Here is a 114435-nt window from a genome sequence, read left to right as displayed (position 1 = left end):
GCAGGCCCTGGTTCATCCGGCGCAGGCTGTGCCGCACCGCTTCCCGGCCCAGCCAGTACCCGCTGCCTTCGTCCCCGAGCAGGTACCCCCACCCTCCGGCCCTTGCTTCGGCACCGCCGGCATTCCGGCCCCAGGCCGCCGAGCCCGTTCCGGCGATCACCGCGACTCCCGTGTCGGCACGGCCGGCGGCCAGCAGCAGGCGCGAATCGTGGACAACGGTGACCCTGGCGCCCGGGACGAGGGGCTGGATCAGTGCGGCCAGGGCTGCGGCGTCCTCGTCCGTGTCGATTCCTCCGGACCCGGCGTACACGCGTGCCACGGGGCCGGCGCCGATCCGGGCGAAGAGGTCCGCCAGGTTTCGGGCCGCCTCCTCCCGGGTGACGTTCTGCACATTGGAGCTGCCGGCGGATTCATCGGCTACCGGGAGTCCGTCCTCGAAGCGGACCCCGTGCGTCTTGGTGCCGCCGATGTCCAGTCCGATGGTGATGCCCTGCAGCGGGCTCGAGCCGGGTGCGCTTTTGGTTCCGCCGGAGGCTGCGGAGGGGTCCTGGGTGTTTGTCACGTCACTGTTTGCCACGTCACAAGGGTACTTGGCCCGCGCGCTCCGGCGGCCGCGCACCCGCGGCAGGTCCCGCCGTCGAACCTTCACTGCGGCACGCGGTTTCCCTGCCTGACCAGGCCGGCCAGCAGGCCCGGCCCCTCGTTGGCCACCAGCTCACGGAAGAGCCGTACGGCCACCGGTTCGTTTTCCGGCTTCCGTCGCCGCCAGCTGACGCCAACCACCCGGAAGGCCAGCGCCGAGTCCAGCGGAACTTCCACCCACCCCAGGTTCCCCGTTTCCGGCCGCACCAGGCGCCCGGGAGCGTCGCCGCCCGGCGGAAGAATGCTGACGCCCAGGCCGGCGGAGACCAGGCCGCGGACCGTGTGTGAGTCCTGGCTTTCGAAGGCGATCCGGGGGCGGTACCCCGCCTCCCGGAAGAGCGCATCGGTGAGCGAGCGCAGCCCATAGCCAGGCTCGAGCGCGACGAAGGGCTCGCCGCGAAGGTCAGCCACCCGTGCCGCCCGCTGCCGCGCCAATGGATGTCCGTGATGCACCACCAGACGGAGCGGTTCTCGGTACAGCGGGGCAGTCCGAAGATTCTTCCCGGGTTCCGCCACGGGCGCCGTCAGGGCCAGGTCCGCCTCCCCCGACGCAAGCTCCGCGAGGCATGTGCTGCGCGCACCCTGGCTGAGCCGGAACTCGGCTCCGGCGTGCCGTGCCCGGAAGGCACTGATCAGCAGGGGCAGGGTGGCCTCGCCGAACGTGTGCTGGAAGGACACGGAAATCCTGCCCCGAACCACCTCTGACTCGTTGCGCACCAGGTCCAGGCCGGCCTGGAATTCCGCGAGCGCCTGGCCGATGTAGGGCAGCAAGGTGCGGGCGGCAGGGGTGAGTCGGACGCCGCGGCCGTCCCGCACCACGAGTTCGGTCCCGACGGCGGCGCTCGCCCGGGCTACCGCCCTGCTCACCGTCGACTGGGGTACTCCCAGGAGTTCCGCGGTCTCGGTGACGTGTTCGGTGCGGCCAAGCTCGGCCAGTACCGGCAGGAGCGGAAGGAGCTGGGCCAACTGTTTCCTGTCCGGCTCCATGACCGCGTCCACCCCTCCGCCATTCATCCTCTGTCGCTATCAGTTTTGCATGAATTATGCATTGGAAGCATCCATGGCCGCGGGTCTACGCTGGCGGGATGCCGCAGAACGCAATCCCCGCCGCCAGTGGCGCCCTGCCCCGCTGGGACGGGCACGCCAAAGGATCCCGGGCCTACGGGCGGGTCCTTGCCGGCTTGTCATGTGCAGGCGTAGCCACCTTCGCCCAGCTCTACTCCACCCAGGCCGTCCTTCCGCTGCTGGCCACCGACCTGGACATCACGGCCGCGGAGGCCGCTTTGACCATCTCCCTGGCCACTGTCGGGCTGGCCGCAACCGTCATTCCCTGGTCGTTCCTGGCTGACAGGATCGGACGGGTCCGGGCCATGATGTGGGGCATCTGCGCGGCCACGGTCCTGGGGCTGATGGTCCCCCTGGCCCAGAATTTCGGCATGCTCCTCACGCTGCGGCTGCTCGAGGGGATGGCACTGGGCGGCATCCCCGCGATTGCCATCGCCTACCTCAACGAGGAGGTGACCAAGGCGCATGCCGCGCTGGCAGCGGGAAGCTACGTTGCCGGAACCACCCTCGGCGGGCTGGCCGGACGGCTGGTGGCCGGCCCGATGGGCGAGCTTTGGGGATGGCGGGCAGCCGCGCTGGCCGTGTCCGTCCTCGCCACCCTTGCGGCCGCGGCGTTCCTTGTCCTGGTGCCCAAGGCCCGCGGCTTCACACCTGCCCGCGCCGCCGGCCTGCGCGCCGCGCTCGGAACCCTCGCAGGGCATGTGCGCAGCATCCGACTGCTGGCGCTCTACGTCCAGGCCTTCCTGATGATGGGTGGCTTCGTCGCCATCTACAACTACCTGGGCTTCCGGCTCTCCGGGGCACCGTTCGGCCTCCCGGCAACACTGATTAGCCTGATCTTCCTGGCCTACCTCTCCGGCACATTCTCCTCCCGCTGGGCTGCCGGGCTGACGGTGCGGTTCGGGCGGCGGAACGTGCTGCTGGCGGGGCTGGCCCTTGCCGTGGCCGGCCTCGCGCTTACCCTGACCCCGTTCCTGGTCCTGATCCTGTCAGGACTGGTGGTCTTCACCGGCGGCTTCTTCGCCGCGCACAGCATCGGATCCGGATGGACCGGCGCCATTGCCCGCACCGGCCGCGCCCAGGCTGCGTCCCTCTACAACCTTGCCTACTACCTTGGCTCCAGCCTCCTCGGCTGGGCGGGCGGCCTGCTCTTCCAGGCCTGGGGCTGGAACGCCCTGGCGGGGGCCGTCATGGTCCTGGCCTGCCTCACTGCGGCGACGGTCGCCGTCGTCCATCCAGCGACGGAACCGGCGACGCTCTGACACCTCTCACACCCGTGAACTATTCCTTGTCCGTGACCAGCGGGAAGGGGCGGAAATTCGGCGGGACGGGCCCTTGGACACCGGTTGAAACCGATTCTGCGGTCTAGGATGAACAGAGGACCGTTGGAAGGAACCGCAGTGAGCACGAACGCCAGGAACGGCAGGCCAGGGCAGCACCTGGAACCGCTGGACGCTATCGATGAACGGCTCCTGGCGGCCCTGGTGGCGGACGCGAGGATTTCCAACAAGCAGCTCGCTGAACTGGTGGGCATCGCGCCCTCCACGGCCCTGATGCGCACCCGGGCACTGTCGGAGCGCGGCATCGTCCAGGGCTACGAGGCGAAACTCAGCCTGTCCGCGATCGGCAGGTCTGTCCAGGCGCTGGTGGCGGTGCGCCTTCGGGCCCACGACAGGGACCAGATCGACCGCTTCACCGCCCGCGTGCCGCACCTGCCCGCGGTGCTGTCGACGTTCCACACCTCCGGCTCCGTGGATTACCTGCTGCACATCGCGGTCGGAAGCACGGAGGACCTGCGGGACTGGGTGCTGGACAACCTGGCCACGGACCCCGTGGTCGGCCACACCGAAACCACGCTGGTCTTCGAACACATCCAGGGCAACCACGGGCCGCTGCCGGACTAAGCCGTCCGAAGCGCCTGCGTGCCTAGGCCGGCCGCCGCCTGGCTGCCCCGGCCATGGTCACGGCGGAGAGCGCCAGCGCCGCCGAGCCGCAGACCAGCACAAAGCCCTGCACTGCGGCCGGTACCCCGAACATCCCGCCCGCCCAGCCGAGGCCCAGCACCGGGACGGCGCTGCCAAGGTACGTGATGACGTAGACGGTGCTGATGATCTGCGCGTGCCGTGCGGGCTCCACCTTCGCGGCCACGTCGTTGAAGACCGTGCGGAAGGCCACTCCCTGTCCCAGCCCCGCCGCCGCAGCGGCCGCAATGAGCAGCAACGGGCTGTGCCAGGTGCCGGCTGCACCGAGCAACATCACGGACACCCCCAGGACGGCCAGCCCGGCAGGCACGGCATGCCGTCCACGCACGCTCACCAGCTGGCTCAGCGCCGAGGCCCCCAGCGGCAGCCCCGCGAGCATGCCCACCAGCGGCCGGGACTGCGTGTCCAGGACCTGCGCGAAATAGCCGGGCGCCAGCGAGAGGCAGAAACCAAACACGGCGAAGCTGAGGAAGCCGACGCCGGACGCCAGCCAGAATGCGCCCCTCGCCTGGCGCGAGACGGACGGGCGGCGCGGAGCAAGCGCGTACAGGGGCCGTGACGGCGCCGGCAGCATGATCGCCGGACGGGCACGGATCAGGTACAGCGGAACCAGCAGCGCTGCCAGGAGGACCGAGTGGACGTAATAGGGTGCTGTGGTGGCGCCCGGAAGCAGCGACAGCAGTCCCCCAATGACAGGTCCCGCCGCCACTCCCCCGGAGGATGCCAGCAGCGTGAAGCGGGAAGCCCACTCAGGGCGGGAAGGCAGCAGTTCGCGCAGCGCCGCGGCGCTGGCGCCGGTTGCGAGGGCCACGGCGGTTCCCTGGAGCGCCCGGCCCGCGCACAACGCGGCCAGGGTCTGCGCTTCGGAGAAGATCCATCCCCCCGCCAGGCCGGTGAGCACTGCAACCAGGAGAGCGGCGCGCCGCCCGATGTGGTCAGACCAGTGGCCGGCCAGCAGCAGCGTGGCCACCAGCGCCAGCACGTAGCTCGCAAAAGCGCCGGTGACTTCGAGGCTGGACAGTCCCAGGCTGGCCTGCAGCAGCGGGTACAGCGGCGTGGCCAGGTTGGCGCCCACCAGGAGCATGAAGATGCCCGCGCCGGCCATGACCAGCCGTGCCGTAGTGGAAGCATCCCAGCCTGTGGCCGCGGCCGTTGCCGGACGCATTCGCAGTTCGCTGAAGACCGTCATGGTGCCGCCTTAGGGGTGGCCGCGGCGGGTTGTCCTTGTGGGAGCCCTTCGCGGATGGATCTATGATGATTCAAGAGTGCGGGAGGGCTGCCTGATCCGTCTGTTCTTGGGTTCGTAATTGCGCAGAATCATCAATTCTTGGCTGCACATATGATGGAGAGTGACGATTTTGAACAAACTTGACCCCACCGACCTGAAGATCCTCCTGGCCCTGATCAGGGACCCGCGCATCCAGATCGGCGAGCTCAGCGAGGCGCTGGGCATCGCACGCAACACCGCCCAGTCCCGCGTGCGCCGCCTGCTGCGGGCCGGGGTGCTGCGCCCGGGTGGCCGCGAAGTGGACCTTGAGGCCGTGGGGTATGACGTGGTGGCGTTCGTGACCATCGAGGTTTCGCACCGCGAACTGGACGGCGTGGTGGCGGCTCTGCGGCTGATCCCGCAAGTCCTGGAAGTCCATGAGATTTCGGGGCGCGGCGATGTCTGGTGCCGGGTGGTGGCCACGGACACCCACAACCTGCAGTCGTCGCTGCGCCAGGTCCTGAGGATCAAGGGCGTCATCCGCACCGAGACGGTCCTGGCACTGCACACCCACATCCCGTACCGGACCGAGCCCCTGATCAGCGGCCTGAGCAGCGCCGGCCAGTAGGATTTCCTGAATGACCATCATCGACAACGCCGTGTACGTCAACGGTACGCGCCACGCAGAACCTGAAAGCCTGGAGCAAACCTTTGAGACTTTGGCCCAGCACGGCGGCATGGCGTGGATCGGGCTTTACCGGCCCACGGCGGACGAGATGGCGGCCGTGGCAGCGGAGTTCGGCCTGCACGGCCTCGCGGTGGAGGACGCAGTTTCCGCCCACCAGCGGCCCAAGCTGGAGCGCTACGACGACAATCTGTTCACTGTGCTGCGTCCTGCCCGCTACCTTGACGCGAGCGAAACGGTGGAATTCGGTGAACTCCACGTCTTCACCGGCAAGAACTTTGTGGTGACCGTACGCCATGCCGAAACGGCCGGGGTGGCCCGGGTACGGCAGCGGCTCGAAGCACGGCCGGACCTGCTCCGCCACGGACCCGAAGCCGTGCTGTACGCGCTGCTGGACCGGGTGGTCGATGACTATGCGCCGGTGGTGGCCGGGCTGGAGAACGACATCGACGAAATCGAGGACCAGCTTTTCAGCGGCGATTCGGCCGTGTCCCGCCGCATCTATGAACTGGCCCGCGAAGTGATCCAGTTCCAGCGGGCCATCCACCCCCTGCCGGAGATGCTGGACCAGCTGAAGCGGGGATTTGAGAAGTACGGCGTGGAAACCGAGCTGCGGCACAACCTGCGGGACGTGGAAGACCACGTTGAACGGGTGATTTCCCGGGCGGATTCCTTCCGTGACCTCCTGCAGAACGCACTCACCCTGGACGGGACACTGACTGCCAACAGGCAAAACGAGGCCAGCGCCGAACAGAACGAACAGGTCAAGAAGATTTCATCCTGGGCGGCGATCCTCTTCGCGCCTTCGTTCGTGGCCGGTATCTACGGCATGAACTTTGACCATATGCCGGAGCTGCACTGGGCTTTCGGCTATCCGATGGCGCTTGGCCTGATGGTGGCAACGGGTGCACTCATGTACGCGATCTTCAAGAAGAAGGGCTGGATTTAGGCGGCCGGCCCACGGCAAGCCCCACCCGGACGTTGCCTGCCGCATGCACGAGCAGCGAGACCGCCAGGAAGGCGGCGAGGACTTCGGCCGTGACGCCAAACACCCTCGCCCAGCCGCCCTCGAGCGTAGGGTCAAGGAAGTCGTAGACGTACCATCCGTCGAGGCCGCCACGGACCCACGAGAACACCAGGAATGCCACGGGGTAGCCCAGCCAGGCCAACGGCCGCCACCATGGACCACGGATGGTGCGGGTAACGAGGAGCCAGTCCAATGCCACCATCAACGGCGCCAGGCGGTGATGCGCCATTTGCGGCCAGTAAAGGTCCCAGCTCCACCACGGCTCACCAGGCGGCGCCACCAGCACGATGTAGATGATGCCCGTCATCACCAGGTACAGGACCAAAGCACCGAACACATGGTCCCACCAGCGCGGCAGCCTGCTCCGCGGCCGGATCCCCGAGGCAAGCAGGACAAGCCCCAGGACAAGGTTCCCCTGGACAGTGAACTCCGAATACAACTGGGGAATGTCCACGTCGTTCCCGGGCAGGGTCGCATCAAAAGTCTTCTGGATGAGCGCGGCGAGCGCAAAGAGCCCGACCAGGATCCGGATGGCACGAACCCAGGGGCGGTCGGGGTGCAGGGCGCTGTTCGCGGCGAAGTTGCGACGGACCGGCGGTACCGACGGGGTGTGGCCCCCCGTCCGTTCTGTGAGGCTCATGGAGCAAGCGTGACGGGGTTTGCCGGGCGCGGACAGAGTCCTTTGGCAGTCGCTATGCCGGCCGGTGCTCCGTGTTCAGGGTCAGACGCTGGCCCTTCGCTTGAGCCAGCCCCAGACGCCAGTGGCGACGAAGAGGACAAGGCCGATGATCGCGAGCCAGAACAGGCCCTTCACGACAAAGCCCACAATGGACAGGATGAGCCAGATGACAAGAAGTCCAATGATGATTCCCATGGGCCCACTCTAGGCCGGTGGGGAGGGGTTGGCCCGCTCATCAGGCTGCGTTTCGCCTGGGCGGAGGAACTGGATGGCTGGTGGAGCTAAGGAGATTCGAACTCCTGACCTCTTCGATGCGAACGAAGCGCTCTACCAACTGAGCTATAGCCCCGGAACTGGCCGCAGTCCGGGAGGTTTCCTGGCGGCTGCGGAGCCGGTGTCCCTAGGCTACAAATTTTCCCGGCGCAACGCCAATCGGCGCGCTCATCGAGGGCCGGCTCCCCTCCGGGAGCCTACGCCCGGCGGCGCTGCAGGACGTCGTCGAGGTTGCTCAGGGCCCGCTGCGCCTTGGTGAGTTGCTGGACTTCCGCGGACGCCACGGCATCGGCCGGCGGGGCTCCCGCTGCGCCCTGCTTCAGGGACGGCTTGCCTACAGCCTTGGGAGCCTCCGGAAGCTCCAGCGGTTCGGGGGCGGGGCGCTCAGCCTTTGCGGCCTCCACGTAGACGGGCTTCGGTACTTCCACCGGCTCCCAGGGAGTGCCGGCAACAGCACTGGGGGCGGCGGCAGTGCCCGGGGTAACCGCGGCGGCGCTGGGATCGCCGGCAGCGACGGCGACGGCGAGGGCTGCTTCCCGCAGCTCGATGGCCGTCAGCGGCTTGACTTTGGGCTCGCCCGCCTCGGCGTCGAAGAGCGGGGATTCCGGGCGGGCAGGGGCCTGACCGGGCTTCGGCGGGACAGCCGGGGCTGCATCCGGACGGCGGGCGGGGGCCGCACTCATGGCGGAGCAGAACGCGGCGTTCACCTTCGCCTTGCGGTCCCGGACGGCGAGCCAGCGCAGCACCGCTACCGACGCCGGAGTCACCACGGCACACGCCAGCGGCAGGGCGGGTGATCCCAGCCCGAAGGCGAGCAGCACGCCGGAGATGAACAGCGTCACCAGGGACAACAGCCCAACGAGGGCCAGGGCAGTGCGGCCGTAGCGGATACGGAACCGGGCCGGAGGTGCAGTGCTGGCAGCACCGGCAGCGGGTGCGGCACTCTTCCTGGGTTCCATGGCTTTCTCCTGCTGGGCGGCGACGTTCATTACCAGGCCGGCTGGCTGGTCCGGCCGTTCCTCGGCCTGCGTGTCCGCCAGATACTCACCGGCGGGCTGGAACTGGTGCCGGCGGTTCCGGAGGACGTAAGGGGCAACCCAAACAATCCAGAGCACGACGGCAACCACGAGGATCACTGAGCTGCTAAGGGGGAAGTCCACACTCAAAACCGTATGAGCATCGTGACTGCTCCTGCCGCATTAGCTGCGGTGTGTCGTGCCGCTGCTGGCAAATCATTGGATTTATGAAGGACGCGAGGCAAGCCAAGGCGCCAGGAGGCCCTCCGGGACTTCTTCCGACGTGAGGGCGAACGAGCGGTGGTCCGCCCATTCACCGTTGATGTGCAGGAAACGGGGACGGTACCCCTCGTCCCGGAACCCCAGTTTCTCCACCACCCGGAGGCTGGGTCCGTTCTCGGGGCGGATATTGATCTCCATCCGGTGCAGGCCAAGGGTGCGGAAGCAGTGGTCGGTGACCAGTGCAACGGAGGTGGGGGCTATGCCCCGGCCCGCCCTTGCCTTGTCCACCCAGTAGCCCAGGGTGGCCATCATCGCCGAGCCCCAGACAATCGACGACACGGTCAACTGGCCGACGATGACCGGCTTCCTGTGGCCTGGCGTCCACTCCGTGATCAGGAACGGCAGCGCTGTACCCTGGGCAGCCTGCGCATTGAGCGAGCGGACCATGTGCCGGTAGTCCGGCAGCCCGCCGCCCGGCTCGGGATTGGAGGCCTCCCAGGGCGCGAGCCACTCGCTGTTGCGGGACCGCACCTCGGTCCACTCCTTCTTGTCCCGGTACCTGATGGGCCGCAGCACGAGGTCGCCGCATTCCAGCGTAACGGGCCAGATGGGGCCAGCGCGCACGGCGTTATCCGGACAGGCCGGCAGCGAAGCCGGGCAGCCATTCACGAAGGCCCGGGCCCAGGTCATCGCTGTCGACGGCAAGCTGGATGCAGGCCTGGAGGTAGCTAAGCTTGTCGCCGGTGTCGTAGCGGCGGCCGCGGAACACCACGCCGTAGACCCCGTAGCCCTCCCCCTCGCCGGACGCCAGTTCCTGCAAGGCATCAGTGAGCTGGATTTCGCCGCCGCGTCCCGGTTCCGTTTTTTCGAGGACATTGAAGACAGCGGGGTGCAGCACATAACGTCCGATCAGGGCCAGGTTGGACGGCGCTTCCTCCGGGGAGGGCTTCTCCACCAGCCGGTTCACGCGGACGTAGCCTTCGCCGTCGAACTCCTCAATGTCCGCGCAGCCGTAGGCGCTGATCTGCGAAGGTTCCACTTCGATCAGTGCGACGACGGAACCTCCGGTCCTGGCCTGGACATCGATCATCGTGCTGAGGAGTTCGTCCCGGGGGTCGATGAGGTCGTCACCGAGCAGGACGGCGAAGGCCTCCTCCCCCACGTGCTGCTTGGCCCTGAGGACGGCGTGGCCCAGGCCCAGGGGGTCACCCTGCCGGACATAGTGGATATCGCCCAGCTTGCTGGCGGCCTGGATGGCTTCCAGCTTCGCGGTGTCACCCTTCTCCGCCAGCATCGATTCAAGCGACGGCACACGGTCAAAATGGTCTTCGAGCGCGCGTTTGTTGCGGCCTGTAATCATCAGGACGTCGTTGAGGCCAACGTTGACGGCTTCCTCCACCACATACTGGATGGCAGGCTTGTCAACGACAGGAAGCATTTCCTTCGGCATGGCCTTGGTGGCGGGCAGGAACCGGGTACCCAGGCCGGCTGCAGGGATGACGGCTTTGCGGACCCTCGGGTTACTGGTAGTCACCGGACTAATCTAACGTCAGCGTCAAGTATTTCCGTAACCATCAAAAGCCCTGGCAGGCCCGCGGCAGCGCGCCGGAAGCCGTAAGAGCGGCGGGCACAGCAGGAAGGACACCATGCTTCAGGAGTCGAACACCATCAAGGACGGCATCCGTGCCGCACACAGGCGGCGCCGGGCCACCTTAACCCCGGGGCAACTCGAGTCCGCGGGCGCGGGGCTGGCACTGCACGGCGAAGCATGGGCAGGGTCTGTGACCGGCGGGCGTCCCGCAACCGTGTGCGTCTACCTCGGCGTGGGCAAGGAGCCTCCCACCCTGCCGTTGATCGCCGCCCTGCACCGCAGCGGCCACAAGGTCCTCCTTCCGGTGTGCGAACCGGGCCGGGAACTGAGCTGGGTGTTCTGGACGCCGGAAGTGGGCTACTCACGCAGCAAGTACGCGCCCATCCTGGAACCGGACGGCCCCCGGTATGGGCCTGACGTGGCCGGCGAGGCCAAGGCGCTCTTCATTCCGGCGACGGCAGTGGACCTCGCAGGCAACAGGATCGGCCAGGGCGGCGGCTACTACGACAAATTCCTGGGGCACCTCGCCACGGCAGGGAAGGACATTCCGCTGACCGCCGTGATCTACGACGAGGAACTGCTGCCTGCGGGCAGGATTCCCGCGGAAGAATTTGACCGGCCGGTCCCGGCAGTCCTCCTCCCGTCCGGGCTCCGCCGCTTGAACGAGAGCTCCTGAGCCGCGTCCGGCCCAGGACCCTCCCGGACACGGAGGATGCTAGAATTGGCACTCAGGCCCTGCGACTGCTAATGGTTCACCAAGAGGCAGCACGGGACCTCTCGTTTGCCCAAGAGGAGGAGCACCAGTGCCAACATATGCTTACGCCTGCAAGGATTGCGGCCACGCCTTCGACATCGTCCAGTCGTTCTCGGACAGCAGCCTGACTTCATGCCCTGAATGCAGCGGGACACTGCGCAAGAAGTTCAACAGCGTTGGCGTCGTCTTCAAGGGCTCGGGCTTCTACCGCACCGACTCCCGCGACTCGAAGGGGAGTTCCGTCTCCCCCGCCCCTGCGGCGGCCCCGGCGGCTCCGGCTGCAACCCCCGCCCCTGCCCCGGCGGCTGCAGCAAGCTAGCCCACTCCGCCATACCGACGGCGGCCAGGCGCGGTCGAGCGCCGGGCCGCCCTCGTTTCGTGAGCAGTTCTTTTCGGCACCGTTTATTTCCCCACCGGTTGCTTGCCCGGCCCACTTGCCTCGCCCCCAGTTGCCTCGCGGACCAATGGCAGCCCCCACTCCTGGCTGGCCGCCCGCGCCATTGCGCGGGCGACGTTTTGCATGGCGGCGTTTTGCATTGGCGGCATCGTGCTGTGAGCCGTGCCCGGCCCTGACACGGAGTATTGTCCACATAGCCGGTGTTCGACCTGTCGCGCCTATTTCGCCCGGCGCTAGCGTGGGCGCATGCCTGCTCATCCGTTCCGCGCCCGTCGCGTCAATTCCCGCCTTACGGGCAACCCGCGTCCTTCCGGCCGCTCGCGCCCCCGGAACGGGCGCCTGCCAGTCCGCTTCGCCGCGTGGCTGAACCGGAACAGGCGCCTCGCCGCGGCGTTGCTCCTCTGCGCCGCAGCAGCCTTGGCTGTCCAACAGCTGACCCCGGCCCCTCTGACCACCGTTGCGGCACTCGCCGCTGCCCGTGACCTGCCGGCCGGAACCGCCCTCGCCGCGTCGGACCTGGCGCCCGTGCGGGTGCCGCCAGGGGTGGTTGCCGAAGGCTTTCTCCAGGACACGGCCACCGTGGCCGGCAAACAGTTGGCGGCGCCGCTGCGCAAGGGTCAGCTCCTCACCGACGCGCAATTGCTTGGTCCCGGGCTCCTGACCGGGACCCCGCCGGGTTCGGCGGCTGTCCCCTTAAGGATGGCCGACGCCTCGTCCATCCAGCTGGTCGCGCCGGGCCAGTTGGTGAATGTGGTCCTCACCTCGGCCAATGGATTCGACCAGCAGGGCCCGTCAGAAGTGCTGGCCTCAGCCGTCCCCGTGCTGTGGACCTCGAACAAGGGCGGGCAAAGCGGACAGTGGCTGGGCACCACCGAGACGGATGGCCTGATTGTTGTGGCAGCAAACCCTGAGCAGGCAGCCCGTCTTGCGGGAGCGTCAACCCGGGGCAGGTTGTTCTTTGTCCTGGTCGGACCAGCGTGAGCTGCCGCCGCGGCCGCCGGCCGCACCGGCCAGGCACCCCGCTGAAGCGTCCACCCAGCCCAGGTTGTTCTTTGTCCCGGCCGGACCACCGTAAGCTGCCGGCGCCGCCGCCGGAGGTGCCGGCCAGCCGGTCAGCCCCAGTGCGGCGGCTTCTGCTCCTTCAGCCAGGCATCGTGGTCATCGTCCCGGTCACCCCAGCTGCGGGCGTCGTCTTCTGCGGCCTTGGTGGGCAGGATTCCGCCAGGCACCCGGACAGGGCCTTGGGCCGCGGCGCCGGCCGCGTCGGCAGCCTCCGCGGCTGCGCCGTCCTGGGACTTATCTTCCTGCTTCATGTCTTCCTGCGACGTCTCTTCCTCTGCCATGGCACCAGCCTCCCTGTTGTCCGGTCGGGTCCGGACGTGGTCTCCCGCGCCTCCCGAGTCAGTGCCACGGTCTTCGCGGGACAGGCCCCGGTCCGCGCCCTCTCGGCCTGCATTGTCCCGGGCCGCACTGTCGTGGGCTGGCTTGCCGCGACTTGCACCGTCCTGGCCGGCACCATGCCTGGGCAGGTACACGGAACCCGCGGAGGGCGTATCGATACCATTGAGCGCCTGGTCGACGTCGTCGTCAAGGAAGCCACCCGATGTCGTTGTCCGGCCCGGGAGCACCACTTTCTCCAGGCCGAGGTACCCGGCGATCCGGTCGGCGCAGGCCGATGGATCGGTGAACACCTCGATGGTCCACAGCGGCATGTACCGCCAGCCAAGCCGTTCCAGCAACTGGGGGCGGAGCCTGCTCCGTTCCCGCACGCTCATGGTGCGGTACTGCTCGGTGCCGTCAGACTCGATCGCAACCGGCCAGGGAAGGTCGGCGTCGTCCTGGCCCATGGTGCTCAGGGGGTCTGCCGCGGCAACAACGTCAATGGCGCCGTCGTACTGGTGCCACACCCTGGCGCCGCGGGCCCGCAGCCGGTCCCCCAGGTCTGCCACCAGCGGATCGGCCCCAAGCGCCTGCTCACTCGCAGCCGCACGGGAGGCCGGCGTGCCGAGGTCCGTGTTGCCGGAGATTTCCCGGTTCAGCAGCGCATAGAGGTCCACGGCCCCATGTGCCAGGCGGGTGTGGTCCAGGTCCTCCGGCCGGAAGCACGTCAGCACATGCATGGACCGCCTGGCCCGCGTCATGGCCAGTGCAAACTTCTCCCTGCCACCTTCCGCGGAAAGCGGTCCGAAGCTGTGCAACGCCCGGCCGTGGGGAGTCCGGCCGAAGCCGGGCGAGAAGATCACGTGGTCGCGGACCAGGCCCTGCGCCCGCTCCAGGTCCACCACACGGAAGGATTCCGGGCCTGCTCCGAAGAAGCCTGCCAAGCCGGGATGGTTGGAGAGCTGGAGCCGGATGGATTCACCAATCCTGGCAGCGTGCCGGAGGCTGGCGGTGACGACGGCCAAGGAGGTCCGGGGGCGCATGCGGGCGTGTTCGAAGACCAGCTCCACCACCCGGTTCACTTCGGCGACCACCGATTCCACACCCTCATGGTCTGCACTGGGAAGTCCGGTGCCGTCGGGGAGGTATTCCACCAGGAGGGACCGGTCCAGCCCCGTGGCGGACTGGCCTTCGGGCAGCCGGCGGAGGCCGCCGTCGTAGAAGTCCCTGCTCAGTTGCAGGACCAGGTCCTCGTCAACAGCGCGGTACACCACGTTCAGCCGCCATACGGGCAGGACTGCCGAGAGCGCGTTGAAGGCGCTCTCCACCCGCTGGTGGGCAGACTCGCCCGGCGCCAGGCGTTCGACGCCGACGGTGAAGGTCCGGGGACTGGCGATCCGGGCGTCCCCGAACGCGATGACCTGCCGTCCACGGGCAATGGACGGCAGGACCGCCTGCAGCGATGTGGCCTCGGCATCGAGGATCACGACGGCGTCGAAGTGCTGTTCGGCCGGGAGCAGCCCCGTCATGAGGTAGGGGCTGACAGACCAGACCGGGACCAGGGTACCGATGAGGTCCGGCGCCTGGGCGGTCAATGCGGGCAGCGATACCCGGCCGTCCTTCAGCAGGCTGCGCAGGAGGTCGGCCTGGCGGGGCTGCGCCGCGATCGCGGTCCGCCACCGCTCGGCCAGGTCCCAGCGCAGGCGCGCCGCTCCGCTGGCAATGTGGGCGTTGTCCGCGAGCCGGTACTCAGCCTCAAGCTGGCGGAGGGCGTCGCCGTCGGACATGGCCAGGTAGTCGTCGCCACTGATCATGGCCTCAAGCGCGGACTGCCACCAGGCCAGCTCGAGTTCGGCGGCCACCGATCCTTCCGGCACTTCCCGCTCGGCGAGGTCGGCCAGGAGCTCGCCCAGGCCGTGCTCGCGCATGTTCTCCACCAGGAGGGTGCGTTCGGGCAGTGTCTTGAGCGTGTCGGTATCGGCCACCAGGCGTTCCAGGCGTTCCATCAACTGCCCGTACGGGGCAGTGGCCAGGGAGCCGCCGGCTTCCGTGTGCCGCAGGGCCTCCCCCAGCTGGCTGAGCTCGCGGTCCAGGCCGCGGTACATCGCGTTCATCTCGGCAAGGCCGGACGGAACGGCGGGGTGCCGCTGCGTGGTGGCGTAGCCGGCCCAAAGCGCCCGCTGCTCCTGGACCAGGAGCAACGAGGTGTGCAGGTCTGCGATGTGGACGCCGGGGCGGACGTATTCCTTGGCTACCCGGCGCAGCCGCGAGCGTTGCATGGAGGTCATCTCGATGCCCCGTTCGCGCCGCCAGGCAGAGGACGCAGTGGCGGAGATCAGATCCGTCACCGGCCGGTCGAAGATGTCCGGTGTGAATTTGTCCAGGCTGCCGCGCACGGCGACGAGCAGTTCCAACTGCTCGCCCCACTCGGCAAACGATTCGCCGAGCCGGATTTCCGCATGCTCGGCCACCGCATTCATGCGCTCACGCAGGATCGGAAGGCTCTTGGCAACGGAACGGACGAGGTCCTGGGCTTCCTCGGTTTCCTTGCGGGTCAGCAGCCTGGCCCCGTGCCACGGGCTGGTGGTGGCAGCCTTGCTGAAGCTGCCCAGTTCCGCGGCCCGCCGCAGCCTGGCCGCCAGTTCCTCGCGGTCCCGGATACTGTCCAGGACGCTCCGCTTGAGCCTGACCGTGGTGGCCGGGGCAGGGTGGATGGACGTGAGCTCCGCCAGCGACTGCATGGCCTGGTACGGTGAGCAGCCCCACCGCTCCCTGACGTTGTGCAGCGACGCCACGTGGTCCATGAGCGCGTGCCGGTGCTCCGTCAGTGTGCTGTGCAGGTTCCCCAGCTGCGGTTCCAGGGACTTTTCGTTGCGGACAATGGCCCGGACCAGCTGGCCCTTCAGCTGCTGCGCGGTGACGTTCCCGGACAACTGGAACAGGATGGACTCGAGCCCCAATGACTCAAGCTGGCCGGAGACCTCGTTCAGGCTGGCCCGGCGGTCGCCCACCACCAGAACGGTCTTGCCGGCATCCACCAGGGCGCCGATCGTGTTGATGGCGGTCTGGGTCTGTCCGGTGCCGGGCGGCGTGCTGACCACGAGTGAGTCACCTGCGCGGGCGGCGTCGATGACGTACTGCTGGTCCCTGTCCGCGTCCAGCAGCAGCAGTTCGTCCTTGGGGTGCCGGCTGTCCAGCGGAGGAAAGCGGGAGGGGTCGGGTTCCTCGACATCCACCACCTCGCCTCCGGCGGCGGTTGCCAGCGCGGAGATCAGGGGGTTGGAATCGTTGATCCAGGGGTCGTCGAGGTTTCCGGAGAGGTCCGCGAAAGTGGACACCAGCAGGTTGTGCTGGGTCTCGGCGCCGTGGATGGGCCGGATCAGTGTTGCCAGCCGGTCCAGGACAGGCTGGGGGTCGAAGCGGGCGGTGCTGTAGGCCAGCCGGGTGACCGCGTTGACGTCGAAGACGATCCCGTGGACGTTCTTCAGATGCCGCACCAGCGCAGGGTTGATGTGCGCCTGCTCGGTCAGCTGGAGTTCGAAGTCGTCCTCCCCGGGGCGGACAGTCAGGGAGATGGCGGTGAGCATGACCGGCGCGGACACCCGCTGCGGTTTCCCCCCGACGGCGGAGGTCCACACCACGGTGCCGGCCGAAAGGTACCCTGCGTCGATTCCGCGGTCGTTGGCGAGTTCGAAGATCTTGGACCGGATGTTCCGCGAAGCACGCGCGGCCACCACGTACTGCTGGCGGTCCCTGATCAGCGTGGACAAGCGGGTGCGGCGCCCGGCCATGAGCTGGGCCAGGCCTGACGGATGCGCCGACGTGAGGTCGATCGAACCTTCCGGCGTCTTGGTGAAGCGCAGCATCGTGTCCGCGCCGGTGACGGGTTTGAGTCCCGACAGCCATTTGCGAAGCTCTTCCGAGCCTTCCGGGTGGCCTTGACCAACTGACACTTCTGCCTTCTTTTCTGCGCTTGCACGTGACGCCCTGGACCATACCGGCATAGTTTCGAGAGTAGCCGCTTCGGTGCCGGTCTTGAGAGACCGCAACACTGGGGCAAGGGAAATTGGTGAGGATTTCACGGGGGAAAAGCAGTGGCCGGCCCCCGCTGGCGGAGGCCGGCCACTCAGAATGCTATTCCCACTCGATGGTTCCCGGCGGCTTGCTGGTCACGTCCAGCACCACCCGGTTAACGCCGTCCACCTCGTTCGTGATCCGGTTGGAGATCCGGGCCAGGAGGTCATACGGCAGGCGCGACCAGTCCGCGGTCATGGCGTCTTCGGAGGAGACGGGGCGGAGGACGATGGGGTGGCCGTAGGTGCGCCCGTCGCCCATGACACCCACGCTGCGGACATCGGCCAGCAGCACGACTGGCATCTGCCAGACCTCGTTGTCCAGGCCCGCGGCAGTGAGCTCGGCGCGCGCGATGGCGTCTGCCTTGCGCAGCAGGTCCAGCCGCTCCTTGGTGACCTCACCGACGATCCGGATGCCCAGGCCCGGACCCGGGAACGGCTGGCGGCCGACGATTTCCTGCGGCAGGCCCAGCTGGGCGCCCACCGCGCGGACTTCGTCCTTGAACAGGGCACGCAGGGGTTCCACAAGCTCGAACTGGAGGTCTTCGGGGAGTCCGCCCACGTTGTGGTGGCTCTTGATGTTCGCCGCGCCCTCGCCGCCGCCGGATTCGACGACGTCGGGGTACAGCGTGCCCTGGACCAGGAACTTGATCTTCTCACCGTGGGCAGCGGCCTCGGCGATGATGGCCAACTCGGCTTCCTCGAAGGCACGGATGAACTCACGGCCAATGATCTTGCGCTTGGTCTCGGGGTCGCTGACTCCGGCCAGGGCCGAGAGGAAGCGTTCCTGCTCGTTGGCGACGTACAGCTTGACGCCGGTGGCGGCCACGAAGTCGCGCTCCACCTGCTCGGCCTCGCCTTCGCGCAGCAGGCCATGGTCAACGAACACACAGGTGAGCTGGTCGCCGACCGCGCGCTGGACAAGGGCGGCGGCGACGGCGGAATCCACGCCGCCGGAGAGGCCGCAGATCACCCGGGCATCCCCAATCTGCTGGCGGATGCGCTCCACCTGCTCTTCGAGGATGTTGCCAGTGGTCCAGTTGGGCTCGATCTTGGCGCAGTTGAACAGGAAGTTCTCCAGCACCTGCTGGCCGTAGGCCGAGTGCTTGACCTCCGGGTGCCACTGCACGCCGAAGAGGCCCTTTTCCTCGTTGGCGAAGGCGGCCACTTCCGCGCCCGCGGTCGTTGCCAGGACTTCGAAGCCTTCCGGCGCGCGGTGGACGGAGTCGCCGTGGCTCATCCAGGTCTTCTGGTGCTGGGGCATGCCCTCAAGTACGGAGCGGCCCTCGCCCAGGATGGTGGTTTCGGTGGATCCGTACTCCCGCAGCCCGGTCTTGTCCACCTTGCCGCCCAGGGCGTTGGCCATGGCCTGGAAGCCGTAGCAGATACCAAAGACGGGGACGCCTGCTTCGAAAAGGTCGGCACCTACGCTTGGGGCGCCGTCGGCATAGACGCTGGAAGGTCCGCCGGACAGGATGATGGCGGCGGGATTCTTGGCCAGGAGTTGCTCGGTGCTGTAGGTATGCGGAACCACTTCCGAATACACATTCGCTTCCCTGACGCGGCGGGCAATCAGCTGCGCGTACTGGGCACCGTAGTCAACTACCAGCACCGGCTTCTGGGAAGTCTGGGATGCAGTGGGAGTAGTCACCGTAATAGCCTACTTGGCGCCATTGCACCGGCGCACCTTGGGAGGCCGGGCTGTGACGGAGCAGACGTCCGGGAGAACCGGCGCAGCTGGGCGTCAGTACCGCTGCGGTGCCTGCGGATGGGCGGCCAGTTCCGCTTCGACCTCGGCGTGGAACTTCTTCTCCACGATGAAGGACAGGAACGGCACCACGCCGCCCAGGGCCAGCAGGACCAGCTTCAGGAACGGCCAGCGCATCAGCGACCAGAGCCGGAAGTTGGAGATCAGGTACACCACGTACATCCACCCGTGGACGATCAGGACCGTGACGGAAACGTTGACGCCGTTGATTACCCCCGGAGGTTCGGCGTCCGCGAAGCCGAAACCGAACGGCTGCCCGGTGATGGCATTGGTGCCGCCGGCGAACAGGTACTGCCCAAAGCCGTAGCGGGCAATGAGTTCGGCGCACAGCAAAAGCAGCATGGTGCCGGTGAGGTAGGCCATGACCTTGTAGAACTTCAGGGCCGAGCGGATCTGGGCCTCCGTGCCGCCGAAACGGCGCTTCTTGCCGGCGGTCTTGCCAGCGGTGGCCTGCGTGGACGGGTTGGCCGGTTTCGGATCAATCATGGCTGTACCTTCTGCTGGGGCGTTTCATGCTGTTCGGGTGTGGCGGAAGCTTCGGCTTCATCGAGGGCTTCTTCGAGGTCCCGGTGGTAGTCGTCCTTGACCAGCCGCCACCAGATGAAGAGGGCGAATCCGGCGAAAACCACCCATTCGATGGAGTAGAAGAGGTTCAGCCAGTTGACGTGCTGTGCCGGCGGCTGTGGGCCGATGTCCAGCGGAAGCAGCTTTCCGGTCACGGCTGATGCACTGACGTCGGCGCCGTCCACTACTTCGGCTGTGGCTGAGACAAAGCCGGGGAAGCTGCTGACCTCCCAGTAGTTGATCAGTTCAGCGACGGATACCGCGGAAGCCTCGCCCGGCTGTGGCGCCTTGCCTGCCACGGGCGCTTCGGACGGCAGCAGCCGGCCCGTCAGTTCCACGGTGCCCGACGGCGGGGCTGCCGCGTCACCGGGTGCGGCTACCCACCCGCGTGCCACCGGTATCCAGGTCTGGGGTGACGCTGCGGCTCCGGTCAGGGCGGGTGCACCATTGACAGCAAAGGCGGAGACCACCCAGTAGCCGCTCTTACCATCGTGGAGGCGGCCCGGGACAAGGACCTGCTTGTCGGGGCTGTAGGTTCCCTGGGCCGTAACCATCTGGTCGGCGACGCTGCCGTGGAAGAACTCCCCCGGCTGCAAGGTGGCGGTGAGCGGCTGGACCTGCTCCGTGGTCGGATTCACCGGCACCTCGGGCCGCGTGGAGCGCCCAAACTGCCACTGGCTCAGCAGCACAAAGACCCCGGAGAGGGCGATCGCAAAGATGAAGCCTGCGATCCATCGGGGCTTAAGGGCTGTTTTCCACACGTCTTAACCGTACTTCGTACTTCTGTAGAACAACTAAACGCTGGGAGGTCCTGCCCGGCAGGCGGAACCTTGGGGAAGCGTGCCTAGTGGTCGAAGAAAACCAGGCTTGAGTTGATGAGCTCGGCAATCACTTCGGCATCGTAGGCGCGGCGCAGCGACTCGCGGAAGGATTCCTTGGACAGTGACCGTGCCAGGGTGGCCAGCACCTCGAGGTGGTCCGAGAACGAGCTCGCGGGGGTGGCGATCAGCAGGATCACCGTGGCGGGGCCATCGGCCGCTCCGAAGTCCAGGGCGTGGCCGTACTTGGCGATTCCAACAGCGATTGAGGTTTGGGAGACGAACTCGCTGCGCGCATGCGGCAGTCCGATCCCACCCGGGAGCCCCGTGGCCAGCTGGTGCTCCCGGGCATTGACGTTCTTCAGGAACCCCTCAAGGTCCGATATGCGCCCCGCCGCGTACAGCCGCTCCGCCAATTGGTTGGTGGCGTCGGTCTTGTCCTTCGCCTCCATTTCGAGGATCACCATCTCGGCGGTGGTCAGGTGGGCGTCATACGGGTCCAGTGGTTCCACCAAGGCGTATCCCTTCAGTCGGCAGTGGGGCGGGCGCCCCTCAGCGCAAGGGCACGATGTCTTCCGCGCCCAGGCGGGCGGCGTCTGCGGATTCGTCGTCCGGCTGTTGCTGGCTGAGGCGTTCAGCCTCCACGCGGGCAAGGTAGTGCCGGACTTCGTTTTCGCGCTGCGCGTCACTCCAGCCAAGGACGTCACCCATCAGTTTAGCGACTACGGGAGCAGCAGACACGCCACGGTCCCAAGCCTCAATGGAGATCCGGGTCCGGCGGGTCAGGACGTCCTGTACGTGGCGGGCACCTTCGTGCGTGGCGGCGTACACGGCCTCCGCCTGGAGGTAATCGTCCGCTCCCGGGATCGGCTCGGCCAGCTCCGGGTTCTCCTCGATGATGGCGAGGACCTCAGGAGTCATGGAGCCGTACCGGTTGAGCAGGTGCTCGATCCGCGCCACATGGACCCCGGATTCCTCCGCTGTGCGGTTCCGGCGGTTCCAGGCTGCCCGGAAACCGCTGGCCCCAAGCAGCGGGATGGTTTCGGTGCAGCTCGGCGGGACACGCTCATCCATGGTGCGGGTGGCCTCGTCAACGGCGTCCTTGGCCATCACGCGGTACGTGGTCCACTTCCCGCCGGCAACTACCACCAGGCCGGGCACGGGGTGCGCCACCACGTGTTCGCGGGACAGTTTGGCGGTGGAGTCGTTTTCACCGGCGAGCAGGGGCCGCAGCCCGGCATAGACCCCTTCCACGTCCTCCCTGGTGAGCGGACGCTTCAGGACGCGGTTGACATGTTCGAGGATGTAGTCGATGTCCTTGCTGGACGCAGCCGGATGCGCCTTGTCCAGGTGCCAGTCCGTGTCCGTGGTGCCGATGATCCAGTGCCTGCCCCACGGGATGACGAACAGGACCGACTTTTCGGTGCGCAGGATCAGCCCCACCGTGGACTGGAAACGGTCCCGCGGCACCACCAAGTGGATGCCTTTGGACGCCCGGACCTTCAACTGGCCGCGGTCCGTCACCATGGCCTGCGTTTCGTCGGTCCACACGCCGGTGGCGTTGATGACCTGCTTGGCACGGATCCTGAACTCCGTCCCGTCCTCGCGGTTGACCACCTTGGCGCCCACCACGCGCTCCCCCTCGCGAAGGAAATCCACCACGGCCATCTGGTTCACGGCATGGGCCCCGTAGTAGGCCGCGGTTCGGACCAGGTTGGCCACGTACTTGGCGTCGTCCACCTGCCCGTCGTAGTACCGGATGGATCCTACGAAGGCGTCATTCTTCAGGCTGGGAGCGGCCCGGAGGGTCCCCCGTTTGCTGAGGTGCTTGTGGAACGGCACGCCGCGGCTGTGGCCGCTGGAGACGGACATCGCGTCGTAAAGCGCGATGCCGGCACCCACGTAGGGACGCTCGATGAAGGGCTTGGTCAGGGGGTAGAGGAAGGGCACGGGACGGGCCAGGTGCGGGGCGATCTCGGAGAGCAGCAGACCGCGTTCCTGCAGGGCCTCCTTGACCAGGGCGAAGTCCAGCATTTCCAGGTAGCGCAGGCCGCCGTGGATGAGTTTGGAGGACCGGGAGGATGTACCGGCGGCCCAGTCGCTGGCTTCGACGATGCCAACGCTGAGCCCGCGGGTCACGGCGTCGAGTGCTGCCCCGGCGCCAACGATGCCGCCGCCCACAATCAGGATGTCCAGCTCCTGGCCGGGTTCGGTGGTTGCGCGCAGCCGCTCAATGGCTGCTTCCCTGGCTTCAGGGCCCAGGACCCCGCCGTTTGCAGGAACACTCTTCATTGAACGCCTCCAGTGCCTCTAGTGCCGGTCGTAAACACACACTACTTGCTTGGGGCGCGCTTTGGGCAGGCCGGGAGGTCCGCCTCCCGGCCTGCCCGCGTCAGTTGCCTTCGTACGGGGATACGACGACGTCGACCCGCTGGAATTCCTTCAGGTCCGAATAGCCGGTGGTTGCCATGGAGCGGCGCAGCGCGCCAATGAGGTTGGACGTGCCGTTGGTGTGGTGGCCGGGTCCGAAGAGGACCTCCTCCAGCGGGCCCACGGTGCCGACGTTGGCCCGGTCCCCGCGCGGCAGCTCCAGGTGGTGCGCCTCCTGGCCCCAGTGCCAGCCCTTGCCCGGCGCTTCCTCTGCCCGGGCCAGGGCACTGCCCAGCATGACGGCGTCGGCGCCCATCGCAATCGCCTTGACGATGTCACCCGAGGTGCCCATGCCGCCGTCGGCAATGACGTGGACGTAGCGGCCACCGGATTCGTCCATGTAGTCCCGGCGGGCGGCTGCGACGTCGGAAATCGCTGACGCCATGGGCGAGTGGATGCCCAGGGCGCGGCGCGTGGTGGTGGTGGCACCGCCGCCGAAGCCCACCAGGACGCCGGCCGCGCCGGTGCGCATCAGGTGTAGCGCGGGGGTGTAGCCCGCCGCTCCGCCCACGATGACGGGGACGTCGAGTTCGTAGATGAACTGCTTGAGGTTCAGCGGTTCATGGTTCTTGGACACATGCTCGGCGGATACGGTGGTCCCCCGGATGACGAAGATGTCGACGCCGGCGGCCAGGACGGTCTTGTAGTGCTCCTGGGTGCGCTGCGGGGTGAGGGATCCGGCCACGGTGACGCCGGCCTCGCGGATTTCTGCCAGGCGGGAGGTAATGAGGTCGGGCTGGATGGGCGCCTGGTACAGCTCCTGCATCCGGCCGGTGACTGCGGGGCTGTTGATTTCGTCCTGCAGGGCGGCGATTTCGTCCAGGACGGACTGCGGGTCCTCGTACCGGGTCCACAGGCCTTCCAGGTCCAGCACCCCCAGGCCGCCCAGGCGGCCGAGCGCGATGGCGGTCTGCGGGGACATGGCCGAATCCATCGGGGCGGCAATGACAGGCATGCTGAACTGGTAGGCGTCGATCTGCCAGGAGACGGAGACGTCCTTGGGGTCGCGGGTGCGACGGTTGGGGACGATTGCTATGTCATCCAGGGAGTAGGCACGACGCCCACGCTTGCCACGGCCGATCTCGATCTCGTAAGTCACTGCTCTAGGTTATCCCAGCGGCTGCAGTGCCTTTCGCTACAGTGGCTTGATGGGCAAACGCTGGATCTTCGATGGCCACATCGCAGGCATCGGCACGTCGTCGGGCCTGCGGGCGGTGGTGGGGATATGGCGGAACTCCGCCTTTGGGCCCTTCGCCGACGTCATGGTGCAGCAGCCCTCGGGACACCGGCAACTGCTGGCACCCACGGAAGAAGTGGCCGCCTTTATCTCCGGCACCTACAGCTTTGACGAGGTGACGGTGGTTGAGCTTTCCGCCGCGCTTGCGGACCACGCGCTGGTGGTCGACGCCGGCCCACTGGTGATCCGGGCCGTGACCGGAGCCAGGACCTTGCTTGGGTCCGCACTGCGGGTCGTGCCGCGCGGGCTCGCAGTCCATCCGCGCTGGCTTTCCGCCGTCAGTCCGCTGGCTGCGGTGGCCGCCCCGGGGGCCCGCACCCACGGAACGGCCGGAAGCGGCAGGGTGGAGTACTACGGGGTGAGCGACCTGCACCGCGTCACCTCCGCCGTCGTCACCTGGGAAGGTGAGGACGCGGGAACGCTGGCGCCCATCCGGCCGGCCGTGACATTCGGCTTCAGCAGCGTGCCGCCGCGGCCCAGCGTGGCGCGGGTGCGCACGACGGTGGTGGAAGCCTAGGTTCCTGACGGTTCCTCGACCGTCAGCTGTGACTCGAACATCCGGAAGTATCTGCCGCGCAGGGCCACCAGTTCCTTGTGCGTGCCCTGCTCGACAATCCTGCCGTCCTCCAGCATGTAGACGATGTCCGCTTTTTCGATCGTCGCGAGCCGGTGGCTGATGGCGATGATGGTGCTGTTGCGGTCGGCGAAGAGCCTGGTGAAGATCCGGTGTTCGGCCAGGGCGTCGATGGCGGACGTGGGCTCGTCCATCACCATGAACGAGGCATCGCGGTAGAAGTTCCTGGCCATGGCGAGCCGCTGCCATTGTCCGCCGGACAGGCCGCTCCCCTTCCGCCCGCGCGGATCCTCCATCCAGTTGCTGACGTGGTTGTCCAGGCCGTTGGGGAGCTTGTTGATGAAGTCCAGCGCCTCCGCGTCGGCGGCTGCCCGCCGGATCCGCGCGTCGTCCCGGGGAGCCTCCACATCACCGAAGTAGATGTTTTCCGCCGCCGTGGCGAACTCGTACTTGAGGAACTCCTGGCTGAGGACCGCCAGGTGCCGGTGCCAGGAGGTGACGTCGACGGCGGCGAGGTCCACGCCGTCGAGCAGCACCTGCCCGGAGTCGGGACGGTAGAGTCCGGCAAGGATACGGATGAGGGTGGATTTTCCTGCGCCGTTCTCGCCCACGATGGCGATGTGCTGGCCCTTCCGGATGGTCATGCTGATGCCCCGGATCACTTCGATGTCACTGCCGGTGTAAGTGAACCGGATGTCCTTCAGCTCAATTTCCCGGGGCGCTTCCAGCAGCGGCGGGGCATGTTCCGAGTGCACGGGCATGGCCATGAACAGCTCATAGTCCTTCAGGTTCGCCAGGTCCTCGTCGATCGAACTGAGGGATGACACCAGATTATTGGCGGTGGACAGGGCGCGGCTGACAATCTGCTGGACATAGAGGAACTGTCCCACGGGCTGGGCACGGGCGATGATTTGCCCCACCACCCAGATCAGCGAGACCACCTCGGCACCGTACTGGAGCGCGTCTGCGGCCAGCTGCTTGGGAATGTACCGCCGCTGGTAGTCGAGGCGGCGCCGCTCGTCGGCGTCCCGCAGGCGAGCCCTCAGGTCCATGAGGAAGCTGACGATGCCGTACAGCCTCATCTCGGCAATGTGCTGCGGCCGGAGCAGGTTGGTTTCGATCATCCGGCGCTGCCGGCGGGAATCCACCTGGGTGTTCCAGTGCGCGATCTGCTCCCGGGACAGCTTGAACTGCAGGTACACACTGGGCACGATGGCAACCAGGACGATCACGGCGATCCACCAGCTCACCAGCAGCAGGGCGCCAATGGCCAGGATGACCGACACAAGCTGGGTAAAGATGGCAGCGATCCGGTCCAGGACGCGGGCATAGGAGTCCGAGAACCTCTTGGCGCGGTCGTAGAGGTCCACGGTCTCTTTGTCGTCGTAGCGCCAGAATTCAAGGGCGAGGAAGCGTTCGTACATCTGGTCACCCACGATGGCCCCCACCTTGAAGCTCATTAGCTGCTGGATGTAGCGGTCCACGCTGTTGAAGGCGCCCCAGAACAGGCCGAGCGCGGCGGTGACGATGACGTACACGATGGCCAGGCGCCCCGCACCGGTGTCGCCGGAATAGGCCGCAGCCAATGCCGTTGTGGTGAGGGACGCGAAAAACGTGGTGACCAACGGCAGAACGGCCGATATCAACGAGCCGAGCACCTTCATCACCACGGCGCCCGGAGATGCGCGGAAACTGACACGGAGGACCTGCGCCACGGCCCGGGCGTAGGGCTTCAGGGCCAGCCGCCGCTGCGGATCGCGCTTGGGGGTCATTTCCGCCGGATGGCGTGCTGGGGGCATGGAATCAGCCTAGCGCCGTCAGCACACGGCGAGGTGCTGGAGGAGTGCTTCTTCCAGGAGGCTTCGTTTCCCTGGGAGTATCCCCGGGGGCCAGTGGGTTGGTTTGGGGTCGTGTTGTTCGGGGTTGTAGTGGCGGCCGGTGGGTGAGGTCCAGCCGGGTGGTTCGTTGGTGGTGGCGGGGGTGGGGGTGGGGGTCCAGCCGCTGTGGTGTTTGAGCCGGTGGTGCTTGGGGCAGAGTTGTCCCAGGTTGGAAGCGCCGGTTTCTCCGCCGTTGTGCCAGGCTTGGAGGTGGTCTGTGTCGTTGTCCAGTGATCGGTTGGTGCAGCCGGGGAAGGTGCACTTGCCATCCCGCATCCTGATCCAGCGCTTGATCGTCTCCGGAAGCCGGTAGCTTCTGCGGCCGATTTCCAGTGGCGCCCCGTCGCGGGGGTCGACGAGGACGCGGTAGAAGGAGTCGGCGCCGTCTGCGACCAGCCGCCGTGCCATGGAGGCGGGGATCGGCCCGTGGCCGTCGAGTTCGGCGGGTTCCTCGGTGAGGCCGAGGAGGGATAGCACCGGAACCATCACCAGGACGTCGGCCCTCGGTGTGGGGACCTTGCCGGGGTCTGTGTTGCCCGAGTGGGGAGAGCTTCCGGCGCCGAGGAGCAGGCTGGCGGCGATGTCGGGGCGGAGTTGGGTGAGGGTGCGTGGTTCGTCGGGTCCCTGCAGGCCGCGGGCGGTGGCGGTGGTGCGGTTCCAGATCGCGGAGGCGGTGTCGCCGGGGAGGTAGAGCGTCACCCGGGCCATGCCGTCCCGGTCGGGGCGGTATTCCATCCGCCGGTCGGCGGCTCCTTTGGTGTGGCGGGTCTCGATCGATTCGGGGTGGTGGCGTTCCCGCCAGGCGCGGGCCTTGGCCCGGAACCGTGCCGGGACGAGTTTCCCGGGTGCGGCGCCGCGGGCAGGGTTCGGGGCGTGGGGGTCGAAAAAGTGCGCCACCAACGAGGCCGCCCCGGCAGGGCTCAGGCCCTCGGTTTCATCCACGACGACGCGCGCGTGCTGCCACGAGATGGCCCCGGCGGCCAGTGCGTCCATGACCGGCGGCAGCGAACAGACCTGCTGCGACTCGCGGACGAACGCCCCGGCCGAGGCGGAACTCATGGCCAGGACCCCGGCAATCTCCTCCACCACCGACATCTCCGCGTAGGTGCGCTCCGGCACGGACGCCTCCGGCGGCGTCATGGCCTGCTGGATCCGGATGCAGTCGGCCGCGTCCTGCGCTTTAGCGGCGGCAATCATTGACTCCAGCTTCGAATACCCGGCCAGCCGCTCCAGCCGGATCTCGTACTGCCGCTGCAACACATCCACCCCAGCGCCGGCACCGTCGGCGCCAGCGGAAGCAAGCGCAGCCTCCTCCAGGAACAGCGCGTCAAGGGCGGCAACAGAGGCATGAACACCCGCCATCCCCGCCCCTGAGCCGCTCACTGCGCCGCTGCTGATTCCCATACGAACATCATCCAACGAGGCACCGACATTCAAAGCTGCAGCCCGTCTGCGGAGCCAGGGTGCCCCGCGGCGGGACGCCCTGGCCGGCCGCACGCCGCCGTCATATGTCCCTGCCGTCCCCCGGATGGACAGTTACCCGATGTGCATGACCGCTCAAGAGTGAACGCTATATTGACGATCTTGACAACGGTGTCGAATTTGCAAACAAGAAACTTGTGTCGCTCAGCAGGCTGCTGGAGCGGCGGCCTTCATTGACTTGTCTTCCGGACTTAACCTACGCTCGGCGACGTATGACATCGTTGTCAATTTCGAAACGCGCAACGAAGGGCGGTTTCAGCAATATGCACAGGAAAGAAAGTAGAAGCATCCGGGTCTTTTCGGCGCTCACCCTGGCAGGGTCGATGCTGGCGGGAACATTGGCCGGCGGCGGGCCGGCGATAGCAGATAAGTCCGACGGGAATCCTCCTACCGTCACCACCACAGGAAGCGCCCTGGGCCAGGAGCCCTACCGGCCCGCGTACCATTTTTCGCCGGCAAAGAACTGGATGAACGATCCCAACGGGATGGTCTACTACAAGGGGGTCTACCATCTCTTCTTCCAGCACAACCCCTCAGGGAATACCTGGGGCAACATGTCCTGGGGACATGCCACCTCCACTGACCTGGTGCATTGGCAGGAGCAGCCCCTGGCCATCCCCACGGATGACCAGGAAGACGTTTTCTCGGGCAGCGTCGTGGTGGACACGAACAATTCATCCGGTTTCGGGACTGCGGGGAAACCACCGCTGGTAGCCATCTACACCAGCGCGTACAAGGACGCTTCGCCGCACCGGGGGCGGCAGGCCCAGTCGCTGGCCTACAGCCTGGATGACGGGCAAACATGGACCAAGTACGGTGCCAATCCTGTCCTCAACAGGAACTCAGCCAACTTCCGCGATCCAAAGGTATTTTGGTACAGCACGTCCGACGGCGGCGGTTATTGGGTGATGACGGCCGTGGAGGCTCTGGACCACAAGGTACTGCTCTACAAGTCCACCAACCTCAAAGACTGGACGGCACTGAGCGAATTCGGGCCGGCCAACGCCACGGGCGGACTCTGGGAATGCCCCGACCTCTTCCCGCTGGCCGTTGACGGTGACCCGAGCAATGTCAAATGGGTCATGGTGGTCAACATCAACCCCGGCGGCGTCGCGGGCGGCTCCGCAGGCCAGTACTTCGTGGGCGACTTCGACGGCACCACCTTCACCTCGGACACCACGAAACCCAGCGATGCCCTGCCCGCCGGCACACCCATCGCGGACTTCAACGACGGCACGTACAACGGCTGGACCGTGAGCAATGAACCCGGCAACTGGAAGAACGGGCCCTTCGGGGATGCTCCGGCCTCGGGAACCCTGCCAGGCCAGAACATCGTGGGCGGATTCGTCGGCACCGGCCTGGTCAACTCTTTCAACGACGGCGACTGGCCTCTGGGGTCCATGTCCTCGCCCGATTTCACCGTGGACAGCGACTACATCAACTTCCTGGTCGGCGGAGGCCAGCATCCGCGGGTCTCCAACAAGCTCGACAACTCGCCGCCGCCAGGAGACCTGTTGTTCAACGGCTTCGAGGTCCCGGACGGCAATAGCCTGGCAGAGGCCGGCTGGACCGGGACAGGCGACCTCGCGCCGTCATATCAGCCCGCCACGGCCGGAGGCGACTACTTCATCGGCGCCAAACGAATCAACACCTTTGAAACCGGCGCCGCTCCGGGAGATGACCGGCAAGGTACGCTGACCTCGCCCGAATTCACACTGACGAGGAACTTCATCAACCTGCTGGTGGGCGGCGGACACCGCAGTCCGGAGACAGGGCAGGTACTGGAGGCCCAACTGCTGGTGGACGGGAACGTCGTGCGCACCCTCTCAGGAGACGACGCCGGACAGCTCAACTGGAAAGGTTGGGACGTATCTGAGTTCACGGGCAGGCAGGCCCAGCTCCGAATAGTAGATCAGGCGACGGGTGGCTGGGGGCACCTCACGCTCGACCACGTCATGCTGACTGACCAGGCCGCCGTGCCCCGCTCCGACGAAACTACGGTGAACCTCGTGGTGGACGGCCAAGTGGTGCGGACCGCTACTGGCGCTAACAGCGAGGTTCTGGACTGGGCATCGTGGAACGTGGCTGAGTTCAGGGGCCGCTCCGCGCACATCAATGTTGTTGACAACAACCGCTTCGGCTGGGGGCATATCCTCGCCGACGAATTCATGGCTTCCGCACAGCCTGCCTCGCCTCGCATAAATTCCTATGACTGGCTGGATTATGGCCGTGACTACTACGCCTCCGTTTCATTCGGCAATATGCCGGACGACAAGCGTGTAATGCTCGGCTGGATGAACAACTGGGACTACGCCAACAGCATCCCCACTTCCCCGTGGCGCAGCGCCATGTCTTTGCCCCGCGAGGTTGGCCTGACGCAGACGCCGGCCGGTCCGCGGCTCACGCAGCAGGCTGTGAAGCAGGTGGACGGACTTGCCCTCGCACCCAGCTACCAGAGCAGCAAAGACGAGGCCATCGCGCCGGGCACGCACATCCTGCCGTCCTCCGCGTCAGGAGATGTGCAGCGGATCGATGTCACCTTCGCTCCAGGGACAGCAGCCAAGTCCGGGATCACAGTGCTCGGGAACAGTTCATCGTCTACTGCCATCGGCTATGACGCCGCCACGAAAGAGCTCTACATCGACCGCGGAAACTCAGGCAATGTGGGCTTCCACCCGTTGTTCACGTCCCTCGATTCGGCACCGGCCAGTGTTGACGCCCAGGGAAACGTGACCCTCCGTGTCTATGTGGACAGGTCCTCCGTGGAAGTCTTCGCCCAGGGCGGATTGAGGACAATCACCGATCAGGTCTTCCCGGCAGAGGGAGCCAACCAGGTGGCCCTGTTCGCCGACGGCGGGACGGCGTACCTGAAATCGATCACCGTCACGCCGCTGAGGCAAGCCATGTTCCTCGACTCCCTGCACGCACTGAAGGCTGGAGGGAAGGCCCGGGGCTAAGCGCTGAGGTTTCGACAGGCTCAGCCACAGGTGTTCTGTGGCTGAGCCTGTCGAACAAGGCTCGGGTGAAACTACTTCACCGGCTGCAACCAGGTCAGGACCGAGCCGTCCTCTTCGATGTGCCCAGCCAGTTCGGCGTTGAATGTGGCACCGTATTCTGCGGTGATGTGTTCCTGGAAGGCGTCGTCGTCACGGTACACCTCGAACACAAAGTATTTGCGCGGATCGGACTCGCGCGTGTAGGGGATGAAGAGCTCGTTACCGGGCTCACGGCGCACATGTTCGGTCAGTTCCCGCATCATCTCGGCGACGCGTTCTTCGCGGCCGGGCTTAACGGTGAATTCCGCATACAGGGTCTTAGTCATGGGTTCCTTCTTTCTTCGGGTGGTTGGGGTTTGGGCACGGTGCGCCACTGGCGGTGGTTCAGGTCGACGGCGGCAGTTCTCCCGAACCGCGCACGATGAGTTCCGAGGGGACGACGTAAGTCTGCGGAGCAGACTCGTCGCCGTCCATGCGGGCGAGCAGCCGCTCCGCGGCCAGTTTCCCGATCCGCTCGGGGTGCTGGGCAATGACGGTAATCCCCGGCTCCATCATGTCGGCGAGCGTAAAATCGTCGAAGCCTACCAGCGCCACTCGATGATTCTCACCCCGTTCCCTGAGCGCCCTCATCACGCCAAATGTCACGAGGTTCTGGCTGGAGAAGATGGCTGTTGGCGGATTGCCTGAGCTGAGGAGTTCGTGTGCGGCCAGCCGGGCCGATTCCTCGTCATGTAGGCCCTCGCGGACCGGGATGGTGGACGTTGCGACGCCGGCCCTGCCCAGCTCCTCGATAAAGCCCCTTCGCCGTTCCCTGGCCGTTTGGATATCCGGCCGGTCGCCAAGGTAGGCCACCCTGGTGTGCCCGTGCTCGAGGAGGTGGGCTGCAGCACGGGCGGAACCGGCCGCGTTGTCCGTCACCACGGCATCTGCTTCTATGCCCACCGGCTCGCGGTCGATAAAGACCAGGGGCAAGTCGCGGGAGTGCTCCGGGATGACGTAAGCCTGGCTCCTGGCGATCGGTGTGACCACCAGGCCATCGACCCGGCGGCCCAGGAATGCGGCTACCAAGGCCTTTTCCTTCTCGGCATCGTCATCGATGCTCGCCGCGAATACGGCTATGCCCCTCGCAGTGAGCGCGTCCTCCAGCGCGCGGTGGATCTCACTGCTGAACGGGTTGGCAACACTCGGGAGCAACAGGCCGATGGACAGGGTCTTCCGCCCGGCGCGCCTTAGGCTTCCCGCCGCCATATCCAACTGGTAGTTCAACTGCCGCGAAGCTCCCAGGACCCGCTGGCGGGTCGCCTCAGAAACACCGGGCTCCTCATTCACCACCCGGGAAACGGTCTTTATGCCAACTCCTGCAAGCGCCGCCACATCACGCATGGTGGGACGATTCTTATTGACCCCAGATTGGTAACGATTAGACATCGTTGTCAAAACCTCGCTCTTCATCATTGATTCACGCTTGACTCTACCTTGTGACGTTGATTACATGGGCCATGACATCGTTGTCAGGCACGGTACGTGCCCTAACACAGGAGATTCAATGTTGAGTTCCAAGACCCCGCGGACCATTGCCGCCCGCTTCCTCGCTGCCGGCGCAGTCCTGACTCTCAGCACCCTCAGCCTCTCCGCCTGCGGCGGCACCTCGTCCGCCGGATCCAGCGCCGGCGCCTCCTCCGACAAGGTCGGTGTCTCACTGATCGTCAAGACCACGTCCAACCCCTTCTTCGTTTCCATGCAGGATGGCGCCAAGAAAGCGGCAGAAGCAGACGGCGTGGATCTCAAGCTCGCCGCCGGCAAGGCTGACGGCGACGAAGACACCCAGATCCAGGCGATCGAAAACGCCATCTCCAAGGGCGACAAGGGCATTCTCATCACGCCCAACGGCCCGTCCGTTGTGGACGCCCTGAAGAAGGCAAAGGACGCCGGACTGTTTGTCATCGCGCTGGACACTCCGCCAGACCCGGCCGACGCCGCCGACATCACGTTCGCCACCGACAACTTCGCGGCGGGCGAGCTGATCGGAAAGTGGACCGCCGCCCAGCTGGCGGGCAAGAAAGCCACCATCGCCCTGATCGACCTCTTCGACGACAAGGTTGTCTCCGTCGACTACAACCGGGACCAGGGCTTCCTGACCGGCCTTGGCATTGACACCGCCGACAAGAAAAAGAACGGCGACGAAGCCAAAGCCGGCAAGTACACCGGCGGCAAGGGCGGCGACTACGAGATCGTCGGGAACCAGGCTTCCCAAGGCGCGGAGGACGGCGGGCGGACCGCCATGGAAACACTGCTCTCTAAGAACCCGAACATCAACGTCGTCTACACCATCAATGAACCCGCAGCGGCAGGCGCCTTTGAGGCCCTCAAATCCGCCGGCAAGGAAAAGGACGTACTCGTGGTTTCCGTTGACGGCGGCTGCGCGGGCGTCAATAACGTCAAGTCCGGAGTCATTGGCGCCACCGCCCAGCAGTACCCGGTCAAGATGGCCGAGCTCGGCGTGAAAGCCATTGTGGACCTCGCCAAGACCGGCAACAAGCCGGAAAACTCGCCCGGCCTGGATTTCTACAACACCGGCGTCGAGCTGGTCACGGACCAGGCCGCTGACGGTGTCAAGAGCATCACCACCGGTGACGCCACCCAGATCTGCTGGGGCAAGTAAGGACGGACTGTGACAGGAGCAATTGTGACCAAGCAACAGACTGCCGGCCCGCCAGTTACCGGACCCGACCTGGCCGAAGAATTCCTCGACCGCCAGACCCCGCTGAGCCGGATCCGTAATGTCCTGCACCGCTACCCGGCGCTCAGCCCGGCAATCGTGCTGCTCGTCGCGGTGGTGGTCTTCGGCCTCCTCAATGACCGTTTCCTCAGGTTCGAGAACCTTTCCCTGATCACCCAGCAGGTTTCCGTCGTCGGGACGCTGGCCATCGCGCAGACCCTCATCATCCTCACGGCAGGGATCGACCTCTCTGTGGGCGCCGTGATGATCCTGTCCTCCATGGTGGTGGCACAACTAGCAGTCAACAACGGCATTCCCGCGCCGGTGGCGCTTCTGGGCGGACTCGTCGTGGGGCTGGCAGCAGGTGCGGCCAATGGCTTCCTGGTGACCAGGTTCCGGCTTCCGCCGTTCATCGTGACCCTGGGAACGCTGAACATCTTCATCGCGCTGACGCTGCTGTACTCGGGTGGTTCCACTGTCCGCGGCTCCAGCATGCCTGGGCTGCTCACTTGGATGGGCAGCACCTTCCCGGTAGGGCCCGTGCGCATCTCGACCGGCGTGGTGATGATGCTCCTGCTTTACGTGGCCATAGCCTTCATCCTGGGCAAGACCGCGTGGGGACGGCGCGTCTACGCAGTCGGCGACGACAAGGAAGCGGCCCGGCTGGCCGGTATCCCCGTGAACCGCGTCCTGATGAGTGTCTACCTTGCAGCGGGCGCAGTCCTCGCGGTGGGCGCCTGGATCCAGATCGGCCGCACCAATGCGGCAAGCCCCAACGCGGGTGTGGACCTGAACCTCGACTCGATTACCGCCGTCGTGATCGGTGGAACCAGCCTCTTCGGCGGCCGCGGTTCCGTCTGGGGTTCCCTCCTGGGGGCCCTGATCGTGGGCGTCTTCCGCAACGGGCTTTCCCTGGCCGGGCTGGACGTACTGTTCCAGACCCTCGCCGTGGGCGTCCTCATCATCATCGCTGTGTCGATCGACCAGTGGATCCGAAAGGTGAAGTCATGACCTCCACCGAGCTTGAATCCGGCACAACAGAAACCCGTCAGCCGATCCTTAAGGCGCGCAATCTCGTCAAGACCTTCGGCAAGGTCGTCGGCTTGGACGGCGTCAGCCTGGACCTCTACCCGGGTGAAGTGCTGGCCATTATCGGCGACAACGGAGCCGGCAAGTCCACGCTCATCAAGTGCCTGACGGGCGCGGAAGTTCCGGATTCCGGCGAGCTTCACGTCTCCGGGAAGCAGGTGCACTTCAAGCGCCCGCAGGACGCCCGTGCCCATGGCATCGAGACTGTCTACCAGAACCTCGCGGTGTCGCCGGCGCTGGATGTAGCGTCCAACCTCTTCCTCGGCCGGGAGGAGCGCCTCCAGGGACCGCTTGGGAAGGTGTTCCGCGTCCTGGATACCAAGGGCATGCGCCGTAAGGCGAAGGAGGAACTCACCCGCCTCGGAATTTCGACCCTCCAGGATGTCACGGTCCCGGTCGAAAACCTTTCGGGCGGGCAGCGGCAGGCCGTGGCGGTGGCCAGGGCGGCCGCGTTCGGTTCCAAGGTGGTGGTGCTGGACGAGCCGACGGCGGCGCTGGGAGTGCGGGAGTCGAACCAGGTCCTGCAACTGGTCCGGGACCTCCGGGACCGCGGCCTTCCCGTCATCCTGATCAGCCATAACATGCCGCACGTGTTCGACGTCGCCGACAGGATCCACATCCAGCGCCTCGGCAAATGCGCCGCCACCATCACCCCGACGTCGCACAGCATGACGGACGCGGTAGCCATCATGACCGGCGCGGCCACGGCCTGACTGGCATTCAACATCCACCACCCGCCTTCCTCCGTGGACCTGTTCGCCTGCCCCGGGCGGCAGGTCCACGGCCTTCTTCACGAAAGTTTGCCCACATGACCCAAATCAATGGCCCTGGCGCCACTGCCGACGCCCCCGATGTCATCGTCGTTGGTGAAGCACTCGTCGACGTCATCAGCACTTCCGAAGGCACGGTGGAGCACCCCGGCGGTTCCCCGGCCAACGTCGCCTACGGCCTATCACGGTTGGGCGTGCGAACCAGCCTCCTGACCTCAATCGGCAACGACGAACGCGGCGCCCTGATCGAGCGCCACCTCAGCAGCGCCGGAGTCGCGCTGCTGCCCGGTTCAAAATCAGAAGGTCGGACGGCGTCCGCCACGGCAACGCTGGGTGCCGATGGCTCGGCCAGCTACGATTTCGATGTTTCCTGGGAACTGCAGCCAGTACACCCGGCCGGCCTTCCCAAGGTGCTGCACACGGGCTCGATTGCCAGTTTCCTTGCACCGGGAGCCAGTTCCGTCAGGAGCCTCCTGGAACAGGCCCACCGCGAATGCCTGGTTTCCTACGACCCCAATATCCGCCCGGCACTGTTGGGCAGCCACGCCGAGGCCTTGGCGATTTTCGAAGGCCTGGTTCCCCTGACGGACGTGGTCAAACTCAGCGACGAGGACTCCGCATGGCTCTACCCGGGCCTGCAGTTTGAGGACGCCGCTGCGCACATCCTGGGACTCGGGGCCGGCCTGGCCGTGATCACCATGGGCGGCCGGGGTTCGCTGATGGCAACACCCGTTACCCGGTTGCACGTTCCGGCCGTTCCAACCGAAGTGTCAGACACCATCGGGGCGGGCGATTCGTACATGGCTGCCCTGATCTATGGGCTGCTCTGTCGGAGCACGGATGGCTTCGCGCCGTCCGTGCTGGAGACCCTGGGCAGGACGGCGTCGAAGGCCGCCGCGATAACGGTCGGCCGGCCGGGCGCCAATCCCCCGACCCTCGGGGAGCTGATGCCGGAACTGCAGCAAACCGTATAGAGGGCTTAAATGCGGGAGGAGGTGGGGAAATTTCCCCACCTCCTCCCGCATTTAACCCTCGGCTACCGCGATCCGTAGTTCGGCGCCTCGACGGTCATCTGGATGTCGTGCGGGTGCGATTCCTTCAGCCCGGCCGAGGTGATCCGGACGAACTTGCCGCGGGCCTTCAGCTCGGGGATGGTGGGCGCACCGGTGTAGAACATGGTCTGGCGCAGGCCGCCCACCAGCTGGTAGGCCACCGAGGACAGCGGTCCACGGTAGGCAACGCGGCCTTCGATGCCTTCGGGGATCAGCTTGTCGTCGCCGGACACGTCGGCCTGGAAGTAGCGGTCCTTGGAGTAGGACGTGTTCTTGCCGCGGGACTGCATGGCGCCGAGGGAGCCCATGCCGCGGTAGGACTTGAACTGCTTGCCGTTGACGAAGATCAGCTCGCCCGGGGACTCGTCACAGCCAGCCAGGAGGGAGCCCAGCATGACGGTGTCGGCACCGGCCACCAGGGCCTTGCCGATGTCGCCCGAGTACTGCAGGCCGCCGTCGGCGATCAGCGGCACGCCCGCCGGAATGGCAGCCTTGGCGGATTCGTAGATGGCGGTGATCTGGGGAACGCCCACGCCTGCCACCACGCGGGTGGTGCAGATGGAGCCCGGGCCAACGCCCACCTTGATGCCGTCGGCGCCGGCGTCGATCAGTGCCTGCGCACCTTCGCGCGTGGCAGCCTGGCCGCCGATGATGTCCACGTGGGCAGCTACGGGGTCGGACTTCAGGCGGCGGATCATGTCCAGCACACCCTGGGAGTGGCCGTTGGCGGTGTCCACGAACAGGGCGTCGACGCCGGCGTCGACCAGTGCCATGGCGCGCTCCCAGCCGTCCCCGAAGAAGCCGATGGCGGCGCCCACGCGGAGGCGTCCTTCCTCGTCCTTGGTGGCCAGGGGGTACTGTTCGGCCTTGGTGAAGTCCTTGGTGGTGATGAGGCCCTTCAGGCGGCCCTGCTCGTCAACGAGCGGCAGCTTTTCGATCTTGTTGGTGGCCAGCTTGTGCGAGGCTTCCTCGCGGCTGATTCCGACGTGCCCGGTGACCAGGGGCATCTTGGTCATGACGTCGCTGACCAGCCGCAGCGGGAAGTCTGATTCCGGGACGAAGCGGGTGTCGCGGTTGGTGACGATGCCCAGCAGGCGGTTGTCCTCGTCCACTACGGGCAGGCCCGAGACACGGTACTGGGCGCAGAGGTCATCCAGTTCGCGCAGCGTGGCTTCGGGGCGGATGGTGACCGGGTTGGTGATCATGCCCGATTCGCTGCGCTTGACCCGGTCCACTTGGTCGGCCTGGTCGGCGATGGACAGGTTCCGGTGCACCACGCCGAGTCCGCCCTGGCGGGCCATGGCGATGGCCATCCGGGCTTCGGTGACGGTGTCCATGGCGGCGGACAGCAGCGGCGTCTGCACGGTGATGCGCTTGGAGATCCGGGAGGAGGTGTCAGCCTCGGAGGGGATGACATCGGTGTGGCCCGGCAGGAGCAGCACGTCGTCATAGGTCAGGCCGATGAAGCCAAAGGGGTTGTGTTCGGGCTCGGTCATGAGTGCGCCTCTTACCTTGGTTGCTGGGTCACGGGTAGGGGTTGCAGCCGATGACCAGCCCGTTATTACGGAACTGGCCTGTGCAGACGATCCTGCGGGACAACCGCGCGGGGCGGCGTTCCGGGGGCAGAAAGTGTTGAGTAAATATTAGAACCTCGGCGCCGATCCCCCTATTCCGCAGGGGTAATGTGAGCAACCGCACGCTCCCTGGCCCCACGGCCAGCCCGAGGAACCCGACGGGGGTGGGCCCGGACGGGCGGGAGGGGTCAGCTCCAGCCCGTGGCGGCCAGCAGCCGCTGCTCGAACATGGGGATCATGGTTTCCACGTAGGTCCTGGTGAGGTGGTTGTCATCCTTGTAGACGTACACATTTCCGACGACGGCGGGGCAGACACCGCGGGCACAGATGAAGTCGCTCATGTCCATCAAGTGCAGTCCGGGCAGCTTGCCCCGGTAATTCTCCAGGGGCGAGGGGTCCACCAGCGACTCGCTCAGGGACGGGTTGCATGCGGCAGCGTTGGCCCCGTTCCGCTGCGCACATTCGGGCATGTTGAACGTGAACCGCGGGTTGTCCCGGATGCCCACGATCTCGATACCGGCCTCCGCGAACGGCTTGACTCCTTCGAGGTAGCCGGGCACTTCCGTTTCGAACGGCGCCTCCTCATGGGTCAGGGAGGCGACGGTGAACACCGCGTCCGGGCGGTGCTCCATCACGTAGGCGGAACTGGCGCGGTTGTAGGCATTGCACTCGGCGTTCCGGGTGTCAGACTCCGCGCCGAACCTGCAGGCAGGCATCAGAAGGGTCACCAGTTCCCAGCCCCGGGCGGCGGCCACCGGCGCCAGCGCGGCGAGGTACTGCTGGGCGTGGGAGTCGCCCAGCACCACGATGCGTTTGGTCGACGGCTCTTCCGGCAACTCCTGCCGGCAGCCCTCGAGGATCGGATCACTGGTGGCGTTGGCGCCCGCGCAGGGGGTGTCGATGCCGGCCCAGTCGTTGTCCAGCGCCGTGGGTCCCGGAATCGTCCGGGCCTTGGGCGCGGGCGAGTTTTCGTTTTCCGGGGTGAGCGCCAGGGCACCGGGCGTGAGCTCGCGGGGCTGGGCCGCCGTCGCGCTTTCCTCCTCGGTGAGCGTGGTCTGCCAGACGGCAACCGGCCCGGCCAGCACGGCACCGCAGGCAGCGATAACGACGGCGGTGCGCCAGGCCCGCAGTTTGGGCCAGTGCCATTCACGCAGCGGCTTTTCCACAAAGCGGGTGGTGAGGACGGCCAGGACAATCGACGCTGCGACGATGCCGAGGCCCTGGGTGAGGTTCGGCGCCTCGACGCCGGTGGCTGCGAGCGCCAGCACCAGGACGGGCCAGTGCCAGAGGTACAGGGCGTAGGAGTTGTCGCCGAGGGCGACGGCGGGGCGGCTGCTGAGGATCCGGTCCACGCCGAACCGGCTCCCGGTCTGCCCGGCGACAATGATGGCGGCGGCGGCCAGCGTGGGCCACAGGGCAACGTAGCCCGGGAACGAGCGGTCCACCGTCAGGAGCAGCCCACAGGAGACCATGGCCACCAGCCCGGCCCAGCCCAGCACCACCCGCACTGCCCTGCCGGGCTTGAGGTAGGGCAGCGCCAGCGCCAGCAGCGATCCGAGGGCGAATTCCCAGAGCCGTGCCCTGGTGTCGAAGTAGGCGTAGGCCTGGTTGGTGGCGGTCTGCTCCACGGAGTATGCCAGTGAAAGGACAAACAGTGCGCCGAAGACGAGCGCCAGCAGGCCCCGGTAGGTCACCCACTTAAGCCGGTGAAACCGGCGCAGGGCCACCAGCACCCCGGCGGTGCCCGCGAAGATCAGCGGCCAGAGGATAAAGACCTGCCCCTGGATGGAAAGGGACCAGAAGTGCTGCAGCGGGCTCGCCCCGGCGTGGTCCTGCGCGTAGTAGTCAACGGCGGCGTCGGCCAGGAGCCAGTTCTGGCGGTAAAGGAGGGACGCCCACGCCTGGTCGAGGACTTCGGGCCAGCGGCCCTGTGGCAGGATCAGCCAGGTGCCGGCCAGGACACCGAGGATGACGACGACGGCGGCAGGCAGCAGGCGCTTGAACAGGTGCAGCCAGTGCGCCAGGAGCCCGAAGGGGGCCCCGGCCTCGGCTTTCCGCACGAAGGACAGCGTGAGCAGGAAGGCCGATACCAGCAGGAAGATGTCGACGCCGCCGGACACGCGGCCCAGCCACACATGGTAGGCAACCACCATCAGCACGGCCAGGGCACGCAGGCCCTGGACCTCCGGGCGGAACGTGGCCTTCCGCGGGCGGCCGGAGGCATTGCGGGCCTGGCCGGGTGTCTCCTGGGTTTCCACAATCGACACTAAAAAAACCCCTCAAATCCCCGGCCGGCCAAAGCCTTAAGCCTACGCACCGGCTGCAGCCAAGGCGAATCACACTATGCTGGGCCCAACCAGGGAAGGGAGCCGGAGTGATTGTCCAGGTGCGCGTCTGCGTCCCCGCGGAACTGTCGGAGGTGACGCTGCGGACCTGCCGGGAGCAGGCGGGAACCGCCGAAGTGGCGCTGGTCCGCGGCGGCTCGGTGGTGCCGGAGGGCGACCTGATCGAGGTCCAGATACCCCGGGAATCCGTGGAGGAGCTGCTCGAGAAACTCGAGGTCCTTAAAGTACAGGAGGCGGGCTCGATCGTTGTTTCGATGCCTGAACTCGTCCTGTCCCGCCGGGCCGACGACGCGGAGCGGGCGGCCCCGGGCGACGGCGCGGATGCTTTGATCTGGGATGAGGTGTCCCGCCAAACGGGCGAGGACTCACGGCTGACCTGGTCCTATCTCGCTTTCCTGGTGCTGGCCACGCAGCTGGCAGCGATCGGCATCGTGAACGATTCCCCGATCGCTATCGTCGGAGCCATGGCTGTGGGCCCGGAATTCGGCCCGCTGGCCGCCCTCGCCGTGGCGCTGGCCCGCCGGCAGTGGGCGCTGGGCAGGCGCGCCGCCCTAGCGCTGGCCGTGGGGTTCCCGGTCGCCATGCTGCTGGCGGCGCTGACAGCATGGCTCTCGGTTCCCCTCGGGCTTTTCCCCCGCAACACCCTCGACACTGGGTCCGCCGTCGAATTCATTTACCATCCCGGGCCCTATTCGCTGATCGTTGCGGTGCTCGCCGGAACCGCCGGAATGCTGTCGGTCATCGGCCGCCGCTCCGCAGCACTCATCGGCGTCTTTATCTCGGTCACCACTGTCCCGGCGGCAGGGTATGTGGCGGTGGCACTCGTGCTGGGTGAGTACCAGAAGGCGGCCGGTTCCGCGCTGCAACTGCTGCTGAATTTGGTGGGCATCGTGGCAGCCGCCGTGGCGGTCCTCCTTTTCTACAGGGTGGTCACCAGGCGGCTGCCTGAATCGACGGCCCGGACGCTCAGGCGGCAGCTGCGGCGGACCCGCGGCTGACCGGGGGTTCCGCGGCCGGTACAGACCGGGGCATCTTCCGTGCCAGGTACCGGGCGTCGCGGCCCACCCCGGGCAGGGTGGCGGATGCGGCAGCGTACAGGAATTCCTGGCCCAGGAAGAACAGTCCGGGGGTATCGAGGGCGACACCGCGGTGCTGGCGTGGCAGCGCGCCGCCGTCGAGCAGCCCGGGATCGATCCAGCTGAAGTCATCCCGGAAGCCTGTGCACCAGATGACATTGGCCGCCTCCAGCCGGGCGCCGTCCGCCAGGACGGGCTGCCCGTCCTCCACGCCGGCCATCCGAGGCACGACCCGCACGCCCGCCGCGGCCAGGTCCTTGGTTTTGGTCCTGATTAGCGGCGCTGCGTGCGCGGTGAAGGTGGGTGCGGCTTTCCGGCCCACGGGGGTCCCGAGGGTGAGCACGTGCAGGCCGAGGAAGCGCACCACAGGCAGGGCATAACGGGCGGCGGTCCGGCCGTGCTTCACCGGAAGTTCACCGGACGGCTTCCCTGCAACCGTCGTCGGGTGCGTCCGGGCCACTTCGAGGGCGATCTCGGCCCCGGAATTTCCCAGCCCCACCACCAGGACTGGACCGTCCTGCAACTGCCCGGGATTCCGGTACTGGCTGGAGTGGAGCTGGACCGTTGCGGGTGCCAACTCCACTGCGAAGCCGGGAACGTTGGGCGCCTGGCTCACCCCGGTGGCCACGACGGCGTTGCGTGCCTCCCAGCGGTGGCCGTTCGTGGTGGCAACGTAATGGCTTCCTTCGCGCCACAGGCGTTCCACCCGGGCGCCGTGGTGGACGGGCAGGCCGTTCCGTTCGGCGTAGCCTTCAAGGTAGTCCGCCACCTCGTCCTTGGTGGGGAAGGACAATGGGTCCGCCGGGAACGGTTGGCCCGGCAGGCCGTCGTACTTGGCGGGAGTGAACACCCGGAGCGAGTCCCACCGCTGGCGCCATGCGTCGCCGGAGCGCTGGTTGGCGTCGAGGATCAGGAAGTTCCGTTGTTGCTGCTTCAGGTGGTGGCCGAGGGTCAGTCCGGCCTGGCCGCCTCCGATGATGATCGTGTCCAGCATGCCGGTCACGTCGTTGCTGTTCATGGCTGTTCTCCTGTCGTTCTGGCGGGGATGCCTGCGGCTGAACCTTCCTGCCGCCCTGCCGCCGTATTCCTGGCGCCGGCGCCCGTTTCCCTGTAGCGCAGCCACCAGGCCAGCATCAGCGCGGAGGCGAGGACGTAGGCGAGGTGGAGGACCCAGATGGGTCCGGCCGGGAGGTTGTAAACGTAGACGCAGTGCACCGCGTTGGCCAGGTTGCTCAGGACCAGGTTCCCCAGGCTGTAGGAAGCGAGGTCCCGTGTGCGTGCTGCTTTCACCAGCATCGGCAGCATCCCCACGGCAAACAGCACCGTGGAAAGGGTGCCCGCAAGGAGTGGAATGTTCATGCTTTGAGGCTACGGACGGGGCCGCATGGTCCGCGTCGGGCAAACCATGCAATTGCCGGGCGGAGCGAATGGGTAATTTTGCGCAGTCCGGTTCAGGGCGCCAGGCCGTGCTCGAAGGCATACCTGGTGGCGGCAGCCCTCGAGGAAAGATCCAGCTTCAGGAAGATGTTGCTGATGTGCCGGGCCACTGTCTTCTCGCTGAGGAACAGCACGGCAGCGATGGCACGGTTCCCCTGGCCCGAGGCGACGAGCCGGAGCACCTCCGCTTCCCGGGCGGTCAGCGGCCCGGGAGTCCCGGCGTCGTCCTTCCGCATCAGCGAGGCCGTCCAGGCGGCGGCGGGCACAGCCCCCAATCCCAGGAATTCAGTATGGGCCGCTTCGAACTCCATCCCGGCCGACGTTTCGTCGCCGAGATCCCGGCAGGCCTGTCCGATCAGCACCCGGCACCGGGCAGCTTCATACGGAACCGCGAGCCCCAGCCACAGCTGCCAGGCCTGCCGAAGCGCTTGCGTGGCACCTCGCGGATCACCCTCCGCCAGCTTCACCGCGCCATCCGCCTGGCTCGCGACGGCCCGCACCATCGGCCTGGGGCAGTCGCGGGCAAAGGCGGCCAGCTCTTCTGCGGCCTCCCGGGCGGCCTGGACGTCCGGCACAGCCAGTTCGATGTCCACCAGTGCCGGCAACAGATGCCGGCGGGTGGCAGTGTCCGCCAGCCCGGCGGCCCGGCGGATCATGGTTTGGGCCTGCTTCGCGTCCCCGCGGGCAAGTATCAGCAGGGCAAGGCCCGGCTGCGGTTCGTACCCGCTGCTCGCCGCCTGGGTGAAGGATGCCTGCGCCGCGTCCAGATTGCCTGTGAGCCGCTGCACTTCCCCCTGCTGGTAGTAGCCTCCGTACAGCGCCTGCGGATCACCCCTGCCGGAGCGTTCCTGGGCCATTCCCGCCGCGGCGAGCGCTTCTGCCCAGGCTCCATGCAGCCGGAAGATTTCTGCCCTGTGGGCCTGGCACTGACCGCTGAAGGGAACCATGTCAGGCCTGGCCGAGCACCACCGGTCCAGGGCAGCCGTCCACTCCATGGCCCGTTCCAGATCGAATGCCACCTGGCAGTTCCCGATCACGGCGCAGTAGGCAATCCCGGACGGCACGGCAGACAATTCCCCCGTAGTGACAGCCACCATCACCTCATCGAACATCCGCAGCCCCTCCTCGGGACGGCCCAGTTCAAGGGTGGCCTGCCCCCTGCCCAGCAGGGCGAGCGCGGACAGATCCCTGTCCTGGAACCGCTGGCCGATTTCTGCGGCCCGGGAAAACAGCATCAGGGCGCCTTCCGGGTCTCCGCCGTAAAGCTTGCCCAGGCACGCCGGGATCAGGAGGAAGCCCTGGACGGCATCCGGCACGGGAAGTTCATCGGCCAGCCGCTGCCCCCGTGCCAGCCATCCCCCGGCCCGTGCACTTTCGCCGGTGTTCATCAGGTGCAGGGCCATCCAGGCGGCACATCTGGCGGCCCCCACGATGTCGCCTACCACCAGGTACTCCTCGTGGGCCCGGGTGAGCGATTCAATCCCAGTGGCGGCGTTGCCGGTCAGGATCTCCGCCGTAGCCAGGCGCTCGAGGTCCGCGGCCGGAAGCCCGCCCTGCCGGTCGGCATCCCGAAGGCTTTCGAAGGCTTCGGTCCAACGCTGCTCGCGGAACGCCGACCGGCCCTGGTCCAGGCCCGTCTCAGCTGTCACCTGGCCTCCTCTGTGGATACCACCCCCAGCCGGCCCGCCGCCGTCGTTGCTTGCGGACTTGCCTAAGCGCCACGGTACGCCCGCGGAACAGCGGTGACAACGCCCTGGTTCGTGGAGGAGCTAGGGGCGCAACAGCGCCCGCAGGGTCTGGATGGTGTCCGCCTCCGCCGCCGGCTTGTCCCCGCGGTAGCGCTTCACCCGGGCGAACCGGAGGGCAATGCCGCCCGGATAGCGCGGGGACTGCTGCACGCCGTCGATTGCCACCTCGACCACCGTGACGGGTTCCACCCAGACCGTGCCAGCCGTCCGCCGCACCTCAAGCTCCTGGAACCTTTCCGTCTGCCAGCGCAACAACTCGTCAGTGAGGCCTTTGAAGGTTTTGCCCACCATCACGTAGGCGCCGGCCTCGCCGAACTCCCCCTCCGGGTCCAGGGCGCCAAGGTGCAGGTTGGACAACAGTCCGGTGCGCCGGCCCGAGCCCCATTCACATGCGAGCACCACAAGGTCGTAGGTGAGCACGGGCTTGACCTTCACCCAGTTGGAACCCCGCCGTCCGGCCGCGTAGACCGATTCGACCGCCTTGACCACCACTCCTTCGTGGCCTGCGGCGAGGGCATCACGCGACACCCGTTCCGCGACGTCGGGATCAGCCGTGATTTCTCCCGGGATCCGGTGCTCGGGAGCAATCCGCTCAAGCACGCTGATGCGGGTGGACAGCGGCTCGTCGAGCAGGTCGCGCCCGTCGATGTGGAGGACGTCGAAGAACCAGGGGTGAAGTATGGTGGCCCGCGCGGCGTCGGCACCGAACCGCGACATGGTTTCCTGGAAGGGGCGTGGTCCGCCGTCCTCGTCGAGGGCAAGCGTCTCGCCGTCGAGGATCACGTCGCGCACGGGCAGTCCCCGCACCACCTCCGGCAGCCGGTGGGTCACCTCGGCGAGGTTGCGGGTGTAAATGCTGACATTGTCGCCTGCCCGGTGCACCTGGATGCGTGCGCCGTCGAGCTTGTATTCCACGGAGGCCTCCCCCGTGGCCACGAGGGCTTCCTCCGCGCTGCCGGCGGTCGCGGCGAGCATGGGCTGCACGGGCCGTCCAACCACAAGGCTGACGGCGGCAAGCTCGTCTGCGGTGCCCGTCAGCGCCAGCAGCGCGGTCCCGCCGAGGTCACCGGAAAGCATGGCCGCGCGGCGAACAGCGTCCCCGGGGCGGTCTGCGGCGCGGGCAACAGCATCCGTCAACACCCCTTCAAGGGCGCCGGTCCGCATTTCACCCAGCAGCACGCCGGCGATGAATGCCTGTTCACGTCCGGTTGCTGCAGCCATCAATGCACGGAGGATCGCTGCGCGCTCCGTTGCGGACCCGGCGCCGGCGAGGGCCAGCAGCCGGTCCAGCGCGTCATCCAGGTCTCCCACGGTGAGGCTTGGTTCGGTGGCCGGCTCCCCCTTGACCGCTGCCAGGCCCCGCCAGCCCACGCCTACCCGGCCCTGCCGCGGCTTGGCAGTGAGCAGCCCCACCGCCGTCGGGATCTCCGCCGGCTCGACCCGGCGCAGCAGTTCGGCAAGGGCCCCCACCTTCGCCAGCCGGGATCGGGTCGCGGCGACAGCTTCCGCGGTTTTTACGAGCTCGTCGAGCAGCATGGCACCAGTCTGCCACGCCCACCGGCAGCACTGGACAGGACGGGAGGCCAGTTCCAAAATGGGCGGATGGGCATCATCGTGGCGAACCTGTTCATCACCCTCGACGGCGTCTACCAGGCCCCGGGCGGGCGCGAGGAAGACACGGAAGACGGGTTTTCCTTCGGCGGCTGGCAGGCGCCCGTGTCCGACGACGAGGCGTCCGCCTCGATTGGCGCCGAGATCAGCCGGATTGATGCCCTGCTCCTTGGCCGGAAGACCTACGACATCTTTGCCTCCTACTGGCCGCACCAGTCCGGCGAGATTGGCGACGCCCTCAACCGGGTGCCCAAGTTCGTTGTCTCCAGCACCCTGGCGGCCCCGGAGTGGGCGGGCACCACGGTCCTTCCCGATGCCCAGGCGGCAGCCGGGCTCCGCGAGCAGTACCAGCAGGTGCACATGTTCGGCAGCGGCGTCTTGATCCGCTCCCTGCTGGCGGCAGGCGTGCTGGACCGGCTGCACCTTTGGCTCTACCCGGTGGTCCTGGGGCAGGGCAAGCGGCTCTTCGACGCCGGAACGGTGCCCGCCAGCTTCCACCTCACCGAGCCTGCGCGCACCTTCCCCAAGGGATCCGTGTCGCTGGTGTACGAACGGGCGGGGGATGTGCAGACAGCAGAGATGTCGCCCTAGCCATGCTTCGTCCCGAATAAACAAAAAACCGGCCCAGCAATGCTGGACCGGTTTTTCGACTGCAGGGCCCACGCCGTCAGGGTTCCCTGACCGAGCGAAGCGAGGTGAGGGAGACGGCGGGGATGTTAGTGGCTGTGGCCTGCGTGCTCGTCCTCATCGGCGGGCTTCTCCACGACCAGGGTCTCGGTGGTGAGAACCAGGGCCGCGATGGAGGCCGCGTTGCGGAGGGCTGCACGGGTGACCTTGACGGGGTCGATGACGCCCGCTGCGATCAGGTCCTCGTACTCGCCGGACTTGGCGTTGAAGCCGTTGTTGGTTTCGAGGTCCGCCACCTTGGAGGTGACCACGTAGCCGTCGAAGCCGGCGTTCTGGGCGATCCAGCGCAGCGGCTGCACCAGGGCGCGGCGGACAATGCCGACGGCAGCCGCAGCATCACCTTCGAGCGCGTTGACGGCAGCGTCCTCGTCCAGTGCCTTGAGGGCGTGGATGAGGGCGGAACCGCCGCCGGCCACGATGCCTTCTTCGAGGGCAGCGCGGGTGGAGGACACGGCGTCCTCGATGCGGTGCTTCTTTTCCTTCAGCTCAACCTCGGTGGCGGCGCCGACCTTGATGACGCCGATGCCGCCGGCCAGCTTGGCCAGGCGCTCCTGGAGCTTTTCACGGTCCCAGTCGGAGTCGGTGCGGGTCAGCTCGGCGCGCAGCTGGGCCACGCGGGCGGACACGTCCTCGGCCGAACCGGCACCGTCCACGATGGTGGTGTTGTCCTTGGTGACGGTGATGCGGCGGGCGGTACCCAGCACCTCCAGGCCAACGGTGTCCAGGCTCAGGCCCAGTTCCGGGGAGACAACCTGCGCACCGGTGAGGGTGGCGATGTCCTGCAGCATGGCCTTGCGGCGGTCGCCGAAGCCGGGGGCCTTGACGGCAACAACGTTCAGGGTGCCGCGGATGCGGTTGACGATGAGCGTGGACAGCGCCTCGCCCTCGACATCCTCGGCGATGATGAACAGCGGCTTGGAGGCCTGCAGCGCCTTTTCGAGCAGCGGCAGGAATTCCTGGATGGAGGAGATCTTGCCCTGGTTGATCAGGATGAGGGCGTCCTCGAGGACTGCTTCCTGGCGCTCCGCGTCGGTGACGAAGTACGGGGAAAGGTAGCCCTTGTCGAACTGCATGCCCTCGGTGAGGACCAGCTCGGTCTGGGTGGTGGAGGACTCCTCGATGGTGATGACACCATCCTTGCCCACCTTGCCGAAAGCCTCGGCGAGGAGCTCGCCGATTTCGTCGCTCTGGGCGGAGATGGCGGCAACGTTTGCCACCTGGGTGCCCTCGACGGGGCGCGCGTTCTCCAGCAGGCGGGCGGCGACGGCCTCAACCGCAACCTCGATGCCGCGCTTGATCTGGCCGGGGGCAGCGCCGGCTGCCACGTTGCGCAGGCCTTCCTTGACCAGGGCCTGGGCCAGGACGGTGGCGGTGGTGGTGCCGTCACCGGCAACATCGTTGGTCTTGGTGGCTACTTCCTTGGCCAGCTGCGCGCCAAGGTTCTCGTAGGGGTCGTCAAGCTCCACTTCGCGGGCGATGGTGACGCCGTCGTTCGTGATGGTGGGAGCGCCCCACTTCTTGTCCAGGACGACGTTGCGGCCGCGGGGGCCGAGCGTCACCTTGACGGTGTTGGCGAGCTTATCGATGCCGGCCTCGAGGGACCGGCGGGCAGCGTCGTTAAACGCAAGCTGCTTTGCCATGGTTTTGTCCTTTCAAAGACAGAAACCCCGCACCGCCGGCCAGCATAAGCGTGGCCGGCAGCACGGGGATCCGAAAGAGTTACTTGACGACGATCGCCAGGACGTCGCGGGCGGACAGCACGAGGTACTCGGTGCCGCCCGTCTTGACTTCGGTTCCGCCGTACTTGGAGTAGATAACGACGTCGCCAACGGCTACGTCGACCGGAACGCGGTTGCCATCTTCGAAGCGGCCGGGGCCTACTGCAACAACTTCGCCTTCCTGCGGCTTCTCCTGGGCGGAGTCCGGGATAACCAGGCCGGAAGCCGTGGTCTGCTCGGCTTCGAGCGGGCGGACAACAATACGATCCTCAAGAGGCTTAATAGAGACCGACACTCGGACCTCTCCTTTTCGTCAGCAAATTCGTGGACTGGAAAGCTTTCCGCCGTAGCTGGCAAACCGTCGTCGCGGTGCCGGCAGCAGCCTGGCTGGCAGCTCTTCATGTGTTAGCACCCTCCTAGGGAGAGTGCTAATGAAGACTCTATGTAAGGGTTAGCACTCGGTCAAGGCGAGTGCCAACGTTTCGTCGTAGGCGTACGGCTTCGGGAACGTACGACGGCGGCCGGCCGGCCTTGGGGGCCGGCACTCCTAGCGGCCCAGGTCGTCGAAGCCGACGTCCTCGCCGCCGTCGGCCCCGCCGTCGCCCTGGCTGCGCCCCCGGACGAGCAACCAGCCGGCCGCTGCCGCGGCGAGCACCGCGGTGACGAGGAAGAAGATGCTCCCTGTGCGCGCGCCGTCGTACAGCCCGCGGATGTCCCGGGCCTCCTGGGTGTCGTCGGAGATGTTGTTGCCGCCCACCGAATAGACGGTGGCGTTGAAGGTATCCAGGAGGAAGATGATCACCAGCAAGGCGATGCAGACCACGGCCACTACGGACGCGGCGATCAGCACGGGGCGGGCGAACCTCGCGACCCCCGGGGTCGTGGGCTGCTGTTCGCCGGACGGCCCGGGGGCTGCGCTCTCTTCCATGCTGTCAACACTATCGGCATCCCGGTACGTGCTCCTCCACTAGGCTGGAACCCATGGCTCACGCTCCCCAGGACCAGACTGCACAGGACCAGATTGCACCGCTGTTGACCCCCGAAGGATGGGACCTGCTGGCGTCCCTGGGGCCCTACCGGGACGAGGATTCCTTTGCGCTCAATGCGGCCCTGCGGAAGGCCGGGCACCCGGCCGGGCTGGTGTCCGCGGTCCTGACGCAGTCGCGGCTTCGGACCAAGGCGGAGGCGAAGTTCGGCGAGTTCGCCCGCCGGATGCTCTTCACCCAGGCCGGCCTGGAGCAGGCCACGCGGCTGAACGTGGCCGCGCACCACGCAAAGCGGTTCGCCGGCGCCGGGATCAGCCACGTAGCGGACCTGGGCTGCGGCCTCGGCGCCGACTCGCTGGCGCTGGCCTCCCTGGACGTGGCCGTCACCGCCGTCGAGATGGACGAAACAACCGCGGCGTGCGCCACCGTGAACCTCATTCCGTTCCCCAACGCGACGGTGGTCCACGCCGATGCCGCGGCGGTGCCGCTGGACGGCATCGACGGCGTCTGGCTGGACCCCGCACGGCGTGTCACCTCCACCTCCGGCACCAAACGGATCTGGGACCCCGAAGCTTTCTCCCCGCCACTGTCATTCGTCGAATCGCTGGCCGCGCAGGGGAAGGCCGTGGGCGTCAAGATGGGCCCCGGCATGCCGCACGACTCCGTCCCCGGGGGCTGCGAGGCGCAGTGGGTGTCCGTGTCGGGTGACGTTACCGAGGTGACACTGTGGTTCAACGCGGTGCGCAGGCCCGGCGTGCGGCGGGCCGCCCTGGTCCTGGGCCCCCAGGGGCCGGCGGAACTCACCAGCGGTGAGGACTTCGGCGCAGGCCCCCAGGCCCCGGTGGGGCCGGTGGCGGGCTACCTGTATGAGCCGGACGGCGCCGTGATCCGGGCAGGCCTGGTGGCCGACGTCGCGCTCGAACTGGGCGGGCACCTGGTGGATGAGCACATCGCCTACATCTGCGCGCCGGAGCTGCGGGACACGCCGTTCGCCAGGGCCTACAAGGTGCTGGACGTGATGCAGTACAACGTCAAGGCGCTCAAAGCCTGGGTCAAGAGGGAGGGCATCACCGTGCTGGACATCAAGAAACGCGGCACGGCGGTGACGCCGGAGGAACTGCGGAAGCAACTGCTTCCGGGCGGGAAAAACGCCAAAAAGGGCGGCAAAACGGCCACCCTGGTCCTGACCCGCATCGGCGAGGACCGGGTGGCCATCGTGGTGGAACCCGTCTAGCCCCTACTGGGCGCGCATGAACTCCTCGGCCGCCCGCACCTGCTCTGCCGTCGGCCGTACCCCCGTGTACAGGACGAACTGCTCCAGTGCCTGGATGGTGGCCACCTCGGCCCCGGTAATGACCGGCTTGCCCGCGGCACGGGCGGCCTGGATCAGGGGCGTCTCGGCCGGCAGCGCCACCACGTCGAACACCACGCGCGCCGCGTCGATCGTTTCCGCCGGGAAGGACAGGGCGTCAGCTTCCGCTCCCCCTGCCATACCGATAGGGGTGACGTTGATGATCAGGTCCGCTGTCCCGCCGTCGAGCGCTGCACGCCACGTGAAGCCGTACTGGTCCGCGAGCGCACGCCCGGTGGCCTCGTTCCGGGCGATCACGGTGACGTCGGTGAAGCCGGCGTCCCGGAGGGCGGCAACGGTGGCCTTGGCCATGCCGCCGGCACCCTGCACCAGCACCGAGTAGTCGGTGGGGACCGCATTCGTGGCCAGGAGCTGCTCGATGGCGGTGTAGTCGGTGTTGTAGGCCTTGAGATGCCCGTCCGTGTTGACGATCGTGTTGACGGAATCGATGGCCTTGGCCGAAGGATCCATCTCGTCCACCAGGGCGATCACGTCCTCCTTGTACGGCATGGAGATGGCGCAGCCGCGGATGCCCAGGCCCCGCACGCCGGCGATGGCCTGTTCCAGATTGGTGGGTGCGAACGCCTTGTAGATCCAGTTCAGGCCCAGCTGTTCGTACAGGTGGTTGTGGAACCGGGTCCCGTTGTTGCTCGGACGGGCGGAGAGCGAGATGCAGAGGGTCATGTCTTTATTCAGAATGGGCACCCCACCATTAAAGCGGTCCCGCCGGCACCGGTGGTCCCGGGGGTCAGGCGCAGCCGGTTCCCGCCGGGTAGGGGCCGACGGCGGCGGGCAGCTTCCCGGGCGCGGGCGCCTTTCCTGCCAGCACGGCGGCCAGCGCGTCAAAGGCGGCGTCGCTGCGGCCGTAGAGCGCCAGTTTGACGGGCGCGGTGGAATCCTGCAGCGGCCACGGCGCGTCGAGGGCCACGGCGATGTCCCCGCCCGCAGGTTTCCCGCCATAGCCGATAAGGCTCACCAGCGGGCCGGAACCGACGGTGAGCCCGGCACGGGCGGCGGCGGCCTCGAAGCGTTCCCGGTCCCCCGGTCCCCCGCCGGCCACGCGCACCGAGCCGGGGACCAGCGCCCCCTTGCACGGACCGGCCAGGACCGTGACGGCCGACGCCGACACCCGGGTGGACAGGGCCGCTCCACTGCCGGCCGGGGTGCCTGCGCCCGGCGCCCCTGCCGCCGGGGCGGTCCGGGCATGCCAGGTCATCAGCGTTGCCACCCGCCGGGCCGCCTCGTCCAGGCGCCCGGCGGGAAGGCTGCCGGATGCCAGGGCCTGGAGAATGGCCGCGTGGGCCTGCTCCACGTCGGCTGGCATCAAGAGCAGGTCGGCGCCCGCGGTAAGGGCCTTCACCGCAGCCGTGCCTGCGGGGTACTGCTTGTCCACCGCGCCCATGTTCAGGGCGTCCGTCACCGCCACGCCCTTGAAGCCCAGGCTGCGCAGGGCCGCGTAGTTTGGTGCGGAGAGCGACGCCGGCACGCCAGGTTCCAGCGCGGGCACGGCGATGTGCCCGGTCATGGCGATGGGCAGTCCGGCGGCGGCCGCCGCCTGGAAGGGTTTCCAGTCCCTTGCCTGGAGCGCGTCGACGCCGGCCGGCTGGACGGGCAGGCTGAGGTGGGAATCCGTGGTGACGGAACCGTGCCCGGGAAAATGCTTCACGGTTGGCATCACTCCGGCGGCAAGCATTCCCTGGGAGAACGCCACCCCCTGGGTTGCCGCGGCGGCCGGATCGGCGGACATGGAGCGGGCACCAATGGTGGGATCCTGGGCGCCGATGGTGACGTCCGTGTCCGGCGCGAAGTCCAGGTTGAAACCCAGGGGCACCAGCTCCCCGGCCAGGCCCTTGCCGGCTTCCCGGGTCAGGGCTTCGTTGCCGGCCGCACCGTAGCTCATCGGCGCAGGCCACTCGGTCAGCGGCGCACCGATGCGCGCCACCATGCCGCCTTCCTGGTCCACGGCGATGATCCCGGGCCAGCGGCGGCCGTCGGCGGCCACTGCCTGCAGCAGCCGCTGGTTCAGGGCAGTCATGGCGGCCACGTCGACTTTCCCCTGCGGATCGCGCGGCACGTTGTCGCCCATGATGATGGAGCCGGCCAGGTGCAGGCGCTGGATGAGTGCCGCCTGGGCCTCCACCTGGTTGCCCTTGAAGAACGGGAGCAGGACCTGCCCGGCTTTTTGCTCGGGCGTCATGGCTGCCACGGCAGCGGCAGCTGCGTCCTCGTCCCGCTGCTCGGGGCCCCAGCCCAGGGGCCGGGAACCGGGATCAGGCGACGGGGAGGCGGAAGGTGGTGCCGGCGTCGTGCTTGCCGAAGGGGTGGGCGACGCGCCGCTGGAGGGCGCGGACGACGGCGGGGCGGGACTTGGAGCGGCGGTGCAGGAGGCCAGGGCCAGGGCCGACAAGGCCAGGAGGAGGGGGAAGGATTTGGCAGGGCTGTGACGCAGGTACTGGAACGGAGCCATCAATAGGATGCTACCCCTGCCCTATAGACTTGAAACACCCGTTCGCCAGCCGGCGCAGCCTGTGAGCGGCATCAGCCAGCGGCAAACCGGAGAGTAAGGAAACGTGTGAAGATCGACTTCGCGTCATCGAGGCAGTCAACCCTCGGTGTTGAGTGGGAGCTTGCCCTGGTGGACGGGAAGACGGGCGAGCTCGCTTCCGTCGCCAACCAGGTGCTCCGCGGCGTCGCCTCCCGCCACCCCGAACTCAACGAAGACGACGAGCATCCGCACATCAAGCAGGAACTGCTGCTCAACACGGTGGAACTGGTCACCGGCATCTGCGACACCGCGGCGGAGGCCAAGGAGGACCTGAACCGCTCGGTGGCTGCGGTCCGGGAGATCACCGACCCCATGGGTGTGGAGCTGTTCTGCGCCGGCAGCCACCCGTTCAGCCCGCCCCAGCTGCAGCCGGTGACGGACAAGGCGCGGTACGCCAAGCTCATCGACCGGACCCAGTGGTGGGGCCGGCAGATGGTGATCTACGGCGTGCACGTGCACGTGGGCCTCGACAGCCGGGACAAGGCCCTCCCGGTGCTGGACGGCCTGGTCAACTACTTCCCGCACTTCCAGGCGCTCTCCGCCTCCAGCCCGTTCTGGGGCGGAGAGGACACCGGCTACGCGTCCCAGCGGGCCCTGATGTTCCAGCAGCTGCCCACCGCCGGCCTGCCCTTCCAGTTCAAGTCCTGGGAGGAATACGAGTCCTACGTCCAGGACATGTTCACCACCGGCGTGATCGACACCATCTCCGAGATCCGGTGGGACATCCGGCCCGTGCCCGCGCTGGGCACCATCGAGATGCGCATCTGCGACGGGCTGGCCACCCTGGAGGAAGTGGGCGCCATCGCCGCCCTCACCCAGTGCCTGGTGGACGAGTTCTCCACCATCCTGGACAACGGCGGCACCATCCCCACCATGCCGCCGTGGCATGTGCAGGAAAACAAGTGGCGCGCGGCCCGTTACGGCATGGACGCGATCATCATTTTGGATGCGGCGGGCAAGGAGCAGCTGGTCACCGACCACCTCCTGGAAACGCTGAACCGGCTGGAACCGGTGGCGGCAAAGCTCCGCTGCCCGGACGAGCTAGCCGACGTCGAGAAGATCATCCGCCGCGGCGCCGGGTACCAGCGGCAGCGCCGCGTGGCCGCCGAGAACGGCGGGAACCTGCAGGCCGTGGTCCTGGACCTGGTCAAGCAGATGCGCAACGGCCCCACCGCCTGACTTGCTCTATCAGATATGGCTCCTAAACCGGTGGTTTAGGAGCCATATCTGATAGAGCAACTGTGTGTTTCGCGGGGATCAGGCCGGCAGCGACACCGACGTGACGGGCATCGACGAGTCCGGGGCGAAGCCGATGCCGCTGGATTCCACGCCGGCCATCACCAGCTGGGCACCGAGGGCCGCCACCATGGCGCCGTTGTCCGTGCACAGGTCCAGCGGAGGAACGTGCAGCCGGATTCCGGCGGAGGCGCAACGCTGCCCGGTCAGTTCCCGCAGGCGTGAGTTGGCTGCCACTCCGCCGCCGAGCAGGACATCCTTGATTCCGCGCTCCCGGCAGGCCAGGACGGCCTTGGACGAGATAACGTCCACCACGGCTTCCTGGAAGGCAGCGGCGATGTCGGCCACCGGGATCTCCTCACCGCGGGCCTCGAACTGCTCCACGCAGCGCGCCACCGCCGTCTTGAGGCCGCTGAAGGACCAGTCGTAGCGGTGCGGTCCGGGTTCTTCGGCGGTCCCCATGTACTTGGGCTGGGTCAGGCCGCGCGGGAAGCGGATGGCCTTCGGGTTGCCGGTGCGGGCCATCCTGTCGATGGCGGGGCCGCCGGGATAGCCGAGCCCCAGGATGCGGGCCACCTTGTCGTAGGCCTCGCCCGCGGCGTCGTCGATGGTGGAGCCCAGGAGCACCACGTCGCTGGTGATGCTGTTGATCTGCAGGATTTCCGTGTGACCGCCGGACACCAGCAGGGCGCCAAGGTTTTCCGGCAGTTCCTGCTTGCGGCCGTCCCCGCGGCCGTCCAGGAGTCCGACGCCGACATGGGCCACCAGGTGGTTGATGGCGTAGAGCGGCTTTCCGGTGGCCACGGCCAAAGCCTTCGCGGCGCAGACACCCACCATCAGCGCACCAGCCAGGCCGGGGCCGGACGTGACCGCAATGGCATCCACGTCCGCCAGCTCCACGCCCGCCTCGGCAAGCGCCTGTTCGAGGGTGGGGACGAACGCGTCAAGGTGCGCCCGGGAGGCGATCTCGGGAATGACCCCGCCGAAACGCACGTGCTCATCCATCGAGGAGGAGACGGTGTTCGTCAGCAGGGTGGTGCCGCGGACGATGCCCACGCCGGTTTCGTCACAGGACGATTCGATGCCGAGCACCAGGGGCTGGGTGCGGTTCATTGTTTGCCTGCTTCCGTTGTTTCCCCGGTATCAATGGCCCCCGTGTCCGGGGAGTCCGCGAGCCGGAGCCGCATGATCAGGGCGTCCACCCCGTCCCGGTAGTAGCGGCGGCGGACATGGATCTGCTCGAACCCGAACCGCACGTACAGCTTCTGCGCCCGCGGGTTGTCGGCGCGGACCTCGAGGAGGACGTCGGCGGCTCCCCTGCGGCGGGCTTCCGCGATCAGCCGGGTGAGCAGGGTGGTGCCGATGCCGCGGCCCTCGTAGTCAGGCACGACGGCGATGGTCTGGACGTCGGCGATGGGCTCGATGCACATCAGGCCGGCGTAGCCCACGATGCCGCCGCCGGCTTCCGCCACGAGGTAGCGGCGGGTTTCCGGCTGGGAGAGTTCGTCCAGGAACATCTGCAGGGGCCAGGCGTCGATCGGGAAGAGCCGCTGCTCGAGGGCTTCGACGGCAGGGACATCGTCCAGTGTCATGTCCCGGACGGTGACTTCCGCGGGGTGGGTATCGGGTGCGGTGCTCACAGGGCGCGCTTCCGTGGTCCGGGCACCTGGGCGTCGGATTCACGCAGGTACAAGGGCGTGGAGTCCAGCAGGGTGCCCCCGGATGCCAGCCGGGCCAGTGCGAACTGGCCAAGGTACAGGGCGTCGGGCTGCTCCTGCGCGAAGTCCGGATCGGCTTTAAGGGCGTCGGCGTAAAGGCCTGCACCCGCGCCGAACGCGGGCAATTGCGGCAGGTCCGCGGCGAAACCCACGTGCGGCCCGTCTTCCAGCAGGGGCAGCTGGCCGTCGCTGAGGCTGTAGCGGGCCCAGTAGACCTCTTTGCGCCGGGCATCGGTGACCACGAGGAATTCGGGGACTGCTGAGGTGGATTCGGCCACCTCCAAAGCCACCGCGTCCAGGCTCATCAGCCCATGCAGCGGCTTGCCCCACACGAAGGCCAGGGTGCGCGCCGTGGCAATCCCGGAGCGCAGGCCGGTGAACGGTCCGGGGCCCACGCCCACCACCAACGCATCGATGTCCTGGCCAGTGACGCCTGCCGACGCGAGCATTTCGTGGATCCCGGGGGCGAGTACCTCCGCATGGCTGCGGGTGTCCTCGGTGGAGAAACTGGCCACCACGGCCTCGGGGGCGTCATCGGAGACCAGGGCTGCGCTGGCCACCGCCGACGTGTCGATGGCGAGAATCAGCATGGGGCGCTCCTTTCGCGGCCGTCGAGGTCCGGAGCGGCCGTCCACCGGGGGCCGTACCCGCGCATCACGATGGTGCGCGGCTCGTCGGTGTCCTCGGCGTCGAAGTCGAGGTTTCCGGTACTCGCGGCGCCCAGGCCGATGGCGCGGAGGAAGTCGATCTCCAGCCTGCTCTCGCTGAGGTGCTCCACGCGGTCGTGGCCCCATTCCACTACCGTCACGGACGAGTCCATGGTGTTTTCGAGGTCGATGTCATCGATCTCTGCCGCCGAGCCCAGCCGGTAGGCATCCACGTGCACCAGGTCCGGGCCGCCGGGCCGCGGGCCGTCCGGCAGGTTGGGATGGATCCGGACCAGGACGAAGGTGGGCGAAATGACGCCCGCGCGGACGCCCAGGCCCTGCCCCAGGCCCTGTGTGAACGTCGTCTTACCCGCGCCGAGCTCGCCGGACAGCACCAGCAGGTCCCCGGCCCGGAGTACCTCCGCCAGGCGTTCGCCGAACGCCTGGGTCTGGTCCGCCGTCGTCGCCGTAAACGTCTTTTCCCAGTTGGCTGCAGCGGGCTGGGCGCCTGCCTGCGCTGCGCTCATGCCGCCCCCGCCCCGCCGTGGAACCCGGCGAGGCCGGCACCCGCGCCGGCATGCTCGTCCTCGTTGATGAAGCGCCGCGGAACCCGGGGACTGATCCGCGTCACGATTTCGTAGTTGATGGTCCCGGCCGCGCGGGCCCAGTCGTCGGCGGTGGGCCCGCCGTCCGCGCCGTCGCCGAACAGCACTGCCTCGGCACCGGGCAGCCCCTCCCCGGCGTGCTCCGCCCCGAGGTCTATCACCATCTGGTCCATGGCGATCCGCCCCACCACCGGGTACGTCTTTCCTGCCACCCGCACGGGACCGCCGGTGGCGACGCGTGGAACACCGTCGGCATAGCCCAGCGGAATCAGGGCAAGGGTGGTCGGCCCACTGGTGCGGTAGCGCAGGCCATAGGAGACGCCCTGCCCCTCGGGCACGTTTTTGCACTGCGAGACAAGGGTGCGCAGCGTCATCGCGGGGCGCAGGCCCAGCTCGGCGGACGTCTGTCCGTCGAACGGCGAGAGCCCGTAGATCCCCAGGCCCGCACGGACGAGGTCGAAGTGCGTGTCCGGCCGGGACAGCGTGGCCGGGGTGTTGGCAAGGTGCCGGACTTCCGGGTCCACGCCGGCATCTTCGGCGATGGCCACCGCTTCCCGGAAAGCAGCCACTTGCTGGTCCGTCTCGGGCCGCTCCGGTTCGTCCGCGACGGCGAGGTGCGAGAAAATCCCTACCACGCGCAGCAGGCCCTGGTCCTGGTATTCCACGGCTTCGCCCACCAGGCGGTCCCAGTCCTCCGGCGTGCACCCGTTGCGGCCCAGCCCGGTGTCCACCTTCAGGTGCACCCGCGCAGGACGCTCCTGTTCACGGGCCGCAGCGACGATCCGTTCCAGCTCCCACCCTGAGCATCCAATGTCGACGCCGGCGGCCACGGCGGCGCCGAAGTTGCTGTCGGTGGTGTGCAGCCAGGCAAGCAGCGGAGCGTCGATGCCGGCGGCGCGCAGCGCGAGCGCTTCGGAAATGTGGGCGACCCCCAGCCAGGAGGCGCCTGCCTGCAGGGCCGCGCGCGCCACGGGAACGGCGCCGTGGCCGTAGGCATCTGCCTTGACGACGGCCATGACTTTCGCCGGGGACGCGGCGGCGGCCAGCCGGCGGACGTTGTGGCGGATGGCGTCCAGGTCGATGACGGCGGACCGTTCGTGGTGGGGGTCGGGCCCCTGGGCAGCGCTGAATTCACCGGTTGTTGCGGGGTAGGTCACCTAACTGATTCTAGTCCGGGCACTTCCGGCCGAATAATCGCCGTGCCTGCCGGCCCTCACGCATCCGAAAGGTGCGCGATGGTGGCGGCCGCCCGGCGCTGGGCTCCGAGCGGAACATCCTGGAGGATGTCCGCCAGGAACGCGAAGCGCCGCAGCCACTGGCTCATCTGCCGTTCGGGGCGGGCGTTGGCGCGTTTCCACCAGTCCGCGATGTCCCCCCAGCCCGGGGCAGCCAATGATCCGCCCACCTCCTGCACGGCCAGCGACGCGCACAGGTTGGCGAACCGCAGTCGGTTCCCCAAGGGCCAGCCTGCCAGGGTCCCCACGATGAAGGCGGCATCGAAGCAGTCGCCGGCGCCGGTGGGGTCATGGGCCTTGACCGGAAGCGACGGAACCCATTCCTCCTCCCCGGTCTCCGAGTCCACAGCCATGGCGCCCTGCGCCCCCAGGGTCACCACGGCCACGGGGAGCCGGTCCGCCAGCGCGTAGAGCGCGCTCCAGGGGTTGTCCTTGCCGGTCAGCGCCATGGCCTCGCGCTGGTTGGGCAGGAAGGCGTAGAAATACTGCAGGTTCTCGAGCCGCACAGGGGCCCACTCCCCGCTGGGATCCCAGCCCACATCGCCGAACAGCTTGACCCCCGCCGCCTGGGCGGACCGGGCCCAGGGTTCCACTTCCAGGCCCACCTCGGCAATGCCGGCGAGCGCCCGGGGAGGCTTTCCGATCAGCTCCGAGTTGCTCACCGGGGCAGAGTGGCCATGGGTCACCAGCGAGCGGTCCTGGTCCACGCAGAGCGACACGGTGACCGGCGAGTGCCAGCCCGGGACGCGGCGGGACAGGCTGAGGTCCACGTGCTCCTGGCCGGAGAGGATCTTCCAGTTGAAGTCGCCGTAGCCGTCATCCCCGAACGCGGCGGCCAGCCCGGTGCGCAGGCCCAGCCGGGCTGCGGCGATGGCCTGGTTTGCCACCCCGCCCGGGCAACTGCCCATTCCCTCGCTCCAGATTTCCGTCCCTGGTTCGGGCCCGTGGGGCAGGCCGGTGAAGATGATGTCCTGGAAGACCGTGCCGGCCAGCAGCACGTCGAATCCCGGCTCGGCCGGTGACCGGACGGCGGCGAGGGGGTCGAAGGGGCGGGCGGGAATCGCGTCCATGTTCGGCACAATACGCCGTGCCGGGAGGCTTCGGTAGGGGCCCCGGACGCGTAGGGGCGGCTCGGCTGCGGGCGGGCCTAGACTGCTGGGTATGCGGCTTCTGATTGCCGGCGGCGGAGGTTTCCGGGTGCCGTTGATATACCGGGCACTGGTGTCCGGCCGCTATGCCGGTTTGGTCACCGAACTGGTATTGCACGACGTCGATCCCGGCCGGCTGGATGCCGTCACCGCGGTGCTGCGCAGCATGCCCGGCGGGCAGAACTCGCCCTTGCGCCTCCACGCCACCACCGATCTTCGCGAAGCCCTCGCCGGGACAGAAGTGGTGTTCGCCGCCATCCGGCCCGGCGGCACGGCGGGACGCGTCGCCGACGAGAAGGTGGCGCAGCGCCTGGGCCTGCTGAGCCAGGAAACCACGGGGGCCGGTGGAATCTCCTACGCCCTGCGGACCATCCCGCACATGCTGGACCTGGCCCGGTTGATGCGGGAACAGTGCCCGGACGCATGGCTGGTCAACTTCACCAACCCCGCCGGGATGGTCACGGAAGCGCTGCTCCCCCTGCTGGGCCGGCGGGTGGTCGGGATCTGCGACTCAGCGGGCGCCCTGGTGCACCGCGCGGCGCGGGCCGCCGGGATCACATTGCCGGAGGGATCGCTCGACGGCGTGGGCTACTACGGGTTGAACCACCTGGGCTGGCTGTACCGGCTGGAGTCCGGGGGCCGGGACGTGCTGCCGGACCTGCTTTCGGATGCCGCTGCCCTTCAGTCCTTCGAGGAAGGCAGGCTGTTCCCGCAGGAGTTCCTGGCGAACCTCGGCCTGCTGCCCAACGAGTACCTTTTCTACTACTACCAGGCCGGTGCAGCCCGCCTGGCGATGCAGGCCATGGCCCGGACCCGCGGCGAGACCATCCACAGCCAGCAGCAGGAGCTCTACCCCCGGCTCGCCGCTGCCGGCGCGGAAGCGTACCGGCTGTGGGAGGAAGCGCGGCGGTCCCGGGAGGAGGGGTACCTGGCCGAGGCCCGGGGCGACGGCGAACGGCGGAATGAGGAGGACCTGGCCGGCGGCGGTTACGAGCGGGTTGCGCTGGCGGCCATGCGCGCGCTCTCCGGAAGCCCCGGTGGAAGCCCTGCCGGTGGCGGCACCCAGCTGGTCCTCAACACCCGCAACACCTTGCCGCCCGGCGGTGGAGAGGCATCCCCGCCCGCCACGACCAACCCGCCTGCTCCCCAACCCGCCATTCCCGGCCTGCCCGCGGACGGCGTCGTCGAAGTTCCCTGCGCTGTTAACGCCGGCGGTGCCATCCCGCTGCCCCAGGAGGCACCGGCCGAACCGCAGCTTGGGCTGCTCCGGCGCGTGAAGGAGGTGGAGCGGCTCACCGTCCAGGCCGCGTGCGAGGGCAACCGCGGGGCTGCCCTCGCGGCCTTCGCCCGGCATCCGCTGGTGGACTCCGCGGACCTTGCCGTGCAGCTCCTTTCAGGTTACGAAGAGGTGTTCCCGGCGCTGGGGAAGATGTGGCAGGGCGGCGGGCGTTAGGGGAAGGAGTAGTGTTTTATCGAATGTCCACTTGCCCGGTTCCGCTGACGCGCGCCGGTGGCCGGAAGGAGGTCCCGTGGCACTGATCCGCAGGGTCGCTTTACTCTCCCTCCACACCTCCCCCATGGAGCAGCCGGGCTCCGGTGACGCCGGCGGGATGAACGTCTATATCCGTGAGCTCGCCTCGGCCCTGGCGGAGGCCGGCGTGGAGGTGGAGATCTTCACGCGCGCCACTTCAGCGGGCCAGCCCGCCGTCGAACATCCCGATCCCGGGGTTTGCGTGCACAACGTCCTGGCCGGGCCGCCCAAGAAGATCCCCAAGGAGGAGCTTCCCGGGCTGCTGCACGCCATGGTGGCGGAGATCGAACAGATCCGGAGCCGCCAGCCGCACGGTCGCTACGACGTCATCCATTCGCACTACTGGGTGTCCGGGATCGCAGGCCTGGAGCTGTCCGAACTGTGGGGTGTGCCGCTGGTGCACACGATGCACACCATGGCCAAGGTCAAAAACCTGCTGCTGGAGTCCGGCGAACAGCCTGAACCGCGCCGGCGGGAGCTGGGTGAGCAGCGCATCGTGGATGGCGCCGCGCGGCTTATCGCCAACACCAGCGCCGAAGCGGCCGAACTGGTGTCGCACTACGGTGCCACCTACGACCGCATCGACATCGCGCCGCCCGGTGTGGACCTGGGCACGTTCACCCCGGCGTTCCGCGCCAGGTCGCGGGCGCAGCACGGCATCAGCCCGGACACCTTCCACCTGGTGTTCGCCGGGCGCATCCAGCGCCTGAAAGGGCCTCAGGTCCTGGTCAAGGCCGCCGCGCTGCTGCGCAAGCGCCGTCCCGACATCGACCTCCGGGTCACCGTCCTGGGGTCGCTGAGCGGCAACAAGGAGTTCAACCTTCGGTGCCTGGTCGCCGAGGCAGGAATGGACGACGTCGTCACGCAGCTGCCGCCAGTGAAGGCACCTGAGCTTGCGTCCTGGTTCCGCGCGGCCGACGTGGTGGTGATGCCTTCCTTCAGCGAATCCTTCGGCTTGGTGGCCCTTGAGGCCCAGGCCTGCGGCACGCCCGTGGTGGCCACCCGGGTGGGCGGGCTTTCCCGGGCCATCTTCCACGGCCGCACCGGGCTCCTGGTGGACGGCCACCACGCCGCCGACTGGGCCGATGCGCTGGAAGCGCTGTACGACGACCCCGCCACGCGCGAGGACCTGGGGCGGGCCGCCGCCATCCGCGCCCAGAACTCCGGCTGGCAGCGCACGGCCGCCATCACGCTGGAAAGCTACCATGCCGCCGTCGACAACTACATGGCACCCCGCCTGGCCCGGGCCGTTCCGGCTTCCTGATTTTCCTTCGTCCACCGACTGGCTGCTGTTAGCTTAGGGGCAGGTCTCCGGCGCCGGCCGGTGCAGGAAAGGACAAGGATGCCTGCTCTTCCCACTGATCTTGAGATAGCCCGCGCCGCCCGCATCCGGCCGATCGCAGAGATCGCCGCCGCCGCGGGGGTTAACGCTGACGCGCTGGAACAGTACGGGCGGTACAAGGCGAAAATCGATCCCGGCCGCCTCGCCGCGCCGGCTCCGCACGGCAAGGTGGTGCTGGTCTCGGCCATGTCCCCCACCCCGGCCGGCGAGGGCAAGTCCACCACCACCGTGGGACTGGCCGATTCCCTGGCCCGGGCCGGGCACAAGGTGATGATTGCGCTGCGCGAGCCCTCGCTCGGTCCGGTCCTGGGAATGAAGGGCGGGGCCACCGGAGGGGGTTATTCGCAGGTCCTTCCCATGGATGAGATCAACCTGCACTTCACCGGCGACTTCCATGCCATTACCTCAGCCAACAACGCCCTCATGGCCCTGGTGGACAACCACATCTACCAGGGCAACGCCTTGAACATCGATCCGCGCCGGATGACCTTCAAGCGCGTCCTGGACATGAACGACCGGGCGCTGCGGGAGGTGGTCATCGGCCTGGGCGGCCCGACCCAGGGTGTGCCCCGGCAGGACGGGTTCGACATCACCGTGGCGTCCGAGGTCATGGCCGTCTTCTGCCTGGCCACTGACCTGGCGGACCTGCGTGCGCGCCTGGGCCGGATCACGTTCGGCTACACCTACGACCGCGCCCCCGTCACCGTGGCGGATCTTGGGGTGGAGGGGGCTTTGACGCTCCTGCTCAAGGAGGCCATCAAGCCCAACCTGGTGCAGACCATCGCCGGAACTCCCGCGCTGGTGCACGGCGGCCCCTTCGCGAACATCGCCCATGGCTGCAACTCGTTGATCGCCACGCAGACGGCCCGGCGGCTGGCGGACATTGTGGTGACCGAGGCCGGGTTCGGGGCCGACCTGGGCGCCGAGAAGTTCATGGACATCAAGGCACGGGTTGGCGGCCTGGCCCCCTCGGCGATCGTGGTGGTGGCGACGGTGCGGGCGCTGAAAATGCAGGGCGGGGTGGCCAAGGACCGGCTGGGCCAGCCTGACATGGCCGCGCTCGAGGCCGGCGTGGCCAACCTGCGCCGGCACGTGCGGAATGTGGAGAAGTTCGGCGTCACACCTGTGGTGGCCATTAACCGTTTCTCCTCGGACACTCCGGAGGAACTCGACTGGCTGCTGGACTGGTGCGCCGCCGAAGGCGTGCCTGCCGCCGTCGCCGATGTGTGGGGGCGCGGCGGCGGGGGCGATGGAGGTGACGAGCTTGCCGCGCTGGTGGCGCAGGCCGTGGAGCGGCCCACCAGTTTCCGGCACCTCTATCCCCTGGAGCTGTCCGTGGAGGACAAGATCCGGACCATCGCGCAGGAGATCTACGGTGCCGACGGTGTGGACTTCTCGGTGCCGGCGCTCAAGCGGCTTGCCGAGATCGAGCGGAACGGCTGGAGTTCACTGCCGGTCTGCATGGCCAAAACCCAGTACTCCTTCACGGACGACGCCTCCCGCCTCGGCGCCCCCAAGGGGTTCACCGTCCACGTGCGCGACCTGCTGCCCAAGACCGGCGCGGGCTTCATCGTGGCCCTGACCGGTGCGGTGATGACCATGCCCGGCCTTCCCGCCGTCCCGGCAGCCCTCCGGATGGACGTGGATGCGGAAGGAAACCCGGTAGGCCTCACCTAACCTCCTTCCCCGTTGCCCTATCAGATTTGGTCCTTAAAACCCGGTTTTAGTTGCCAAAACTGATAGAGCAACGGGGGTTGTGGATAACTCCTGCGGGGTCGGCGTGATCCGGGAACAATGAGCGCATGCGCCTCGCCTCACCCTTGCCTGCCCCTCTGGCCGTTCCCTTCACCGTTGCTGAGGCGCGGGCAGCGAGCGTTAGCAGTGGGCGGCTGCGTGCATCTGACCTGTTATCGGCCGGCCGGCTTCTATATCTACCGGCCGGATGGGAGTTCGAGCTCCCCGGCATGGCTCGGGCATTGTCGGCCGCAAGTCCTGGAGCGTGGATATCGCATTTGACGGCGGCCACTTTGCTTGGGCTATGGCTTCCTGCCTGGTTCCAGGACTGCCGGGACCTGCACCTCAGCAAACCGCGTTCGCTCCCACAAGTGAGGCGTGACGGTGTAATCGGGCATCGAGTTGTGGCGCACGACGACGAAATTATGGACTGGGAAGGCATACGTATCTCAACGCCGGCGCGGACATGGCTGGACCTTTGCCGCTTGCTTCCCATGGAATATGTCGTAGCAATGGGCGACCAGTTGGTCCGTCGGCCGCACGACGGACTCGAGCTTCGCACCGAGCCATGGGCAACGGTTCAAGGACTCCGGGAGATGCTGACGAGGCACCCCAAGATGCAGGGCATCGTCAAGGCCCGGGCCGCCGTCGAACTTATTCGTGTAGGTGCGGACTCCGCCCCCGAGACTTTCTTGCGTCTTGCCTTGGTTGATGCAGGGCTCCCGGAGCCCGGGCTCCAGTTGCAGATCGTGCCAGGAGAGCCCTACTCACCGGCGGCAGACCTCGGCTACAGGCAGCAACGCATTGCCATACAGTACGACGGCGGCCATCACCTCACGCGGGAGCAGCAGTCCCGGGACAACCGGCGCGACCAAGCCTTCTACTCGGCGGGATGGCGGTACTTCAAGTTCAACGCTGACGACCTCGCCAACGACTTCCGGAAGGCAACTGCCCAAATCCGCGCGGCGCTCCGGGAGCCTTAAACACCAGTTGCTCTACCAGTTGTGGTCCCTAACCGGGAGGTTTAGGGACCACAACTGATAGAGCAACCTGGTGTTGGGACGGTTAGCGCTCCAGGTCGCCGCGGATGAAGGCTTCGACCTTTTCGCGGGCGAGGTCGTCGTTGAACTGCTCCGGCGGGGACTTCATGAAGTAGCTCGATGCGGAGAGCAGCGGGCCGCCGATGCCGCGGTCCAGGCCGATCTTGGCGGCGCGGATGGCGTCAATGATGACGCCGGCTGAGTTCGGCGAGTCCCAGACCTCCAGCTTGTACTCCAGCGAAACAGGTGCGTCACCGAAGTTGCGGCCTTCGAGGCGCACGAACGCCCACTTCCGGTCATCAAGCCACTGCACATAGTCGGACGGGCCAATATGGACATCCTTGGCCGCCAGTTCCGCCTCGACGTTTGAGGTCACGGCCTGGGTCTTGGAGATCTTCTTCGATTCCAGCCGGTCCCGCTCGAGCATGTTCTTGAAGTCCATGTTCCCGCCGACGTTCAGCTGGTACGTCCGGTCCAGGGTGACGCCCCGGTCCTCGAACAGCTTCGCCATCACACGGTGCGTGATCGTGGCACCGATCTGGCTCTTGATGTCATCGCCCACGATCGGCACACCGGCGGCGGTGAACTTGTCCGCCCATTCCTTCGTCCCGGCAATGAAAACCGGCAGGGCGTTGACGAACGCCACCCCGGCGTCGATGGCGCACTGGGCGTAGAACTCGGCCGCTTCCTGCGACCCGACGGGCAGGTAGCAGACCATCACGTCGACCCGGGCATCCTTCAAAGCCTGGACCACATCGACCGGCTCTTCGGTGGACTGCTCGATGGTCTCCAGGTAGTACCGGCCCAGGCCGTCCAGGGTGTGGCCGCGCTGGACCGTGACACCGGTCGGCGGGACATCGGCGATCTTGATGGTGTTGTTCTCGCTCGCCAGGATCGCCGCGGACAGGTCGTGGCCAACCTTCTTGCCGTCGACGTCGAACGCGGCAACGAACTCCACGTCACCCACGTGGTACGGGCCGAACTCAACATGCATCAGGCCCGGAATGGTGGCCTTCGGGTCGGCGTCCTTGTAGTACTCAACGCCCTGGACCAGCGAGGCGGCGCAGTTACCCACGCCAACGATTGCAACACGAATCGGATGTGAAGACACGGAACTCCTTTGGGACGAACGTCAGCCGGCCGGGTATGGCTTCGCAGGAAGTACGACGGCGGCCGGCTGGCACGGCGCCGCGCGGCGCCTTTTCATACTACCCAACGCAGCGGGACCGGGCGCCGTGCGCCCGGTCCCGCATGTAAGAAAGCGTCCGTAAGGCGACAGCCGTCAGGCGTTCTGCTTCCAGAGGTTGATGTCCGATTCCACGGCGAACTCATCGATGGCGTTGAGCTCCTCGTCGGTAAAGCCGAGGTTGTTGATGGCGGAGAGGCTGTCCTCCAACTGCCGCACGCTGGAGGCTCCTATCAGGGCGGACGTGACAGGCGATCCCTTGGGCTGGTCACGCAGGATCCAAGCAATGGCCATCTGGGCCAGGGACTGGCCGCGGCCTTCGGCGATCGCATGCAGGCCGCGGATCCGTTCCAGCTTCTCCTCGGTGATCAGGCCCTGGTCCAGGGATTTCTGCTGCGCGGCCCGGGAATCGGCGGGAATGCCGTTGAGGTACCGGTCGGTGAGCATGCCTTGGGCCAGCGGCGAGAAGGCGATGGAGCCCGCCCCCACCTGGTCCAGGGCCTCGTACAGGTTGGGGGTGCCGTTTTCGGTCCAGCGGTTGAGCATGGAGTAGCTGGGCTGGTGGATCAGTAGCGGGGTGCCAAGTTCCTTGAGGATCCTTGCAGCTTCGAGGGTCTGCTCGGGCGTGTAGGAGGAGACGCCGGCGTAGAGTGCCTTGCCCGAACGGACGGCGTAGTCGAGCGCTCCCATGGTTTCTTCCAGCGGGGTCTCGGGGTCCGGCCGGTGGCTGTAGAAGATGTCCACGTAGTCCAGGCCCATGCGCTGGAGGGACTGGTCCAGGCTGGAAATGAGGTACTTGCGTGAACCCCACTCGCCGTAGGGGCCAGGCCACATGTAGTAGCCGGCCTTAGTGGAGATGACGAGTTCGTCACGGTAGGGCTTGAAATCGTCACGCAGGTGCCGGCCAAAGTTGGTTTCGGCCGATCCGGCCGGCGGACCGTAGTTGTTGGCGAGGTCGAAGTGGTTGACGCCAAGGTCAAAGGCGCGGCGCAGGATGGCGCGCTGTTCGTCAAACCGCTTGTCGTCCCCGAAGTTGTGCCACAGGCCCAGGGAGATGGCCGGGAGTTTGAGGCCGCTGCGGCCGACGCGGCGGTAGGGCATGGATTCGTAGCGGTTCTCCGCTGCTGAATAAGTCATACGTTCCATCCTGCCAGTTGTGACCCGCGCTACAGGCGCCGGCGAAATAGTTTCGCCGCGGGCAGTACCCGCGGCGAAACTTCTAGCCAGGAGACGTGGATGGTCAGGACGTGAGGATTGCGGCGCTCCAGGGCGCGAGGGCGAGCGACCCGCCGTCCTGTCCGACGGCCTCGTCCGTTGCCAGGAGGACATCTCCGGCGGCGTCGAGGCGGACTTTGGCATCGGTGAAGTTCACCAGTACCTCGACGGGTCCGCGCCGGAACCGCAGCCAGCCTGCATCGTCGTCGTACGACACCTCTGTCCCACCGAACCCCAGCCCGGCCAGCTCCGGGTGCGAGCGGCGGAGGGCGGTCAGTGACCGGTAGAGCTCCAGGAGCCGGGCATGCTCACCGCTGCCGGCCTCTGCCCAGTCCAGCTTGGACCGGCGGAAGGTTTCCGGATCCTGGGGATCAGGCACGACGGCGGGATCCCACCCCATGCGTTCGAACTCCTTGATGCGCCCTTCCGCGGTGGCCTTTCCGAGCTCCGGTTCGGGGTGGGACGTGAAGAACTGCCAGGGTGTGGATGCGCCGAACTCCTCGCCCATGAACAACATCGGCGTGAAAGGTGAGGTCAGCGTGAGGACCGCGGCCACGGCCAGCTGCCCAAAGGACAGCGACTGCGAGAGCCGGTCCCCCGTGGCCCGGTTGCCGATCTGGTCGTGGTTCTGGTTGCAGACCACCAGTGCCGCCGGGTGCACCAGCGAGGCATTGATGGGCCGGCCATGGTGCCGGCCGCGGAAGCTGGAGTAGCTGCCGTCATGCAGGAACCCGTCCTTCAACACCTTGGCCAGCACGCCAAGGGATTTGAAATCCGAGTAGTAGCCTGTGGTTTCGCCGCTGACGTTGACGTGGACGGCGTGGTGGAAGTCGTCGCTCCACTGCCCCGCAAGGCCGTACCCGTTGGCGTCCCGGGGATAGAGCAGACGCGGATTGTTGAGGTCCGATTCGGCAATGAGCGTCTTGGGCAGCCCGGTCTCCGCCGAGATGGCTTCTCCCAGGGCTCCCAGGTCTTCCAGGATGTGCACCGCCCGCTCGTCGCGCAGGGCATGCACGGCGTCGAGCCGGAGCCCGTCCACGTGGTAGTCCCGCAGCCAGAGCGCTGCATTATCCAGGATGTATTCGCGCACTACGTCCGAGCCGGGCCCGTCGAGGTTGACCGAGTCGCCCCACGTGTTGGCGTCGCCCTGCTTGAGGTAGGGCCCGAACTTGGGCAGGTAGTTGCCGCTGGGCCCCAGGTGGTTGTACACCACGTCCTGGATGACGCCCAGTCCTGCGGCGTGCGCGGCGTCGACGAACCGCTGGTACGCGGCCGGGCCGCCGTAGCCTTCGTGCACGGTGTACCACTGGACGCCGTCGTAGCCCCAGTTGTGGGTTCCGTTGAAGCCGTTGACCGGCAGGAGTTCCACGAAGTCGATGCCGAGGTCCGCAAGGTAGCCCAGCTTGCCCGCCGCGGCGTCCAGGGTTCCCGCCGGCGTGAAGGTGCCCACATGCAGCTCGTAGATCACCGCTCCCTGCAGGTCCTTCCCGTGCCAGCCGGAATCCTGCCACGTGTAAGCGGCGGGATCGTAGGTCCGCGACTGTTCATGGACGCCGTCCGGCAGCCGGCGGGACCGGGGATCCGGGATGGGGGTGGTGTCGCCGTCCAGCAGGTAGGCGTAGTCCACGGCGCCGTCAGCAGGGGCGTCCGGTGCCGTCCACCACCCTTCAGAACCGGGTGCCGTCTCCTTCTTCCGCATGGGGTACCGCCGGTCATCGGCCAGCAGGATGACGGACTCGGCGGCCGGCGCCCACACATCAAAGCGCTCAGGTCCAACGTTGACCAGGGTCATGCCTTTTCTCCATCCACGGGTACCAGCAGGGCCACGGGGTAGGTACCCAGGACCTCCGCCACGGAAACAGGGCCTGGCCCGTACACGGCCCCGGTGAGTTCGTCACGCATGGCCGTGGGAAGTTCGACGGCGGTGTCCCGCCAGCCGCCCCCGGCTTCCAGTCCGGCGGGGAGCCGCGTGGCCAGGGTGAGGGCACCCGGGGACGCGCCGGCACCGCGCGAGAAGGCCAGCAGGTGTCCGGCAGCCGCTCCGGTGGCTGCCACCGCAGCGTAGCCCTGGAACAGTTCGGGCCGGTCCCGGCGGAGGCGGAGGGCGCGGGAGGTGACCAGGAGCTTGCTGGACTCTGTGCCCGCGGCCGGCAACGTGCCGGCGTCGAGCTTTGCCAGCTCTGCCTGGCGGGCCGCAAAGTCCACCGGACGCCGGTTGTCCGGGTCCGTCAGCGACCGTTCCCAGAACTCGCTGCCCTGGTAGACGTCCGGCACGCCGGGCATGGTCAGCTGGACCAGCTTGGCGGCGACGGAGTTGACGGCGGAGAAGGCGTCGATCCGGGCCACGAAGTCCTCGACCACCTTGGCGACCTGGGCGTTGTCGAAGACTGCGTCGACGGCGGCCTGCACCTTGGATTCGAAGTCCTCGTTGGGGTCGGTCCACTTGGTGGAGTTGCCGGCCTCGCGGGCCGCCTTTTCCGCGTACCCCTGCAGCCGTTCCCGGCTCGCGGGCCACGCCCCGACGATCGCCTGCCACAGCAGGTTCTCGTACGGACCGTCCGGGATCGGCGCAAGGCCGCGCAGTGTTTCCAGGGTTTCCGCCCATGCCTGCGGAAGCTCGGCGATGACCGAGATCCTGGCCCGGGCGTCCTCGCTGCGCTTGGTGTCATGGGTGGACAACGTGGTCATGGACAGAGGCAGGTCCTGCTGCCGCCGCTGCATCCGCTGGTGGAACTCCTCGGGGGACACGGCGAATTCGGTGGGTTCGGCGCCCACTTCGGTCAGGGTGCCCAGCCGGGTGTAACGGTAGAACGCGGTGTCCTCCACGCCTTTGGCCATGACCATGCCGGAGGTCTGCTGGAAGCGGATGGCGATGGGGTTGGCGGGATCCAGGAGCAGGGGAAGGAGCGTTCCCACCGCAACCTCCAGGTCCGGACGGTGCGCAGCCGCTGACTCGCACGCTTCCTTGAGGATTTCGGCGCCCACGGGCAGGTACGACCGGTATACCGGGAAGGAGGCAATGATCTCCGCGATGGCGTCGGCTGCCTGGTCCAGCTCAAGCCCGTAGGACCCGGGGACCAGCCGGGCCAGCCGCAGCACCTCTGAGCGCAGGATGCCGTCGGCGATCATGCGCTTGGTGCCGCGGATCATTTCTGCATAGTCCGCGGGCTTGGACGTCCCCCGCAGTGAAGCGTCCAGCGCATCCAGCGCCTGCTCTCCCGCAGGGTCGATGAAGACCCGGTCCACGTCCGCCAGAGCGTCGTACCCGGTGGTGCCTTCGCAGGCGAACTCCTGCGGCAGGACCTCACCCGGTTCGAGGATCTTTTCCACCAGGATGTAGGCGCCCCCGCTGAGGTCCTTGAGCCAGCGGAGGTACCCGGCAGGATCGGCCAGGCCGTCCGGGTGGTCCACCCGGAGCCCGTCCACGAGCCCCTTGGTGAACCAGCGGCCCACCTCGGCATGGGCCTTATCAAAGACCGAGGGTTCCTCCACGCGGATCCCCGCGAGGGTTGTGACGGCGAAAAAGCGCCGGTAGTTCAGCTCGGCGTCGGCGCGGCGCCAGTCCATCAGCTGGTAGTGCTGGCGGCTGTGCACGTCCTGCGGGGAATCACCTTCCGCGTAGGTGCCTTCGGCCAGCGGGAACCGGTGGTCGTAGTACCGGAGTTCGCCGTCCTTGATTTCCAGCTTGTCCAGGTCGGCGTCCGAGCCCAGCATGGGAAGCCGGACCTTGCCGCCGCCCAGGTCCCAGTCGACGTCGAACGCCTCGGCGTAGGGCGAGCCCTGCCCTTCCTTCAGCAGGGACCACCACCAAGGGTTCTGGACAGGCGTGGCGACGCCAACGTGGTTGGGGACGATGTCCACCAGGACGCCCATGCCGTGTTCGCGGGCGGCCCTGGACAGGGCCAGCAGGCCCTCGGGGCCGCCGCGTTCCGGGTCCACCGCCGAGGGGTCGGTCACGTCGTAGCCGTGGTCCGAGCCCTGCTCCGCGGTCAGGATGGGTGACAGGTACACCCAGTCCACGCCGAGGTCCTTCAGGTAGGGCACTTTCTCGGCGGCGTCGAACAGGGTGAAACCGCGCCGGATCTGCAGGCGGTAGGTCGAGGCGGGCGTCCTCATGCCTTGGTCGCCTTTGCCTCGCTTGCTTCCGACGCCTTGGTTGCCCTGGCCTCGCTGGCTTCGGCTGCCTTGGTCTGGGCCTCCACCATTTCCTCCTGGGCTTCTTCCTGCTCCGCCATGGAGGCCAGGGATGCGGCCGCGGAAAGCTCCACCTCAGCTTCGGGGCCGGAGTAGGCGCGAAGCACCACCATGGACTTGGCGTCCAGCCTCAGCGTGGCCCCGGCCTTGAGCGGTTCGTAGGCGTCGGCCTGGGCCGCGGTGTCAACCAGGACTTCCCAGTACTGCGAGTACTCGTCAGAGGGAAGGCAGAAGTCCACCACGTCGTCGTGCGCGTTGAAAGCCATGATGAAGCTGTCATCGGTGATCCTGCGGCCGCGGGAATCCTGCTCCTGGATGCCGTCGCCGTTGTAGAACACGCCGATGGTCCGGCCGAAGCCGCTCCCCCAGTCCTCGGGCAGCATTTCGGTGCCGTCGGTCTTCAGCCACACGATGTCCGGCAGCTTTTCGCCTTCGCCGCGGCGCACCGGCCGGCCGTCGAAGAAGCGGCTGCGGCGGAACGTGGGGTGGTCGTGCCGGAGCTTGCTGACAAATGCGGTGAATTCGACAAGGGGCTGGTCCATGGCTTCCCAGTGCACCCAGCTGAGCTCGGAATCCTGGCAGTACGTGTTGTTGTTGCCCTGCTGCGTGCGGCCAAGTTCGTCGCCGTGCAGCACCATCGGAACGCCCTGCGACAGGAGCAGCGTGGCAATGAAGTTCCGCTGCTGGCGGGCGCGCAGGGTCAGCACCTTCTCGTCGTCGGTGTCCCCTTCGACGCCGCAGTTCCATGACCGGTTGTGGGATTCGCCGTCGTTGTTGCCTTCGCCGTTGGCCTCGTTGTGCTTCTCGTTGTAGGAGACCAGGTCCCGCATGGTGAAGCCGTCGTGGGCGGTGACGAAGTTGATCGAGGCCACCGGACGGCGGGCAGAGCTTTCGTAGAGGTCGGCGGAGCCGGTCAGGCGGGACGCGAATTCGCCCAGCGTGGAAGGCTCGCCGCGCCAGAAGTCGCGGACGGTGTCGCGGTACTTGCCGTTCCACTCCGTCCACTGCGGCGGGAAGTTGCCCACCTGATAGCCGCCGGGTCCGACGTCCCACGGTTCGGCGATGAGCTTGACCTGGGAGACTACGGGATCCTGCTGGATGAGTTCGAAGAAGGTGGACAGCTTGTCGACGTCGTAGAACTCGCGGGCCAGGGTGGAGGCGAGGTCGAAGCGGAAACCGTCAACATGCATCTCCGTCACCCAGTAGCGCAGGGAGTCCATCAGCAGCTGCAGGGAGTGCGGGTGCCGGACGTTGAGCGAGTTGCCCGTCCCGGTGTAGTCCATGTAGTGCTTGAGGTCGTTGTCCACCAGGCGGTAGTAGGCCTGGTTGTCGATGCCCTTGAAGGAGAGGGTGGGGCCCAGGTGGTTGCCTTCGGCGGTGTGGTTGTAGACGACGTCGAGGATCACCTCGATGCCGGCACGGTGCAGGTCGCGGACCATGGCCTTGAATTCCTGGACCTGGTGCCCGACGTCGCCGGTGGAGCTGTAGGTGTTCTGCGGGGCGAAGAAGCCGATGGTGTTGTAGCCCCAGTAGTTGCTCAGCCCCTTCTCCTGGAGGGTGCCGTCGTTGACGAACTGGTGCACGGGCATGAGCTCGATTGCCGTGACGCCGAGTTTCTTCAGGTGCTCGATGACGGCCGGGTGCGCCACGCCTGCGTACGTGCCGCGCTGCTCCTCGGGGATCTCGGGGTGCAGCTCGGTCAGGCCCTTGACGTGGGCCTCGTAGATGACGGACTCGTGGTAGGGAACCTTGAGCTGGCGGTCGCCGTCCCACTCGAAGAACGGGTTGATGACCACGCCGTGCATGGTGTGGGGTGCCGAGTCCGCGTCGTTGCGGGAGTCGGGGTCGCCGAACTCGTAGGAGAAGAGTGCCTGGTCCCAGTCGATCTGGCCCTGGATGGCTTTGGCGTAGGGGTCCATCAGCAGCTTGTTCGCGTTGAACCGGCTTCCGCTTGCGGGGTCGTACGGTCCGTGCACCCGGTAGCCGTACTTCTGGCCGGGCTGGATGTGCGGCAGGTAGCAGTGCCAGACGTAGCCATCCACCTCGGTGAGCTCAATGCGGGTCTCGGTCAGGTCGTCGGCCAGGAGGCAGAGTTCAACCCGCTCCGCCTGTTCGCTGAACAGGGCGAAATTGGTGCCGGTGCCGTCAAAGGTAGCTCCCAGCGGGTAGGCGTTTCCAGGCCAGACTTCCATCGTGCTCCTCATTGTTGGTCAGCAGCAGAGGGCATCGGAACGCCCCTGCTGCTGGTGCGAACTAATGCCTACCGTAGTGGTTGGCTGTGACTTTTACGTTTCCGGGCTCCAGAGTTACTAAGCATGCTGACCTTACCCCACGTTTCGGGTATAGTATTCGCGATTCCGCTGGCGGCGATCGGACCGCCGGCGGCTCTTTCGGACGCCGCCGTTCCGGCACGTCCGTGCAGCGCCGCCCCCAGCGCGGCAAGCGCAGCCCAGCGGTCGTCGTCGTCGATGCCCAGGGCCCGGAAAGGTTCGACGTCGTGCCCCGCCTGGGCGAGCAGCGCACCGATGACGCCCGCCAGCACGTCCCCACTGCCTGCCGTAGCGAGCCAGGGAATGCCGTCCGCCTGGCTGAAGGTGGTACCCCAGGGCGCGGCCACCAGCGTGGTGGCGCCCTTGAGCAGGACGGTGGCGCCGGTGCGTTCGGCGGCATGGCGGACAGCGGCGAGCGTGCCGGCTTCCACCGCTTCCCGGTCCTCCCCGTGGCCCAGCCGCTGGAACAGCGACGCGAGCTCGCCGGCGTGCGGGGTCAGCACGACGTGCGGGGCGAGCATGGCCGGCAGTGCGGGCAGGGCTCCGGCGTCGGCGACGACCGGGAGCTCCGACACGATTGCCTCCCGTGCGCGGGTGAGTTGTTCGTGGTCCCGCGGTCCGATGCCCGAGCCCACCAGCCAGGCCTGCACGCGGTTTTCGGCCACGGTTCCGGTGCTGCAGACCACCTCGGGGCAGGCCTGGCGCACCAGGTCCGCCACCGATGGCGGCCCGAGGTAACGGACCATGCCCACACCTGCGGCCAGCGCGCCCCGGCAGGCCAGGACTGCGGCGCCCGGGTAGTCCTCGGAGCCGGCCACCACTCCCAGCACGCCGCGGGAGTACTTGTGGGCACGCCGGGCGGGGTGCGGCAGGAGCTGGGCCAGTTCATCGTCCCCCAGCCGGCGCAGCGCCGGCCGGGGCAGGTGCTCCTCGATCCCGATCGGCACCACAAGCACCCGGCCCGCATGGTCTGCCCCGGGGTCAGCCAGGAGGCCGGCCTTGGCTCCCCCGAACGTGACAGTCAGGTCCGCGGCCAGGACCGGGGCGGCAGCCTCGCCGGTGTCGGCGTCCACGCCACTGGGAAGGTCGCACGCCACCACGAGGCCCCGGCCGTTGCCGTCGGTAATGGCACGGACCAGGTCCGCGGCAATTCCGCGGAGCCCGCCCTTGGCTCCGGTGCCAAGGATGGCATCGATGACGACGTCGGCCCGGCCGGCTTCGGCTGCAAGGTCCGGAAGTGCAGCTTCGGTGAGCCGGTGCACCCGGCCGCCTGCACGCTCAAATGCCGCCAGGCCGTCCGGATGGGCGGCATCTCCGGTGAGGACCGCCGTCGTACGCATTCCGCGGGCGGCGAGGAAAGCAGCGGCGTACAGGCCATCGCCGCCGTTGTTGCCCTTGCCCGCCAGCACCGCGACGCCGGCACCGTTCAGGCGGGCGCCGCGTGCCTTGAGTTCATGGACGACGGCGTTGGCCAGGCCGTGCGCGGCCCGCTGCATGAGGACGTCGCCGAGTCCGGAAGCCAGGAGGGGTTCCTCGGCTGCGCGGACCTGCGTTCCGGTGTAGGCGCTGATCATGGTGTCCCCTCCTGCAGCCCCGGCCGGGTCAGCCCTCGGCCAGGACCGTGGCCGTGGCGATGCCGCCGTCGTGGCTGATGGACAGGTGCCAGCGCTTGACGCCCTTGGCCTCGGCGACCGCCAGCACCGTTCCCTTGACCTGCACGGTGGGGCCGTTCTGGTCCAGGCCGATCCAGCAGTCCTGCCAGTTCATGCCTGCGGGGGCGCCCAGGACCTTGGCCACCGCTTCCTTTGCGGCGAACCGGGCGGCCAGGGACCGCGTGTTCAGTTCCCGTTCGGCGGGAACAAACAAACGGTCCCTGAGGCCCGGTGTCCGCTCAAGCTGGCGGCCGAACCGCTCGATGTCTACAACGTCTACGCCAATGCCAACGATCATGCGGCTTATTCTACGGTGGCGCCCGCGGGCGAAAGCCGCCGCGCGCCGGTGGCGGACGGTGTCCGCCATCAGCGCAAAAGCTGGACTTTAACGTGCAAAACCCCGGGCCGCTGGGCCCGGGGTTTTGCGCCTACAGCGGTTACTCGACGGTGACGCTCTTGGCGAGGTTGCGCGGCTGGTCCACGTCGTAGCCCTTGGCGGCGGCGAGTTCGGCGGCGAAGATCTGCAGCGGCACGGTGGTGAGCAGCGGCATCAGCAGGGTGGGCGTTTCGGGGACGTAGAAGACGTGTTCGGCGTAGGCCTTGACGGCTTCGTCGCCTTCCTCGGCGATGACCAGGGTCCGGGCGCCGCGGGCGCGGACTTCCTGGATGTTGGAGACCACCTTGGAGTGCAGCGAGTCGCGGCCGCGCGGGGACGGGACCACCACGAACACCGGCTGGCCTTCGTCGATCAGGGCGATCGGGCCGTGCTTGAGCTCACCGGCGGCGAAGCCTTCGGCGTGGATGTAGGCGATTTCCTTGAGCTTCAGCGCGCCCTCGAGCGCCACCGGGTAGCCCACGTGCCGGCCCAGGAACAGCACCGACTTCTCGTCCGCCATGCTCCGCGCAAGCTCACGCAGCGGGCCGGCGTTGTCCAGGATGGTCTGGATCTTGGCCGGGATCTTGTTCAGGTCCGCGAGGACGTCCTTGATCTGCCCCGAGAAGATGTTCCCGCGCAGCTGCGCCAGGTACAGGCCCAGCAGGTAGGCGGCGGTGATCTGGGCCAGGAACGCCTTGGTGGAGGCGACGGCGATCTCCGGGCCCGCGTGCGTGTAGAGCACGGCGTCGGATTCACGCGGGATGGTGGAGCCGTTGGTGTTGCAGATCGAGATGGTCTTGGCACCCTGCTCGCGGGCGTAACGGACGGCCATCAGGGTATCCATGGTTTCGCCGGACTGGCTGATGGACACCACCAGGGTGTTCTCGTTCAGGATCGGGTCCCGGTAGCGGAACTCGTGTGCCAGTTCCACCTCCGTGGGGATCCGGCACCAGTTCTCGATCGCATACTTGGCCACGGTGCCGGCGTACGCGGCGGTGCCGCAGGCCAGCACGATGATCTTGTCGACCTTCTTCAACAGCTCGGGATCGATCCGCAGCTCGTCCAGGGTCAGCTTGCCCTTGATGTCCGAGCGGCCCAGCAGGGTCTGCGCCACGGCGTCGGGCTGGTCGTGGATTTCCTTCTCCATGAACGAGGAGAAACCGCCCTTTTCAGCAGAGGCAGGGTCCCAGTCCACGTGGTATTCCTTGCCGGAGGCCGGGTTGCCGTAGAAATCGGTAATGTCCACCGTGTCCGCGGTGATGGTGACAATCTGGTCCTGGCCCAGTTCCACCGCGCGGCGGGTGTAGTCGATGAAGCCGGACACGTCAGAGCCGAGGAAGTTCTCCCCGTCGCCCAGGCCAACCACCAGCGGCGAGTTGCGGCGCGCGGCCACCACGACGTCCGGCTGGTCCGCGTGCACGGCCAGGAGCGTGAAGGCGCCCTCGAGGCGCTGGCAGGCCAGTTCCATGGCGCGGGTCAGGCCGCCGTCGGCGGTGACACCGCCCAGCTTGTTCCGGAAAATGTCACCCAGCAGCGCCGCGGCGACCTCCGTATCCGTTTCAGAAATGAACGTGACGCCCTTTTCCAGCAGCTCAAGCTTCAGCTCGGCAAAGTTCTCGATGATGCCGTTGTGGATCACGGCGAGCTTGCCCCCGTCGGACAGGTGCGGGTGCGCGTTGCGGTCCGTCGGGCCGCCGTGGGTGGCCCAGCGCGTGTGCCCGATCCCGGTGGTGGCAGCCGGCAGCGGCCGCGCTTCCAGCTCGGCCAGGAGGTTGGTCAGCTTCCCGGACTTCTTCCGCGACTCGATGGTCCCTTCGGACACCACCGCCACACCGGCGGAATCGTACCCGCGGTACTCCAGGCGGCGCAGCCCCTCAAGGACAACATCCAAAGCACTGTGACCCTTAATTGCACCGTCAGACGAACGGCCTACGTATCCCACGATTCCACACATAGGCACAAGACTATCGGGAGCGTGCCTGTTGCTACTAAACGGGCACGTCAGCGCCCTGTGCGTTCCTGGTCGGGGCGCGGCAGGCTCGTGACCGGGACCGCCGCGCTGAACAGGACCGTCATTTCGTGATGGCGCGGGAGCGGGGCAGAATCTTTAGCGTGACTTCGCAACGCAACGAAGCGAACGGGGAGGGTGCCTCGCCGTTCGTGGAGCTGGACCGGCAAACCTGGTCCCGGCTCGCAGCCCAGATGGAACAGCCCCTTAATGAAGAGGACGTGCTGCGCCTTCGTGGTCTTGGCGACCCCTTGGACATCAACGAGGTCCGGGATGTCTACCTCCCGCTGTCCCGGCTGCTGCACCTGTATGTCGAAGCCGCGGGGCAGTTGCATGCGGCCACCACAACCTTCCTGGGGGAGCAGACCCAGCGCACCCCGTTCGTCATCGGCGTTGCCGGATCCGTTGCCGTGGGAAAGTCCACCATTGCGCGCGTGCTGCGGGAGATGCTCCGCCGCTGGCCCGGCACCCCGAACGTGGAGCTGATCACCACGGACGGGTTCCTCTATCCCCTGGCCGAGCTCAAGCGCCGGCAGTTGCTGGACCGGAAGGGTTTCCCCGAGTCCTACGACCGGCGGGCGCTGCTGCGGTTCGTCAGCGAGATCAAGAGCGGCGCGGAGGAGGTCCGGGCGCCCTGGTACTCGCATGTCACGTACGACATCGTCCCCGGCAAGGAAGTGGTGGTCCGCCGTCCGGACGTCCTCATTGTGGAGGGCTTGAACGTCCTGGCGCCGGCCCGGCCGCGGCATGATGGGCGGCAGGGCCTGGCGCTGAGTGATTTCTTCGATTTCTCCATCTACGTGGATGCCAAGACCTCGTATATCGAGGAGTGGTACGTGGACCGGTTCCGGAAGCTGCGGAGCACGGCGTTCGCCCAGCCGGAGTCCTACTTCCACCGCTACGCCACACTCTCGGACGAAGAGGCGGAGAGCACCGCCCGGGACATTTGGAAGCGGATCAATGAGCCCAACCTGGAGGAGAACGTCCTGCCGACGCGGGGCCGCGCGCAGCTGGTGCTCACCAAAGACGCGGACCACTCGATCCGCCGCATGCTCCTGCGGAAGGTGTAGCACAGGTGTGCCATGACTGCGGTTCCCCGAGCCGCCGCAGCTTCGCCCGCTTCCTCGCTGCCGGCGCCGGGCTGACTGTCCTGTCAGCCTGCACGCCGGACGCACCCGTGGCGGTGCCGTCGTCGTCCGCTGCCCTTTCCCCTGCCGCCCCCTCCCCTGCTGGCGGATCGGCATTGCCGGGCGCGACGCCGGACGCCGCCACGGTGGGCCAGTCACCGGACGTGCCGTCCCCGGCGCCGCCGCCCTCGGCAGCGTTGGCGCGGCAGTTTTCGCTGAGCGACCCGGCGAGCCAGTGGGTCATCGTGAACAAGCACCGTCCGCTGGCACCCGCGGACTATGCGCCGGCTGACCTGGTGCGTCCCGCCGTCGCAATCTCCGCTTCGGGTGAGGCGGCGCTGCTGAACAGCACGACGGCGGCTGCGGCGGAGTCGATGTTCGCGGCTGCAGCGCGGGACGGCGTGGCGATGGTCCTGGGCAGCGGCTACCGATCGTACGGCACGCAGGTGACCACGTACAACGGGTATGTGGCGGCACGGGGACAGGCCGACGCCGACACGGCCAGCGCCCGGCCGGGCCATTCCGAACACCAGACGGGATGGGCGTTCGACATTGGCGATGGCGGCGGCGCGTGCAGCTTCCAGCCGTGCTTCGCGGACCAGCCCGCGGCGGTGTGGGCGAAGGCGAACGCCTACCGGTTCGGGTTCGTGGTGAGGTACCCGTGGATGCTGCACCCCGTCACGGGGTACTACTACGAGCCGTGGCACCTGCGGTATGTGGGCGTGGAGGCGGCCACGGACATGACGAACCGCGGCATCGGCACGCTGGAGGAGTACTTCGGCCTGGAGGCGGCGCCCGCGTACCTGTAATGCCGGTGCGCTAGGTTGGTTTCCATGCTTAATGGATTCAAGAACTTCATCATGAAGGGCAACGTGGTGGACCTGGCGGTCGCCGTTGTCATGGGTACCGCGTTCGGCGCGGTGGTGACGGCGCTGGTCAACAAGGTGCTGATGCCCTTCGTCTCCGGCCTGGTGGGCGCGCCGAATTTCGACAGCTTCGCGAGGGTGGAGCTGAACGGCAACGCCATCGAGTTCGGCGTCCTGTTGACTGCCGTGGTGAATTTCCTGCTGATCGCCGCGGCCATCTACTTTGTGGTGGTGATGCCCATGAACCTGATGATCGAGCGCCGCAACCGCCGGCTGGGGATCAACAAGGACGTGAAGAAGGACGCCGCCGAGGACCCGCAGGTTGCGCTCCTCACCGAGATCCGGGACGCGCTGAAGAGCCGCACGCCCTAAGCTTTTGCACAGAGGTGTGGCCCGCTTCCATTGTTGGAGGCGGGCCACACCTTCTTGGCAAGTCTTTCGTTGACATATGCCATCTACCACCCAAAAATTATCCGAATGGGGGGAACCGAAATTTTGCTGCAACCAAGTACTGACAGGACACGGAAGCCACTTCCAACATGGGTGCTACTGATCCTTGGAAGCGTTGCCTTGGCGGCTCGAATAGCGCTTTTCCCCTATGTCAGCCCAGACTCCCGCCTGTTCTTTGTGCCATGGATGCAGGAGTTCCGTACTCAGGGTGCATCCGCCCTCGGGGGAGAGTTCTCCAGCTACAATTTCCCCTACATGTTCCTCATGTTTCTCGGCAGCCTGATACCCGCAGAAGAACATTACGCCGTCAAGATAGTTTCACTCGTTGGAGACTGTCTACTAGCGTTTTCGGTTCGAGGAGTCGTTAAACAACTACCGTCGGCCGGGCTCCGACCGGAAGTAGCAGCACTGATCGCACTCTTTTTGCCTACCGTGCTACTCAACGCCAGTATGTGGGGACAGTGCGACTCTATCTACACCGCTTTCCTTCTGCTTTCCCTTAGGAGCCTCCTACTTAGGGATGGTCCTCGTGCATGGCTGTGGTGGGCAGTCGCGCTGTCGTTCAAACTGCAGGCCGTGTTCTTCCTGCCGGCGTTAGCTCTTATCGCTCTGCGTAACCGTCATAGTCTCGCACTGCCTGCCATGGCTGTTGGGGTCTGGGGTCTCTTCAGCGGTCTTCCCATCCTGTTCGGCCGTACTTTGACAAGTACCTTCAGTGTGTATTTCCACCAGACCCAAGAGGACAACCTATCAATGGGTGCCGTGAACATTTACGCTTGGTTCCCATCAGTTACCGCCGCTGAGGGAAAAATTCCGGCACTCCTAATCTGCGGATTGGGACTGCTGGTAATGGCCACTGCTTACTGGCGCGGACCAGATTCTGCGGATCGTAATGTGCTTTTGGCAATCTCGTCTGTAGCTTTATGCCCATTCTTGCTACCTCAAATGCATGACCGTTATTTTTTCACCGCTGAAGTGATGTCTCTGCTGCTTCTGCACCGCAAAAAGTTGCGCCTCGTTCCATGGCTACTGGCGGGCACTGGACTTGTCGCGTATTGCCTCTACTTCACTGGCTATCGCTACATTTGGCCGCTCTTGCTGGCATCCATCGTTCAGTTCTTTGCTATCGCAGCAGTCGTTTTCGAACTTTGGCGTACGAATGCCAAACATCAAAAAGATCCCCTTACGCCTCAGTCCACAGCAAACTCAAGGGCAAGCTCGACCCGAACCACTTGAGCCAGGTGCTCTGCGATAGATTCCGCCGTGTCTTCATCCGCGGCTTCCACCATGACGCGTACAACAGGCTCCGTGCCGGAGGGACGGAGCAGGACGCGGCCTGTTTCGCCGAGCGCCGCCTCGGCGGCGGAGACGGCCTGGGCCAGGACGTCGTTGCTGCCCACCCTGGTGCGGTCCACGCCCTTGACGTTGATGAGGACCTGCGGGAGCTTGGTCATCACGGTGGCCAGTTCCTTGAGCGGCTTCCCGGTGAGGGCCACCTGGGCTGCGATTTGAAGGCCGGTGAGCACGCCGTCGCCGGTGGTGGCGTAGTCGGAGAAGATCACGTGGCCGGACTGTTCGCCGCCCAGGTTATAGCCGCCGTCGCGCATTTCCTCGAGGACGTACCGGTCCCCCACCGCAGTTTCGCGGATGCTGATGCCGGCCTTGCGGAGGGCGATCTTGAGGCCGAGGTTGCTCATGACGGTGGCCACGAGGACGTCGTCCTTGAGCTTGCCGGACTTCTGGAGTGCGATGGCGAGGATGGCCATGATCTGGTCGCCGTCCACCTCGTTGCCTTCGTGGTCCACGGCGAGGCAGCGGTCGGCGTCGCCGTCGTGGGCGATGCCCAGGTTCGCCTGGCACTTGACCACGGCTTCCTTGAGGGGGCCCAGGTGGGTGGAGCCGACGCCGTCGTTGATGTTGTGGCCGTCGGGCTCGGCGCCAATGACGACGACGTCAGCGCCGGCATCCTTGAAGACCTGCGGGGAGCAGCCGCTGGCGGCGCCGTTCGCGCAGTCCAGGACCACCTTGAGGCCTTCGAGGTTGTGCGGGAGCGTGCGCAGGAGGTGCACGATGTAGCGGTCCTCGGCGTCGGAGAAGCGCTGGATGCGCCCGACGTCGGCGCCCACCGGGCGGGCCGCCTCCTTGGACATCTGCGCCTCGATGGCGTCTTCCACGTCGTCCGGGAGCTTTTGGCCGCCGCGGGCGAAGAACTTGATGCCGTTGTCCGGTGCGGGGTTGTGGGAGGCGGAGATCATGACGCCGAAATCGGCGTCGAGGTCCGCCACCAGGTAGGCCGCCGCAGGGGTGGGGAGGACGCCGGCGTCGTAGACGTCGATGCCCGAGCTCGAGAGCCCGGCCTCCACCGCGGCGGCGATGAATTCACCGCTGGCGCGCGGGTCACGGGCCACCACGGCGCGGGGCCGAGAGCCGTTGGAGTTGCGGTCGTGGCCAAGCACGACGGCGGCCGCCTGGGCCAGCTGCATAGCCAGCTCCGCAGTCAGCAGACCGTTCGCAAGCCCCCGGACACCATCAGTTCCAAATAATCTAGACACCGGTCAAGTCTAGTGGATGGGGCATGACTGCCGACCTATTGGCGTTATTGCTAACTGCTGTCGCCTTGCGTGTGGTGGCTGATCGAGGGCTCATGTATCTTGCCTTCATAGCCATCGGCGTTGCCGATTGGGCCACAGACAGTGAGCGGCGGGGGCACTCCATTGAATCGTAGGGACTTGGTTGGGCTTGGGGCCCTAGTTAGTGCTGCTGCTGTCATGTACTTCTGGGGACTGGATTCCAACGGGTGGGGCAACGGGTACTATGCCGCCGCCGCTCAAGCCGGTGCCACCGACTGGAAAGCATTCTTCTTCGGCGCCTCCGACGGCGGAAACGGCATCACAGTGGACAAGTTGCCAGCAAGCATCTGGTTGTCGTCCTTGTCGCTGCGAGTATTTGGCCTCAGCTCATGGAGTCTTCTGGGGCCGCAGGCTCTTCTCGGCGTTGGTACGGTGGCGCTTACGTATTTCACTGTACGCCGGCACTTTCACCACAATTCCGCGATGATTGCTGGGGTCGTCTTACTGCTAACTCCGGCCGCCGTTGTGATGTTCAGATACAACAATCCGGATGCCCTACTAATCTTCCTGCTGACGTTGGCGACCTACCTAATGATCCGAGCAGCCGAGGATGGTCGGTGGCGTTGGGTTCTGGCAACCGGAGGGGTCATTGGCGCTGCTTTCCTTACCAAGTCGGCGCAGGCCCTCCTACTGTTTCCCGTTCTGGGAGGAGTGTACCTCTACGCGGGACCAGGGCCCTTCAACCGTCGGCTGCGCCAATTGGCAAGCTGTGTAGCCGTGGCAGCTGCCATAGCAGGCCTATGGATCATGACGGCAGAATTGACGTCCCCGGATGCACGCCCTTATGCCGGGGGTTCATTCACTAACAGTTTTGTCGAGGTTCTCCTCAGGCAAAACGGACTGGGGCGCATTTTAGGGGCATCCGGCGGAGGGACACCAGGATCTGAAGCGGCGCCTCCCGGGCCATTCAGGTTGATACGGTATGCCTCCTTTGGAAGTCAAGGTGTCTGGTTGCTTCCGGCAGCGGCACTGCTCCTCCTCGCTTCATTGATTCTCCTTCGCCGCCAGCCGCGGTGCGACAAACGGCGTGCAATTCTCCTTGCTTCCGGAGGATGGATGACTATTTATTGGACAACATTCAGTCTCATGGGAGGAGTCGTCCACCCCTACTACTTGGCAACTTTGGCACCGGCTGGCGCCATCCTTGCCGGCGCAGTGAATGGATTGATCACTCCAGCTCAAAGATGGCTGCCATACCGGATTGCTTTGTCCCTGTCAGTACTGATCTGTGGCATCCTAGCTTTTGGCTACCTCACAAACTCCTCTGACGTAGGCCGCATCTTTGCTCTTATTGTGGCCGCCATTTGCTTGATCAGTTGCGAACTAATTGTTTTCCGGCTCCGAAACCGTAGCGTGCGCCGCCTGACCGCATCCTCTGTCGCACTAACCTGCGGCTTGGGGCCACTGCTACTTTCGGCGTCGGCCGTGATTAGTCCGCACACTGGAGTCTCGCCGACCGCAGCGCTAGTCGGAAGCCCGATCGTGTTGGATTCGCCTGATCCGACTCGTTGGCCAGCCGGCAACAGCCAACGCATCCGGGGATCCGCTCTGGGCCATCCAGCCGACCCAGACGTCTTGGCGTTCCTCAGGTCTACCGGCGACCGAGGGTCCCGATGGCTCGCAGCCACGCCGGGCGCCCTGAACGCCGCACAATATCAGCTCAACCTCGAGTCGCCGGTGATGCCGGTCGGCGGGTTCAATGGAAGCACACCTTACCCGACAACCGGACAACTAGCTGATTACATCGAATCGGGGGAAATCCGGTTCTACATTGTTCGGCACGATTCGCAAGACATCGAGCCCGAAGCGGAGTATGCCGACGAAGTCACCAGCTGGGTTCGTTCCCATTATTCGTACATTCAAGTGGGCGCAATGGACGTTTTCGACTTTCACCAGCAGTTGCAGGACTCGTAAACGGCAAAAGCCCGTCCCGCCAAACGGCGGGACGGGCTTCTGTGCAAGCGGATTTAGCGCTTGGAGTACTGCTGGGCCTTGCGGGCCTTCTTGAGACCGGCCTTCTTACGCTCGATGACGCGGGCGTCGCGGGACAGGTAACCGGCCTTCTTCAGGGTCGGTCGGTTGTTCTCGACGTCGATCTCGTTCAGCGAACGGGCGATGCCGAGGCGCAGGGCGCCTGCCTGGCCGGAGATGCCGCCGCCGTGGATGCGGGCGATGACATCGTAGGCGCCTTCGAGATCGAGGATCTTGAAGGGTTCGTTGACGTCCTGCTGGTGCAGCTTGTTCGGGAAGTAGTTCGCCAGCTCGCGGCCGTTGATGGTCCACTTGCCGGTGCCGGGCACAACGCGGACGCGTGCAACAGCTTCCTTGCGGCGGCCAACAGCTGCGCCGGCAACGGTCAGGGCCGGGCGTTCCTTCTTGGGAGCAGCTTCAGCAGCGGAGCTCTCAGAGGTGTAGCTGGTCAGGTTTTCCTCGGCCTCGGGGGCCTCGGTGGTCAGTTCTTCGTTCTGAGCCACGATTCTCCTTGTATTAAGTAAGTTGTTTGGTGGCCAGGACTACTGGGCGACCTGGGTGATTTCGAAAGTCTTGGGCTGCTGGGCGGCGTGCGGGTGCTCGGCACCGCGGTACACCTTCAGCTTGCCCAGCTGCTGTGCAGCGAGGGAGTTCTTGGGGAGCATGCCTTTGATGGCCTTCTCAACGGCGCGGACCGGGTTGGATTCCAGCAGTTCCGCGTAGTTGACGGAGGTCAGGCCGCCCGGGTAGCCGGAGTGGCGGTAAGCACGCTTCTGCTCCAGCTTGGCGCCGGTCAGGGCAACCTTTTCAGCGTTGATGATGATGACGAAGTCGCCCATGTCCATGTGGGATGCATAGGTGGCCTTGTGCTTGCCGCGCAGCAGGATTGCGGTCTGGCTTGCAAGACGGCCAAGGACAACGTCGGTGGCGTCAATGACGTGCCACTGGCGGTTGATATCGCCGGGCTTCGGGGTGTACGTACGCACGGTGTTTGCCTCGTTCTTGTTCTGGCGTTCTTGTTTAGGTGTCACTAGCTCGTGCACCTACTGTCTGCGCGCTACCGGAACAGAGGTGAGGGCTCTATGTAACCAGTCATCCTGAAGTTCCGAATATGCACGTTGAGTAGTTATCCTGCAACCGGATTCTCAAGCGGGCACGCACCATCGGAATAGGACACGCACAACGACTACCAAGATTAGCGCGTCCGGGGGTTCAGGGTCAAAATGGGGTAGCCGGATGCCGCCTCAGCGCCTGCCGGCCTGACGGACGCAGGGGGTCGCGGTGTTTACAACGGGTCATGAGGGCCTGCCGGGATGGCTTTGGGTTGTTGGCATCGGCCTAGTGGGCGCCGCACTCTCCCCCCTGGCCGAGGTCCTCATCTCCAAACGGCTCCCGCGGCTGGGTGGCCTGCCTGGCCTCCCGGCACGGATTACGACGGCGGCACTCACCGGGCTCACGTGCGCGGCTTTTGCACTGCGGTTTGGAATTACTTCTTTTCTTCCGGCTTTCCTATTCCTAGCCGTCCTCGGCGTGCAGCTCGCACGCATCGACGCTGCCTTACATTTGCTACCGAACCCGCTCGTATTAATGCTGCTCGCCGGGGGCGGATTACTGCTTTTGTTTCCAGGGTTCCTCAGCAGTCCGACCCAGGACTTCGCTCGTGCACTGCTGGGAGCGGTGATTCTGTTCGCCGGCTACCTGATATTGGGCCTAATTTCCCCTGGGGCCATCGGGATGGGCGACGTGAAGCTGGCCGCGCCCATCGGCCTCTACTTGGGGTACCTAGGTTGGGCCCCGTTGCTCTACGGCGGCCTCCTGGGCTTCATACTCAACGGCTTGGTCACAATCATTCTCGTGGCGCTAAAGGGCCGAAACAAGACGACCGAGGTGGCTCATGGCCCCTCCATGCTCGCCGCAGCTGCCGCCACTGCGCTCCTCCTGGCTTAGCCAGCCGGTAGGCAGCCACTCCGAACGCTCCTGGCCTGACCAAGTAGTACCTAAGGACGGGTCACCGCCCGCTTGAGTACTCGCCCGCAGTTCCGAGTACGTACTTTTGGCATCCCCAAAAAAACTCGAGTACCACTACGCATTGTTGCCCACTGCCCCAAATGACAATCTCTTCTTAGCGAAGTCCAGCCGCTAAAGATTTTATGGGGGCAGCTGGAAATTCGTTGAAATACAAATCAATCCATTTCACCGAATTAAAGGAAACTAAAATGACTTCTCTTATGGTCTCATTGACTGCCTTCATCGCCGGCATCAAGGAGCGCTTCGAATCCGAAAAGGGCGCCACCATGGTGGAGTACGGCATCATGGTCGCCTTCATCGCAGTCCTTGTTATGGCAGCTGTCATCATTCTCGGGCCGCAGATCGCCGGCCTGTTCACCACGGTATCGAACGCCCTCTAGGCATCTAACCGGCGACAGACGAGGGCCCCACAGATCCCTCGCCTGTCGCCGGTTCAGGACTTGCATCCAATTGGATCCCTGGTCCAGTACCTGGAAGGAAGTAATACCGATGAGCGCAATTGTTGCCACTATATGCTCCTTTCTTCACACCGCGAAAGCACGTCTCACAGCGGACGAAAAGGGCGCAGCCATGGTCGAGTACAGCATCAAGGTGGCCTTTATCGCAGTCCTCGTGCTGGCAGCAGTCGTCATCCTGGGCCCACGGATCGCGGCCCTCTTCACATCCATTTCAAACGCTCTCTAATTTCAATAGTTGCAGCGGCGGTACTGGCGACCGACGCTGCAACGTCACAACAAACAAGTTATCTGGGACACCGGGAGAGGTCATGAAGTCAAGCAGGAAGGAAAAAGGCGCTGTAGCAGTGGAGATGGCAATCGTCCTCCCGCTTCTGTTGCTAATTCTTCTGGGAATCATCGAGTTCGGCAGGGCCTACAACGTCCAGGTGTCCCTCACCCAAGCAGCTCGTGAAGGCGCGCGGTACGCAGCGATTCATCACGCCGAAAGTGGACTCAACGTTCAGGCCGCTGCCCTCGCAGCTGCGCCGGCGTTATCGGGACTTCCCGTAACCGTCACCGACAACGCCAGCAGCTGCTCAGCAGGGTCGAATGTCCAAGTGACGACGAAGGTTGCTTTGCCGTCTTTAACCGGCTTTCTCGATGCCGGATTCTTCGGGGCATCCGGGATCTTTCCATTGTCAATGACCGGAGTAGGGGTAATGAGATGCGGCGGCTGACTCGATGGTCTTCTTTTCGTGCGATCAATTCGGCCCGTAACGGGGAACGAGAAAAAGGCGCAGCTACGGTCCTGGTGGCGATCTTAATGGTCGCTCTCCTGGGTTGCGCTGCCCTGGCTGTGGACGTCGGTGGGATGTACGCAGAAAAAGCCCAGATTCAGAATGGGGCAGACGCAACTGCACTGGCCATAGCGGCTGACTGCGCCAAGGGTATGAACTGCAGCGCAGCTATGGCGACACCTTTGAATCGGCTGGCCGACAATAATGCCAACGACGGATCCACAGGAGTGCTGTCTGTCACCCAACCCACCTCAAATTCGGTTCGAGTAGTTACCAACTCCCGTGACACGTCCGGCAACAACTACTTTTCACTCTTCTTTGCTCGGATCTTGGGCTTCAATACGAGTCAGATTACAGCTACCGCCGAGGCCGCATGGGGACCTCCGTCCGCGGGCAAGACACTCCCGTGGACCATCAGCATGTGCGTTTTCGAGAGTTTTCTGACGCCCAGCCAGCTCGCAGAGTTGAACTCGACAGGAACGTTCACCGGTAATCCGGACCCCACCCGAATTCTTCTGCGCTACGACCAAAACGTGCCGACTTTCCCTGGTTGCGAAGCGCAAAATGGCTACGCCCCTGGGGGTTTTGGCTGGCTGGACACGGACAGCGGCTGCTCGACCAACATCGATATCGCAACCGCGGAGGCAGGCAGCAACCCGGGCAATGACTTGCCCAGCGTCTGCCAAAGTATGCCGGCGACCATCAAGGACTCACCGGTGCTGATCCCGATCTTCACAAACGCCGTGCAGAACGGACAAAAGACCCAATACACGTTGGCTGGATTTCTCGCCTTCCAAGTAACTGGTTACAAGTTCGGCGGCGGCCCCGCACAGACAGATCTTGACCCGCTAGCTCCCTCATGTAATGGCGGAAACTGCCGCGGCATCCAGGGGTACTTCACCCGCTTTGTTTCTCTGCAGGAGGGGCTCTCTATATCCAACACGGCGTCCAACTATGGAGGAACCGGAGCTGTACTCACCAAGTAACTACGCAGTTCCGCCAGGACTTTGTCACACCACATCTAAGGAGCAACTGAAGTGAAATCACGCCTACTGGGAGGCTTAGCTGCACTACTGCTGGCAGTAGTTGGCGCCATTCTCCTTTTCGTCTACGTCCAGGGCGCTTCAGCCCGCGCCCAAGCCGGCTTGGAACCTGTCAGTGTCCTGGTCGTCAGCGAACAGGTTCCTGCAGGGACAAAGTCCTCTGACCTTGCAGGCAAGGTTCGTGCCGAATCAATCCCCAAGTCCGCAGTTCCTGAGGGGGCTCTAACAACGCTCGATCAGCAGGAAGGGAAGGTTACCGCAGTGGCGCTTCAGCCAGGCGAGCAATTGCTGGCGGCCCGTCTGGTGAGCCCCCGCGACTTGGCACCTGGCACCGTCCCTGTGCCGGATGGGTTAGAGGAAGTCACCCTCTTACTGGCCCCCGAACGCATCCTGGGCGGCCGGCTTGAAGCCGGAGATACCGTGACAATTTACTCCTCGTTCAATAAAGAAGACGGTCAAACCGGCTTGCTTTTCCACGATGTCCTCATCACGGCGGTGCAAAAAGCACCGTCCGATCCCAAGAACAACACAAGCTCCGGCTCAACCGAATCAAATGTTGCAATGCCGAATGGCTCAGCTTTCATCACCTTCGCCCGAAGCGATGCGGATGCCTCGAAGCTGGTCTACAGCGCTGAATTCGGCAAGCTCTGGCTGGCCAAACAAACCGATTCCACGGCCAAATCCACCCCCCCTGTCACTAAATTAGGCGGGCTGTACCAATGAGCCGCTTTGTAGCAATCACCGCAGTTCGCGACTTTGAAGGCCGCATCCGTCAGGCCATCGCCGGTGCCCTTCACGGAGAGCTACAGACGCTGTCGCCCCAAGTGCTCGCCGGTGGACCCGACGACGTATTCAGGCAACTGAACGGCGCTCCGCCTGAGGTTCTTATCCTCGGTCCAGGGGTCACGCCCGACGATGCGCTCAAGCTCGCCACGGTCTTCGATCTCCAGTATCCAGAGATCAGCCTGATTCTGATTGCAGAGCCAAATCCGGACCTGGTACTTCGGGCCATGCACTCCGGCATTCGAGACGTTGTCACATCCGAAATCGGCCTCAGCGAGCTCAGGGTACTGCTCGAGCGGGCATGTCTGGCTGCTGCAAGCCGCCGGCGGGGCATGGCTCCGGCGGCAGAAGGAGCGCGCGACCGCGGCAGGGTTATTGCCGTCATGTCCCCTAAGGGAGGCGTCGGCAAGACCACCGTGGCCACCAACCTGGCCATTGGACTGGGAAAGGTTGCGCCGATGAGCGTGGTGCTGGTGGACCTTGACCTGCAGTTCGGCGATGTTGCGTCCGGCCTCCTGCTTGAGCCCGAACACTCAATCACTGATGCTGTCCACGGAGTCGCTTCCCAGGACTCCATGGTGCTAAAGGCATTTCTTACGGTGCATCCAGCGGGTATATATGCGCTTTGCGGACCGAGAACCCCGGCGGAGTCAGACTTCATCACGGCCGAGCATGTCAGCAGGCTGATCGATCAGCTTGCGAGCGAATTCAAGTACGTCGTCGTGGATACCGCTCCTGGGCTGGGCGAGCACGTGTTGGCGACTTTGGAGCAGGCGACTGATGGCGTCTGGGTGTGTGGCATGGATGTACCCAGCATTCGTGGGCTGCACAAATGCTTCGCCGTGCTCCGGGAGCTCCAGTTACTTCCCCAAGGCCGGCACACGGTGCTCAACTTTGCTGACCGCAAGAGCGGAATTTCCGTACAGGATGTGGAAGCGACCATCGGAGTCCCCGTTGATACGGTCGTTCCCCGTTCCAAAACCCTCCCCTACTCGACCAATCGCGGTATCCCGATCCTACAAAGCAACGCCAGGGACTCAGCGTCCAAGGGGCTGAAGAAGCTCGTAGACCGCTTTGATCCTGAATGGATAGCTTCCGCACAAACCAAGCTTCACCGACGGGTGGTTGTCTCATGAAATTGTCAGATCGGCTCTCGAGGTCCAACGCAAATTCAGCGGTGCCAGAAGAAGTTGCCGGACACACCGACGCTGCACCTGACCTGAATGCCGCGGCTCAGGTGCCTCCTCCAGCCGCGCTTCTTTCCGTCTCTACGTCCTCCCCGGCGCCAATCGCGAGCCCAACGACGGACGCACTGGGAGGCCTTAAACAAAGAGCCGCCCAGGCGCTCTTTGAGCGGATGGGGACCCGATTCGGCGAAAGCACGACTTCCGAAGAGGCCCTTCGCGCCTCCGCAGTGGAGGAACTTTCCACGGTCATCGACCAGGAGCAGGTTCCGCTGTCCCCGGAGGAGCGCCGCCGGCTGATTCGCGAAATCGCTGATGAGGTCATGGGCTATGGTCCCCTGCAGCGCTTGCTCGAGGACCCCTCGGTGACAGAGATCATGGTTAACCGCTTTGATCAGATCTATATTGAACGCCATGGGCACTTGTCCCTGACAGGCACCAGGTTCAGCTCGGACAATCACCTGCGGACAGTTATTGAACGCATCGTCTCCAAGGTCGGGCGTCGCATTGACGAATCCTCCCCCCTTGTGGATGCGCGGCTGGAGGACGGGTCCAGGGTAAATGCCATTATTCCGCCTTTGGCGGTGAACGGGCCATCTCTGACGATCCGGAAATTCAGCCACGTGCCCTTGACGGTGCAAAACCTCATCGATTGGGGTTCACTGACTCCGGAGATGGCTGAATTGTTGAGCGCTTGCGTTCGGGCCCGCTTGAACATCATCGTTTCCGGTGGTACAGGCACCGGTAAAACCACGCTGCTCAATGTGCTGTCCTCGTTCATACCGCGGGACGACCGCATCGTCACCATCGAGGATGCTGTCGAGCTGCAACTCCAGCAGGAACATGTGGTCCGGCTGGAAAGCCGGCCACCAAACATCGAGGGCAAGGGTGCAGTGACCATCCGGGACCTCGTCCGCAACTCCCTGCGCATGAGGCCAGACCGCATCATTGTGGGCGAAGTTCGAAGCGGAGAATCCCTTGACATGCTGCAGGCAATGAACACAGGTCACGATGGGTCGTTGTCCACAGTGCATGCGAACTCTCCAAGGGACGCCATCGCCCGCCTGGAGACCCTGGTCCTCATGGCGGGAATGGATCTCCCACTTCGCGCGATTCGGGAACAGGTTTCGTCTGCCGTCGATCTCATCGTCCAAGTGACGCGGCTCCGCGATGGCAGCCGGCGGGTGACCCATGTGACAGAAGTTCAAGGCATGGAAGGGGACATCGTTACCCTCCAAGACGCCTTCCTCTTCGACTACGCGGCGGGCGTGGATGCCCAAGGACGATTCCTTGGCAGGCCACTGCCCACAGGCATACGGCCACGTTTTCTGGATCGGTTCGCCGAACTTGGCATTTCCGTATCCCCGGCAGTTTTCGGCGCCGGACTGGCACCGGTGGGAAGGCGATAGCCATGGAATCCCCCATGGTCTTCGTACTTGCCGTGGCGCTCTGCTTGTCCGCCATGGTTCTCGTGATCTTTGTTGTCTTCAAGCCTCGTTTTGGGTCGATCCCTCTGGAACGACGTCGGCTAAGCAGCAGCCAGGACGATAAGTCCGCAGTTGCACGAGTCTCGCAGACAGCGGTCAACGCGGTTGAAAACCTCATTGGTGATTCGGGGGGACCGTATAACCGTGAGGTCCTCTACAACGCAGGAGTCAAAATGGCGCCTGCTGATTTCACCGTCGCCGTGGCGGTGGCTTCCATCCTGACGGGGGCTTTTGTTGCCCTCCTGACTCACCCTCTCCTTGGGCTGATGGCGGGAGCTGCCACACCGCTTCTTGCCAAAGTTGTCCTGGTCTTCCTCCGGGACCGGCGCAGAGCAAAGTTTGAGGAACAGCTGACTGACACGATCCAAATGTTGATTGGCGGGCTCAGGGTTGGCCACAGCGTCCTACGCTCGGTTGAAGCCGCCGCCCAGGAAGCGGATGCCCCCACATCCGAAGAGCTGCTTCGCATCGTCAATGAAACGAGGATTGGCAAAGACTCACGCATTGCCTTTGAGGACGTAGCCGACCGTATGGACAGCGAGGACTTTCGCTGGATCTCACAGGCGATCCAAATCAATCGTGAAGTCGGCGGTGACTTGGCGGAAGTCCTTGAACAGGTCGCTGGGACAATCCGCGAGCGAAGCGAAATCAAAGGCCAAATCAGGTCCCTCAGCGCAGAAGGAAGAATGTCCGCCTACGTGCTGATGGCAATGCCAGTAGGCGTGGCCTTTATCCTCGCCTTTATCAATCCCGGCTATCTCAACGTCTTCGTAGAGAAACCGCTTGGGCTGCTGATGCTCGTCGGTGCCTCAGTCATGTTTACAGTTGGCGGTTTCTGGATGAGCCGCGTCGTAAAGATCAAGTTTTAGGGGGAACCATGACACCGATAGCGTGGCTGTACATTTCTCTGATCGTACTTCCGCTGGCTTACTTTGTATGGGCGCTGGCAACAACTGACCGCAAAGCGGCGATTGCGGTTCAGGCGAACCTGACACAGGGATTCACCCAGGCGGGAGTGCAGGCGATTCAACGGCCGCCAGCGCTTTTGGACCTTTCAAGGCGCCTGACTCCCACTGGTTATGAAGCAAAGCTTGACCGCTGGCTTTCCCTCGCAGGCCGACCCGCTTCACTGCCTCTGGACCGTTTGATCATCGCCAAACCATTGCTGGCATTGACCGGGGCAGTTCTCGGGCTTCTGATGTACAGCCGGTCTCCTGCGCCTCAAATTATCGCGCTGGGGCTCTTCCTATCTGCGCTCCTCTACTTCCTCCCTGATCTCTTGATCTACAACAAGGGCATCAAACGCCAGCAGGAAATTGAACTTGAGCTGCCAAACACCTTGGACCAGCTGCTCATTTCAGTTGAAGCCGGACTTGGCTTTGAAGCTGCAATGGCACGGGCTGGCGGATACGGAGGCGGGCCACTTGCCCAAGAGCTGATGCGCACCCTCCAGGACATCCAGGTAGGGCGCCCGCGACAGGAGGCGTATCAGGCGCTGGCTGACAGGTCATCCGTTCCGGACCTACGAAGCTTCGTCCGGGCAGTCATCCAGGCCGACAAGTACGGGATTGGCATAGCAAAGGTTCTGCGGACGCAGGCGAAGCAGGCCAGAGTCAAGCGCCGGCAAAGGGCTGAAGAAAAGGCAATGAAACTTCCTGTGAAGGTACTTTTCCCGCTCTTGCTGTGCATCTTCCCTGTGCTGTTCATCGTTCTCCTCGGACCGGCAGCCATCAAGATTGTTGAGGCATTCACCTAAACATCCGCCCACTCGGCGCCCATATACCGGACCCCCTCGGCACCCAGAACCGAGGGGGTCCATTGGTCTGCCTGGATGCTGAAGCCAAAGCGTTACCGCAGCAAAGCCCAAGCAAAAGCGCAGGAAAAGTGCGGGAGTGAAAGCGTTTGCGCAGGATGTTCCAAGATCCGGCTTTCGGGCTAAATCTGGTTGCTAACTTGGATTCAGTGCTGGTGAAGGGCCAGCCAATCCGTCTCGCTCAGGAGTACAAAATGCTTTCTCTCATTGCCACGCTTCAGACCCTCGGCTTCAACCTCAAGAACCGCCTCAGCAACGAGAAGGGTGCCACGGCCGTTGAATACGGCATCATGGTCGGCCTCATTGCCGTGGTGGTCATCGTCGCTGTGCAGCTGTTGGGCACGAAGCTCGACGGCCTCTTCGACTCGGTGAACAACCAGCTCTAGGCCTGGACCCGTCACACACCCAAACGCTGGTTCCGGACCCCATATCGGAACCATCCCCGCTTCAAGCAGTGCGGAAGACACGAGTCAAAGTAAGAGGAGGTGCAGCAGGTGTCACGAGATTCGGAGCGCGGAGCAGCCGCCGTCGAATTCGCGATCCTGCTGCCCCTCCTCTTGATGCTTGTCCTAGGAACCATCGAGTTCGGCCGGGCATACAACGCCCAGATAACCCTGACTAACGCGGCCCGCGATGGCGTACGGGTCATGGCGATCAACAATGACCCCGCTGCGGCGAAGACTGCGGCCCAGAATGCAGCAGCATCGGTCAGCAGCACCATCCCCGCTTCAGACATCATCCTCAGCACCACCACATGCAGTACCGGAAACCAGGTCACGCTCACGATCAAGTACACATTGTCGACGATTACCGGCATCGCGGGCCCGTTCCCCATGACAGGCAAAGGGGTAATGTTGTGCGGCGGTTGAACAGGAGCAGGCGAACCGCACCTATGCAACACAGCGAGCACGGCGCCATCAGCGTCATCGTCGCCATTCTCCTGGTGGCTCTCCTCGGTTTCGTGGCCATCGCCGTCGACGTCGGCGTGCTTTATTCGGAGAGGGCGCAGCTGCAGAACGGCGCAGACGCATCAGCCATCGCCCTCGCGCAGAAATGCGCGAGGAACAGCTCGGACACCCTGTGTTCCACGACGTCGACACTCGCGGGAAGCCTCGCCAACCAGAATGCGCTGGACGGCATGAGCAACGTCAACAGCATCCAGCTCGACAAGGCAGCGAGGACCGTCTCCGTTACGACAACCGCGAAAGAAGCCGGCGCTCCGGACAACTCCGTCTCGCTCTTCTTCGCCCGGGCGCTTGGCATCACGTCAAAAGAAGTTGGGGCCAAGTCGTCCGCAGTGTGGGGCAGCCCCACTAAGGGCACCACCGCTTTCCCCCTCACGGTATCGATTTGCCAGGTCCGTGGCCAGTATGGGGTGATGCAGCTTCTTCGTATGCATGGGACCGGCGCCAATCCAAGCTGCCTCTACGGCCCCTCGGGAGCGTTTGTCGAAGGTGGATTCGGCGGGCTCAAACAGGACCCGTACGCCTGCGGCGCCACTATTGACATCTCAAAGAGCACGGCGGGTGGCGATACCGGCAACAATCCGCCGCCCTACTGCGAGGCCCTCCTCAATTCGTGGGCGGCCGACATGACAGCCGGCAAGGACGTTATCGTGTTGCTGCCCATCTTTAATGCGGTAACGGGCACGGGCACGAACGCTATCTATGGACTCAAGACCTTCGCCGCATTCAAGGTGGCAGGTTGGAAGTTTGGGCCCACAGGGCTTCCGTACACCTTCCACAACAGGTCTCCGGACGTACCCGCTTCACTGGAATGCAGAGAACCATGCCGCGGCATCATCGGAACCTTCGTCCAGTACGTGTCACTGGACAGCGGGTATGTGCTAGGACCCGTAGACCCGGACGGCGCCACTGTCGTACGCCTCTCCCTCTGATCCTCCACTACAAAACACACCACGGAGTTCAACGTGAAGTCTCGCATGCTCGCCGGCACGGCCGCAGTTGCCCTGGCGCTCGTGGGGGCGATCCTGATCGTCTTCTACGCCCAAGGCGCCGACCAGCGTGCCATGAAGGACATGGACCCAACGGGAGTGCTGGTGGTGACCAAGGCCGTCCCCGCAGGTTCCTCTTTCGACACTGTGAAGGCATCAGTAACCGTCCAGCAGGTGCCCGGCGCCGCTGTTCCGAAAACGGCCCTCAAGAACCTCGATGACTCGGCCGGCAAGGTAGCCGCCGTGGACCTCGTCCCTGGCGAACAGCTCCTCTCGGAACGCCTCGTAAGCCCGGCAGATGCCAAGACCAGCGGCGCCATCAAGGTGCCGTCCGGCATGCAGGAAGTCACGTTCGAACTGGAACCCAAGCGCATCGTGGGAGGGCGAATTGACGTGGGCGACCACGTGGGCATCGCGCTGAACTTCAAGGAAGGTGCAGATAAGAGCAAGGCCGGAGCTGAAACTACTCAATTGACCCTTCGTAAGGTTTTGGTCACCGCCGTCCAGCGCGCGCCTCAGGCAACAGCCAAGCCCACCGATGGCACCAACCCCCAGGACACTACCCTCCCCGAGGGTTCACTCATGATCACTGTCGCCGTGAATGACATCGACTCCAGCAAGATCATCTTCACCTCCATCAACGGCGAGCTCTGGCTCACCAAGGAACCCCTCGACGCGCAGGACAACGGCGGCTTCATCGCCAGGAAGGACACGGTGTACAAGTGAGCCGCTTCGTCCTCCTCTCCCCCAACGCCGAGTTCGACCAGAAGCTGCGCGCCGCCGTCGCCCATGGGCTGCGCGGCTCCGTCCAGACCATCGCCTCGGACATCCTCCCCGCAGGCCCGACGGAACTGTTTGGCCTCCTCAACCAGGAGCAGCCCGAGGTGCTGATTATCGGCCCGGACGTCCCCTACGAGGAAGCGCTCCGCTTCGCCAAGGTCTTCGACGTCCAGCTCCCCGGCCTCAGCCTGGTCCTGGTCACCGACGTGGATCCGTCCCTACTGCTGCACGCCATGCGCGCCGGCATCCGTGACATCCTCAGCCCGCAGGCTGACGCCGCCGAAATCAGGGTGCTGCTCGAACGCGCCTGCCAGTCCTTCGCCACGCGCCACCGCGGCCCGGAAACACAGCAGGCGGAAGTAAACAGCAAGGGCCTGGTCATCGGCGTCTTCTCCCCCAAGGGCGGCGTGGGCAAAACCACCTTGGCCACCAACATCGCCATCGGCCTGGGCCAGATCGCGCCCATGAGCGTGGTGATCGTGGACCTGGACCTGCAGTTCGGGGACGTCGCCTCCGGCCTCTACCTCAACCCGGAACACACCGTCACGGACGCCGTCACCCCGGCCGCAGCCCAGGACTCCCTGGTCCTCAAGGCCTTCCTCACCGTTCACCCCGCCGGCATCTACGCCCTCTGCGCCCCGCCGAACCCGGTGGACGCGGACCACATCACCCCGGACCAGGTCAGCCACCTGATCGAACAGCTGGCCCAGGAATTCCAGTACGTGGTGATCGATACCGCTCCGGGCATGCCAGAAATCGGCCTCGCCGCCATGGAGCACTGCACCGACGTGGTCTGGGTCAGCGCCATGGACGTTCCCAGCTTGCGCGGCCTGCGCTCCGGCCTGGAAGTCCTCCGCCAGCTCGACATCATGCCCGAATCCCGGCACGTGGTCCTTAACATGGCGGACGCCAAGGCTGGCCTCAACGTCGCGGACGTCGAATCCACGATCGGCGCGCCCGTTGACGTCAGCGTCCCCCGCTCCCGCGCGGTGGCGCTGTCCACCAACCGCGGCATCCCCGTCCTCCAGGAATCCAAAAAGGACCCGGCCGTCAAAAGCCTCCGCCAACTGGTAGAGCGCTTCAATCCAGCCTGGCGCGCACAGGCACAACGGAAGCTTCACCGAAGGGTGGTTATCTGATGAAACTCTCTGACCGCATCAATGCGGCCCAGTCCCGCAACCAGCCGGCCGGTGCCGGAACCGCGCTGCTGGAACCGCCGCGCCCAGCGCAGCCGCCTGCTCCCCTGCCCAAGGAAACCGCGGGCAGGCACCTTCCGGAACGTGCCGCCGTCGTCGTCCCAACGTACGACGACGGCGCGCCGCAGGTGCCCACCGCACCCAAGGTGGACGTCTTCGCAGCCATGAAAGACAGGGCGGCCACCGCCCTTTTCGAACGGATGGGCACGCGCTTCAACGACGCGGCCGTCACCGAACAGGAGCTGCGGACCACCGCCAAGGAGGAACTCACCCGCATCATCGACGCCGAGCAGGTGCCGCTGTCCTCCGAGGAACGTACCCGCCTGGTCCGCGACGTTGCCGACGACGTCCTGGGGTACGGTCCCCTCCAACGGCTGCTGGATGATCCCGCCGTCACCGAAATCATGGTCAACCGCATGGACCAGATCTACGTTGAACGCAAAGGCAAGCTGACCCTCAGCGACTCGCGCTTCAGCTCGGAGGAACACCTGCGCAAGGTCATCGAACGCATCGTGTCCAAGGTGGGCCGCCGCATCGATGAGTCCTCGCCCCTTGTGGACGCCCGCCTGGAAGACGGCTCGCGCGTCAATGCCGTCATTCCTCCCCTGGCCGTGGGCGGTTCCTCGCTGACCATCCGTAAATTCAGCAAAACCCCCCTGACGGTCCGCAATCTGATCGACTTCGGAACATTGACCCCGGAAATGGCTGAACTGCTCAACGCCTGCGTCAAGGCGAAGCTGAACATCATCGTTTCCGGCGGTACCGGCACGGGCAAAACCACGCTGCTGAACGTCCTGTCCTCTTTCCTGCCGCACGATGAACGGATCGTCACCATCGAGGACGCCGTGGAGCTGCAGATCCAGCAGGAACACGTGGTCCGGCTCGAAAGCCGGCCGCCCAACACCGAAGGCAAGGGCGAGGTGACCATCCGCGAGCTTCTCCGCAACTCGCTCCGTATGCGCCCCGACCGAATCGTGGTGGGCGAGGTCCGTGGCGGTGAATCGCTGGACATGCTTCAGGCCATGAACACCGGCCACGACGGCTCGCTCTCCACCGTTCACTCCAACTCCCCACGGGACGCGGTGGCCCGCCTCGAGACCCTGGTGCTGATGGCCGGCATGGAGCTTCCACTGCGCGCCATCCGCGAGCAGATCGCCTCCGCCGTGAACCTCATCGTACAGATTTCCAGGCTCCGCGATGGCTCCCGCCGCATCACCCACGTCACCGAGGTCCAGGGCATGGAAGGCGATATCGTCACCCTCCAGGACGCCTTTGTCTTCGATTACTCCGCGGGCGTGGACGCGCAGGGCCGCTTCCTTGGCAAGCCGGTTGCCACCGGCATCCGGCCGCGGTTTATCGACCGGTTCGAGGACTTGGGGATCCACGTGTCCCCGGAAGTTTTTGCCAGTCCGCTGTCCCCCGGCGCCAAGTAGGAAAAGCAGCCATGATCATCGCCATTGGAAGTGCCATCCTCCTGGCAGCCGTCTGCCTCGTCGGTGTGGCCGTGCTCCTGCCGAGCGCACCCTCCGTGCCCCTGGACCGCCGTCGTCCGTTCGAAGCCGAGCCGCCCTCATCCCTCTCCCGTCTGGCCTTGTCCGGTGTTAGGTCTTTCGAACGCCTCCTCGCCGGCCGCCACGTCAAACTGTTCGCCCGGGCTGACCTGGAAAACGCAGGCCTGCGCCTCAGCCAGGCCGAGTTTTTCCTGCTCGTGGGGATCGGTGCGTGCATCGGGATGCTGGTTGGCGTGGTCACGGTGGGTCCGCTGGTGGGCCTGCTGCTTGCCCTTTTGGCACCCTTCGTGGGCAAGCTCTTCCTCGGGTTCCTGTCGGGCAAGCGCCGTGCTGCCTTCGACGGCCAGCTGGGCGACACCCTGCAACTGCTTTCGGGCAGCCTGCGCGCCGGCCACAGCATCCTGCGCGCCATCGATGCCGCCGCCACCGAATCGCAGAAGCCGTCGTCCGAGGAGATGCGGCGCGTAATCACCGAAACCAGCCTGGGCCGTGACCTGCTGGCCGCCCTCAACGACACCGCCGACCGGATGAAGAACGAGGACTTCGTCTGGATTTCGCAGGCCATCCAGATCAACCGCGAGGTAGGTGGCAATCTGGCCGAGGTGCTGGACCAGGTCAACGAAACCATCCGCGAGCGCGCGGAGATCAAGGGCCACATCAAGGCCTTGGCGGCGGAGGGTAAATTTTCCGCATACATCCTCATTGCGATGCCGTTCGGCATCGTGGCCATGCTGCTGTCCATGAGCCCGAACTATATGAACTCGATGTTCACGCATCCCCTGGGCTGGGCGATGATCGGCGCTTCCATTGTCCTGATGACCATCGGCGCCCTGTGGATGCGCAAGATCATCGACCTGAAGTTCTGAGGACGCCGTGAATCTGATAGTTCTCCTCTCCGTACTGCTGGTTTGTGTCCCACTGGCGGCCGTTGCCTGGTCCGCACTGACCGTGGACAAGCAGGGCCGGTTGGCTGTCAACGACCTGCTCTCGCGCGGCGCCCCTCCCGTGGCCGCCGCACCTGCTTCCAAGCCGGGCGTGTTGGAGGGCATCGGCCGGCGCCTCACTCCCCCGGCATATGTGGCGTTCCTGGACCGTCTGTTGTCCCTCGCGGGCCGGCCCGTGTCCATGCCGCTGGGCAAGCTGCTGGGGTCAAAGCTCGGTCTTGGCCTGGCAGGTGCGGCTGTTGGCCTCTATCTGACCTCCGTCGGCAGCTCACCAATTATGAAGCTGGCCGGACTCTTTGTGCTGTTCCTGGGCTACTTCATCCCGGACCTGCTGCTCTACAGCAAAGGCCAGGAGCGGCAGAAGGCGATGCAGCTGGAACTGGCCAACACCCTGGACCAGATGCTGATCTCGGTGGAGGCAGGACTTGGCTTCGAAGGGGCCATGGCCCGGGCCGGCGAAAACGGCAAGGGCCCGCTGGCGGAAGAACTGGTCCGCACCCTGCAGGACATGCAGGTGGGCCGCAGCCGGCGCGAGTCCTACATCGCCTTGGCAGAGAGGACCAACATCCCGGAGCTTCGCAGCTTCGTGCAGGCAGTGGTCCAGGCTGACACGTACGGGATCGCCATCAGCCGGGTGCTGCGCGTCCAGGCCAAGGTCATGCGCGTCAAAAGGCGCCAGCGGGCTGAGGAAAAGGCCATGAAGCTGCCCGTCATGATCCTGTTCCCGCTGTTGTTCTTCATCTTCCCGGTCCTCTTCATTGCCATTCTTGGGCCGGCCGTCATCAACACCGTCGTGACCTTCAGCGGGCAGTAAAGGCCGCCTCAAGGGCGGCAAGGTTGCCTCAAGGTTTACACAGAACATCCGAAATACGACGTCCAATGAAATTCCAGGAAGTAGCCTTGAACAATGCAGAGTCCCGATCCCAACACCAGCGGAAAGAGGCCCACGGCGGACTCCCCGCTGCCAAGGGTCGCCTTGCCTCCTTCATCCGTTCCGACCGGCGCCGCCGCCCCCTCACTGGAAGCGGTGGCTCTCTTGCCGTTGATTGATGCAGCAGTCCTGGACGAACTCGAGGACGAACTGGCCGGGTCCGGGCTGGCCCAGCGGTTCGCCCGTGACTACGCCGCCATGTGGGACCAGCGCCTCTCCCGGCTGGGAGCCGCAGTGGACAGCCAGGACGAGGACTCGGCCCTGGACGCGGTCATCAGCCTCAAGATCAGCTCCGCCATGGTGGGCGGAGTACGCCTCGCCAGGCTGGCTGAACTCCTCGAAGCGATGATCCGCAAGGGCGACTTCGTCGAAGGCCAGGCGCTGATGGTTGGCGTCGCCCTGGACGGCGCCCGTACGGTATCCGAGCTGCAGTCGACCTACATCCTCGAAAACGGCTAGGCGTCGGTGGGGCGGCGGGGCGCCAGCCGGTACCCCACCCCGCGCACTGTCTGCAGCCAGCGCGGTGAGAGCTGGTCCTCCTTGAGCTTGCGCCGCAGGTTGCCCACGTGGACCTCGACGGCGCGCTCATCCGCCTCACTGATGTAGGTGTCCCGGTCGTAGAACTCTCCCCGCACTGCCCGCACCAGGTCGGCCCTGGTGCACACCGCACCACCGCCTTTCAGCAGGACATGCAGCAGGTCGAATTCGCTGCGTGTGAGAACCAGCGGCTCGCCCAGGATCTCAACGGTGCGCGTCCGGTGATTCAGGGACAGCCCGTTGTGCTGCAGGACCGCAGGATCCGCTTGAGGCGGCGCAGGAGCCGGAGCCTGCCCCGAGGTGGAAGACGGCCGTTGCCCGCCGGCTTCATGCCGGGGCCTGCGCATCATCGCGGCAACCCGGGCCCGAAGTTCCCGGGGCCGGAAAGGCTTTGCGATGTAGTCGTCCGCCCCTGCATTGAGCGCTGACAGCAGATCCGGTTCCTCCGTCCTGCCGGTCAGCATCACCACGTACGCATTGCTGAAATTGCGAATCCGCCGGAGAACCTCAAAGCCGTCGATATCCGGAAGGCCGATATCCAGCGTCACGACATTCGCCTGCTTGCTGCGGACCACTTCAACCCCGGCCCGCCCATCAACTGCCGTATGGACCTCGAAGCCGGCCTGCGTCAGTACACCCTCAAGGAGGTTCCGCACGTCAGCATCGTCTTCGATGACCACAGCTACACCAAGATCGTCCATTACTATCCCTGCGCCAGGCGAAGATGGCCCCCCATTGGCCCAGCGCCAATGCCATACCCGCTCCAACAATTTATACGCTACTAGTAAGCCCCACTGATCACATCTAAAACGTCCCATAAATTGAAAAGTCAATTATTATGACAAGATATGTGCATTATGGGCACGGGCGGGTACGTGCCACAGTAACGGGAGCAATTCGCAGGTATTTGGGGGACGCTGCATTCCATTCACAGGGGGTACACGTCAAAATCATGGCTGAGCCGACGTTCCATCGGGGACCTGGCCGCATCTTCCGCCGGCTGGGACCGCGCGCGCAGGTTGTTCTGTGCCAGCTGCCACTTACCCTCTTCGTGGCAGCGATCGCGGTGGCGACACCCCTCGCGTGGCCGTCACTAATGCAAAGCCCGCTGTACCTCTCCGGCGTCGTCCTCAGCGGGATCCTGTTCCTCGGCTGCTTCCTGGTCCCCTGGGAACGCCTGCCCCACCGCCCGTACCTGCTGATTCCCGTCCTGGACTTCGTGGCCATCGGGCTCCTGCGGAACGGCGCAGCCCCTCTGCTGCCGGGCCTGGCGGTACTGGTGGTATTCCCGGTGATCTGGCTCTCGGCTTCGGGCATGCTGGCGCGCAGCAGCCTGGTCCTCAGCTTCCTGGGACCGTTCTTTATCATGCTCCCTTCGGCCTTGGCCCATGCGCCCTCCGTGACCGCATCGGACCTCACCACTGTGGTCCTCTTTCCCCTCATGATGCTGGCCGTGTCCCTGGCCATCCGCTTCGCCAGCGTGAACCTTCGGCTGCAGCAGCGCGAGCTGGCAGAGAAGGACAGGGAACTTCGGGAACTGCTCGCCGCGAGCCGGGAACGGGAAAAGCTGCTGGAAACCGTCCTCGACGCCACAGACGTGGGGATTGCCGCCGTCGACCGCTCCGGCCACTTCCTTGTCTCCAACAGCAGGCAGCGCAGCTTCAGGCAGGCCACCGGCGCTGACGAGGCCATCCCCGGGCAGGGCCACCAGCTCATCTTCGGCCAGGACCGGCACACCCTGCTTCCCCCGGACCGGCGCCCCATCAGCCGCGCCATGGCCGGCGAATCGTTCGCCGACTACCTCGTCTGGGCTGGAGTTGGTACCGAGCAGCGCGCCCTGTCCACCGCTGCCCGTCCGCTCGTCAGCGAGGACGGCCGCCTCACCGGCGCAGTGGTGGTGTATACCGACGTCACCGGATGGGTGGAGTCGCTGGCCGCGAACCAGGACCTGATCTCCAACGTGTCCCACGAATTCAAGAGCCCACTGAATTCGATTATCGGCAACGTGGATCTGGTCCTTGAGGAACCCGAGCCATTGCCGCCGCAGGTCACCCGCCGCTTGCTGGTGGTCCAACGCAATGCGGAGCGGCTGCTGTCGCTGGTCGCTGACCTGGCCGCTTCCGCCTCCACAGCGCTGAACGTGCACCCGAAACGCACGGACCTGGCCAGCCTGGTGGAGACCACCATAGGCTCGGCGCAGGCGTGGGCGGAACGCTCACAGGTGGAGATATCCGCCGACGTGCCCTCACCCCTGTGGGCGTACGCCGATCCCCTCCGGATAGGCCAGGTACTGGACAACCTGGTGTCCAACGCCATCAAGTACTCCCCCGACGGCGGGAGGGTCAGCATCAGCGCCGAGGCGGACAGGCAATGGGTCCGGCTGAGCGTCCAGGACACCGGGATGGGCATGTCACGGGAGGACAAGGCGCGGGTCTTCAACCGGTTCTTCCGCGCCGACGCGGCGCAGCAGGCAGCCATCCCCGGCGCCGGACTGGGGCTTTCCATCACGCAAATGATCGTGGAGCGGCACGGCGGCACCATCAGCTGCGAAAGCGGCGAGGGAACGGGAAGCACCTTCACGGTCACGCTGCCGGCAGAGGGCCCGCCCCCGGCGTTCTAGTACTCGCGGACCGCCCGGGTCTGCTCGGCGCGGGCCAGGAGTTCGTGGTCGGACGGGTAGGCCACTTCCTCCAGCACCAGCGGATGCGGGGCCGCCAGGACGGACTTGGCATCCCGCTTCTGCGCCAGCAGCCGCTCGTACAGCCACCCGGGTTCCACGATGCCCTCCCCCACGTACAGCGCGGAACCGATGAGTGCGCGCACCATGTTGTGGCAGAAAGCGTCCGCCTGCACGGTGGCCACAATGGCGCCGTCCTCCGCGCGGGCGAACTCGAAGCGCTGCAGGTCCCGGATGGTCGTGGCGCCTTCCCGCGGTTTGCAGAAGGACAGGAAGTTCTGCAGCCCCAGAAGCTTGGCTGCCCCTTCGTTCAGGAGGGAAACGTCCAGCGGGTTCTTGTGCCAGAGCGTGAAGTACCGCTCCAGCGGGTCCCACAGCGCGGGCCCGTCGGCGATGCGGTAGCTGTAGCGCCGCCACAGGGCCGAGAAACGGGCATCGAAGCCGGCGGGCGCCAGCGAGATCCGGTGCACCTCCACGGCACCGGTCAGGTCGCCCAGGGCACGGCTGAGTGCGCCGCGGATCCGGCGCAACATCGCGACGGCGGGATCGAGTTCATGCCCGCGCGGCAGTCCCAGCCACTCGGCTTCGGTGAGGTCCAGGTGGACCACCTGGCCGCGGGCGTGCACGCCGGCGTCAGTCCGGCCGGCAACGGTGACGCGGACCGGGCGCCGGACCAGCAGTTCAAGGGCTTCCTCAAGCACGCCCTGGACCGTGCGCCGCCCCGGCTGCAGGGCCCACCCGCTGAAGGGGCCGCCGTCGTAGGACAAATCCAGCCGGATACGCAAAAACCCGCCGCCCCCCAAAACGGGGGCCGCGGGTTTTTGGTCGTTCATAGACCCAAGTCTATGCGAAGAAAATCAGCGAATTACTTCGCGTCCTTCTCTTCAGCAGGAGCTTCCTCAGCGGCCGGAGCCTCTTCGGTTGCAGCCTCTTCAGCAGCAGGAGCCTCGGTGGTTTCCTCGGCAGCCGGAGCCTCGGTGGTTTCCTCAGCGGCAGGAGCTTCCTCGGCGGCCGGAGCAGCCTTGGCAGCATCGCGCTTGGCAGCCGCGGTAGCCTCGGCTACGACGGCCTGCTTGGCGGAAACCGGCTCGAGGACCAGTTCGATGACAGCCATGGGAGCGTTGTCGCCCTTGCGGTTGCCGATCTTGGTGATGCGGGTGTAGCCGCCGTCGCGGTTCTCCACTGCCTGCGCGATGTCGGTGAACAGCTCGTGGACGATGCCCTTGTTGCTGATCAGGCCGAGCACACGGCGGCGGGAAGCGAGGTCGCCACGCTTGGCGAAGGTGACCAGGCGCTCTGCGTACGGCTTCAGGCGCTTGGCCTTGGTGACCGTGGTGGTGATCCGCTTGTGCTCGAACAGGGAAGCTGCCAGGTTCGCGAGCATGAGGCGCTCGTGAGCCGGGCCGCCGCCGAGGCGCGGACCCTTAGTGGGGGTAGGCATAATTGTTTCTCCTCATGTGGAAGCCGTGGGCCGCACACCATGGTGCTGCCCGCCGGCCAAGGTCTGGTTTAGAGTTCGTCGTCGCCGAACGCGGCGTCGTCCTCTTCGATTGCTGCGGCGCGTGCTGCGAGGTCAAAACCGGGAGGCGAGTCCTTGAGGGACAGGCCCAGTTCAACCAGCTTTGCCTTGACCTCGTCAATGGACTTGGCACCGAAGTTGCGGATGTCCATCAGGTCAGCCTCGGAGCGGGCAACGAGTTCACCCACGGTGTGGATGCCCTCACGCTTGAGGCAGTTGTAGGAACGGACGGTGAGGTCCAGATCCTCGATCGGCAGTGCCATGTCGGCTGCCAGGGCAGCGTCGGTGGGCGACGGGCCGATCTCGATACCTTCAGCTGCGGTGTTCAGCTCACGGGCCAGACCGAACAGTTCCACCAGGGTGGTGCCTGCGGAAGCAACGGCATCGCGCGGGGCGATGGCCTGCTTGGTCTCGACGTCGACAATCAGCTTGTCGAAGTCGGTGCGCTGCTCAACACGGGTTGCTTCCACGCGGAAAGTAACCTTCAGCACCGGCGAGTAGATGGAGTCGACCGGGATGCGGCCGATCTCTGCGTCGCCGGACTTGTTCTGAGCTGCCGAAACGTAGCCGCGGCCGCGCTCGATGGTCAGTTCGAGTTCGAACTTGCCCTTCGAGTTCAGCGTGGCGATGTGCAGATCCGGGTTGTGGAATTCGACGCCGGCCGGCGGGGCAATGTCCGCGGCGGTGACGACTCCGGGGCCCTGCTTGCGCAGGTAAGCCACGACAGGCTCGTCGTGCTCGGAGGAAACCGACAGGTTCTTGATGTTCAGGATGATCTCGGTGACATCTTCCTTGACACCCGGAACCGTGGTGAACTCGTGCAGCACACCATCGATCCGGATGCTGGTTACGGCAGCACCGGGGATGGAGGAGAGCAGGGTACGGCGGAGGGAGTTTCCGAGGGTGTAGCCGAAGCCCGGTTCCAGCGGTTCAATGACGAAACGCGAACGGTTTTCGGAGACTACCTCTTCGGAGAGGGTGGGGCGCTGTGCAATGAGCACTTAGGTTTCCTTTCGGCGAGCATCCGCTATATGACGCAACACAGGTGGTGGAAATTCGGTCTGAAGACTTAACGCGCTGGGCTTGCCCGGACCATCGCTGGTCCGGGCAAGCTCCTGCTGCGGAAAAGAATTAGACGCGGCGGCGCTTCGGCGGGCGGCAGCCGTTGTGGGCTGCGGGGGTGACGTCCTGGATGGAGCCAACCTCGAGGCCTGCGGCCTGCAGCGAACGGATTGCCGTTTCGCGTCCGGAACCCGGTCCCTTGACGAAAACGTCTACCTTGCGCATGCCGTGCTCCTGCGCACGCTTGGCAGCGGCTTCGGCAGCCATCTGGGCAGCGAACGGGGTGGACTTACGCGAGCCCTTGAAGCCAACCTCACCGGAGGAAGCCCAGGAAATAACAGCGCCGGTCGGATCCGTGATGGAAACGATGGTGTTGTTAAAGGTGCTCTTGATGTGCGCCTGGCCAAGCGCGATATTCTTCTTGTCCTTCTTACGCGGCTTGCGAACCGCGCCACGAGTCTTCGGGGGCATTTTTTCTCCTACAGAAAGTTATTGGGGAAAGCTCCGTTAATCCCGGCGGGGATTTTAACGGGCCTTCTTCTTGCCGGCGACGGTACGCTTCGGGCCCTTGCGGGTACGTGCGTTGGTCTTCGTACGCTGACCGCGTACGGGCAGGCCCTTGCGGTGGCGCAGGCCTTCGTAGCTGCCGATCTCAACCTTGCGGCGGATATCTGCTGCTACTTCGCGGCGAAGGTCACCCTCAACCTTGTAGTTGCCTTCAATGTAGTCACGCAGCTCAACCAGCTGGGCGTCAGTCAGGTCCTTGACGCGAACGTCAGCGCTGATGCCCGTGGCAGCCAGGGTTTCGTGTGCACGGGTCTTGCCCACGCCGTAGATGTAAGTAAGCGCAATTTCCAGCCGCTTTTCGCGGGGAATGTCTACGCCAGCGAGACGAGCCATAGTGGCAGTACTCCTTGATAAACCGGAGGTCGTAGGCAGTACACCCGCACGTTCCGTACGGCCCCAGCCTCCGACCGGGGGTTAGCTGTCCGGACTCTTTGATGCTCAATGTTCCAGATCAGCTTGTGCTGCCTTTATTTACTTGCGTGGGTTAGCAACCCAGGGTTTTCCTTCAGGGAAGGAAATTAGCCCTGGCGCTGCTTGTGGCGCGGGTTCTCGCAGATCACCATGACCCGGCCGTTACGGCGGATCACTTTGCACTTTTCGCAGATCTGCTTGACGCTCGGCTTGACCTTCATGGCATTCCTTTGCGTGTAACAGTTGGTCAGCTGGAGCAGCGGCCAGCTTGCGCTGCAGCCGCCCAGCAATTTACTTGTAGCGGTAGACGATACGACCACGGGTGAGGTCGTACGGGCTCAGCTCCACCACTACGCGGTCCTCGGGGAGGATCCTGATGTAGTGCTGACGCATCTTTCCAGAGATGTGTGCCAGAACGATGTGCTTGTTGGTGAGCTCAACGCGAAACATCGCATTAGGCAGCGCCTCGGTCACAACGCCTTCGATCTCAATGACCCCGTCCTTCTTGGCCATACCCTCCGCTAACTGTTGTTGCCGCAGCCCCGCCGGATTGCACCGGGCATGGCCACGAACGTTTTTGTTGGATCGATTGTCATCTCCAAGCCCAAAGAGGGCGCGGCAGTCCAGACAACCAACAAACAACACTACGCCATTTGGCGGCGAAAGTTAAATCCAGCCATGCTAGCGCATCTGCCCGCCATACGCACCATAGGTGCCGGCCGGAGTGGCAACGGCGACGGCGCTGGCCACCCCGTCAAGGACGGCCAGGCGTACGACGTCGGCTGCCGCACTTTGCAGTGTCACCAGGCTGATTTGCCGGGCAACGTCGTCCGAGCGGTCCAGTGCCACAGCCCCGGTTGCAAGGCAAAAGACGGTGTCCCCATCGGCGAGCGTATGGCTCGGATTCAGCGCGCGGGCGATCCCCGCATGGGACGCGGAAGCGGTCCGCTTGCACTCAGCCACGTCCAGGACAGCGTCGGTGGCGACGACGACGAGGGTTGTGTTCAATCCCCGTCCGGGCTCAACTGCCGGCTCCTCCACCACCGAGTGCTCTGTCACCGGAAGCCCCAGCGCGTTGACCACTGCGAGCGCTCCGACCACCGCGCCGTTCTCCAAAGTGATCGACGCCGTACCGACGCCTCCTTTGTACGTCCTGCCAATGAGCGCCCCGGTTCCGGCGCCCACGTTGCCGCGGCCGACGTCGTGCCCTTCCTTTTCTGCTGCTGCTGCGGCCGCCGCAGCGTAGCCCATGTCCGGCGTCGGACGTGCTGAAAAGTCACCGCCCCGGCCCAGGTCGAAGATTGCGGCGGCCGGGACGATCGGAACCACTCCCCCGGGCACGGCAAAGCCGCGGCCGTTCTGCTCGCACCAGCGCTGGGCACCGCTGGCCGATGCAAGCCCGTAGGCACTGCCGCCGGTGAGGACGACTGCGTCCACGGCACTGACCAGCGTGGTGGGATCGAGGGCGTCTGTCTCGTGCGTGGCGGGGCCTCCCCCTTGGACGTCAACCGAGCCCACCGTGCCCGGCGGCGGCAGGACCACGGTCACTCCCGTCAGCCAGCCGTCGTCGTCCTTTTGCACGTGGCCTACCCGGATGCCCGGGACATCGGTGATCGCTCCCATCCCCCTATTCTCCCCTTTCCCCGCGCGCCCCTGCCGCGAGGGCAAACTTTATGCGAGACTGCATCCAACACAGCGTTAACGGGCGACGAAGCCTTGGATAACAGTCCTTGGAGAAGGGCAGCTGCGGGCTTCAACCCACTGACGGTCTGGTGTAGTTAGTCCCTAGATTCAGCCAGTGCCCGCCACGAGCAGGCTCCCGACCCGGGAGAGACACGCATGACCCGTCAACTCGCCCCGCAGCCGTCCACCAAGCCCAATCGGCCGCCAGGACCGGCAGCGAAAATCCCGCACCGGCGGTGGACCGCAAGGAACCGCCGGGACTTCTTTGTATTCCTTGCAATGGCGCTGCCCAATCTTGTGCTGATCGCCGTCTTCACCTACCGTCCGCTGATCAGCAACATGTACTACTCCACGCTGGACTGGACCCTGGGTTCGCCCAGCGCCACCGTGGTGGGCCTCGCCAACTATGTAACCTTCTTCGGCAGCAATGACGCCCCGAAGGTCCTGGGGACCACGGCGGTGTTCACCGTTGTCACCGTGGGCGGATCCATGCTGCTTGGCCTGCTGGTTGCGCTGGCGCTGAATGCGAAGGTGCGGGGCACCACCTTCGCCCGTTCCGCCGTGTTCGCCCCCTACGTTCTTTCCGGCGTGGGTGTGGGCCTGGTCTGGCTGTTCATCTTCGACCCCGGGTACGGTGTCCTGGCCTGGCTGCTGCGGGGCCTCGGGCAGCAGAGCCCGCAGTGGATCAACGACCCCCAGCTTTCGCTGGTCATGGTGATCATCGTCTACGTCTGGAAAAACCTCGGCTACTGCGCCGTGGTGTACTTGGCCGGGCTGCAGTCCCTGCCGCAGGACGTCATGGAAGCGGCGGCCCTGGACGGGGCCAACGGATTCCGGCGGTTCCTCAGCATCTCCCTGCCACTGCTGTCCCCCACCACCTTCTTCCTCCTGATCACCACGATGCTCAGCTCGCTGCAGGCGTTCGACCTCATCCGCATCATGACGCCACTGGGCACCGGCACCAGCACCCTGATCTACGAGGCCTACCTCCAGGCGTTCGGCGCCTACAACAGGGCAGGCTACTCGGCCGCAATCTCGGTGGTGCTGTTTGCCATCCTCCTGGTGATCACCGTGCTGCAACTGCGGTTCGTGGAACGAAAGGTGCACTACTCATGACCTCCCTGTCCCCGGTCAGCCCGGACCCCACGGCGCCCGCAGTCACCGCACCGGAACCGGGCCCGCACCGCGACCGCCCGTTCTCGCGCCGCAACCTCGTCCAGACGGTCGTGGGCGGTTACGTGCCCCTGGCCATTGCCACCCTGGTGGTGTTCCTGCCCCTGCTGTGGATGGTGCTCAGTTCGTTCAAGCAGGCCGGCGAAATCGTCACCACGGACCTGAAGATCCTGCCGGAGGGCCTCAACCTGGAGAACTACCGGACCGCCATGACAACCGTGCCGTTCGGGCAGTTCTTCCTGAACAGCACCATCGTCACCCTGGTAGGGGCCACCATCAAGGTCCTGCTCGCGATCCTCACCGCCTACGCCCTGGTCTTCGTCCGTTTCCCGTTCCGGAACTTCATCTTCCTGCTGATCCTGGTGGCCCTGATGGTTCCGCCGCAGGTATCCATCCTGCCGAACTTCATCCTGATTGCCGGGATCGGTGGAAAGAACACCTTGTGGGGCATCATCCTTCCCGGCCTGGGCACCGCCTTCGGCACCTTCCTGCTCCGCCAGCACTTCCGGACACTGCCCGCTTCAATCCTGGAGTCGGCCGAGATGGACGGTGCAGGCCACTGGCGCCGGCTGTGGCAGATCGTGGTCCCCGTATCGGTCCCCTCCATCGCCACCGTGGCCCTGGTGACCATCGTGACCGAATGGAATGACTACATCTGGCCGCTCATCATCACCGACCGGCCCGAGACCATGACCCTGCCTGTGGGCCTGACCCTCCTCCAGAACAGCGAGAGCAACGCCGCCGGGTGGGGCGTCCTCATGGCCGGCGCAGTGCTGGTCATCGTCCCGATCCTGATCATTTTCGCCGCCCTGCAGCGCTACATCGTGGCAGGCCTCACCCAAGGCAGCGTGACCGGCTAAGCCGCCGGCCGCCGTCGTACTTCACCATTCCAAGGCAACAACCGAAAGGAAACCCTCATGGCATTTCATCTGGACCGGCGGCACTTCCTGGGCCTCGCGGGGGCCACCGCCTCCGCAGCAGCCCTCGCCGCCTGCGGCGGCCCCTCAACCACCGGCGGCGGCCAATCCACGTCACAGGCGACGGACATCGACTTCAGCGGCGTCAAGCCGGCCGCCAAGATCGACTTCTGGTCCAGCCACCCAGGGCAGTCGCAGGAGGTGGAGAAGAGCCTGATCGAGAAGTTCCAGGCCAAGAACCCGGGCATCACCGTCAACCTGGTCACGGCCGGGGCCAACTACGAGGAGATCGCCCAGAAGTTCCAGACGGCCCAGGCTGCCAAGTCCGGCCTCCCCGGCGTTGTTGTCCTCTCCGACGTGTGGTGGTTCCGCTACTACACCAACGGCAGCATCATTCCCGTTGACGGCCTGACAAAGCAGCTGGGCACGAAGATGGACGACTTCCAGCAGTCACTGGTCAACGACTACAAGTACGACGGCAAGCAGTGGGCGCTGCCCTATGGCCGGTCCACGCCGCTGTTCTACTACAACAAGGACCACTTCGCCGCGGCAGGGCTGCCGGACCGCGCTCCCAAGACCTGGGACGAATTCGCTGAGTGGGCGCCCAAGCTCAAGGCGGCCTCCGGCGCACAGTACGCCTACATCTACCCCGCGCTTGCCGGATACGCGGGCTGGACGCTGCAGAACATGCTGTGGGGGTGGGGCGGCGGCTGGTCCAAGGAATGGGACATCACGTGCGACTCCGCTGAATCCGTCGCGGCACTGCAGTGGGCGCAGGACTCGATCTACAAGGACAAGTGGGCCGGCGTATCGTCCAAGGAAGCGGCGGACGATTTCTCCGCCGGGCTGACCTCCACCACCATCTCGTCCACCGGCTCGCTGCTGGGGATCCTGAAGTCCGCCAAGTTCAATGTCGGAGTCGGGTTCCTGCCGGGCGGCCCGAAGGCCGACACCAACGTCTGCCCCACCGGCGGCGCAGGGCTCGGCATTCCCAGCGGCATCACCAAGGAGGAGCAGATGGCCGCCGGGATGTTCCTGGACTTCGTCACGCAGCCCGAGAGTACCGCAGAGTTCTCTGCCGCCACCGGCTACATGCCCACCCGCAAGTCGGCGGACATGACGGCGGTGCTGGCCAAAACGCCGCAGATCAAGACGGCCATGGACCAGCTGGCGGTGACCAAAGTCCAGGACAACGCCCGTGTGTTCCTGCCCGGGGCCGACCAGGAGATGGCGAAGGCTGCCGCGAAGATCCTCACCCAGCAGGGCGACGTGAAGTCCACCATGACGGACCTGAAGAACACGCTGCAGGGGATCTACGACCGCGATGTGAAGCCCAAGCTGAAGGCCTAGGCCCCTTCCCCAACTGAGTAGCG

105 protein-coding genes and 1 tRNA gene (1 of these 106 cut by a window edge) are annotated in these 114435 nt (G+C 65.8%); 49 read left to right on the top strand and 57 right to left on the bottom strand.

Annotated features, from left to right (window positions below; genetic code table 11):
* Both K4G53_RS15660 and K4G53_RS15655 read right to left on the bottom strand, forming a co-directional pair.
* Positions 1–487 carry the 5' portion of a BadF/BadG/BcrA/BcrD ATPase family protein gene (locus tag K4G53_RS15660; protein ID WP_308287915.1) on the bottom strand. The gene continues 389 nt to the left of window position 1, outside the view, so the window shows 487 of its 876 coding nt (coding positions 1–487); its start codon is at positions 485–487; the stop codon falls past the left edge of the window.
* A 158-nt stretch (positions 488–645) separates the two neighbouring features.
* Positions 646–1629, bottom strand: a complete 984-nt coding sequence (locus tag K4G53_RS15655; RefSeq protein WP_221386949.1) for a LysR family transcriptional regulator — start codon at positions 1627–1629, stop codon at positions 646–648.
* Positions 1630–1727: 98 nt separating this feature from the next.
* Between K4G53_RS15655 and K4G53_RS15650 the strand changes: the two genes are divergently transcribed.
* The gene (locus tag K4G53_RS15650; RefSeq protein WP_221386559.1) at positions 1728–2969 is read left to right on the top strand and encodes an MFS transporter; all 1242 of its coding nucleotides are present in this window, start codon (positions 1728–1730) and stop codon (positions 2967–2969) included.
* A gap of 138 nt (positions 2970–3107) precedes the next feature.
* On the top strand, positions 3108–3611 hold the full coding sequence (locus tag K4G53_RS15645; protein WP_221386558.1) for an Lrp/AsnC family transcriptional regulator: 504 nt from the start codon (positions 3108–3110) through the stop codon (positions 3609–3611).
* A gap of 22 nt (positions 3612–3633) precedes the next feature.
* Here the strand turns inward: K4G53_RS15645 and K4G53_RS15640 are convergent, their stop codons facing one another.
* Complete coding sequence (locus K4G53_RS15640; RefSeq protein ID WP_221386557.1) at positions 3634–4878, bottom strand: MFS transporter; 1245 nt, start codon at positions 4876–4878, stop codon at positions 3634–3636.
* A 169-nt stretch (positions 4879–5047) separates the two neighbouring features.
* On the opposite strand from K4G53_RS15640, the gene K4G53_RS15635 reads away from it, so the two are divergent.
* The gene (locus tag K4G53_RS15635) at positions 5048–5524 is read left to right on the top strand and encodes an Lrp/AsnC family transcriptional regulator (protein ID WP_221386948.1); all 477 of its coding nucleotides are present in this window, start codon (positions 5048–5050) and stop codon (positions 5522–5524) included.
* A 10-nt stretch (positions 5525–5534) separates the two neighbouring features.
* A complete protein-coding gene (gene corA, locus K4G53_RS15630) occupies positions 5535–6530 on the top strand; it encodes a magnesium/cobalt transporter CorA (RefSeq protein ID WP_221386556.1) in 996 nt (331 codons plus the stop codon).
* On the opposite strand, the gene K4G53_RS15625 is transcribed toward corA, so the two are convergent.
* The 6 genes from K4G53_RS15625 to galU form a co-directional block, all read right to left on the bottom strand.
* Positions 6508–7248 (bottom strand): Pr6Pr family membrane protein, encoded by a 741-nt coding sequence (locus K4G53_RS15625; RefSeq protein ID WP_221386555.1) that lies wholly within the window; start codon positions 7246–7248, stop codon positions 6508–6510. The two genes, corA and K4G53_RS15625, sit on opposite strands and share 23 nt — an antisense overlap.
* 81 nt (positions 7249–7329) lie before the next feature.
* Positions 7330–7482, bottom strand: coding sequence for a hypothetical protein (locus tag K4G53_RS15620; RefSeq protein ID WP_221386554.1), 153 nt, complete (start codon positions 7480–7482; stop codon positions 7330–7332).
* A gap of 78 nt (positions 7483–7560) precedes the next feature.
* Positions 7561–7636: transfer RNA gene (locus tag K4G53_RS15615), tRNA-Ala, on the bottom strand.
* A gap of 121 nt (positions 7637–7757) precedes the next feature.
* Complete coding sequence (locus tag K4G53_RS15610) at positions 7758–8696, bottom strand: hypothetical protein (RefSeq protein ID WP_221386947.1); 939 nt, start codon at positions 8694–8696, stop codon at positions 7758–7760.
* A 105-nt stretch (positions 8697–8801) separates the two neighbouring features.
* Positions 8802–9422, bottom strand: a complete 621-nt coding sequence (locus tag K4G53_RS15605; RefSeq protein WP_221386553.1) for a GNAT family N-acetyltransferase — start codon at positions 9420–9422, stop codon at positions 8802–8804.
* A gap of 4 nt (positions 9423–9426) precedes the next feature.
* On the bottom strand, positions 9427–10332 hold the full coding sequence (galU, locus tag K4G53_RS15600) for a UTP--glucose-1-phosphate uridylyltransferase GalU (protein ID WP_221386552.1): 906 nt from the start codon (positions 10330–10332) through the stop codon (positions 9427–9429).
* A 112-nt stretch (positions 10333–10444) separates the two neighbouring features.
* Between galU and K4G53_RS15595 the strand changes: the two genes are divergently transcribed.
* The 3 genes from K4G53_RS15595 (at position 10445) to K4G53_RS15585 (ending at position 12521) form a co-directional block, all read left to right on the top strand.
* Complete coding sequence (locus K4G53_RS15595; protein WP_221386551.1) at positions 10445–11065, top strand: 5-formyltetrahydrofolate cyclo-ligase; 621 nt, start codon at positions 10445–10447, stop codon at positions 11063–11065.
* Positions 11066–11192: 127 nt separating this feature from the next.
* Positions 11193–11462 (top strand): FmdB family zinc ribbon protein, encoded by a 270-nt coding sequence (locus K4G53_RS15590; RefSeq protein ID WP_221386550.1) that lies wholly within the window; start codon positions 11193–11195, stop codon positions 11460–11462.
* A 324-nt stretch (positions 11463–11786) separates the two neighbouring features.
* Positions 11787–12521, top strand: coding sequence for a Flp pilus assembly protein CpaB (locus K4G53_RS15585; RefSeq protein WP_221386549.1), 735 nt, complete (start codon positions 11787–11789; stop codon positions 12519–12521).
* A 131-nt stretch (positions 12522–12652) separates the two neighbouring features.
* Here K4G53_RS15585 and K4G53_RS15580 read toward each other — a convergent pair whose 3' ends face one another.
* The 7 genes from K4G53_RS15580 to K4G53_RS15550 form a co-directional block, all read right to left on the bottom strand.
* Positions 12653–16924, bottom strand: a complete 4272-nt coding sequence (locus tag K4G53_RS15580; RefSeq protein WP_221386548.1) for a DUF4011 domain-containing protein — start codon at positions 16922–16924, stop codon at positions 12653–12655.
* Positions 16925–17054: 130 nt separating this feature from the next.
* Entirely contained in the window at positions 17055–18644 is a 1590-nt protein-coding gene (guaA, locus tag K4G53_RS15575) for a glutamine-hydrolyzing GMP synthase (protein ID WP_221386547.1), read from the bottom strand.
* A gap of 93 nt (positions 18645–18737) precedes the next feature.
* A complete protein-coding gene (locus K4G53_RS15570; RefSeq protein ID WP_221386546.1) occupies positions 18738–19247 on the bottom strand; it encodes a DUF3817 domain-containing protein in 510 nt (169 codons plus the stop codon).
* A complete protein-coding gene (locus tag K4G53_RS15565) occupies positions 19244–20086 on the bottom strand; it encodes an SURF1 family protein (RefSeq protein WP_221386545.1) in 843 nt (280 codons plus the stop codon). Before K4G53_RS15565 ends, K4G53_RS15570 begins: the two co-directional genes overlap by 4 nt.
* A gap of 83 nt (positions 20087–20169) precedes the next feature.
* Positions 20170–20658, bottom strand: coding sequence for a PTS sugar transporter subunit IIA (locus K4G53_RS15560; protein ID WP_221386544.1), 489 nt, complete (start codon positions 20656–20658; stop codon positions 20170–20172).
* A gap of 37 nt (positions 20659–20695) precedes the next feature.
* Positions 20696–22435 carry a glycerol-3-phosphate dehydrogenase/oxidase gene (locus K4G53_RS15555; protein ID WP_221386543.1) on the bottom strand — a complete coding sequence of 580 codons (1740 nt, stop codon included), beginning with the start codon at positions 22433–22435 and terminating at the stop codon, positions 20696–20698.
* A 100-nt stretch (positions 22436–22535) separates the two neighbouring features.
* A complete protein-coding gene (locus K4G53_RS15550) occupies positions 22536–23672 on the bottom strand; it encodes a GuaB3 family IMP dehydrogenase-related protein (protein ID WP_221386542.1) in 1137 nt (378 codons plus the stop codon).
* Positions 23673–23721: 49 nt separating this feature from the next.
* Here K4G53_RS15550 and K4G53_RS15545 point away from each other — a divergent pair, with 49 nt between their 5' ends.
* On the top strand, positions 23722–24327 hold the full coding sequence (locus K4G53_RS15545; RefSeq protein ID WP_221386541.1) for a hypothetical protein: 606 nt from the start codon (positions 23722–23724) through the stop codon (positions 24325–24327).
* On the opposite strand, the gene K4G53_RS15540 is transcribed toward K4G53_RS15545, so the two are convergent.
* Together K4G53_RS15540 and K4G53_RS15535 are read right to left on the bottom strand one after the other, a co-directional pair.
* A complete protein-coding gene (locus tag K4G53_RS15540) occupies positions 24324–26183 on the bottom strand; it encodes an ABC transporter ATP-binding protein (protein ID WP_221386540.1) in 1860 nt (619 codons plus the stop codon). The two genes, K4G53_RS15545 and K4G53_RS15540, sit on opposite strands and share 4 nt — an antisense overlap.
* Positions 26184–26201: 18 nt before the next feature.
* On the bottom strand, positions 26202–27665 hold the full coding sequence (locus K4G53_RS15535; RefSeq protein ID WP_260323621.1) for an HNH endonuclease signature motif containing protein: 1464 nt from the start codon (positions 27663–27665) through the stop codon (positions 26202–26204).
* A 341-nt stretch (positions 27666–28006) separates the two neighbouring features.
* Here K4G53_RS15535 and K4G53_RS15530 point away from each other — a divergent pair, with 341 nt between their 5' ends.
* A complete protein-coding gene (locus K4G53_RS15530) occupies positions 28007–30700 on the top strand; it encodes a GH32 C-terminal domain-containing protein (protein ID WP_260323620.1) in 2694 nt (897 codons plus the stop codon).
* A gap of 71 nt (positions 30701–30771) precedes the next feature.
* On the opposite strand, the gene K4G53_RS15525 is transcribed toward K4G53_RS15530, so the two are convergent.
* On the bottom strand, positions 30772–31065 hold the full coding sequence (locus tag K4G53_RS15525; protein ID WP_221386539.1) for a putative quinol monooxygenase: 294 nt from the start codon (positions 31063–31065) through the stop codon (positions 30772–30774).
* Positions 31066–31123: 58 nt separating this feature from the next.
* Positions 31124–32122 carry a LacI family DNA-binding transcriptional regulator gene (locus K4G53_RS15520; protein WP_221386538.1) on the bottom strand — a complete coding sequence of 333 codons (999 nt, stop codon included), beginning with the start codon at positions 32120–32122 and terminating at the stop codon, positions 31124–31126.
* A gap of 163 nt (positions 32123–32285) precedes the next feature.
* Between K4G53_RS15520 and K4G53_RS15515 the strand changes: the two genes are divergently transcribed.
* From K4G53_RS15515 to K4G53_RS15500, 4 genes are all read left to right on the top strand, one after another.
* Positions 32286–33401, top strand: a complete 1116-nt coding sequence (locus K4G53_RS15515; protein WP_221386537.1) for a substrate-binding domain-containing protein — start codon at positions 32286–32288, stop codon at positions 33399–33401.
* 24 nt (positions 33402–33425) lie between these two features.
* Positions 33426–34469 carry an ABC transporter permease gene (locus K4G53_RS15510; RefSeq protein WP_221386536.1) on the top strand — a complete coding sequence of 348 codons (1044 nt, stop codon included), beginning with the start codon at positions 33426–33428 and terminating at the stop codon, positions 34467–34469.
* Positions 34466–35260, top strand: a complete 795-nt coding sequence (locus tag K4G53_RS15505; protein WP_221386535.1) for an ATP-binding cassette domain-containing protein — start codon at positions 34466–34468, stop codon at positions 35258–35260. Before K4G53_RS15510 ends, K4G53_RS15505 begins: the two co-directional genes overlap by 4 nt.
* A 95-nt stretch (positions 35261–35355) precedes the next feature.
* The gene (locus K4G53_RS15500) at positions 35356–36291 is read left to right on the top strand and encodes a carbohydrate kinase (RefSeq protein WP_221386534.1); all 936 of its coding nucleotides are present in this window, start codon (positions 35356–35358) and stop codon (positions 36289–36291) included.
* Between the two features lie 62 nt (positions 36292–36353).
* On the opposite strand, the gene guaB is transcribed toward K4G53_RS15500, so the two are convergent.
* Together guaB and K4G53_RS15490 are read right to left on the bottom strand one after the other, a co-directional pair.
* Positions 36354–37865, bottom strand: coding sequence for an IMP dehydrogenase (gene guaB / locus K4G53_RS15495; RefSeq protein WP_221386533.1), 1512 nt, complete (start codon positions 37863–37865; stop codon positions 36354–36356).
* A 266-nt stretch (positions 37866–38131) separates the two neighbouring features.
* Positions 38132–40204 carry an acyltransferase family protein gene (locus tag K4G53_RS15490; RefSeq protein WP_374226177.1) on the bottom strand — a complete coding sequence of 691 codons (2073 nt, stop codon included), beginning with the start codon at positions 40202–40204 and terminating at the stop codon, positions 38132–38134.
* 113 nt (positions 40205–40317) lie between these two features.
* On the opposite strand from K4G53_RS15490, the gene K4G53_RS15485 reads away from it, so the two are divergent.
* A complete protein-coding gene (locus K4G53_RS15485) occupies positions 40318–41286 on the top strand; it encodes a DUF389 domain-containing protein (RefSeq protein ID WP_221386532.1) in 969 nt (322 codons plus the stop codon).
* On the opposite strand, the gene K4G53_RS15480 is transcribed toward K4G53_RS15485, so the two are convergent.
* The 4 genes from K4G53_RS15480 to K4G53_RS15465 form a co-directional block, all read right to left on the bottom strand.
* Positions 41255–42382, bottom strand: coding sequence for an NAD(P)/FAD-dependent oxidoreductase (locus tag K4G53_RS15480; protein WP_221386531.1), 1128 nt, complete (start codon positions 42380–42382; stop codon positions 41255–41257). The genes K4G53_RS15485 and K4G53_RS15480 overlap by 32 nt on opposite strands.
* Positions 42379–42723 (bottom strand): hypothetical protein, encoded by a 345-nt coding sequence (locus K4G53_RS15475; RefSeq protein ID WP_221386530.1) that lies wholly within the window; start codon positions 42721–42723, stop codon positions 42379–42381. Before K4G53_RS15475 ends, K4G53_RS15480 begins: the two co-directional genes overlap by 4 nt.
* Positions 42724–42815: 92 nt before the next feature.
* Positions 42816–44450, bottom strand: a complete 1635-nt coding sequence (locus tag K4G53_RS15470; protein ID WP_221386529.1) for a helix-turn-helix transcriptional regulator — start codon at positions 44448–44450, stop codon at positions 42816–42818.
* Between the two features lie 120 nt (positions 44451–44570).
* Positions 44571–46085 carry an ATP-dependent DNA ligase gene (locus K4G53_RS15465; protein WP_221386528.1) on the bottom strand — a complete coding sequence of 505 codons (1515 nt, stop codon included), beginning with the start codon at positions 46083–46085 and terminating at the stop codon, positions 44571–44573.
* A gap of 66 nt (positions 46086–46151) precedes the next feature.
* Here K4G53_RS15465 and K4G53_RS15460 point away from each other — a divergent pair, with 66 nt between their 5' ends.
* A complete protein-coding gene (locus tag K4G53_RS15460; RefSeq protein WP_221386527.1) occupies positions 46152–46751 on the top strand; it encodes a dihydrofolate reductase family protein in 600 nt (199 codons plus the stop codon).
* Positions 46752–46876: 125 nt separating this feature from the next.
* On the opposite strand, the gene groL is transcribed toward K4G53_RS15460, so the two are convergent.
* The 3 genes from groL to K4G53_RS15445 form a co-directional block, all read right to left on the bottom strand.
* The gene (groL, locus tag K4G53_RS15455) at positions 46877–48487 is read right to left on the bottom strand and encodes a chaperonin GroEL (RefSeq protein WP_221386526.1); all 1611 of its coding nucleotides are present in this window, start codon (positions 48485–48487) and stop codon (positions 46877–46879) included.
* A gap of 79 nt (positions 48488–48566) precedes the next feature.
* Positions 48567–48860 carry a co-chaperone GroES gene (gene groES / locus K4G53_RS15450; RefSeq protein ID WP_003805290.1) on the bottom strand — a complete coding sequence of 98 codons (294 nt, stop codon included), beginning with the start codon at positions 48858–48860 and terminating at the stop codon, positions 48567–48569.
* A gap of 252 nt (positions 48861–49112) precedes the next feature.
* Complete coding sequence (locus K4G53_RS15445; protein WP_221386525.1) at positions 49113–49493, bottom strand: hypothetical protein; 381 nt, start codon at positions 49491–49493, stop codon at positions 49113–49115.
* Positions 49494–49546: 53 nt separating this feature from the next.
* Here K4G53_RS15445 and K4G53_RS15440 point away from each other — a divergent pair, with 53 nt between their 5' ends.
* Positions 49547–50785: a class I SAM-dependent methyltransferase gene (locus K4G53_RS15440; RefSeq protein ID WP_221386524.1), complete on the top strand. Its 1239-nt coding sequence runs from the start codon at positions 49547–49549 to the stop codon at positions 50783–50785.
* Between the two features lie 3 nt (positions 50786–50788).
* On the opposite strand, the gene K4G53_RS15435 is transcribed toward K4G53_RS15440, so the two are convergent.
* Together K4G53_RS15435 and K4G53_RS15430 are read right to left on the bottom strand one after the other, a co-directional pair.
* Positions 50789–51607 carry a shikimate 5-dehydrogenase gene (locus K4G53_RS15435; protein ID WP_308287899.1) on the bottom strand — a complete coding sequence of 273 codons (819 nt, stop codon included), beginning with the start codon at positions 51605–51607 and terminating at the stop codon, positions 50789–50791.
* A gap of 43 nt (positions 51608–51650) precedes the next feature.
* On the bottom strand, positions 51651–53099 hold the full coding sequence (locus tag K4G53_RS15430; protein WP_221386943.1) for a glycoside hydrolase family 3 protein: 1449 nt from the start codon (positions 53097–53099) through the stop codon (positions 51651–51653).
* Between the two features lie 375 nt (positions 53100–53474).
* Here K4G53_RS15430 and K4G53_RS15425 point away from each other — a divergent pair, with 375 nt between their 5' ends.
* On the top strand, positions 53475–54626 hold the full coding sequence (locus tag K4G53_RS15425) for a glutamate--cysteine ligase (RefSeq protein WP_221386522.1): 1152 nt from the start codon (positions 53475–53477) through the stop codon (positions 54624–54626).
* Between the two features lie 78 nt (positions 54627–54704).
* On the opposite strand, the gene tsaD is transcribed toward K4G53_RS15425, so the two are convergent.
* Genes tsaD through K4G53_RS15395 form a run of 6 tightly spaced genes read right to left on the bottom strand, consistent with a single transcriptional unit; the run spans position 54705 to position 59958 of the window.
* Positions 54705–55796, bottom strand: coding sequence for a tRNA (adenosine(37)-N6)-threonylcarbamoyltransferase complex transferase subunit TsaD (gene tsaD / locus K4G53_RS15420; protein ID WP_221386521.1), 1092 nt, complete (start codon positions 55794–55796; stop codon positions 54705–54707).
* On the bottom strand, positions 55793–56275 hold the full coding sequence (gene rimI, locus K4G53_RS15415; protein WP_221386942.1) for a ribosomal protein S18-alanine N-acetyltransferase: 483 nt from the start codon (positions 56273–56275) through the stop codon (positions 55793–55795). Before rimI ends, tsaD begins: the two co-directional genes overlap by 4 nt.
* A 44-nt stretch (positions 56276–56319) precedes the next feature.
* Entirely contained in the window at positions 56320–56991 is a 672-nt protein-coding gene (gene tsaB / locus K4G53_RS15410; protein WP_221386520.1) for a tRNA (adenosine(37)-N6)-threonylcarbamoyltransferase complex dimerization subunit type 1 TsaB, read from the bottom strand.
* On the bottom strand, positions 56985–57575 hold the full coding sequence (gene tsaE / locus K4G53_RS15405) for a tRNA (adenosine(37)-N6)-threonylcarbamoyltransferase complex ATPase subunit type 1 TsaE (RefSeq protein WP_221386519.1): 591 nt from the start codon (positions 57573–57575) through the stop codon (positions 56985–56987). Before tsaE ends, tsaB begins: the two co-directional genes overlap by 7 nt.
* Positions 57572–58810, bottom strand: coding sequence for an alanine racemase (gene alr, locus K4G53_RS15400; protein WP_221386518.1), 1239 nt, complete (start codon positions 58808–58810; stop codon positions 57572–57574). Before alr ends, tsaE begins: the two co-directional genes overlap by 4 nt.
* Positions 58811–58866: 56 nt before the next feature.
* The gene (locus K4G53_RS15395; protein ID WP_221386517.1) at positions 58867–59958 is read right to left on the bottom strand and encodes a carbohydrate kinase family protein; all 1092 of its coding nucleotides are present in this window, start codon (positions 59956–59958) and stop codon (positions 58867–58869) included.
* A gap of 91 nt (positions 59959–60049) precedes the next feature.
* Between K4G53_RS15395 and K4G53_RS15390 the strand changes: the two genes are divergently transcribed.
* From K4G53_RS15390 to K4G53_RS21480, 4 genes are all read left to right on the top strand, one after another.
* The gene (locus K4G53_RS15390; protein WP_221386516.1) at positions 60050–61489 is read left to right on the top strand and encodes a 6-phospho-beta-glucosidase; all 1440 of its coding nucleotides are present in this window, start codon (positions 60050–60052) and stop codon (positions 61487–61489) included.
* A gap of 76 nt (positions 61490–61565) precedes the next feature.
* Positions 61566–62831 (top strand): D-inositol-3-phosphate glycosyltransferase, encoded by a 1266-nt coding sequence (gene mshA / locus K4G53_RS15385; protein ID WP_221386515.1) that lies wholly within the window; start codon positions 61566–61568, stop codon positions 62829–62831.
* A 78-nt stretch (positions 62832–62909) separates the two neighbouring features.
* Complete coding sequence (locus K4G53_RS15380; RefSeq protein ID WP_221386514.1) at positions 62910–64586, top strand: formate--tetrahydrofolate ligase; 1677 nt, start codon at positions 62910–62912, stop codon at positions 64584–64586.
* Positions 64587–65155: 569 nt separating this feature from the next.
* On the top strand, positions 65156–65626 hold the full coding sequence (locus K4G53_RS21480; protein ID WP_308287898.1) for a DUF559 domain-containing protein: 471 nt from the start codon (positions 65156–65158) through the stop codon (positions 65624–65626).
* Between the two features lie 82 nt (positions 65627–65708).
* Here K4G53_RS21480 and K4G53_RS15370 read toward each other — a convergent pair whose 3' ends face one another.
* The 8 genes from K4G53_RS15370 to glmS form a co-directional block, all read right to left on the bottom strand.
* On the bottom strand, positions 65709–66794 hold the full coding sequence (locus K4G53_RS15370) for an inositol-3-phosphate synthase (protein WP_221386512.1): 1086 nt from the start codon (positions 66792–66794) through the stop codon (positions 65709–65711).
* A gap of 171 nt (positions 66795–66965) precedes the next feature.
* Complete coding sequence (gene mgrA / locus K4G53_RS15365; protein WP_221386511.1) at positions 66966–68006, bottom strand: L-glyceraldehyde 3-phosphate reductase; 1041 nt, start codon at positions 68004–68006, stop codon at positions 66966–66968.
* Between the two features lie 103 nt (positions 68007–68109).
* Positions 68110–69876, bottom strand: a complete 1767-nt coding sequence (treZ, locus tag K4G53_RS15360; RefSeq protein ID WP_221386510.1) for a malto-oligosyltrehalose trehalohydrolase — start codon at positions 69874–69876, stop codon at positions 68110–68112.
* Entirely contained in the window at positions 69873–72200 is a 2328-nt protein-coding gene (gene treY / locus K4G53_RS15355) for a malto-oligosyltrehalose synthase (protein WP_221386509.1), read from the bottom strand. Before treY ends, treZ begins: the two co-directional genes overlap by 4 nt.
* Positions 72197–74470, bottom strand: coding sequence for a glycogen debranching protein GlgX (gene glgX, locus K4G53_RS15350; protein ID WP_221386508.1), 2274 nt, complete (start codon positions 74468–74470; stop codon positions 72197–72199). The genes treY and glgX overlap by 4 nt, the downstream gene beginning before the upstream one ends.
* A gap of 68 nt (positions 74471–74538) precedes the next feature.
* Positions 74539–76122 carry an NAD(P)H-hydrate dehydratase gene (locus K4G53_RS15345; protein ID WP_221386507.1) on the bottom strand — a complete coding sequence of 528 codons (1584 nt, stop codon included), beginning with the start codon at positions 76120–76122 and terminating at the stop codon, positions 74539–74541.
* A gap of 28 nt (positions 76123–76150) precedes the next feature.
* Positions 76151–76498 carry a holo-ACP synthase gene (locus K4G53_RS15340; protein WP_018760400.1) on the bottom strand — a complete coding sequence of 116 codons (348 nt, stop codon included), beginning with the start codon at positions 76496–76498 and terminating at the stop codon, positions 76151–76153.
* A 139-nt stretch (positions 76499–76637) separates the two neighbouring features.
* Positions 76638–78530, bottom strand: a complete 1893-nt coding sequence (glmS, locus tag K4G53_RS15335; RefSeq protein WP_221386506.1) for a glutamine--fructose-6-phosphate transaminase (isomerizing) — start codon at positions 78528–78530, stop codon at positions 76638–76640.
* Positions 78531–78658: 128 nt separating this feature from the next.
* Between glmS and coaA the strand changes: the two genes are divergently transcribed.
* The 4 genes from coaA to K4G53_RS15315 all read left to right on the top strand — a co-directional run bounded on the left by coaA (position 78659) and on the right by K4G53_RS15315 (position 82263).
* Positions 78659–79654, top strand: a complete 996-nt coding sequence (coaA, locus tag K4G53_RS15330; protein WP_221386505.1) for a type I pantothenate kinase — start codon at positions 78659–78661, stop codon at positions 79652–79654.
* 5 nt (positions 79655–79659) lie between these two features.
* Complete coding sequence (locus tag K4G53_RS15325; RefSeq protein WP_221386504.1) at positions 79660–80520, top strand: D-alanyl-D-alanine carboxypeptidase family protein; 861 nt, start codon at positions 79660–79662, stop codon at positions 80518–80520.
* A 24-nt stretch (positions 80521–80544) separates the two neighbouring features.
* Positions 80545–80949 (top strand): large conductance mechanosensitive channel protein MscL, encoded by a 405-nt coding sequence (mscL, locus tag K4G53_RS15320; protein ID WP_221386503.1) that lies wholly within the window; start codon positions 80545–80547, stop codon positions 80947–80949.
* Positions 80950–81054: 105 nt separating this feature from the next.
* Positions 81055–82263, top strand: a complete 1209-nt coding sequence (locus tag K4G53_RS15315; RefSeq protein ID WP_221386502.1) for a hypothetical protein — start codon at positions 81055–81057, stop codon at positions 82261–82263.
* On the opposite strand, the gene glmM is transcribed toward K4G53_RS15315, so the two are convergent.
* Entirely contained in the window at positions 82218–83579 is a 1362-nt protein-coding gene (glmM, locus tag K4G53_RS15310; protein ID WP_221386501.1) for a phosphoglucosamine mutase, read from the bottom strand. The two genes, K4G53_RS15315 and glmM, sit on opposite strands and share 46 nt — an antisense overlap.
* 216 nt (positions 83580–83795) lie before the next feature.
* On the opposite strand from glmM, the gene K4G53_RS15305 reads away from it, so the two are divergent.
* Positions 83796–85571 carry a glycosyltransferase family 39 protein gene (locus K4G53_RS15305; RefSeq protein WP_221386500.1) on the top strand — a complete coding sequence of 592 codons (1776 nt, stop codon included), beginning with the start codon at positions 83796–83798 and terminating at the stop codon, positions 85569–85571.
* Between the two features lie 53 nt (positions 85572–85624).
* On the opposite strand, the gene rpsI is transcribed toward K4G53_RS15305, so the two are convergent.
* Complete coding sequence (rpsI, locus tag K4G53_RS15300; RefSeq protein ID WP_141942595.1) at positions 85625–86131, bottom strand: 30S ribosomal protein S9; 507 nt, start codon at positions 86129–86131, stop codon at positions 85625–85627.
* Positions 86132–86170: 39 nt separating this feature from the next.
* Positions 86171–86614: a 50S ribosomal protein L13 gene (gene rplM, locus K4G53_RS15295; protein ID WP_009358699.1), complete on the bottom strand. Its 444-nt coding sequence runs from the start codon at positions 86612–86614 to the stop codon at positions 86171–86173.
* Between the two features lie 355 nt (positions 86615–86969).
* Here rplM and K4G53_RS15290 point away from each other — a divergent pair, with 355 nt between their 5' ends.
* The 19 genes from K4G53_RS15290 to K4G53_RS15200 all read left to right on the top strand — a co-directional run bounded on the left by K4G53_RS15290 (position 86970) and on the right by K4G53_RS15200 (position 102975).
* Entirely contained in the window at positions 86970–87575 is a 606-nt protein-coding gene (locus tag K4G53_RS15290; protein WP_308287897.1) for a prepilin peptidase, read from the top strand.
* A 281-nt stretch (positions 87576–87856) separates the two neighbouring features.
* Positions 87857–88036 (top strand): Flp family type IVb pilin, encoded by a 180-nt coding sequence (locus K4G53_RS15285; RefSeq protein WP_221386941.1) that lies wholly within the window; start codon positions 87857–87859, stop codon positions 88034–88036.
* A 109-nt stretch (positions 88037–88145) separates the two neighbouring features.
* Positions 88146–88340, top strand: coding sequence for a Flp family type IVb pilin (locus tag K4G53_RS15280; protein ID WP_221386498.1), 195 nt, complete (start codon positions 88146–88148; stop codon positions 88338–88340).
* An 82-nt stretch (positions 88341–88422) separates the two neighbouring features.
* Positions 88423–88830, top strand: a complete 408-nt coding sequence (locus K4G53_RS15275; protein ID WP_221386497.1) for a TadE/TadG family type IV pilus assembly protein — start codon at positions 88423–88425, stop codon at positions 88828–88830.
* The gene (locus K4G53_RS15270) at positions 88818–89876 is read left to right on the top strand and encodes a pilus assembly protein TadG-related protein (protein ID WP_221386496.1); all 1059 of its coding nucleotides are present in this window, start codon (positions 88818–88820) and stop codon (positions 89874–89876) included. The genes K4G53_RS15275 and K4G53_RS15270 overlap by 13 nt, the downstream gene beginning before the upstream one ends.
* A gap of 51 nt (positions 89877–89927) precedes the next feature.
* Positions 89928–90656 (top strand): Flp pilus assembly protein CpaB, encoded by a 729-nt coding sequence (locus tag K4G53_RS15265; protein WP_221386495.1) that lies wholly within the window; start codon positions 89928–89930, stop codon positions 90654–90656.
* Positions 90653–91852: an AAA family ATPase gene (locus tag K4G53_RS15260; RefSeq protein ID WP_221386494.1), complete on the top strand. Its 1200-nt coding sequence runs from the start codon at positions 90653–90655 to the stop codon at positions 91850–91852. The genes K4G53_RS15265 and K4G53_RS15260 overlap by 4 nt, the downstream gene beginning before the upstream one ends.
* Complete coding sequence (locus tag K4G53_RS15255) at positions 91849–93309, top strand: CpaF family protein (protein ID WP_221386493.1); 1461 nt, start codon at positions 91849–91851, stop codon at positions 93307–93309. The genes K4G53_RS15260 and K4G53_RS15255 overlap by 4 nt, the downstream gene beginning before the upstream one ends.
* Positions 93310–93323: 14 nt before the next feature.
* Positions 93324–94256, top strand: coding sequence for a type II secretion system F family protein (locus K4G53_RS15250; RefSeq protein WP_260323618.1), 933 nt, complete (start codon positions 93324–93326; stop codon positions 94254–94256).
* A gap of 8 nt (positions 94257–94264) precedes the next feature.
* Positions 94265–95143 (top strand): type II secretion system F family protein, encoded by an 879-nt coding sequence (locus K4G53_RS15245; protein ID WP_221386491.1) that lies wholly within the window; start codon positions 94265–94267, stop codon positions 95141–95143.
* 251 nt (positions 95144–95394) lie between these two features.
* Positions 95395–95586: a Flp family type IVb pilin gene (locus tag K4G53_RS15240; RefSeq protein WP_221386490.1), complete on the top strand. Its 192-nt coding sequence runs from the start codon at positions 95395–95397 to the stop codon at positions 95584–95586.
* Positions 95587–95694: 108 nt separating this feature from the next.
* On the top strand, positions 95695–96069 hold the full coding sequence (locus K4G53_RS15235) for a TadE/TadG family type IV pilus assembly protein (RefSeq protein ID WP_221386489.1): 375 nt from the start codon (positions 95695–95697) through the stop codon (positions 96067–96069).
* Between the two features lie 23 nt (positions 96070–96092).
* Positions 96093–97097, top strand: coding sequence for a TadE/TadG family type IV pilus assembly protein (locus tag K4G53_RS15230; protein ID WP_221386488.1), 1005 nt, complete (start codon positions 96093–96095; stop codon positions 97095–97097).
* Positions 97098–97130: 33 nt separating this feature from the next.
* Positions 97131–97880, top strand: coding sequence for an RcpC/CpaB family pilus assembly protein (locus K4G53_RS15225; RefSeq protein WP_308287896.1), 750 nt, complete (start codon positions 97131–97133; stop codon positions 97878–97880).
* A complete protein-coding gene (locus K4G53_RS15220) occupies positions 97877–99073 on the top strand; it encodes an AAA family ATPase (protein WP_221386487.1) in 1197 nt (398 codons plus the stop codon). Before K4G53_RS15225 ends, K4G53_RS15220 begins: the two co-directional genes overlap by 4 nt.
* Entirely contained in the window at positions 99073–100563 is a 1491-nt protein-coding gene (locus K4G53_RS15215; protein ID WP_221386486.1) for a CpaF family protein, read from the top strand. Before K4G53_RS15220 ends, K4G53_RS15215 begins: the two co-directional genes overlap by 1 nt.
* 11 nt (positions 100564–100574) lie before the next feature.
* Positions 100575–101507 carry a type II secretion system F family protein gene (locus K4G53_RS15210; protein ID WP_221386485.1) on the top strand — a complete coding sequence of 311 codons (933 nt, stop codon included), beginning with the start codon at positions 100575–100577 and terminating at the stop codon, positions 101505–101507.
* 7 nt (positions 101508–101514) lie between these two features.
* A complete protein-coding gene (locus K4G53_RS15205) occupies positions 101515–102399 on the top strand; it encodes a type II secretion system F family protein (protein ID WP_221386484.1) in 885 nt (294 codons plus the stop codon).
* 93 nt (positions 102400–102492) lie between these two features.
* The gene (locus K4G53_RS15200; protein WP_221386483.1) at positions 102493–102975 is read left to right on the top strand and encodes an Hpt domain-containing protein; all 483 of its coding nucleotides are present in this window, start codon (positions 102493–102495) and stop codon (positions 102973–102975) included.
* On the opposite strand, the gene K4G53_RS15195 is transcribed toward K4G53_RS15200, so the two are convergent.
* A complete protein-coding gene (locus K4G53_RS15195) occupies positions 102972–103754 on the bottom strand; it encodes a response regulator transcription factor (protein WP_221386482.1) in 783 nt (260 codons plus the stop codon). The two genes, K4G53_RS15200 and K4G53_RS15195, sit on opposite strands and share 4 nt — an antisense overlap.
* A 251-nt stretch (positions 103755–104005) precedes the next feature.
* Between K4G53_RS15195 and K4G53_RS15190 the strand changes: the two genes are divergently transcribed.
* Entirely contained in the window at positions 104006–105673 is a 1668-nt protein-coding gene (locus K4G53_RS15190) for a cell wall metabolism sensor histidine kinase WalK (protein WP_221386481.1), read from the top strand.
* Here the strand turns inward: K4G53_RS15190 and K4G53_RS15185 are convergent.
* From K4G53_RS15185 to K4G53_RS15150, 8 genes are all read right to left on the bottom strand, one after another.
* Positions 105670–106563 carry a tRNA pseudouridine(38-40) synthase TruA gene (locus K4G53_RS15185; protein ID WP_221386480.1) on the bottom strand — a complete coding sequence of 298 codons (894 nt, stop codon included), beginning with the start codon at positions 106561–106563 and terminating at the stop codon, positions 105670–105672. The genes K4G53_RS15190 and K4G53_RS15185 overlap by 4 nt on opposite strands.
* A gap of 32 nt (positions 106564–106595) precedes the next feature.
* Positions 106596–107171 carry a 50S ribosomal protein L17 gene (gene rplQ, locus K4G53_RS15180; protein WP_221386479.1) on the bottom strand — a complete coding sequence of 192 codons (576 nt, stop codon included), beginning with the start codon at positions 107169–107171 and terminating at the stop codon, positions 106596–106598.
* 68 nt (positions 107172–107239) lie between these two features.
* Positions 107240–108250, bottom strand: coding sequence for a DNA-directed RNA polymerase subunit alpha (locus K4G53_RS15175; protein WP_009358719.1), 1011 nt, complete (start codon positions 108248–108250; stop codon positions 107240–107242).
* Positions 108251–108380: 130 nt separating this feature from the next.
* On the bottom strand, positions 108381–108782 hold the full coding sequence (rpsK, locus tag K4G53_RS15170) for a 30S ribosomal protein S11 (protein ID WP_009358720.1): 402 nt from the start codon (positions 108780–108782) through the stop codon (positions 108381–108383).
* Positions 108783–108836: 54 nt separating this feature from the next.
* Complete coding sequence (gene rpsM / locus K4G53_RS15165; protein WP_003803743.1) at positions 108837–109211, bottom strand: 30S ribosomal protein S13; 375 nt, start codon at positions 109209–109211, stop codon at positions 108837–108839.
* Positions 109212–109396: 185 nt separating this feature from the next.
* Entirely contained in the window at positions 109397–109510 is a 114-nt protein-coding gene (gene rpmJ / locus K4G53_RS15160) for a 50S ribosomal protein L36 (RefSeq protein WP_009358722.1), read from the bottom strand.
* A gap of 70 nt (positions 109511–109580) precedes the next feature.
* Positions 109581–109802: a translation initiation factor IF-1 gene (gene infA / locus K4G53_RS15155; RefSeq protein WP_009358723.1), complete on the bottom strand. Its 222-nt coding sequence runs from the start codon at positions 109800–109802 to the stop codon at positions 109581–109583.
* A 168-nt stretch (positions 109803–109970) separates the two neighbouring features.
* On the bottom strand, positions 109971–110912 hold the full coding sequence (locus K4G53_RS15150) for a P1 family peptidase (protein WP_221386478.1): 942 nt from the start codon (positions 110910–110912) through the stop codon (positions 109971–109973).
* 216 nt (positions 110913–111128) lie between these two features.
* Here K4G53_RS15150 and K4G53_RS15145 point away from each other — a divergent pair, with 216 nt between their 5' ends.
* From K4G53_RS15145 to K4G53_RS15135, 3 genes are read left to right on the top strand one after another with little or no spacing between them, the layout of a single operon-like run.
* Positions 111129–112088, top strand: a complete 960-nt coding sequence (locus tag K4G53_RS15145) for a carbohydrate ABC transporter permease (RefSeq protein ID WP_221386477.1) — start codon at positions 111129–111131, stop codon at positions 112086–112088.
* Positions 112085–113005 (top strand): carbohydrate ABC transporter permease, encoded by a 921-nt coding sequence (locus K4G53_RS15140; RefSeq protein ID WP_221386476.1) that lies wholly within the window; start codon positions 112085–112087, stop codon positions 113003–113005. Before K4G53_RS15145 ends, K4G53_RS15140 begins: the two co-directional genes overlap by 4 nt.
* A gap of 57 nt (positions 113006–113062) precedes the next feature.
* Positions 113063–114412, top strand: a complete 1350-nt coding sequence (locus K4G53_RS15135; protein WP_221386475.1) for an ABC transporter substrate-binding protein — start codon at positions 113063–113065, stop codon at positions 114410–114412.
* The last annotated feature ends 23 nt before the right edge of the window (positions 114413–114435 follow it).

Source organism: Arthrobacter sp. MAHUQ-56, assembly GCF_019710585.1.
Classification (GTDB): Bacteria; Actinomycetota; Actinomycetes; order Actinomycetales; family Micrococcaceae; genus Arthrobacter.
Note: the sequence above shows the minus strand (reverse complement) of the source record. Positions and strands in the feature narration are given on the sequence as shown.

Excerpts from the sequence above, each read along its gene's own strand:
- K4G53_RS15655 (WP_221386949.1), bottom strand. The coding sequence starts at position 1,629 with ATGGAGCCGGACAGGAAACAGTTGGCCCAGCTCCTTCCGCTCCTGCCG.
- K4G53_RS15650 (WP_221386559.1), top strand. The coding sequence starts at position 1,728 with ATGCCGCAGAACGCAATCCCCGCCGCCAGTGGCGCCCTGCCCCGCTGG.
- K4G53_RS15640 (WP_221386557.1), bottom strand. The coding sequence starts at position 4,878 with ATGACGGTCTTCAGCGAACTGCGAATGCGTCCGGCAACGGCCGCGGCC.
- corA (WP_221386556.1), top strand. The coding sequence starts at position 5,535 with ATGACCATCATCGACAACGCCGTGTACGTCAACGGTACGCGCCACGCA.
- K4G53_RS15625 (WP_221386555.1), bottom strand. The coding sequence starts at position 7,248 with ATGAGCCTCACAGAACGGACGGGGGGCCACACCCCGTCGGTACCGCCG.
- K4G53_RS15620 (WP_221386554.1), bottom strand. The coding sequence starts at position 7,482 with ATGGGAATCATCATTGGACTTCTTGTCATCTGGCTCATCCTGTCCATT.
- K4G53_RS15595 (WP_221386551.1), top strand. The coding sequence starts at position 10,445 with ATGCTTCAGGAGTCGAACACCATCAAGGACGGCATCCGTGCCGCACAC.
- K4G53_RS15585 (WP_221386549.1), top strand. The coding sequence starts at position 11,787 with ATGCCTGCTCATCCGTTCCGCGCCCGTCGCGTCAATTCCCGCCTTACG.
- K4G53_RS15580 (WP_221386548.1), bottom strand. The coding sequence starts at position 16,924 with ATGCCGGTATGGTCCAGGGCGTCACGTGCAAGCGCAGAAAAGAAGGCA.
- K4G53_RS15570 (WP_221386546.1), bottom strand. The coding sequence starts at position 19,247 with ATGATTGATCCGAAACCGGCCAACCCGTCCACGCAGGCCACCGCTGGC.
- K4G53_RS15555 (WP_221386543.1), bottom strand. The coding sequence starts at position 22,435 with ATGAAGAGTGTTCCTGCAAACGGCGGGGTCCTGGGCCCTGAAGCCAGG.
- K4G53_RS15545 (WP_221386541.1), top strand. The coding sequence starts at position 23,722 with ATGGGCAAACGCTGGATCTTCGATGGCCACATCGCAGGCATCGGCACG.
- K4G53_RS15540 (WP_221386540.1), bottom strand. The coding sequence starts at position 26,183 with ATGCCCCCAGCACGCCATCCGGCGGAAATGACCCCCAAGCGCGATCCG.
- K4G53_RS15535 (WP_260323621.1), bottom strand. The coding sequence starts at position 27,665 with ATGGGAATCAGCAGCGGCGCAGTGAGCGGCTCAGGGGCGGGGATGGCG.
- K4G53_RS15530 (WP_260323620.1), top strand. The coding sequence starts at position 28,007 with ATGCACAGGAAAGAAAGTAGAAGCATCCGGGTCTTTTCGGCGCTCACC.
- K4G53_RS15525 (WP_221386539.1), bottom strand. The coding sequence starts at position 31,065 with ATGACTAAGACCCTGTATGCGGAATTCACCGTTAAGCCCGGCCGCGAA.
- K4G53_RS15520 (WP_221386538.1), bottom strand. The coding sequence starts at position 32,122 with ATGCGTGATGTGGCGGCGCTTGCAGGAGTTGGCATAAAGACCGTTTCC.
- K4G53_RS15515 (WP_221386537.1), top strand. The coding sequence starts at position 32,286 with ATGTTGAGTTCCAAGACCCCGCGGACCATTGCCGCCCGCTTCCTCGCT.
- K4G53_RS15505 (WP_221386535.1), top strand. The coding sequence starts at position 34,466 with ATGACCTCCACCGAGCTTGAATCCGGCACAACAGAAACCCGTCAGCCG.
- K4G53_RS15500 (WP_221386534.1), top strand. The coding sequence starts at position 35,356 with ATGACCCAAATCAATGGCCCTGGCGCCACTGCCGACGCCCCCGATGTC.
- guaB (WP_221386533.1), bottom strand. The coding sequence starts at position 37,865 with ATGACCGAGCCCGAACACAACCCCTTTGGCTTCATCGGCCTGACCTAT.
- K4G53_RS15480 (WP_221386531.1), bottom strand. The coding sequence starts at position 42,382 with ATGAACAGCAACGACGTGACCGGCATGCTGGACACGATCATCATCGGA.
- K4G53_RS15475 (WP_221386530.1), bottom strand. The coding sequence starts at position 42,723 with ATGAACATTCCACTCCTTGCGGGCACCCTTTCCACGGTGCTGTTTGCC.
- K4G53_RS15465 (WP_221386528.1), bottom strand. The coding sequence starts at position 46,085 with ATGCTGCTCGACGAGCTCGTAAAAACCGCGGAAGCTGTCGCCGCGACC.
- K4G53_RS15460 (WP_221386527.1), top strand. The coding sequence starts at position 46,152 with ATGGGCATCATCGTGGCGAACCTGTTCATCACCCTCGACGGCGTCTAC.
- groL (WP_221386526.1), bottom strand. The coding sequence starts at position 48,487 with ATGGCAAAGCAGCTTGCGTTTAACGACGCTGCCCGCCGGTCCCTCGAG.
- K4G53_RS15445 (WP_221386525.1), bottom strand. The coding sequence starts at position 49,493 with ATGGAAGAGAGCGCAGCCCCCGGGCCGTCCGGCGAACAGCAGCCCACG.
- K4G53_RS15440 (WP_221386524.1), top strand. The coding sequence starts at position 49,547 with ATGGCTCACGCTCCCCAGGACCAGACTGCACAGGACCAGATTGCACCG.
- K4G53_RS15430 (WP_221386943.1), bottom strand. The coding sequence starts at position 53,099 with ATGACGCCCGAGCAAAAAGCCGGGCAGGTCCTGCTCCCGTTCTTCAAG.
- tsaD (WP_221386521.1), bottom strand. The coding sequence starts at position 55,796 with ATGAACCGCACCCAGCCCCTGGTGCTCGGCATCGAATCGTCCTGTGAC.
- rimI (WP_221386942.1), bottom strand. The coding sequence starts at position 56,275 with ATGACACTGGACGATGTCCCTGCCGTCGAAGCCCTCGAGCAGCGGCTC.
- tsaB (WP_221386520.1), bottom strand. The coding sequence starts at position 56,991 with ATGCTGATTCTCGCCATCGACACGTCGGCGGTGGCCAGCGCAGCCCTG.
- tsaE (WP_221386519.1), bottom strand. The coding sequence starts at position 57,575 with ATGAGCGCAGCGCAGGCAGGCGCCCAGCCCGCTGCAGCCAACTGGGAA.
- K4G53_RS15395 (WP_221386517.1), bottom strand. The coding sequence starts at position 59,958 with ATGGACGCGATTCCCGCCCGCCCCTTCGACCCCCTCGCCGCCGTCCGG.
- K4G53_RS15390 (WP_221386516.1), top strand. The coding sequence starts at position 60,050 with ATGCGGCTTCTGATTGCCGGCGGCGGAGGTTTCCGGGTGCCGTTGATA.
- K4G53_RS15380 (WP_221386514.1), top strand. The coding sequence starts at position 62,910 with ATGCCTGCTCTTCCCACTGATCTTGAGATAGCCCGCGCCGCCCGCATC.
- K4G53_RS21480 (WP_308287898.1), top strand. The coding sequence starts at position 65,156 with ATGGGCGACCAGTTGGTCCGTCGGCCGCACGACGGACTCGAGCTTCGC.
- mgrA (WP_221386511.1), bottom strand. The coding sequence starts at position 68,006 with ATGACTTATTCAGCAGCGGAGAACCGCTACGAATCCATGCCCTACCGC.
- treZ (WP_221386510.1), bottom strand. The coding sequence starts at position 69,876 with ATGACCCTGGTCAACGTTGGACCTGAGCGCTTTGATGTGTGGGCGCCG.
- treY (WP_221386509.1), bottom strand. The coding sequence starts at position 72,200 with ATGAGGACGCCCGCCTCGACCTACCGCCTGCAGATCCGGCGCGGTTTC.
- glgX (WP_221386508.1), bottom strand. The coding sequence starts at position 74,470 with ATGGAAGTCTGGCCTGGAAACGCCTACCCGCTGGGAGCTACCTTTGAC.
- K4G53_RS15345 (WP_221386507.1), bottom strand. The coding sequence starts at position 76,122 with ATGATCAGCGCCTACACCGGAACGCAGGTCCGCGCAGCCGAGGAACCC.
- K4G53_RS15340 (WP_018760400.1), bottom strand. The coding sequence starts at position 76,498 with ATGATCGTTGGCATTGGCGTAGACGTTGTAGACATCGAGCGGTTCGGC.
- glmS (WP_221386506.1), bottom strand. The coding sequence starts at position 78,530 with ATGTGTGGAATCGTGGGATACGTAGGCCGTTCGTCTGACGGTGCAATT.
- coaA (WP_221386505.1), top strand. The coding sequence starts at position 78,659 with ATGGCGCGGGAGCGGGGCAGAATCTTTAGCGTGACTTCGCAACGCAAC.
- mscL (WP_221386503.1), top strand. The coding sequence starts at position 80,545 with ATGCTTAATGGATTCAAGAACTTCATCATGAAGGGCAACGTGGTGGAC.
- K4G53_RS15315 (WP_221386502.1), top strand. The coding sequence starts at position 81,055 with ATGGGGGGAACCGAAATTTTGCTGCAACCAAGTACTGACAGGACACGG.
- K4G53_RS15305 (WP_221386500.1), top strand. The coding sequence starts at position 83,796 with ATGTACTTCTGGGGACTGGATTCCAACGGGTGGGGCAACGGGTACTAT.
- K4G53_RS15285 (WP_221386941.1), top strand. The coding sequence starts at position 87,857 with ATGGTCTCATTGACTGCCTTCATCGCCGGCATCAAGGAGCGCTTCGAA.
- K4G53_RS15280 (WP_221386498.1), top strand. The coding sequence starts at position 88,146 with ATGAGCGCAATTGTTGCCACTATATGCTCCTTTCTTCACACCGCGAAA.
- K4G53_RS15275 (WP_221386497.1), top strand. The coding sequence starts at position 88,423 with ATGAAGTCAAGCAGGAAGGAAAAAGGCGCTGTAGCAGTGGAGATGGCA.
- K4G53_RS15270 (WP_221386496.1), top strand. The coding sequence starts at position 88,818 with ATGCGGCGGCTGACTCGATGGTCTTCTTTTCGTGCGATCAATTCGGCC.
- K4G53_RS15260 (WP_221386494.1), top strand. The coding sequence starts at position 90,653 with ATGAGCCGCTTTGTAGCAATCACCGCAGTTCGCGACTTTGAAGGCCGC.
- K4G53_RS15255 (WP_221386493.1), top strand. The coding sequence starts at position 91,849 with ATGAAATTGTCAGATCGGCTCTCGAGGTCCAACGCAAATTCAGCGGTG.
- K4G53_RS15250 (WP_260323618.1), top strand. The coding sequence starts at position 93,324 with ATGGTCTTCGTACTTGCCGTGGCGCTCTGCTTGTCCGCCATGGTTCTC.
- K4G53_RS15245 (WP_221386491.1), top strand. The coding sequence starts at position 94,265 with ATGACACCGATAGCGTGGCTGTACATTTCTCTGATCGTACTTCCGCTG.
- K4G53_RS15240 (WP_221386490.1), top strand. The coding sequence starts at position 95,395 with ATGCTTTCTCTCATTGCCACGCTTCAGACCCTCGGCTTCAACCTCAAG.
- K4G53_RS15230 (WP_221386488.1), top strand. The coding sequence starts at position 96,093 with ATGCAACACAGCGAGCACGGCGCCATCAGCGTCATCGTCGCCATTCTC.
- K4G53_RS15215 (WP_221386486.1), top strand. The coding sequence starts at position 99,073 with ATGAAACTCTCTGACCGCATCAATGCGGCCCAGTCCCGCAACCAGCCG.
- K4G53_RS15210 (WP_221386485.1), top strand. The coding sequence starts at position 100,575 with ATGATCATCGCCATTGGAAGTGCCATCCTCCTGGCAGCCGTCTGCCTC.
- K4G53_RS15200 (WP_221386483.1), top strand. The coding sequence starts at position 102,493 with ATGCAGAGTCCCGATCCCAACACCAGCGGAAAGAGGCCCACGGCGGAC.
- K4G53_RS15195 (WP_221386482.1), bottom strand. The coding sequence starts at position 103,754 with ATGGACGATCTTGGTGTAGCTGTGGTCATCGAAGACGATGCTGACGTG.
- K4G53_RS15190 (WP_221386481.1), top strand. The coding sequence starts at position 104,006 with ATGGCTGAGCCGACGTTCCATCGGGGACCTGGCCGCATCTTCCGCCGG.
- K4G53_RS15185 (WP_221386480.1), bottom strand. The coding sequence starts at position 106,563 with ATGAACGACCAAAAACCCGCGGCCCCCGTTTTGGGGGGCGGCGGGTTT.
- rplQ (WP_221386479.1), bottom strand. The coding sequence starts at position 107,171 with ATGCCTACCCCCACTAAGGGTCCGCGCCTCGGCGGCGGCCCGGCTCAC.
- rpsK (WP_009358720.1), bottom strand. The coding sequence starts at position 108,782 with ATGCCCCCGAAGACTCGTGGCGCGGTTCGCAAGCCGCGTAAGAAGGAC.
- rpsM (WP_003803743.1), bottom strand. The coding sequence starts at position 109,211 with ATGGCTCGTCTCGCTGGCGTAGACATTCCCCGCGAAAAGCGGCTGGAA.
- rpmJ (WP_009358722.1), bottom strand. The coding sequence starts at position 109,510 with ATGAAGGTCAAGCCGAGCGTCAAGCAGATCTGCGAAAAGTGCAAAGTG.
- infA (WP_009358723.1), bottom strand. The coding sequence starts at position 109,802 with ATGGCCAAGAAGGACGGGGTCATTGAGATCGAAGGCGTTGTGACCGAG.
- K4G53_RS15150 (WP_221386478.1), bottom strand. The coding sequence starts at position 110,912 with ATGGGAGCGATCACCGATGTCCCGGGCATCCGGGTAGGCCACGTGCAA.
- K4G53_RS15145 (WP_221386477.1), top strand. The coding sequence starts at position 111,129 with ATGACCCGTCAACTCGCCCCGCAGCCGTCCACCAAGCCCAATCGGCCG.
- K4G53_RS15140 (WP_221386476.1), top strand. The coding sequence starts at position 112,085 with ATGACCTCCCTGTCCCCGGTCAGCCCGGACCCCACGGCGCCCGCAGTC.
- K4G53_RS15135 (WP_221386475.1), top strand. The coding sequence starts at position 113,063 with ATGGCATTTCATCTGGACCGGCGGCACTTCCTGGGCCTCGCGGGGGCC.